This window comes from Pseudacidovorax sp. DMC4 (genome assembly GCF_056314265.1).
Genome location: NZ_JBQUYR010000011.1, coordinates 1 through 110,787, shown reverse-complemented (window position 1 = coordinate 110,787; position 110,787 = coordinate 1). Strand labels below are relative to the sequence as shown.

Below are 110,787 nucleotides of genomic sequence, written 5' to 3'. Positions count from 1 at the left end.
ACCGGCACGCCTTCCATGCCGGGCAGCTGCCGCAGCTGCTGCAGGGTCTGGGGGCCGGACAGCTGCGGCATCATGACGTCCAGCAGCACCAGGTCGGGCCGGAAGCGGGGGGCGGCCTGCAGCGCCTCGGCACCGCTGCCCACCGCGCAGACCTCGTAGCCGCCGATCTGGCGCAGGCTGAAGTCGAGGATGTAGCGGATGTCGTCGTCGTCCTCCACGCACATCACGCGCCGCAGCGCGTCGTCGCCGTCGAGGGGTGCGTCGATCCGAACACCGTCGGCTTCGCCTGCGGTGCAGGCACTCTTCGGAACAGCCGGGTGAACGCTCATGGCACCGCCCTCGCGCGGGCCGGCTGCGGGGCCGGTTCGGCCGGGAACCAGACGTCGAAGGTGGAGCCGACCTCGCCGGCGCCGGGCGCGTAGCCGATGCGTCCACCCATGCGCTGTACCAGCAGCCGCGCCAGGTGCAGGCCCAGGCCGGTGCCGCCGGGCCCGCGCTGGTCGCCGCCCTCGGCCTGGGCGAACTTCTCGAACAGGCGGGAGCGGAACGCCGCCGGCACGCCGCGGCCCTGGTCGGTGACGGCGATGCGCTGGCCGTCGCCGGTGTCGCTGAGCTCGATGAGCACCGTCTGGCCGGGCGCCGAATGCTTGATGGCGTTGGAGATCAGGTTGGCCAGCACCTGCAGCAGGCGGTCGGCATCCACGCTGGCGCCGCGGCCCGTGACCGGCGTGGTGGCCGGGCAGCGCAGCCGCAGCTGCACGCCGGCACGCGCCGCATAGGCCTGCGCGGCGCTCACGGCCTCGCCGGCCAGCGGGGCCAGCGCCTGCGACTGGCAATGCAGGGTCATGCGGTCGCCTTCGAGCTTGGCCAGGTCCAGCACGTCGTCGATCAGCTTGCCCAGGCGCTCGCCGTTGCGCTGCGCGGCGGCCACCAGGGGCTGTGCGGTCGGCGGCAGCCGGCCGGCCACACCCGAGGCCAGCAGGCCGACGGCGCCGAGGATGGAGGTCAGCGGCGTGCGCAGCTCGTGGCTGACGCTGGCCAGGAATTCGTCGCGCATGCGCTCGTTGCGCAGCGCCTCGGTCAGGTCGCGCAGCACCCAGGTCGTGCGCACGGCGCCGCCCTCGCACCAGCGGCTGGCGCTGGCCTGGGCCCAGAAGCCGTTGCCGTCGGCCGTGCGCAGCCACAGGCGCTCGCCGGTGGCGAGCTGGCCGGGCGCCGCGCCGATGACGGCCTCCAGTGGCTGGCCGGCCAGGCTGCGCGCGCCGGCCTCGCCGAAGTGGCGCAGCGCGGCGCGGTTGGCGTCCACCACCATCGCCTGCGCGTCCACGGTGACGACGGCGTCGGCGATGTTGTCCTGGATGCCGCGCTGGCGCTGCAGCTGGCGCCGCCAGTCGGCCAGCAGGGCCGAGCGCTGGGCCTGGCGTGCCAGCCGGGCCTCCAGCAGGGCGTCGCTCAGCCCGAGATGCAGGCAGTCGTCCATGCCGGCCGCGAAGGCCTCGATGGCGCGCGCCTCGTCCGGCGCCTCCAGCAGCGACACGATGGGCAGCCACGGGTCCCCGGCACGCAGGCGGGCACAGGCCCGTTCGGGCTCCCACTCGCCCGGGCCCGGCAGCCACAGCAGCACGTCCGTGGGAATGCCCGAGCCCAGCCAGGCGACGGCCTCGCCCACCCCGGCCACGGGGCGCACGCGGTGGCCTGTGCGCCCGAGCCGGGCGCACAGGGCGGCGCGCGCGGCCCCGTCGGCGCCGACGACGAGGACGTGAAAGGTCGGATAAGGGTTGGAAGGCATGGAGAAAGGTGTCCGGCTTGTCTCGTGGTTGTGCCGCTGTGCGTGACCGGCAGGTGACACAGGGTCAGGCAAAAGGTAACAAGCCGTTCTGTCCTGAATCTGAACATCCGACCGCGGCGCAGGGGCTCCGCGGGCGCATGCCGGTCGCTGCCATGGGCGCTCTCCCCATGCTGCGAGCTCATTTGGGACATGGAATTGACGCAAATCAAGAAACGGCGGCCTGCCTTTCCCGGGCGACAAAAGACACAGAGAAGAAACGATTTGTCACGTATTGTTAGCTCCAATCTGTTTCCACGACCTGTCCGGATCTGCCCGGGCAGCGCCGGACAGCCAAGGAACAGCGATGCGGATCAACCTGCCGATCACCACCCAGGAGCGCCAGTTGCCGGCCAACGGCTTCATGGTCTCGCGCACCGACCTCAAGGGCCGCATCACCTACGTGAACGGCACCTTCGTGGACATCAGCGGCTTCGCCGAATCGGAGCTGCTGGGCCGGGCGCACAACATCATTCGCCACCCCGACATGCCGCCGGAGGTCTTCGCCGACATGTGGGCCACGCTGGCGCAGGGCCTGCCGTGGACCGGCATCGTCAAGAACCGCTGCAAGAACGGCGACTTCTACTGGGTGCGGGCCAACGCCAGCCCCATCTGCGCCGATGGCCGCATCGAGGGCTACATGTCGGTGCGCAACAGGCCCTCGCCCGAGGATGTGCGCGCCGCCGAGCAGCTCTACGAGCGCCTGCGCAAGGGCGGCAGCCGGCTGCGCGTGCGCCAGGGCGAGCCGGTCGGCCCGGTCTGGGCCGATCCCATGGCCGCACTGCGCCGCCTGCCGCTGCGCCGGCGCATGGCCTGGGCCACGGGCACGCTGGCGGCGGCCAGCGCCGCAGTGGGTGCGTGGCTGGCCTGGAGCGGCGCGGCCGGATCGGCAACCGGCCTGCTCGCCGGCCTGTCCGTCGCCTCGGCCCTGGCCTGGACGGTGCTGGGCCTGATGCTGGAGCGCACCGTGCTCGGCCCGCTGGATGCCGCAGTGCGCACCGCCCGCGCCATCGCCAGCGCCGACCCGCGCCGCTTCGTGTTGCGCCGCGGCGACGAGACGCGGGCGCTGGTCAGCGCCCTCAACCAGATGAGCGCCAACTTCGTCGCCGTCATCGCCGACGTGGGCAGCGGCGTGGCAGGCGTGAGCACCGCCTCGACCGAGATCGCGCAGGGCAACCTGAACCTGTCCTCGCGCACCGAGGAGCAGGCCAGCGCGCTGGAGGAGGCGGCCGCGTCGATGGAGGAGCTCACCAGCACCGTGGGCCAGAACGCCGAGAACGCGCGCCAGGCCAACGAGCTGGCGGTCTCTGCCTCGCAGGTGGCGGCCCGGGGCGGCGGCGTGGTGGCGCAGGTGGTGCAGACCATGGCCTCGATCCACGGCTCGTCCAAGCGGGTGGTGGAGATCATTGACGTGATCGACGGCATCGCCTTCCAGACCAACATCCTGGCGCTCAACGCCGCGGTGGAGGCCGCCCGCGCCGGCGAACAGGGCCGCGGCTTCGCGGTGGTGGCGGCCGAGGTGCGCCAGCTGGCGCAGCGCTCGGCCCAGGCCGCGCGCGAGATCAAGGCGCTGATCGACGACGCCGTGGCCAAGGTGGACGCCGGCACGCGCCTGGTGGGCGAGGCCGGCAGCACCATGGGCGAGGTGGTCGACAGCGTCAAGCGCGTCACCGACTTCATCGGCGAGATCGCCGCGGCCAGCGCCGAGCAGACCGCCGGCATCCAGCAGATCAACCAGACGGTGATCCAGCTCGACCAGGTGACGCAGCAGAACGCCGCGCTGGTGGAGGAGGTGGCCGCCGCCTCCGCCGCGTTGGAGGAGAAGGCCCAGCACCTGGGCCAGGCGGTGAGCGTGTTCCGCGGCGCCGGTGCGGGCGGCCTGACGGCCCCCGCCGCCCACGCCGGCGCCTTCGACGACGCCGGCGAGGAGGGCGCCGGCGCCTTCGCCGACGACCTGCCCCCGGCCTCCCGCCTGGCCCATGCCTGAGGCCTCATCCAAGGAGTCGCCATGAAGATCCTGATCGCCGACGACAGCCGCGCCATGCGGCAGGTCATCGCCCACATGCTGCGCGAGGCCGGCTTCCGCGGCCACCACATCGTCGAGGCCGCCGACGGCCAGCAGGCGCTGGCGGCCGCCCATGCCGAGTCGCCCGAACTGATCATCTCGGACTGGAACATGCCCGCGATGACCGGCATCGAGCTGCTCCATGCCCTGCGCGCCGAGGCGTCGACGACGCCCTTCGGCTTCGTCACCACCGAGGTCAGCGCCGAGATGCAGCAGCAGGCCTTCGATGCCGGGGCGGCCTTCCTCATCGGCAAGCCCTTCAGCGCCGAGGACTTCCGCGTGGCGCTGGTGGACCTGCTCGAATGACGGCGGCCGCCATGATGCTGTCCCTGCCCACGGCGGCCCAGGTGGAGCGCTCGCTCGGCCTGCTGCTGCGGCGCGCCGTGGAGGCGTCGATGCAGCCGGCCGCCACCCGCTGCCGTTTCGCGGCCGCCGGCAGCTACCACGGCGGCGACCGCGCGCCGCTGGCCTGGCTCGCGGCCGACCTGCCGCTGGCCGCGCACCTGGCGGCCGCGCTGTCGCTGGTGCCGGCCGACGCCGCCGACGACCGGGTGCGCGCCGGCGTCCTGGACGACACGCTGCGCGAGAACTTCGCCGAGGTGCTCAACGTGGGGGCACGGCTGATCGTGCGCGACGACGCCGGCCGCCTGACCCTGCTGCAGACCGCCTTCGGCGAGCCCGCCGTCGCCGCCCTGCTGCCGCCCGCCACCGCGCGCCTGCGCCGGGCCGTGTTCAAGGTCGAGGTGGACGGCTACGCCGAGGGGCTGCTGGGCCTGTGGGGCGCCGCATGAACGCGCCACTGCCCGTCGACAGCCGCAGCCTGGCGGCGCAACTCGAGGCGGGCGCCCAGGAGCTGGCGCTGGCCGGCGCCATGCTGGCGCAGGCCATGGGCGACCTGCGCGCCGGCTTCGTGCAGGTGGCCGGCGCGCAGACCGATTCGGACGTCGCGGTCCGCACGGCCCTGCGGCAGGTGATGGTGGCCCTGCAGGCCGAAGACACGCTGGGCCAGCTGCTGCAGGCCGCCCAGCGGCGGCAGTCGCAGCTGGCCGGTGCCCTGCGCCATGCCGCCGCCGACACCGCCTCGACCGGCGCGGCCCGGCGATTGCCGGCCTGGCCGCCCGCGGCCGCCTGGGGCGATGCGCACGGCACCGCCTGCCCCACGCCTGGCGCCCCCGGCGCGGGCACCCATGAATTCTTCTGACCCGAAAGCGTCCTCATGCGCCTGAACAACTTCAAGACCGGCAGCCGGCTCGCGGCGGCCTTCCTTCTCGTGCTGATCGTCACCGGCCTGGTGGCGGCCCTGGGCGTCTCGCGGCTGCGGACGCTGCGCGAGGCGCTGGACTACCAGGCCAACGTCGTCCACGAGCGCGAGGTGCTGGCCCAGCAGTGGGCGGCCGACATCCGGCTGAACATGGTGCGGTCCCTGGGCCTGCTGCACAGCCGCGACGGCGCCTATGTGCAGGCCCTCTCGCGCGAGACCCAGGCCACGTCGCAGCGCATCGGCGAGATGGCCCGCCGCGTGGCCGACTCGGCCACCGACGACGACGGCCGCCGGCACATCGCGCGCGTGGTGGCCGACCGCGCGGCCTACACCCGGCTGCGCGAGGAGCTCTTCGCCGCCCATTCGGCCGGCCGTGCCATGACGGCCGAGGAGGAGCAGGCGCTCGTCGCGCACGGCGATGCCTACCTGGCGGCCCTGGAGCGCGTGAGCGAGGACATCCGGGCCGACGGCAACCGCCATCGCCAGCACACGATCGACACGCTGCGCAGCGGCGAATGGATGATCCTGGTCGGCGGCCTGGCGGCGGTGCTGCTGGGCGGGCTGTGCTCGGTGCTGGTCACGCGCTCGATCACCCGGCCCATCGCCGGCGCCTCGGGCGTGGCCGAATCGGTGGCGGCGGGGGACCTGACCGCGCGCGTCCATGCCGAGGGCCGCGACGAGACGGCCCGCCTGCTGCACAGCCTGGAGGCCATGCGCGGCAAGCTGGCCTCGGTGGTCAGCGAAGTGCGCCGCAATGCCGACGGCCTGGCCTCGGCCAGCCGCGAGATCGCGGCGGGCAGCAGCGACCTGTCGGCCCGCACCGAGCAGCAGGCCTCGGCGCTGGAGGAGACGGCCGCCTCGATGGAGCAGCTCAACACCACCGTGCGCCACAACTCCGAGCATGCGCAGAAGGCCAGCGAGCTGGCCACGCGCGCCTCGCAGGTGGCGGCCGAGGGCGGCACCGTGGTGGCGCAGGTGGTGCAGACCATGCGCGGCATCGCCGACAGCGCGGGCCGCATCTCCGAGATCATCGGCGTGATCGACGGCATCGCCTTCCAGACCAACATCCTGGCGCTCAACGCGGCCGTGGAGGCCGCACGCGCCGGCGAGCAGGGCCGCGGCTTCGCGGTGGTGGCCAGCGAGGTGCGGGCGCTGGCCCAGCGCAGCGCCGAGGCGGCCAAGGAGATCAAGTCGCTCATCACCGCCAGCGTGGAGACCGTGGCCCACGGCTCGGACCTGGCCGACCAGGCCGGCAGCACCATGGAGCAGGTGGTGGGCGCGATCCGCGGCGTGGCCCAGGTGGCCGGCGAGATCAGCGCCGCCAGCCGCGAGCAGAGCCTGGGCGTGGCCCAGGTGGGCCAGGCGGTGGTGCAGATGGACCAGGCCACGCAGCAGAACGCCGCGGTGGTGGAGGAACTGTCGGCCGCCGCCGCCGTGCTCAAGGAGCAGGCCGAGCACCTGGTGCGCAGCGTGGCGGTCTTCCGCCTGGGTGCCGATGCCACGGTGGCCGCGGCGCCGCCCGCGCGCAAGCCCCGCGGCGCGACGGCCGCCGTGGCCGCCACCGGCCCGGCCGGGCGCGCCAGGCCGGCACCGCGGCGTCTGTCGGCCCCCGCGCCCGTGCTGGCCGGTGCCGGGGCCGAAGCGGGCTGGGAATCCTTCTGACGCGCGGGGAGAAGCAAGCCATGAACAAGACCGTCATGACCGTGGACGATTCCCCCTCGATCCGCCAGATGGTGGCGATGACGCTGCGCATGGGCGGCTACGCCGTGGTCGAGGCCGCCGACGGTGCCGAGGCGCTGGACAAGCTGGCCGGCGGCGTGCACGTGGACGCCATCGTCACCGACCAGAACATGCCGCATGTGGACGGCCTGACCTTCACCCGCCGTCTGCGTGGGCAGGCGCAGCATGCGCGCACGCCGATCCTGATGCTGACCACCGAGTCCAGCGTCGAGATGAAGGCCGCCGGCCGCGCGGCGGGCCTGACGGGCTGGATGGTCAAGCCCTTCGATCCGCAGACCTTGATCGCGGTCATCGGCAAGGTGCTGGCGTGAGCGGCACTGCAGGAGCGCGGCCATGAAACTGGACCTGGGCGAATTCGTCGGCATCTTCGTGGAGGAGGCCCGCGAGCACCTGGACGCGATGGAGTCGCTGCTGCTCGCCCTCAGCCCCAACCGGGTGGACGGCGAGATGCTGAACGCGCTGTTCCGGGCGGCGCATTCCATCAAGGGCGGGGCCGCCACCTTCGGCCTCGACGAGGTCGCCGGGCTCGCGCATGTGGCGGAGTCGCTGCTGGACCGGCTGCGCGACCAGCGGCTGGCGCTCAGCGCCGACATCGTCGATGCGCTGCTGGTGGGCACCGACGTGATGCGGGCGCAGATCGCCGCCTTCGAAGGCCAGGCCGCGGTGCCGGCGCCCCAGGTGGAGGCGGCGCGGGCCCAACTGTCGGCGCTGGCCGGTCCGGTGGCGGTGCCCGCGCCGGCGGCCTGGCCGGCCCTCCCGGCCGAGGCGCCGCTGGCGATGCCGCCTTCCGCCGCGCTGCCCGCGCCCGTGGTTGCCGCTGCCGAAGCGAACGAAGCGACTGAAGCCGCCGGGTCCCTGGCCGGCGAGGGCGTGGCCTTCGGCTTCTTCGACGACGTGCCCGAGCCCTCGGCCGAGGCCCGGCCGGTGCCGGGTGCTGGTGCTGGTGCTGGTGCTGGTGCTGGTGCTGGTGCGGTCGCCGACGTCTGTGCCGTGCCGCCAGCGTCGTCCGCCATGGCCGAGCCGCCCGCCGTGGCCGCGTCCGCCGGCCTGCCGGCGCCCTCGGCCGGGGCGGGCGCGGCGCATGCGGGTCACGAATCCAGCTCCATCCGCGTGAGCGTCGACAAGGTCGACCAGATCATCAACCTGGTGGGCGAGCTGGTGATCATCCAGTCCATGCTGGCCCAGCATGCGCTGGGCGACACGCCGCAGCAGGTCGAGCGGCTGCGCAGCGGCCTGGACCTGCTGGACCGCAACACCCGCGGCCTGCAGGAGGCCGCCATGGCCATCCGCATGATGCCGATCTCGGCCGTGTTCAGCCGCTTCCCCCGCCTGGCGCGCGACCTGGCGCAGCGCCTGGGCAAGGAGGTGGAGATCCGCCTGGACGGCGAGGGCACCGAGCTGGACAAGGGCCTGATCGAGCGCATCGTCGACCCGCTCACGCACCTGGTGCGCAACAGCCTGGACCACGGCCTGGAGCTGCCCGCCGAGCGCGTGGCGGCCGGCAAGCCGGCTGCGGGCGCGATCACGCTGAGCGCCCGCCACGAAGGCGGCAGCATCGTGATCGAGGTGGCCGACGACGGCCGCGGGCTGGACCGCGAGCGCATCCTGGCCAAGGCGCGCGAGCGCGGCATGGCCATGCCCGAGCAGCCCACCGACGCGCAGGTGTGGGCGCTGATCTTCGAGGCCGGCTTCTCCACCGCGGCGGCGGTCACCGACGTCTCGGGCCGCGGCGTGGGCATGGACGTGGTCCGCCGCAACATCCAGGCCCTGGGCGGGCGGGTGGACATCCACAGCGAGAAGGGCCGCGGCACGCGCATCGCGGTACGGCTGCCGCTCACGCTGGCCATCCTCGACGGCCTGTCGGTGGCCTGCGGCGGCGAGGTCTTCATCGTGCCGCTGGCCTTCATCGTCGAATCGCTGCGGGCCGAGGGCGACGCCGTGCGCAGCGTGGCCGGCGCGGGCCGCGTGCTGCGCATCCGTGGGCGCTACCTGCCCGTGGTGGCGCTGCACGAGGTGCTGGGCCTGCCCGGCGGCACGCCGCCCGGCGCGGACGGCATCTTCATCGTGCTGGAGACCGAGGGTCAGCGCGTCGCACTCTTCGTGGACGCGCTGCTGGGCCAGCACCAGGTCGTCATCAAGAGCCTGGAGGCCAACTACCGCAAGGTGGCGGGCATCTCGGGCGCCACCATCATGGGCGACGGCCGCGTCGCGCTGATCCTCGATGCGGCGGGACTGGGCCGTCAGGCGGCCTCGTCCGGCCGCCTGCCGTCGCCGCTGGAGAGCGCGGGCGCCTTTCGTTCCACCGAACCCCTTCCTGCCTGAGGCTCTTCATGCGCGCTGCCGAATCCGCCATTCCCGCCGCCGAACTCGCCGCCCAGATGGCGCAGACCGGCATCCTCACCTTCCGGCTCGACACCGAGCACTACGGCATCGACATCCTCAAGGTGCAGGAGATCCGCAGCTACGAGCCGGTCACCCGCATCCCGCAGGCCGATCCGGCCGTGCGCGGCGTGATCAACCTGCGCGGCGCCATCGTGCCCATCGTGGACCTGCGGCTGCGCTTCGGCCTGCCGCAGGCCGACTGCGACCGCTTCACCGCCGTCATCATCGTCAACGTCGGGGCCAAGGTCATCGGCATGGTGGTGGACGGCGTCTCGGAGGTGGTCACGCTCGCGGCCGAGCAGGTGCAGCCCCGGCCCGACATGGCCGCGGTCGACCTGTCATGCATCACCGGCCTGGCCACGCTGCAGGACCGCATGGTCATGCTGCTGGACCTGGAGGCGCTGCTGGCCCACGTGGCGCAGTGAGCAATTCCGCCGCCGCCATGCCTGCGCCGACCGTCTCCGCGCGCGAGTTCGACTACGGCCCGGCCGACTTCGAGCGCGTGCGCCGCCTGATCCACGCACGTGCCGGCATCGCCCTGGCCGAGAGCAAGGAGGCGATGGTCTACAGCCGGCTGTCGCGGCGGCTGCGCAGCTGCGGCATCGGGCGCTTTCGCGACTACCTGGACGCGCTGGAAGGCGATGCCGCCCAGCCAGAGTGGGAGCAGTTCGTCAACGCGCTCACCACCAACCTCACGGCCTTCTTCCGCGAGCCGCACCACTTTCCGGTGCTGATGCGCCACCTGCGCGGCCTGCGGCGGCAGCGGGCGCTGCGCGTGTGGAGCTGCGCCGCCTCCACCGGCGAGGAGCCGTATTCCATCGCCATGGCCGCCGCGCAGGAGTGGGCCAGCCCCAGCCCGCCGCTGGAGATCCTGGCGACCGACCTGGACACCCGCGTGCTGGCGACGGCCGAGGCCGGCGTCTACGACCAGGAGCGGGTCGAGCGCCTGCCGCCCGAACAGCTGCAGCGTCACTTCCTGCGTGGCACCGGCACCAACGCGGGCCGGGTGCGCGTGCGGCCCGAGCTGCGGGCCCTGCTGGCCTTCCGGCCGCTGAACCTGCTGGCGCCCGACTGGCCCGCGCTGGCGCCCTTCGACGCCATCTTCTGCCGCAACGTCATGATCTATTTCGACAAGCCCACGCAATACCAGGTGCTGCGCAAGCTCGCCCGCCTGCTGGAGCCCGACGGGCTGCTCTTCGTCGGCCATTCGGAAAGCCTGCTGTTCGCCTCGGACCTGTTCCGGCTGCGGGCGCAGACCGTGTACGAGCGCGTGAAGGCGGGGCCATGAGACGCGCAGCCGCCCGCAACGGAGCCCGCCGATGAGCATGGACCTGCATCCGGCCGGCAGCGGCACGCTGCACTACGAGACCGTCTTCGGTCGCCGCGGCGTGCGCGTGCTGCCCGGCGAGTTCCACGCCACCGCCGACGACCTGGTGCTCGTGACCGTGCTGGGCTCATGCGTGGCGGCCTGCATCCGCGATGCCGAACGGGGCGTGGGCGGCATGAACCACTTCATGCTGCCCGACGCCGGCCCCGCCACCGGGCCGGCCGATTCGGCCCCGGCGCGCTACGGCAGCTATGCCATGGAGGTGCTGATCAACCAGCTGGTCAAGCTGGGCGCCCGCCGGAACCGGCTGGAGGCCAAGGTGTTCGGCGGTGCCAATGTGATCCCCGGCATGAACCAGGTCAACATCGGCCACCGCAACGCCCGCTTCGTGCTCGACTTCCTGGCGACCGAACGCATCCCGGTGCGGGCGCAGGACCTGGCCGACACCTGCCCGCGCAAGGTGGCGTACTTTCCCCGCACCGGTGAAGCCCGCGTCAAGCGGCTGAACGAGGCGCTGCCGGCCAGCGTGGCGTGCCGCGAGCAGTCCTACCAGGCCAGCCTGGCCCGCACGCCGGTGGCCGGCGCCATCGAGCTCTTCGACTGATGCCGGACGAGCGCCTGCGCATCCTGGTGGTGGACGATTCGGCGCTGGTGCGCCAGGTGCTGTGCGCCATCATCGATGCGCAGCCCGACATGCAGGTCGTGGCCACTGCCGGCGACGCCGCCGCGGCCCGGTCGCGCATCGCGGCGCTGGCGCCCGACGCGCTGACGCTCGACATCCAGCTGCCGGGCATGAACGGGCTGGACTTCCTGCGCGAGCTGGCCGGCGGGCCGCCGATGCCGGTACTGATCGTGGCCACGCCCACCGAGGCCGAGGTGCAGGTCGCGCGGCAGGCCCGCGCGCTGGGCGCCTGCGGCGTGCTGCCCAAGCCGCGCCTGGGCGTGGCGCAGGGCCTGCGCGACGACGGCGACGCGATTTGCCAGGCCTTGCGCCAGGCGGTGCAGGAGGCGCGGGCCGCGCGCGCGGCCGAGACGGCCCGTGCGCGGCCGGCAGCGGCCACCGCCCGCACCGACGACGGCCCGGCGGCGGGCGCCGATCGTGGGCCCGGCCCGGCGGCACCGCCCGGGCGCCGGGCGTGGCGGGGCGAGCGCGTCATCGTCGCCGGCGCCTCGACCGGCGGCACCGAGGCCTTGCTGCAGTTCCTGGCCCAGCTGCCGCCGCACTGTCCGCCCGTCCTGGTGGTGCAGCACATGCCGGCCGGCTTCACCCGCAGCTTCGCCGACCGGCTGGACCGCCACCTGCCGCTGCGCGTCGCCGAGGCCCGGGACGGCGAGCCGCTGCGTGCCGGGCAGGCGCTCATCGCGCCGGGCAGCCACCATCTGGCCGTCCGGCGCGATGAGCAGGGCCGGCTGGAGGCGGCGCTGCTGGCGACGCCCCCGGTCAACCGGCACCGGCCGTCGGTCGACGTGCTCTTCGACAGCGCCGCCCGGCTGCTGGGCCGGCGCGCCTGCGGCGTGCTGATGACCGGCATGGGCCGCGACGGCGCCGCCGGCCTGCTGGCGCTGCGCCGCGCCGGCGCCCTGACCTATGCGCAGGACGAGGCCAGCTGCGTCGTCTTCGGCATGCCCCGCGAGGCCATCGCGCTGGGTGCGGCGGGCCGGGTGCTGCCCCTGGCGCAACTGGGCGAGGCGCTGATGCAGGACCTCGGCGATGCCGGTGCGGCGGCGTAGGGATGCGCCGGGGCCGCCGCGGCGTCCGGCGGGGCCCTGGGGCGGTGCTACATTAGCGCCCGCGCCGCGCGACCCCCGCGAGGCGATGCGGGAGGTTACCGACCAGCCGGGCGAAGCCGGTTCCGGCGGTGCCTTCGAGGCCCCTCGACGGGGCTTTTTTCTTTCTGGGCCAACAGCAGCGCATGGATGCTCCGGTGACGTCGTTCGGCGGATGGCGCCATTCCTCGCTCGTGGGAATGACGCCTTCACCCGTTTCCGGCGATGAGGCGGACCGCTGGGTCCGCGGCGAACTGGTGCGCTCGCTCATGCGGGCCGCCCGGGGCAACTACATCCTGGCGGCGGTGCTCACGCCCGTCATCGTGGCCCTGAGCTGGCGCGACCTGCCCTGGTGGGTCGCCTCGCTCTGGGTGTTCCTGGTGGTCTGCGTCTCGCTCGCGCGGGTGCGCTTCGAGCACCTCTACCGGCTGCGCTACGAAGGCCGCGACGCCGATGCGCAGGAGCATTTCGTCCACCGCTACCGGCATCTCTGGGGCGCCAGCGGCGTCGTCTGGGGCATGTCGGCGTACCTGTTCTTCGAGCGCACGCCGCTGGTCAACCAGTTCATCTGCTGGTTCATCGTGGCGGGGGCCGCCACCTTCCCCGTGGTCAGCATCGCGCTGCATCCGCCGGTGCTGCGGCGCTACATGGCCTCGCTGTTCATCACCATGCTGCTGTGCATGGGCATCCGCGTGGCGGAGGTGGGCATCGAGGGCCTGCAGTTCGGGCTGCCCTTCGTGCTGCTGCCGGCGCTGCACTGGTGGCTGCTGCTGCACGCGGGCCGGCGCATCTACGAGACGGCACGCAACAGCTTCGAGCTGCTCTTCCACAACAAGATCCTGATCGCCTCGCTCACCCAGCAGCGGCAGGCGGCCGTCTCGGCGGTGGCGATGAAGAACCGCTTCCTGGCCAGCGCGGCGCACGACATGCGCCAGCCGGTGCTGGCGCTGTCGCTGTACGCCGACTGGCTGCGCAACGAGCCGGAGCTGGTGCACGAGATCGCGCCCAAGATCTCGGGCGCCACGCAGGCGGTGAACGTGCTGTTCGACTCGCTGTTCGACCTGGCGCGCATCGATTCGGGCCAGGTGCGGCTGCACATCGAGCGGGTGGACGTGGTGCAGCTGCTGCGCGACCTGGAGCTGCAGTACCGCCCGGTGGCCGAGGCCAAGGGCCTGCGCTTCCGGGTGCACATGGTGCCCGGCACGGTGCTGACCGACCCGGTGCGGGTACGGCGCATGCTGGGCAACCTGCTGTCGAACGCCATCAAGTACACGCACGAGGGCGGCGTGCTGCTGGCGGCGCGGCAGACCCGCGAAGGGCTGCGGGTGGAAGTCTGGGACACCGGCATCGGCATCCCGCGCGAGCACCTGCGCGACGTCTTCCTGGAGTTCTACAAGGTGGCCGACCACGACGCCGGCACCTCCGACGGCTTCGGCCTCGGCCTGGCCATCGTGGCGCGCCTGTCGCACGCCCTGGGCCATGCGGTGAGCGTGCGCTCCCGCGTCGGCCGCGGCAGCGTCTTCCGCGTGATGCTCACCGACGCCGACGAGACCCAGGCCCAGGCCCGCATGTCGGACGCCGTGGGCTGAGCCTGTGGCCCTCGTTCACCAGCGGTAGGTGGCGGTGGCGACCACACGGCGTTGGTCGCCGTAGTAGCACGTCTGCGCAGTGCTGTCGCAATTGCTCAGGTACGTCCGGTTGGTCAGGTTGCGCACGTTGAGCGCCAGGCTCCAGCGGTCGATGTCGTAGGCCAGCAGCAGGTCGACCAGGGTATAGGCCGGCACCTTGACGGGTGTGCGCCCACCGTTGCCGTAGGTCGAGCCGGTGTGGCGCGCCCCGATGCCCACCTTCAGGCCGTTGGTGAAACGGTAGTCGATCCAGCCCGATAGCTGGTTCCGCGGTACGGCCAGGGCCTGTCTGCCGATCTGTTCGGGGTTGGCGCTGGCGGTGACGATGGCGCGCGGCGTGTAGCTGTAGGCCGCGGTGAGGTTCATGCGCGGCATCGGCTGCGTGGTGGCCTCCAGTTCCAGGCCACGCGTGGAGATCTCCCCGGTCTGGTAGGGCACGAAGTCCGGATCGAAGGTGATGTAGTTGCGCCGCCGCAGGTCGAAGATGGCCGCGCTGTAGAGGCTGCGCGAGCCCGGCGGCTGGTAGCGCAGCCCCGCTTCGTATTGCCGGCCGGTCTCGGGCTCGAAGGGCTGGCGAGTCAGCGGGTTGAGCGCCGGGTTCGGGTTGAACGACTCGGTGTAACTCGCGTAGGGTGCGAGCCCGTTGGGCGCCAGATACACCAGCCCCGCGCGCTTGGTGAACCGGTGGTCGGCCACGCGCGAGGATGCACCACCCAGCCGGTCGAAGTTTTCCGTGCGCGCCTGGTCGTATCGGCCGCCCAGCGTGAGCTGCCAGCGCTCGCCCCACTTGATCTGGTCCTGCAGGTACAGGCCTGTCTGCTGCAGGCGCGTGCTGTCGATGGCATAGGGGTCGGGAATCTCGAACGGTCCGTTGGGGTAGACGGGCGCCGCGATGTCCAGCAGCGGTGCACTGCCGCCGCTGAAGGTGCGCGCCTCGAAGCGACTGCGCTGGTGGTCCAGGCCCAGCAGCAGCGTGTGCTGCCAGTCGCCGCGTCGCAGGTCGGCCTGCAGTTGGTTGTCGAGGCTCAGGCTGCGAGCCGACTCGCGGCTGCCGAAGAGCGTCCGGCTCAGCAGCCGGTAGTTGGCGGGGTCCAGCGGCTGCTCCGGGTCCGTCGCGACGAAGCGGGGCGCCTGCAGCCCGGCGTAGTCGAGCTTCATGTGCCCCGCCCGCAGGTTCTGGTGGAAGGTGAAGGTGTCGTTCAGCCTGTGCTCGAACTGGTAGCCGACCAGTGTCTGGTCCTGGTCGAAGCGGTCGAAGTGGCGATTGCCGATGTCGAGCGTGCTCGGAATGCGGCTGTCCACCGGCGTGGGTACCAGCGAGCCCTCGATGGGCCGGATGCGGGTGTACACGCCGGCGCGGTTGCGCATGAGTTGCGCATACAGGGTGAGCGAGGTGTCGCCCGACAGCCGCCATGTGAGCGACGGCGCGAGGTACGTGCGGTCGTCGTCCTTGTCGCCGGTCGGCATCCGCGCGTCACGCAGCAGGCCGACGACGCGGTAGCGCACCTGGCCCTCGGCGTCGAGCTTGCCCGAGAAGTCCCCGGCGATCTGCTTGTGGCCGTGGCTGCCCACCTGCATCTGCAGCTCGCGCACCGGCAAGGCTGTGGGCAGCTTGCTCACCACGTCGACCACGCCGCCCGGGCTGGCCTGGCCATAGAGCACCGACGCCGGTCCACGCAGCACGTCGATCCGTTCCGTGCCGTAGGGCTCGACCTTCCAGACGGCGAAGGTGTTGGCGTTGCGCAGTGGCAGGCCGTCCTGGTAGAAGCCCGGGCTGTAGGCATCGAAACCGCGGATGCTGATCCAGTCGTAGCGCGAGTCGGCCCCGTAGGGCGAGATGTTGATGCCGGGCGTGTAGCCGAGCGCGTCGCGCACGGTGGTGGCGCCGATGGCCTCGATGCGCTCGGCGGTGACGACCGACAGCGACTGCGGTGTCTCGATGATGGGCGTGTCGGTCTTGCTGCCGGCTGCGCTCCGGCGCGCGAGATAGCCGCGCACCGGCCCGGTCGCGGCGTCGCCGTCCGCCGTGACGGTCACGGCCGGCAGGGCGGCCGTGGAAGGCGGCGCCACGGTCTGGCCTGCTTGCGCCGGGGCGGCGGGCGGCAATTGCGGGCGCAGCACGTAGGCGCCGTTGTCCAGCCGTGCCGCGCGCAGCCCGGTGCCGGCGAGCAGGGCCTGCAGCGCGGCGTCCACCGTGTAGGTGCCGCGAACGCCTGGTGTCTGCCGACCTTGTGTCTGCTCCGGGGTGAAGCTCAGCAGGACGTCGGCAGACGAGGCCAGCCGGTGCAGGGCTGACGCCAGCGGACCGGCCGGGATGTCGAAGGCACGTGTGTGCGCAGCGGCGGTCTGCGCCACCAGGGCCTGGGCGCGGGCCTGCCCGGGCAGGGAGGCCAGGACCAGGCCGTCCAGCGCAAGCCAGGCCGCCGCGAAGGTGGGGCGCAGGACCGACCGGTGCCGCGACGGACGCCCGGGATGCAGGGGATGAAGGGGCTTGGCGCGCATGGGATTTCCTCGGAAGTGACAAGAAGTGCTCTCCCTGGTGAGGTGCCGCGAAACGGCGGATCGGGCAGTCGTCGAAGCAAAAAAACTTTGCGCGGCGCGCGCAGCAGGCCGTGCCAGGCGGCGACGGAGGGCAAGACCGGGCACCGCGGCGCACGCGCGGGCCACGCGGCGGCGTCAGGGCTGCGCTTCGACCGTCACCCAGAAGCGGGTGCGCTGCGCTACCTGCACGGGCAGCACATTGGGCAGCGTGGCAAGGATGCGGTCGGTGTCCTGCAGCGGGAACACGCCCGACAGCCGCAGATCCCCCACCTCGGGCGCGCACCGGACGACGCCCTGGCGGTAGCGGCCGAGTTCTTCGAGGAAGGCGTCCAGCCGCATGTCGTCCGCCACCAGTTGCCCGCGTGTCCAGGCCGGGGCGGCGTCGTCGGCCGGCCCTGCGGGGCCGATCGCGCTGCGGGTGAAGCTCAGGCGCTGGCCGGCTTCCAGCACACGAGGGCGCTGTGCCAGGTCATCCGGCGCGATCTCGACCGCACTTTGGAGGACGGCGACGTCGGTGCCCTGCATCCGCTGGCGCACGGTGAAGCGGGTGCCCAGTGCACGGATGCGGCCCTGCGCGGTCGCGACGACGAGGGGCGGCCAGGCACGGCCTGTCGCCGTCTGCGCATGACCTGTGACGACCAGCACCTCGCCTGCCAGGAGGCGAAGCAGGCGCTGTGCAGCGTCGAAACGCACATCCACCGCGCTGTCGGTGTTGAGCGTCAGCGCGGTGCCATCGGCCAGCATGACGGTGCGCCGCTCGCCGATGCCGGTGCGGTAGTCGGCCGCCAGTCGCTGGGCGAGCGGCGTGCGCGCGGCGAGCAGGCCGGCCGTGCCGGCGATGCCGCCCCACAGCAGGACGCGCAGCGCGGCGCGGCGGTTCGGCGCCGTCGCCGTGCCGGCGTAGGGCGAGAGCACCTGGTAGGCGGCGCGGGGGGCCATGTCCTTGAAGCGGCCGGTGACCTCCTCGATGTGCCGCCAGGCGCGCTCATGGTCGGGATGCGCGCTGCGCCACCGGGACCAGCGTTGCCGGTCGTCGTCCCCGGCCTCGCCCGACATGAACAGGGTCAGCCAGTCGGCCGCCTGGTCGGCGATGGCCGGGTCGATGGCACGGCCACCGGCCCGTGGTGCCGGCCGGCCCGCGGCCAGTGTGCTCGTCGGCTCGGTCACGACAGGGAGGGCCGATCAGGTGCCGAGCACGAACAGGCAGTGCCGGTTCGCACGAGACAGGTATTGCTTGACCGAACTGGTCGAGACGCGAAGGCGCGCCGCGATGTCGGCGTAGCTCAGATCTTCCAGGTGGGCCAGCAGGAAGGCTTCGCGTACCGGTAGGGGCAGGCCGTCGAGCGCCTGGTCCACCTGGCGCAGGGCTTCGAGCGCCAGGTAGCGCGTTTCGGGCGAGGGGGCGAGTTCGCCGGGGAGTGTTGCCAGCACGGCGAGGTAGGCGTCTTCGAGCCGCTGCCTGCGATGGCGATGGGCGATCAGTCGCCGTGCCACCGTGGCGAGAAAGGGGCGCGGCGCCTCGATCCGGGCGGGCATCCCCGCCGTGATCATGCTCAGGAAGGTGTCCTGCGCCAGATCCGCTGCCACGCAGGAATCGCCAAGACGCCGCCGGAGCCAGCCTTTCAGCCAGCCGTGATGGGCGACATACAACCCCTCGATGCTTTGCGGAGGAAGCGAAAACTCGGTACTGGCCACGACATGCCCTCGGATGCGCCACGGACGATTTGATCGTCCAATATGAGAATTGTTCTCATTCTATGGCGTGCCATCCGAGGCGCCGCGGCAACACGCGGCCGGGATCGAGGAATCAGCGCAGATTCGAAAGCAGCCCGTGGCTGCGCGCGTGGTGCAGCGCCTGCGTGCGGCTCTTGACGCCCAGTCTGCGGAACAGCCGCCACAGGTGCACCTTGACGGTGTGCTCGCTGATCTCCAGCTGGGTGGCGATGTCGCGGTTGGACAGGCCCTGGTCCAGCATGGCGATCAGCTGCGTCTGCCGACGCGAGAGCTTGCCCGTGGGCGCCGGCGGCTCCAGGTCGCCGTCGTCGGCCAGCAGCAGGCCGCGCAGGGCCGCCGTCAGCTCGGCCGAGCCGCTGGACTTCTCGATGTAGATGTCGGCACCGGCCTCGATGCAGGCCTCTTCCATGTCGGCGGCGGGCGAGGCGGAGTACACGGCCACCGGGATGTCGGGGTACGACTCCTTGACCGTCAGCACGCCCGAGACGCCGGTGACGTCGGGCAGCTTGAGGTCGAGGCAGAACAGCTTGGGCCGGCCGTGGTGCTCCACGGCGTTGGCCAGCTTGTCCAGGCGGTCGAGTTCGACCACGTTCTCGGAGGGCCGCAGGCGGCGAAGGACCATCACGATGGCCTCGCGCATCAGGGGATGGTCGTCGATGACGTAGATGCTCATGGTGTGCGTGTCCGGAGAGGGGGCCGGGAGTTGGCGTCCGTCGGGGGCGACGTGCCGGGTCAGGACGCTCGGGCGGATTCGGCCGCCGCTTCCGCCAGCACGGCCAGCGCTGCCACGACGGCAGCGCGCGCCGCATTGTCCAGCGGCGCGAGCCGGGAAGCCAGCGCCGCGAGGGCCGGTTCGCCCTCCGCCTGCAACTGCGCGATGGCGCGGCCGGCTTCCTGGGGCGAGGCGAAGCCCAGGCTCTGCAGCAGCACCGTGCCGCGCGCGTCCTGCAGCTTGAAGTAGAACTGGCCGTCGCGCTCCCGGTACTGCTTGAAGCTGGGCCGCGCGGCCTTGGCGGCCTTCGCCGTGCCGCTGGCGGCAGCGCCGAGCTGGCCCAGGTTGCGCAGGCCCACGGCCTCGCGCAGCCGCGAGGTCAGCGCGCGCGAGAGCACGCGGGCCTTCTCGCCGCCCGCGCGCAGCGTGTCCTCGATGCGCTGGGGCTCGGCCATCAGCGCCTCGTAGCGCTCGCGCAGGGGGGCGACCTCCTGGTCGATGCGGTCGACCAGCACCTGCTTGGCGTCGCCCCAGGCGATGCCCTCGGCATAGGCCTTGCGCAGCGCCTCGGTCTCGTCGGCGGTGGCGAAGGCCTGGTAGATCTGGAACAGTGCCGAGCCCTCGGTCTCCTTGGGCTCGCCGGGCGCGCGCGAGTCGGTCACGATGCCGGCGATCAGCTTCTGCAACTGGGCCCGCGAGGAGAAGAGGGGAATGGTGTTGCCGTAGCTCTTGCTCATCTTGCGGCCGTCCAGGCCGGGCAGCAGGGCGACGGCGTCGTCGATCTCGGCCTCGGGCAGCGTGAAGTGCTCGCCGTAGAGGTGGTTGAAGCGCTGCGCCATGTCGCGCGCCATCTCGATGTGCTGCACCTGGTCGCGGCCCACCGGCACCTTGTGGGCGTTGAACATCAGGATGTCGGCCGCCATCAGGGCCGGGTACATGAACAGGCCGATGCTCACGTCCGAGTCCGGGTCGGTGCCGGCGGCGGTGTTGCGGTCCACCGCGGCCTTGTAGGCATGGGCGCGGTTGAGCACGCCCTTGCCGGTCACGCAGCTGAGGAACCAGGTCAGCTCCGGAATCTCGGGAATGTCGGACTGGCGGTAGAAGGTCACGCGCTCCGGATCGAGCCCGCAGGCCAGCCACGAGGCCGCGATCTCCAGCGTGGAACGCTGGATGCGCGCCGGCTCGTCGCACTTGATGAGCGCGTGGTAGTCGGCCAGGAAGTAGTAGCTCTGCACGTCCGGGCGCTGGCTGAAGCGCACCGAATGGCGGATCGAGCCGACGTAGTTGCCCAGGTGCGGCGTGCCGGTGGTGGTGATGCCGGTCAGGAAGCGGGTCGGAGCGGAGGCGGAGGACATGGCGGGGCGGACGGCGGCGAAAAGGGGGTCAGCGCAGCAGCGCGGCAATGGGAGAGATCAGCAGGTTCAGGAAGGCATAGCCCAGGCCCATCAGCGGCCGCAGCCACAGCGAGCCGACCACGCCCAGCACCACCAGGCCCATGACGATGAAGAAACCGAAGGGCTCGATGCGTGCTAGCCAGTACTGTGCCCGGCCGCGTGGCAGCAGGCCGGCCAGGATGCGGCCGCCGTCGAGCGGCGGCAGCGGGAACAGGTTGAAGGCCCACATGACCAGGTTGGTCAGGATGCCCGCGTTGGCCATGCCGACGAAGAAGCGCTCCTGCACGCCCGCCACGGTGAGCCCGACCAGGAACAGCGTCCAGAGGATGGCCTGGATGAAGTTGGAGGCCGGTCCGGCCAGCGCCACCCAGATCATGTCGCGCTTGGGGTTGCGCAGGTGGCCGAAGTTGACTGGCACCGGCTTGGCATAGCCGAAGAGGAAGGCACCCGAGGTGGCGAAATACAGCAGGATCGGCATGGCGATGGTGCCGATCGGGTCGATGTGCTTGAGCGGGTTGAGCGTGAGCCGCCCCATCATCTGCGCCGTGTTGTCGCCGAAGTGCCGGGCGACGTAGCCATGGGCCGCCTCGTGCACCGTGATCGCGAAGATCACCGGCAGGGCGTAGATGAGGACGGTCTGGATGAGGTTGGAGGCTTCCACCGCGGGATTGTCTCAGACGGATTCACAGGCCCAGCGGCCCCAGCGGGCCGCGGCCCTGCCGGATCAGCGCCGGCTCGCCGCCCGCGTCCATGGGCGTGAGGTCGACCACCGTGGTGGGCTCGGAGGTGCAGGCGCCGGCGTCGATCACGGCGCCGACCAGCTTCTCGAAGCGGTCGCGGATCTCCTGGGGGTCGTTCATCGGCTCGGTCTCGCCGGGCGGGATGAGCGTGCTGGCCAGCAGGGGCGCGCCGTGCAGCGCCAGCAACTCGGCCAGCACCGGATGCTCGGGCACCCGCAGGCCGATGGTCTTGCGCTGCGGATGGCTCACGCGGCGGGGGACTTCCTTGGTCGCCTCCAGCACGAAGGTGTAGGGGCCGGGCGTGCAGGTCTTGAGCAGGCGGTACTGGCGGTTGTCCACGCGGGCGTAATTGGCCAGCTCGCTCAGGTCGCGGCACAGCAGGGTCAGCAGCCGCTTCTCGTCGATCTGGCGGATGCGGCGCAGCTTGTCGACGGCATTCCGGTCGTCCAGCTGGCACGCCAGCGCATAGCTGGAGTCGGTGGGCACCGCGATCACCTCGCCCTTGGCGAGCAGGGCCGCCGCCTGCTTGAGCAGGCGCGGTTGCGGGTTGTCGGGGTGGACCTCGAAATACTGGGCCATGGTCTTGTCCTCCTGTCGAAGTTCAGCCCTCGACCGGCTCGATGGGCTGGCGCCGCTCGCGCACCGTCAGCCAGGCGCCGCCGGCGCCGCACACGGCGATCAGGCCGATGCCCGCGAACGACATGCGGTCGGGCAACTGGTCGAACACCAGCCAGCCCCCCAGCATGGCGAAGCCGATCTGGGCGTAGAGAAAGGGGGTGAGGGTGGACGCGTGGGCGCGCTGGTAGGCCAGGATCAGCAGGAAGTGGCCCACCGTGCCCATCAGGCCCATGAGGGCCAGCAACCCCCAGTCCTGCCAGGCGGGCAGCGTCTGCCAGGCGAAGGGCAGGAACAGCGCCGCGATCAGCGTGCCCACCCAGCCGGTGTAGAAGTGCAGCGTCAGGGGCTTCTCGGTTCGGGCCAGGCGGCTGGTCAGCACCTGGAACCAGGCGTTGCACACCACCAGCCCCACGGGCATGACCACCGCCCAGCCGAAGCCCTCGCCCCCCGGGCGCAGGATCAACAGCGTGCCCACGAAGCCGCCCGCCACCAGCGCCCAGCGCAGGGCCGATACCCGCTCGCCCAGGAGCGTGGCGGCCATCAGCGTGACGGCCAGCGGAACGACCAGCACGATGGCGGTGAATTCGGCCATGGGCATGTGGCCCAGGCTCAGATAGGCCAGCAGGCTGCTGCCCAGCAGCAGGGCCCCGCGCAGCACCTGGAAGCGCGGGTGCTGCGTGCGCAGCAGCGCCGTGCCGTGCAGCGGCAGCAGGATGGCGGTGGTGGCGACAGCCTGGAAGGCATAGCGGAACCACACGGCCATGAACACGGGCACGGTGGCCGAGGCGACCTTGGTGGTGGTATCCAGGACCGCGAAGCAGCCCACGGCCAGCAGCAGCAGCCCCATGCCGGCCAGTGTCCGCAGCGTATCGCTCGCGGAGGCGGCACCCCGCGTGGCGCAGGCCGCGCCGGTCACTGCACGCGGTCCGCCAGCAGGGACCAGACGGGCTGCAGGCTGGGCGAAAGAAGGGGCAGGCGCCCCAGGTCGCAATGGCTTTCGTCGGGGCTGTGGAAGTCGCTGCCGCGGGAGGCGGCCAGGCCGAACTCCTTCGCCTTGTCGGCGTATTCGACGTACTCGGCCGGCGTGTGGCTGCCGGTCACCACTTCCACCGCCTGGCCGCCGTGGCCCTTGAATTCGGTGAAGAGGGCGTATTCCTCGTTGGCGGTGAACTTGTAGCGGCCCGGGTGCGCGATGACCGCGACGCCGCCGGCATCGCGGATCCATCGGATCGCGTCGCCCAGGTTCGCCCAGCGGTGCGGCACGTAGCCGGGCTTGCCTTCGGTCAGGTACTTGCGGAACACCTCGGAGGTGTCGCGGCAGTGGCCCTGCTCGACCAGGAAGCGTGCGAAGTGCGTGCGGGAGATGAGCTCGGGATTGCCGACGAAGCGCAGCGCGCCTTCATAGGCGCCCTTGATGCCGACCCGGGCAAGCTGGTCGGCGATCTCGCGGGCGCGTGGGCCACGGCCATTGCGGGTGTCGTACAGGCCCTGGCGCACCGCGGCATCCTCGGCATCGAAGCCCAGGCCCACGATGTGCACCGTCTCGTTGCAGAAGGTGACGGAGATCTCGACACCGGTGAGGAAGCGCATGCCGTTGGCGCGGGCAGCTTCGGCGGCACGCTGCAGGCCGCCCACCTCGTCGTGGTCCGTCAGGGCCCAGAGCTGGACGCCGTTGGCCGCAGCGCGCGCGGCCAGCTCTTCGGGCGTCAGCGTGCCGTCCGAAACCACGGAGTGGCAGTGAAGGTCGGCGTTGAGGTCGTTGTCGAACACCCGTGCGATTCTAAGGACTCGGTTTCGCCATGCCCGCGCAGGGGGCGCTGCACCCGGGAACGCGCCAACCCGCTTCAACAACCCCGGAACTGACTCGGAGTTGTCATATTTCCCAGGGGAGGCAAGGGGAGAATCCGCGCCTGTCTGTCATCTTTTGCCTACGCATGAACGCCATCAAGGAAGCCCGCCGCTACATCGAACGCCGCCCGCCGGAAGATCCAGCGGCCCGTACGCTGGCGGCCCTGGTCCTGGCGCTGGAGACCGACCGCGGCTTCGACCTGTCCTCGCTCTATGCGCTGGACTACAAAAGCTTCGACCTGGCCATCGAGGTGCTGCGCGACTGGCGACTGGACCGCTATTACGCGGGCAAGGCGAAGCTGTTCGACCTCTCCATGCAGGTGCACGAGTCGCCGGAAACGCCGGTCGCCCCCGCGGCGGCGTCGTCCGCCGACGCTACTTCTTCTTCCTGAACGCCAGCCAGGCCGCCACGGCCGTGAAGGTGGCCACGATGGCCACCAGGTGCCAGAACCCGTGCGGGTTCTCTGCCAGCGGGATGCCCCCGACGTTCATGCCGAACAGGCCGGCCAGGATGTTGATGGGCAGGGCCAGCACCGTCACCACCGTCAGCACGAACAGGCTGCGGTTGTTGTCCTCCTGCACGCTGGCGGCGATCTCCTCCTGCAGCAGCTTCACCCGCTCCTGCAGGCCGTGCATGTCGCGCAGCACGACCGAGAACTCCTCCGACGCATCGCGCAGCCCCTGCGCATCGGCCTCGGCCATCCAGGCCGGCGGGCGCTGCAGCAGCCGGAACAGCGCTGCCGGCTCGGGCGCCAGCAGGCGCTGAAGCCGCACCAGCACCCGCCGCATCTCGCCCAGGCGCGCGCGCTGGGCGTCGGGACGACGCGCGAGCAGCGCGTCCTCGATGGCATCGATGCGGCCGGTGACAGTGCGCACCACGCCCACCAGCACATCCGCCTGCGTGCGCATCAGCCGCTCCAGCAACTCGGTGGTGGAGCGCGGCGCCTCGCCGGTGCGCACGGCCAGGCGCAGGTCGTCCACCGAGCGCAACGGCCGCGTGCGTGCCGTGACCACCAGCCGCGGGCCGACGCCGATCCACAGCGTGGCGATGTCCGAAGGCTCGAAGCCGAAGTCGAAATGCAGGTCGTTGATGACGGCCACCAGGGCGTCGTCGTCGCGCTCGATGCGGGTCGAATGGGTGCCCTCGCGCAGCGCCTCGTAGAAGCTGTCGGGCAGGCCGGCATGGCGCTCCAGCCAGCGCTGGGCCTGCGCATGGCTGAGGTTGAAGTGCAGCCAGGCATAGGGCGAGGCGTCGTCCGGCTCGGCCCGGGCCGCGGCGCCGGCATGGGGGCCGGGTTCGCTGCGCGTGTCGGCGACCTCCTGCAGCCACAGCGCGGCCTCGTCCAGGTCCAGCGGGCGAGGCGGCGACGACGCCTCGCCGTCGAAGAGGTAGCCGCAGATCAAGCCGGCGGCGTCTGCGCCATGGGCGGCTGCGGCGAGCGGAGCAGGGAGCGGCAGGGGCGAGGGCACGGCGCTGGGGGCGAAAGTAGGTCTGGGATGATGTGACGTCGGCATGTCAATCCGATGACGGCGCGGGCCCCGGGTGTCATGGTTGCGTCATGGGGTCGCACGAGCATGTGCGGCGTTCTTGTGTCCCATTTTCCGGTGTATCGCCATGCCTACTTCCGACTTCACGCCCACCGACCATGACCTGCTGATGCGCCGCATCGCCGAGGATCTGATCGACGGCTACGACGAGGAGATCGAGCTGGAGCTGGAGGACCGCGTGGTCGGCCCCGACGGCAAGCTGCAGCACGAGGAAGGCGGCCTGCCGCGCCGCACCTACTTCGAGGCGCTCTTCCGCCTGCAGGGCGAGCTGGTCAAACTGCAGGACTGGGTGCAGCACACCGGCCAGAAAGTCGTGATCCTGTTCGAGGGCCGCGACGCGGCGGGCAAGGGGGGCGTGATCAAGCGCATCACCCAGCGCCTGAATCCGCGGGTGGCCCGCGTGGCGGCCCTGCCGGCGCCCAATGACCGCGAGCGCACGCAGTGGTACTTCCAGCGCTATGTGTCGCACCTGCCGGCGGCCGGCGAGATGGTGCTGTTCGACCGCAGCTGGTACAACCGCGCCGGCGTCGAGAAGGTGATGGGCTTCTGCACCGACGACGAGCTGGAGGAGTTCTTCCGCACCGTCCCGGAGTTCGAGAAGATGCTGGTGCGCTCGGGCATCCGGCTGATCAAGTACTGGTTCTCCATCACCGACGAGGAGCAGCATCTGCGCTTCCTCGGCCGCATCCACGATCCGCTCAAGCAGTGGAAGCTCAGCCCCATGGACCTGGAAAGCCGCCGCCGCTGGGAGGACTACACCAAGGCCAAGGAGGCGATGCTGGAGCGCACGCACATTCCCGAGGCGCCGTGGTGGGTGGTGCAGGCGGTGGACAAGAAGAAGGCGCGCCTGAACTGCATCACGCACCTGCTGGGCCAGATGCCCTACCGCGAGGTGGAGCACCCGCCCATCGCGCTGCCGGACCGGGAGCGGCATCCGGACTACTTCCGCCAGCCCGTGCCGCAGAGCATGATCGTTCCGGAAATCTACTAACCCCCAGGCTGCGCGCTTCGCGCTCCGCCCACCCCCTTGCAGGGGGCACATCCTGCGGCCCGGCGAAGCCGGTTCCGCGGATGTCTCCGCTCGGCCTGCTCCGCGGCCTTTCGAGCATTTGTTCGTCGGAACGCGCTGGCGGTAGGCAACGCCGCGGTGCGCCGGCCATGTCCGCAGCCGACATCGCATTGGGCCTTCGGCTGCTTGACGTCGCGCGGCGCGGTCCCAAACATGGAGCGCTTTGCTTCTTTCCAAGGCAGCGCCCATGCCCCGTCGTCCCCCTTCTCTCGGCCGCACATTCGCGCGGGCCTACCAGCGGCAGCTGAAGGTCGTGACGGGCGCCATGTCGCGTGCGGGGCAGAAGGTGGCGAAGCGGGTGGGCGAGGCAGCGGCGGAGAGCAGCCGCCCGCCGCCGGGCGCGGGGGACTGGATCGCGGGGCTGGCCTTCGCGGCGGGCGGGGCCTGCCGCTATCACCTCTTCGTGCCGCCGCCGGCGCCGGGGCGGCCCGCGCGTGGGCTGCCACTGGTGGTGATGCTGCACGGTTGCCGGCAGACGGCACGCGACTTCGCCATCGGCTCGCGCATGAACGCGCTGGCGCGGCGCGAGGGTTTTCTGGTGCTCTATCCGCAGCAGTCGGCACTCGCAAATCCAGAAGGCTGCTGGAACTGGTTCTCTGAACAGCGCGCCGATGCCGAGGTGGGTCTGGTGCTGGCGGCCATCGACCAGGCCTGTCTGCTCTACGGCGCCGATGCTTCGCGCATCGCGGTCGCGGGACTGTCGGCCGGCGCGGGACTGGCGGCGCGGCTGGCAATGCGCGCGCCCGAGCGGGTGCAGGCGGTGATGATGCATTCGGGCGTGGCGCCTGGCGCCGCGACGTCGGCGCGCCAGGCGCTGGGGGCCATGTCGGGCCGGCGCGCGCCCGTGCTGGAACTGGCGGCCGATGGCGCCGCCATGCTGCCGCCGCTGCTGGTGGTGCAGGGCGGGCGCGACACGGTGGTGCGTCCGGCGGCCGGCCGCCTGGCCGCCGAGGTCTGGGCCCGGGCCGTCGGCGCCGAGGCCACCGAGCCGGCAATCCAGCAACGCGGCAAGCGCCATCCCATGCAGGTCACCGACTTCCGCCGGGGACGCGTGGTGGAGGTGCGCCTGGTGGAGATCGAGGCGCTGGGCCATGCCTGGAGCGGGGGCAGCACCCGCGGCAGCTACACCGACCCCGCGGGGCCGGACGCGGGTCGGCTGTTCTGGGATTTCGCGCGCCGCGCCTTCGCGGCATGTACGCCACCCGGCGTATAGCCCGTCCGGGGCCTGGCAAGGAGACTCCAACCCGTTCCTTCCATCCCTTGCCAACCGAAACCCCAGGAGAAGAGCAGCCATGCAACGTCGCTTCACCCTCAAGGCGCTGACCGCCAGCGTCGCCCTCGCCAGCCTCGGCGCCGCGCCCGCCTTTGCCCAGCAGGACACCATCAAGGTCGGCGTGCTGCACTCGCTGTCCGGCACCATGGCCATCTCCGAGACCGTGCTCAAGGACACGGTGCTGATGGCCATCGACGAAATCAACGCCAAGGGCGGCGTGCTGGGCAAGAAGCTTGAGCCCGTGGTGGTCGACCCCGCCTCCAACTGGCCCCTGTTCGCCGAGAAGACCAAGCAGCTGCTCGGCCAGGACAAGGTCGCCGTGATCTTCGGCTGCTGGACCTCGGTGTCGCGCAAGTCGGTGCTGCCGGTCGTCGAAGAAATGAACGGCCTGCTGTTCTACCCCGTGCAGTACGAGGGTGAAGAGCTGTCGAAGAACGTGTTCTACACCGGCGCCGCGCCCAACCAGCAGGCCATCCCTGCCGTCGACTACCTGATGAGCAAGGAAGGCGGCGGCGCCAAGCGCTGGGTGCTGCTGGGCACCGACTACGTGTACCCCCGCACCACCAACAAGATCCTGCGCGCCTACCTCAAGAGCAAGGGCGTGGCCGACAAGGACATCGACGAGAAGTACACCCCCTTCGGCCACAGCGACTACCAGACCATCGTCGCCGACATCAAGAAGTTCAGCCAGGGCGGCAAGACGGCCGTGGTGTCCACCATCAACGGCGACTCCAACGTGCCCTTCTACAAGGAACTGGGCAACGCCGGCCTGAAGGCCAAGGACGTGCCGGTGGTCGCCTTCTCGGTGGGTGAAGAGGAACTGCGCGGCGTCGACACCAAGCCGCTGGTGGGCCACCTGGCTGCCTGGAACTACTTCATGAGCATCAAGAGCCCGGCCAACACCGAGTTCATCAAGAAGTGGTCCGCCTACGCCAAGGCCAAGAACATCCCCGGCCACAAGGACAAGCCGCTGACCAACGACCCGATGGAAGCCACCTACATCGGCATCAACATGTGGAAGCAGGCCGTCGAGAAGGCCAAGTCCACCGACGTCGACAAGGTCATCGCCGCCATGGCCGGTCAGACCTTCAACGCGCCCTCGGGCATCGTCAGCAAGATGGACGAGAAGAACCACCACCTGCACAAGTCGGTGTTCATCGGCGAGATCCAGGCCGACGGCCAGTTCAAGGTGGTGTGGAAGACCAAGGAGCCGGTCAAGGCCAAGCCCTGGAGCCCGTACATCGAAGGCAACGACAAGAAGAAGGACGAGCCGGACGGCAAGTCGAAAATTTGACGACCACCCCGTTTCTTGCTCACTTCGTGTAGCCGAATCCCCCTCAAGGGGCTGAGCCAGTCGGGCAAGGTCCGGTGGACCTTGCCAGACTGGCGAAGAGCTGCGCCACTGGCGCAGCGCGGTCTGCAAGACCACCCCGGCGGCCCGGCAAAGCCGGTTCCGCGGGTGCGTGCGAACGGGCTTCGCTTCGCTTGCCCTGAGCTCATGGGCGCACAGGCTCGATCTTGCTTGTCGGGATCGGGCCTTTTCTTTGGATGTCGAGGACGACGTGAAAACACCTCTTCGCTTGTTCATGCAGCTGGCGTTCCTCGCCCTGCTGATGCTGGCCGGGCCGGCCAGGGCGCTGACGGCCGACGAGGCTCTGGCCATGGCCTCGGGCGATGCCGAAAGCCGCATCGCGGCCATCAACAAGGCCGTGGCCGTGGCCGACGAGAAGACCAAGGCCTTCCTGCAGGCCTTGGTGGACGAGGCGGTGAAGTTCACCGACAAGCAGGCCTTCCTCATGAAGGACGACAAGGGCTACGACCCGGTCACCGGCGCCGAGGTGAAGGTGCCGGCCGAGGCCGAGGATGTCGTCAACAACAACCTGATGCGCGGCGCGCTCGATGCCGCGCAGGCGGCGCTCCAGCTCACCAGCCCCGACGAGGCCGTGCGGCTGGAAGCGGCCGAGGCGCTGTTCAAGGAGCCCGACGAATCGCGCGTGCCACTGATCGAGAAGGCCCTGGCCGCCGAGCAGAGCGCCAAGGTCAAGGCCAAGCTGATGCTGGTGCGCGACGCTTCCATGCTCTCCAGCGCCGACGCCGCCAAGCGCCTGGCCGCCGCCAAGGCCCTGGGCGACAACAAGAACCCGGACACCAAGCTGCTGCTCAACCAGCGCCTCGCCGACGAGACCGATCCGCAGGTCAAGGGCGCCATCCAGGCCAGCATTGCCACCATCGACGGCGCGCTGGTGTGGGGCGACCGGCTGGGCGTGATCTTCAGCGGCATCAGCCTCGGCTCGGTGCTGCTATTGGCGGCGCTGGGCCTGGCCATCACCTACGGCCTGATGGGCGTGATCAACATGGCCCACGGCGAGCTGATGATGATCGGCGCCTATGCCACCTACGTGATGCAGGGCGTGTTCCAGCGATTCCTGCCCGAATCGATGTTCGGCTGGTACCTGGTCGCCGCCATCCCCGTGTCCTTCATGGCCTCGGCCCTGGTGGGCGCGGTGCTGGAGCGGGGCGTGATCCGCTTCCTTTACGGCCGGCCGCTGGAGACGCTGCTGGCCACCTGGGGCATCAGCCTGATGCTGCAGCAGCTGGTGCGCACGATCTTCGGCGCGCAGAACGTGGGCGTGGAGAACCCCGGCTGGATGAGCGGCGGGCTGGAAGTGCTCTCCAACCTCGTGCTGCCCTGGAACCGCATCGGCATCATCATCTTCGCGGGCCTCGTGCTGGCGGCCATGGCCTGGCTTATCAGCCGCACGCGCCTGGGCCTCTTCGTGCGCGGCGTGACACAGAACCGGCCCATCGCCTCCTGCATGGGCGTGAACACCGCGCGGGTGGACACCTATGCCTTCGCGCTCGGCTCCGGCATTGCGGGCCTGGCCGGCTGCGCGCTCAGCCAGATCGGCAATGTGGGCCCCGACCTGGGCCAGAGCTACATCGTGGACAGCTTCATGGTGGTGGTGATGGGCGGCGTGGGCCAACTGGCAGGCACCGTCTATGCGGCGCTGGGGCTTGGCGTGCTCAACAAGTTCATCGAAGGCTGGGCCGGCGCGGTGCTGGCCAAGATCGCCATCCTGGTCTTCATCATCGTGTTCATCCAGAAGCGGCCGCAAGGCATTTTCGCCATCAAGGGCCGGAGTGCAGAAGCATGAGGACAGTCACTCTTCCCTCCAAGGCCCCGCTGCTCAGCGGCAAGGGCTGGACCGCCTTCTTCATCGCGCTGATCGTGGTGTGCGGCCTGGCGCCGGTGCTCAACCTGTGGGTGCCCGAAGGCAGCGCCTTCCACCTCAGCGACTATGCGGTGGCGCTGCTCGGCAAAATCATGTGCTACGCCATCTGCGCACTGGCCATGGACCTGATCTGGGGCTATACCGGCATCCTGTCGCTGGGCCACGGCCTGTTCTTCGCGCTGGGCGGCTACATGATGGGCATGTACCTCATGCGCCAGATCGGCCGCGACGGCAACTACAGCAGCGACCTGCCGGACTTCATGGTCTTCCTCGACTGGAAGACCCTGCCCTGGCACTGGACCTTCAGCGACAGCTTCGTCTTCCAGATGCTGATGGTGGTGGTGGTGCCGGGCCTGCTGGCGCTGGTCTTCGGCTACTTCGCCTTCCGCTCGCGCATCAAGGGCGTGTACTTCTCGATCATCACGCAGGCCATGACCTTCGCGGCCATGCTGCTGTTCTTCCGCAACGAGACGGGCTTCGGCGGCAACAACGGCTTCACCGACTTCAAGCGCATCCTTGGCATCCCGATCGCGACGCAGGAGATGCGCATGACGATCTTCGCCCTGACCGGCGCGGTGCTGCTGGGCTTCTTCCTGTTCGCCAAGTGGCTCATCGGCAGCAAGTACGGCCGCGTGCTGCAGGCCATCCGCGATGCCGAGTCGCGCACCATGTTCTGCGGCTACAACCCGCTGCCCTACAAGCTCAGCATCTGGGTCATCTCGGCCATGATGTGCGGCGTGGCCGGCGCGCTGTACGTGCCGCAGGTGGGCATCATCAATCCGGGCGAGATGAGCGCCGCCAACTCCATCGAGATCGCCATCTGGACGGCCGTGGGTGGCCGGGCCACGCTGGTCGGGCCCATCGTGGGTGCCTTCCTGGTCAACGGCGCCAAGAGCTGGCTCACGGTGGTGGCGCCGGAATACTGGCTGTACTTCTTGGGCGCGCTCTTCATCGCTGTCACGCTGTTCCTGCCCGATGGCATCGTCGGCCTGGTGCGCCGTCTGATGAACCGCGGCAAGGCCGGGGTCGCTGCCGAACCCGTGGCGCCCACTGGCCGCGAGGAAGCCCAGCGCGCGCAGGCCAGGGAGGAGGGCGTCGAGCCCGACGCCCTGCCCACCGTCCATGTCGAACCCAAGGGAGCCCAGGCATGACGCCCGACCTGATGGAAGCCGGCGCCGAGCGCCACGCCCGCGCCCAGGGCCTGCCCGTCGGCGCCTCGACCGAGTCCGGTGGCCGCACCGCCGGCTACGGCCGGCCCGCCGTGGCGGGCGAGGTGGACGTGACCCACGGCCGCATCCTGTACCTGGAAGACGTGAGCGTGAGCTTCGACGGCTTCAAGGCCATCAACAAGCTGAGCCTGGACATCGCCCCCGGCGAGCTGCGCTGCATCATCGGCCCCAACGGTGCGGGCAAGACCACGATGATGGACATCATCACCGGCAAGACGCGGCCCGACGAAGGCACCGTCTACTTCGGCAGCACCATCGACCTGCTGCGCCACCGCGAGGCCGAGATCGCGCAGCTGGGCATCGGCCGCAAGTTCCAGAAGCCCACGGTGTTCGAGCACCTGACCGTGTTCGAGAACCTGGAGCTGGCGCTCAAGACCGACAAGCGCGTCAAGCCCTCGATGTTCTTCAAGCTCGACTCGGCCCAGGCCGACCGGCTGGCCGACATCCTGCAGACCATCCACCTGGCCGACAGCGTCAACCGCATGGCGGGCACGCTGAGCCATGGCCAGAAGCAGTGGCTGGAGATCGGCATGCTGCTCATGCAGGACCCGAAGCTGCTGTTGCTGGACGAACCCGTGGCCGGCATGACCGACGAAGAGACGGCGCGCACGGCCGAGCTCTTCCTCACGCTCAAGGGCAAACACTCGCTGATGGTGGTGGAGCACGACATGAGCTTCATCCGCACCATCTCCGAGATCGTCACCGTGCTGTGCGACGGCTCGGTGCTGGCGCAGGGCACGCTCGATGAAGTGCAGTCCGACGAGCGCGTCATCGAGGTCTACCTGGGACGTTGAACCATGCTGAAGGTCAAGAACATCCACCAGTACTACGGCGGCTCGCACATCCTGCGCGACGTCAGCTTCGAGGCGCCGCTGGGCCAGGTCACCGTGCTGCTGGGCCGCAACGGCGTGGGCAAGAGCACACTGCTGAAGTCGCTCATGGGCCTGGTGCCGATCAAGAGCGGCAGCATCGAATTCGACGGCCAGTCGGTGCACAAGAAGACGCCCTACGAGCGCGCCCGCGCCGGCATGGGCTTCGTGCCGCAGGGCCGCGAGATCTTCGCGCGGCTGACGGTGGAAGAGAACCTGCGCATGGGCCTGGCCTACCGCAGCGCTTCCATGCCCATCGCGCCCGAGCTCTACGAGCTGTTTCCGGTGCTCAAGCAGATGCTGCACCGGCGCGGCGGCGACCTGTCGGGCGGCCAGCAGCAGCAGCTGGCCATCGCACGGGCGCTGGCGCCCGGCCCCAAGATGCTGATCCTGGACGAGCCCACCGAAGGCATCCAGCCCAGCATCATCAAGGACATCGGCCGCGCCATCCGCCGCCTGGCCGACGAGGGCTGGAAGGGCCAGAAGATGGCCATCGTGCTGTGCGAGCAGTACTACGACTTTGCCGAGGAACTGGCCGACCACTATCTCGTGATGGAGCGTGGCGAGGTGATTGCGCGCGGCCTGGGCAAGGACATGGCGATCGACGGCGTGCGCCAGCTGGTCGCGATCTGACGCCGCCGGTCAGGCGGCGAACTCTTCCGTATCCACTTCCTGCGTCGCCTGGGCCGGGTAGCGCGGACCGCTCACGGTGCGCTGGTTGATGAGATCGCCGGCGCGGGCGATCACGTCGACCGGCAGTTGGAGGTCGGCGGCGGCCAGGTCCTCCTGCAGATGGTCCACGCTGGTGGTGCCCGGGATCGGAATGATGTCCGCGCCCTGGGCCAGCAGCCAGGCCAGCGCCAGTTGGGCGGGCGTGCAGCCGGCATCCTTGGCCAGCGCCTCGAAGGCGGGCAGCAGCGACAGGTTGCGCGGGTAGTGCTCGGTCGAGAAGCGCGGCATGGGCCGGCGGATGTCCTTGGCGTCCAGCGCGGCCACGTCGGTCAGGCGGCCGGTGAGGTAGGCGCGGGCCAGCGGACTGAAGGCCACGAAGGCGGTGCCCAGCTCGCGGCAGGCGGCCAGCACGGCGATCTCGGGGTTGCGCGTCCACAGCGAATACTCGGTCTGCACGGCGGCGATGGGGTGCACGGCCGCCGCCTTGCGCAGCGTGCCGGCCGAGACTTCCGACAGGCCCAGCGCGCGCACCTTGCCCTCTTCGACCAGGCGCGACATCTCGCCCACCGAGTCCTCGATGGGCACCTTCTTGTCCCAGCGGTGCAGGTAGTAGAGGTCGATGACGTCGGTGCCCAGGCGGCGCAGGCTGTCCTCGCAGTTGCGGCGCAGCGTGGCGGGGCGGCCGTCGATCACGCGGCGCATCACGCCGTCCTCGCCCTTCACGCCCGCCATGCCGCCCTTGCTGCACAGCGTGAACTGCTGGCGGTGCTTCCTGAGCACACGGCCCACCAGTTCCTCGTTGGCGCCGAAGCCATAGAGCGCCGCGGTGTCGAAGAGCGTCACGCCGGCATCCAGCGCGACCAGCAGCACCCGTTCGCCCTGTTCGGGCGAGGGCGGCACGCCATAGGCGTGGCTCAGGTTCATGCAGCCCAGGCCGATGGCCGAGACCTCAAAGTTCGCGATACGTCGTGTTTGCATGGGCAGAGCTTAGTCGGGGTTGGAAGGTTGAAAGGGGCGCGCGGACTCTTTGCCAGGCCAGGTGCTGCCAGGCCGGCGTGCCGTAGCCTGCCACCAGATCATGGCCGATGGCCCGCCAGGCGGGGTCGGTCGCGTCGAGGCCCAGGGCTTCGATGAAGGGTGCCTGCACGATGAAGCACTGGCGGCGGTAGGGGAGCAGGAAGCCGCCGGGCTGCGTTGCGCGTGCCGGCGCTGCCTCGTCATGGCGGGCGAACCAGAGGTGCAGCAGCAGGCCCGTCCGCGGTGCGTGCCAGAAGTCACCCATGTCATCGCCCGGCGCGGCGAGGCCGCCCAGCACGCGGCGGGCATGGTCCCAGTGCAGGAAGCCGAGTTCGCGCGCTGCGGTCTGCAAATGGTCGCCCAGGGTGCGGTCATCGCTGCGGCCATCGCGGCGCGCCCCATTCAGGCGCACGCGGGCACGCACCTTGAGTTCCTCCGCCGGGACCTTGACGCTCCCCTTCGAGACGTCGTCGGGGGCATGCTTATGCCCGAGGGGCTGCTGGCTCATGGCGCTGGCGCCGCGGACGGTGTCGGGATGACGGCGCCGCTTGCCACGGCATCGAGCTGCGACTGCAGAGCGTCCGGGCCGCACAGGTCCAGATCGACGCCGGCCCACGCTTTGGCGCACACCGCTCCCACGGTCTGCGCGGCTTCGGCATGCAGTTGCCGGCCGGCGGGCCGCAGCAGTACGGCACCGGCATCGCGTGCCACGAGGCCGGTCTTTTCCAGTGGCATCAGTTGCCGGACGAGCGCCGAGGGTGCGAGGTGCAGGGCCTGCGCGAGCCGCAGCGTGGGCAGACCTCCGTGCGACGCCCGTGCCAGTGCGCCGAGCAGCAGGAAGTCCGACGCGTCGAGGCCATGCCACATGCCCAGGCGCTCATCCAGGCGCTGCTGTTGGCGTGCATGGGCCCGGGCCAGCGCAAGGCCGAGACGCATGGCCTGGGCGTCGGTCAGCCGGCTCATGCGCTGCCTCCTTGACGTGCGCCGCCCTCGGCCGCGGGTGAAAGCAACTCGGCCTCCCACAGCGCCAGCAGCGTCGCCAGCTCGGCGTCGTAGTCGAAGTCGGGATCGTCGCGTTCCTTCACCCGGTCGACGACCTCGAAGCGGAAGGCCTCGGCGCCGTGCGTGTTCCAGGCCGATTGCAGGACCCGGTCGCGGTGGACGCCGCGCATCAGTTCGAAGCGCAGGCGGTTGAAGATCCCGTCCAGATGGCGGCTGCTGCCCACGCGCAGCAGCCCGGCGGCGTCGCAGCGCAGGGCATAGATGCCCATGGCGGGAAAGGCCTGCTTGTACTGGCGCGTCAGTTCGCGACGGGCCTGCAGGGAAAGGGAAGGGGTCATGGCAGTGCTCCAGGTCCTCGACGCCGAGCCGGTCCCGCATGGGGCTCGAACGAAGACCGCGGTCTGTCCACGGAAGAAGAGAAACGGATCGGGAGGGTGAGAGCCTCTTGTGCGGGCAGGCGCCCCTCAGCACCTGCCCACAATTTTACCCGGGTTGTTTTGACCGGATCAAGCGATCCGGTTTCCGGGCCGTGCCTCAACCGGCGAGCTGCTGCTCCAGCTGATGCAGCACCTGGTAGCAGGGCAGCACCTGCGCCACGCTGCTGTTGGGCTCGCGGCCTTCGCGGATGGCGGCGAAGAACTCGCGGTCCTGCAGCTCGATGCCGTTCATCGACACGTCGACCTTGCTCACGTCCACCGGCTCTTCGGCGCCCTTGCTGTGCGACTGCACCAGGTCGTCGTAGCGCGCGATGTAGGTGGCGGTGTCGCCGATGTAGCGGAAGAAGGTGCCCAGCGGGCCGTCGTTGTTGAACGAGAGCGACAGCGTGCAGATGGCGCCGTTGGCGGCCTGCAGCTGGATGCTCATGTCCATGGCGATGCCCAGGTCCTTGTGGATCGGGCCCTGCACGGCGTTGGCCTTCACGATCGGGCTGCCGGCCTGGTAGGCGAACAGGTCCACGGTGTGGGCGGCGTGGTGCCACAGCAGGTGGTCGGTCCAGCTGCGCGGCTGGCCCAGCGCATTCATGTTGGTGCGGCGGAAGAAGTAGGTCTGCACATCCATCTGCTGGATGTTGAATTCGCCGGCCTGGATCTTCTTGTGCACGTACTGGTGGCTGGGGTTGAAGCGGCGGGTGTGGCCCACCATCGCCACCTTGCCGACCTGCTTCTGCAGGGCCAGCACTTCCTCGCCTTCCTTGAGCACGTCGCACAGGGGGATCTCCACCTGCACATGCTTGCCGGCCTGCAGGCAGGCCTTGGTCTGGGCGGCGTGCATCTGCGTGGGCGTGCACAGGATGACCGCGTCCAGCTCCTGGATGGCCAGGCTGTCGGCCAGGTCGGTGGTGACGTGCTTGATTCCGTACTTGTCGGCCACTTCCTGGGTCTTGGCCAGATCGCGGCTGATGAGCGAGATCACCTCGACGTCGGGGATGTTCTTGATGCCGTCCAGGTGCTTGATGCCGAAGGCGCCGGCGCCGGCGAGTGCGACTTTGATGGTCATGTCGGTGTTGGCTTTCTGTGGATGGTTGGTCAGGCCTGGTCTTCCAGGATGAGGTGGCCCACGGCGGTGTTGGACGCCGGCACGTGGAAGAAGCGGTGCACCAGCTTCGGCGCCGGGCCGCCGGCCACGTCGCCCATGGCGCCGCGGGCGATCAGCCACATCACCAGCTCGATGCCCTCGCTGCCAGCTTCGCGCACGTACTCGATGTGCGGCACCTTGGCCAGTTCGGCGGGTTCGGCGATCAGGCGATCCAGGAACTTGTTGTCCCATTCCGAGTTGATCAGGCCGGCGCGTGCGCCCTGCAGCTGGTGGCTCATGCCGCCGGTGCCCCAGATGTGCACGTTGAGGTCCTCGTCGAAGCTCTCGACCGCCTTGCGGATGGCGCGGCCCAGGTTGAAGCAGCGCTGGCCGCTCGGCACTGGGTACTGCACCACATTGACCGCGAAGGGAATCACCGGGCAGGGCCAGGCGCCGTTCTTCGGGTCCTGCTCGCCGCACATCAGTGACAGCGGCACCGTCAGGCCATGGTCCACGTCCATCTTGTTGACGATGGTGAGGTCGAAGTCCTGCTGGATCACGCTCTGCGCGATGTGGCTGGCCAGCTCCGGGTGGCCCACCACCTTGGGCACCGGGCGCGGGCCCCAGCCCTCGTCGGCCGGCTGGTATTCGGCGGCCGTGCCGATGGCGAAGGTGGGGATCATGTCCAGGCTGAAGGCCGTGGCATGGTCATTGAAGACCAGGATGACCACGTCGGGCTTGTTGTCCTTCATCCATTGCTTGGAGAAGTCGTAGCCGGCGAACAGCGGCTTCCAGTAGTCTTCCTTCGTCTTGCCCAGGTCCAGCGCGGCGCCGATGGCGGGCACGTGCGAGGTGTAGACGGATGCGGTGATGCGGGCCATTCAAGCCTCCTGAGGGATGCGGGGGCACATGGTCATGCCGCCTTGGTGGGGTGATGGGCGCCTTGCGGCTGGCGGTGCGCCTGGGCGTCGCCGTCCTCGCCCACGTAGCGGTTGCCGTCCACGCGGCGGCCGCCGTTGATCATCATGTTGCGGTATTCCTCTTCGGTCATGCCGGTCATCGAGCCCGCCATCTGCTGGAAGCTCTTGCCGTCGGTGGCGCCGATCTTGGCGAGGAAGTAGATGTTGCCGCCGGTGCGCATGCACCAGTTGAGGTCGCGCGCCAACACGGCCTGCTTCTGTTCCTCGGTCATCGGCCATTCGTCGAGGTAGGCCCGCTCGTCGGCCTTGAAGCGCTCGCGGTTCTCGGCCTTCATCAGGCTCATGCAGAACTGGTTGAGCCAGTAGCCTTTGCGGCTCTGCTCGGCGTCGAAGATGATCGTGCCGGGCACGTCCAGGTAGGGTTTGTCGAGGGCCATGGAAGGGTCTCCTTACTTGGCTTCTTCGGGCCAATACAAACGCATCGGGTTGTCGACCAGCAGCTTCTGCTGAAGCACGGGTGTCGTCGCGATGTGCGGGATGAAGTCCACCAGCAGCCCATCGTCGGGCATGTGGTCCTTCAGATTGGGGTGCGGCCAGTCGGTGCCCCACAGCACACGATCGGGGAACTGCTCGACGATGCGACGCGCGAAAGGCACCACATCCTTGTAGGCGCTGCGCTCGCCATCCAGCGCCTTGGGGCCGGCCACCGACAGGCGCTCGGGGCAGCTCACCTTGCTCCACACGTTGCTGTGCTCGCGCATGAACTTCTCGAACAGCGCGAACTCCGGGCCGTCGACCGGCTTGGTGACGTCGGGGCGGCCCATGTGGTCCACCACCACCGTGGTCGGCAGCGCGGTGAAGAAGTCCCACAGCTCAGGCAGGTCCACCGCCTCGAAGTAGATGACCACATGCCAGCCCAGCTTGGCGATGCGGCCGGCGATCTCCATCAGCTCGTCCTTGGGCGTGAAGTCGACCAGGCGCTTGACGAAGTTGAAGCGCACGCCGCGCACGCCGGCGGCATGCAGGGCCTGCAGTTCTTCGTCGCTGACGCTGCGCTTGACGGTGGCCACGCCGCGGGCCTTGCCGTTCGAGGACTGCAGCGCATCGACCAGCGCGCGGTTGTCCGCGCCGTGGCAGGTGGCCTGCACGATCACGTTGCGGGCGAAGCCCAGGTGGTCGCGCAGGGCGAAGAGCTGCGCCTTGCTGGCATCGCAGGGCGTGTACTTGCGCTCTGGCGCATAGGGAAACTCCGCGCCGGGGCCGAAGACGTGGCAGTGTGCATCGACGCTGCCGGCCGGCACCTGGAACTTGGGCTTGCTGGGGCCGGTGTACCAGTCCAGCCAGCCGGCAGTTTTCTCGAAGGGGCCTGTGGTGGGTTTGCTCATGAGCGTTGCTCCTGGGGAAATGGGTTCAATCGGGCTTGATGCCGGCTTCACGCACCAGCTTCTCGTAGCGCACGCGCTCCGAGTGGATGAGCTGGGCAAATTGCTCGCTGCTGCCGGGCAGCACTTCGCCGCCGACCTGGGCCATGCGCTCGCGCACGGCCGGTGTCTGCAGTGCCTTCTGCACCTCGGCATGCAGCTGGGTGACGATGGACTTGGGCGTGGCCGCGGGCGCCACGATGCCGTACCAGACCGAGGCCTCGAAGCCCGGAAAGCCGGACTCGGCAATGGTGGGCACGTCGGGAAAGACGGCGCTGCGGTTGGGGCTCAAGGCCGCGAGCACCTTGAGCTTGCCGCTCTTCACATGCGGCTGCGCCTCCAGCGCGTTGATGGCCACCAGCGGCAGCTGGCCGCCGATCACGTCGGTCAGTGCCTGGGCGCCGCCGCGGTAGGGCACGTGCTGCAGCTTGATGCCCGCGGCGCGCTCGAAAAACTCGACCGCCATGTGCGGCGTGGAGCCGTTGCCCGGCGAGGCGAAGGACAGGCTGCCGGGCTTGGCCTTGGCCTCGGCGATCAGCTGCTGGATGGTGCCGAAGGGCGCATTGGCATTGGCGGCGATCACCACCGGCACGCGGCCGATCAGCGACACCGGCACGAGGTCGCGCTCGGCATCGAAGGGCATGGGCTGGTACAGCGCCATGTTGGCCGCCAGCGCGTTGGCGGCCACCATCAGCGTGTAGCCGTCGGCAGGCGCGTCGATGGTGGCCTTGACGGCGATGTTGGTGCCGGCGCCCGGCCGGTTGTCGATCACGAAGGGCTGGCCCAGGCTGGTCGCGAGGGCCTGGCCCACGCTGCGCGCCACGGCATCGACCGCGCCGCCGGCCGAGTAGCCGACCAGCACGCGCACCGGCTTGGCCGGATAGCTCTGCGCACCCGCCAGCGTCGGCGCCAGCAGTGCCGCCCCTGCGGCCAGCGCCACACGGCGGGAGACGAACGGGCCTTGCGCGTCGGTCTGCTGCATGTCAGTCCAGGGAGACGTTGGCCTTGCGGATCACGTCGCCGAAGCGCTGCGATTCGCTCTTCACGAACTGCTCGAACTGCGGGCGCGTGACCGGGAAGGGCTCGTAGCCGAAGCTCTTGAAGCGGGCCTGCACGTCGGGGCCGGTCAGCGCCTGCTCGATGTCGCGCTTGATCTTCTCCGTCACCGCATCGGGCAGGCCGCGCGGGACGGCGATGGCGTTCCAGCCCGTCACTTCGAAGCCCTTGGGGCCACCGGATTCCGCCACGGTGGGCACGTCGGGGTAGGCGGCCATGCGCTGCGGACCGGTCACGGCCAGAAAGCGCAGCTTGCCGGACTGGTAGAGCGGACCCGCCGTGGCGGCGCTGCCCAGGGCGAAATCGATGTCGCCGGTGGAGACCGAGGTATAGAGCTGCGTGGTCTCCTTGAAGATCACGTGCTCCATCTGCGTGCCGGTGGCCGACTTGAACAGCTCCGTGCCCAGGTGCACGGGATTGCCGACCGACCACGAGCCGTAGTTCAGCTTGCCGGGCCGCGCCTTGGCGTCGGCCACGATGTCCCCCACCGTCTTGTACTTGCTGTTGGCGCCGACGGTGAAGAAGAAGTAGGTCTTGAACAGCGGCAGCAGGACGTCGAAGTCCTTGGCCGGGTCGTAGGGCAGCTTCTTGAACAGCGACGGGTAGGCGGCCAGGTGGACGTTGTCCAGCAGCAGCAGGTCGGTGCCGTCCTTGGCGCCGCGCTTCCAGGCGTCGATGGCGATGAAACCGTTGCCGCCCGGGCGGTTGTCCACGGTGACCGGCACGCCCCAGGTGCGCGACAGCTTGTCGGCCACCAGGCGCGAGACGCCATCCGGGCCACCGCCCACGGGGAAGGGGTTGACGATGCGCACCGGCTTGCCATACGGAAAGGTGGCCTGCTGCTGGGCCTGGGCGGCGAAGGGCAGGGCGGCGGCGAGGGCGCAGGCTGTCAGCACGGCGCGGCGGGAAAGGCTCATGGATGTCTCCGACGTGGAAAGGGGCCGCGCCCGCTCCGGGGCGCTGGCCGGGGAACACAAAAGGATCAGTCGATGTACTTGAGGCCTGCGGCCGCCAGCGGCTCGCGCATCTTGTACATGTCCAGGCCCAGCACGCCGCTGGCCAGCTTGGCGCGCTTCTCGCCTTCGAAGGACTCGCGCTTGCGGGCGGCTTCAAGCGTCTTGGCGGCCACGGCGCGCGGCACGCAGACGACGCCGTCGTCGTCGGCCACGATCACGTCGCCGGGCGTCACCAGCATGCCGGCGCACACCACGGGGATGTTGACCGAGCCGATGGTGGCCTTGATGCAGCCCTTGCTGCTGATGCACTTGCTCCACACGGGGAAGTTCATCTCCTGCAGCGTCTTGACGTCGCGCACGCCGGCGTCGATCACCAGGGCGCGGGCGCCGCGGGCCTGGAAGCTGGTGGCCAGCAGGTCGCCGAAGTAGCCGTCGGTGCATTCGGCGGTGATGGCCGCCACCACGATGTCGCCGGGCTGGATCTGCTCGGCCGCGACGTGCAGCATCCAGTTGTCGCCCGGATGCAGCAGCACGGTGACGGCCGTGCCGGACACCTGCTGGCCCGGATAGATCGGGCGCATGTAGGGCTTGAGCAGGCCCACGCGGCCCATGGCCTCGTGCACCGTGGCCGAGCCCAGGGCGGCCAGGCCGTCCGCGGTCTCGTGGTCGGTGCGCTGGATGTTGCGATAGACGACGCCTAATTCATACATGTCGGTTCTCCTTGAGATGTCTGGCTCCCTCTCCCTCTGGGAGAGGGTGGGGGGGTGAGGGCCGCGCGGCCTGCGCACGTTGCCGCGCATCGAGCGTCGCTGGGCCCCTCACCTTGCCTCTCCCCAGAGGGGAGAGGAGTCGATCCGGGCGCTGTCAGAGGCTCTTGGCCTTGAGGGCGGCATCCAGGCGCGGGAAGACCCGGCGTGCGTTGCCTTCGAAGACCTGGAAGCGCTCGTCCTCCGTCAGGTTGGCGGTGGCGCTCACGTAGCGCTTGGTGTCGTCGTAGTAGTGGCCGGTGGTCGGGTCGATGCCGCGCACGGCGCCGATCATCTCGGAGGCGAACAGGATGTTCTTGACCGGGATCACCTTGGTCAGCAGGTCGATGCCCGGCTGGTGGTACACGCAGGTGTCGAAGAAGATGTTGTTGAGGAGGTGCTCTTCCAGCAGCGGCTTCTTCATCTCCTGCGCCAGGCCGCGGAAGCGGCCCCAGTGGTAGGGCACCGCGCCACCGCCGTGCGGGATCACGAACTTCAGCGTCGGGAAGTCCTTGAACAGGTCGCCCTGGATGCACTGCATCACGGCCGTGGTGTCGGCATTGAGGTAGTGCGCGCCGGTGGTGTGGAAGCAGGCGTTGCAGCTGGTGCTGACGTGCACCATGGCCGGGATGTCGTACTCCACCATCTTCTCGTAGATGGGGTACCAGTGACGGTCGGTCAGCGGCGGGCTGGTCCAGTGGCCGCCCGACGGATCGGGGTTCAGGTTGATGCCGACGAAGCCGTATTCCTTGACGCACTTCTCCAGCTCGGGAATGCAGGTCTTGGGATCCACGCCCGGCGACTGCGGCAGCATGGCCGCGCCGATGAAGTTGTCGGGGAAGAGCTGGCTCACGCGGTAGCACAGCTCGTTGCAGATGGCGGCCCAGGTGCTGGACACCTCGAAGTCGCCGATGTGGTGGGCCATGAAGCTGGCGCGCGGGCTGAAGATGGTCAGGTCGCTGCCGCGCTCCTTCATCAGGCGCAGTTGGTTCTGCTCGATGGACTCGCGAAGCTCGTCGTCGCTGATCTTGAGGCTGGCCGGGTCGGGCTTGGCCGACGGATCCTTGATGCCGGCGATCTGGGCATTGCGCCAGTTCTCGAGGGCCTTGGGGGCGGTGGTGTAGTGGCCGTGGCAGTCGATGATCAGCGGCTGACCGTTGGATTTCGGCATGGCGTCTCCTGGGAAGGGCGGGGCGGGCCGGTGACAACCGGCCGCGGGTCTGGAAGGCAGCGCCCATTCTGTGCCGTGACCCCGTCCGCCTCCAGGGGGCAGATCGACTAGCAGCTAGAACAAACTGCTATAGCATGCGTGTCGATATGCGTCTGACGTCATGGATCTGAAACAGCTGGAGTACTTCGTCCGGGTGGTAGAGCTGGGCAGCTTCACCCGCGCCGCGCTGGCGCTCGACATCGCCCAGCCGGCCCTCAGCCGGCAGGTGCGCACGCTGGAAGTGGAGCTGCGCCAGAACCTGCTGGTGCGCAACGGCCGCGGCGTCACGCCCACCGAAGCCGGCACCCTGCTGCTGGAGCATGGCCGCGGCATCCTGCACCAGGTGCAGCGGGCGCAGGAGGAACTGGCCCGGGTGCGCGGCGGCCTGGCGGGCCGGGTGGCGCTGGGCCTGCCGCCCACGGTGGCGCGCGCGCTGGCCGTGCCGCTGACCCGGCGCTTTCGCCGCGAACTGCCCGAGGCGCGACTTTCCATCAGCGAGGGCCTGTCGATCTCGATGCACGAAGCGCTGGCCGCCGGTCGGCTGGACATCGCCGTGCTCTACGAGGCCAAGCCCATCGCCGGGCTGGACATCGCGCCGCTGATGACCGAGGAACTGATGCTGGTACAGGCCCGCCCGCCCGGCCTGGCCGAAGACCCGCCGCCGCCGCCCATCCCGCTGGCGGAGGTGGCGAAGCTGCCGCTGATCATCCCGAGCCGGCCCAATGCCGTGCGCATGCATGTGGAGTCGGAGATGGCGGCGCTGGGCTGCGAGCCGCAGATCGCGCTGGAGATCGACGGCGTGCCCGCCATCCTCGATCTGGTTGCCGATGGCGCTGGCTGCGCGATCCTGGCGCGCCGGGCCGTGCAGACCTCGATCCGTCCCTCCGCCTTCAGCGTGCGGCCCATCGGCCCGCCGCGTCTGCAGGTGCAGGCGCATGTGGCGGTGAGCGCGCAGCGGCCAGTCACGCGCACGCAGGCCGCGGCGCTGGAGTTGCTCAAGGCGGTGGCGGCGGAAACGGGGGGCTGATCCGGCGCGGCGCCGGCATCAACGAAAAGGGCGCCCCGCGGCGCCCTTCCTCGCAGCAAAGAAGCCGCGCTCAGTCGCCCAGCCGCGTCCGGTGCCGCGCGATCTGCGCCGTCACCTGCACCGGCGCGGTGCCGCCCAGCGTGTTGCGCGCCTCCAGCGAACCGCGCAGGCTCAGCACGCCGAACACGTCGTCCTGGATCGCCGGGTTGAACCGCTGCAGCGTGGCCAGCGGCAGCTGCGACAGGTCCACACCCTCGGCGATGGCCGTCTTGACGGCATGGGCCACCGTCTCGTGCGCGTCGCGGAAAGGCAGGCCCTTCTTCACCAGGTAGTCGGCCAGGTCGGTGGCGGTGGCGTAGCCACGCAGGGCGGCGGCCTCCATGGCCTCGCGGCGCACCGTGATGCCGCCCACCATCTCGGCAAAGATGCGCAGCGTGTCCTTGAGCGTGTCGACGGTGTCGAACAGCGGCTCCTTGTCTTCCTGGTTGTCCTTGTTGTAGGCCAGGGGCTGGCCCTTCATCAGGGTGATCAGGCCCATCAGGTGGCCGACCACGCGGCCGGTCTTGCCGCGCGCCAGCTCGGGCACGTCGGGGTTCTTCTTCTGCGGCATGATCGATGAGCCGGTGGTGAACCGGTCGGCGATCTGGATGAAGCCGAAGTTCTGGCTCATCCACAGGATCAGTTCCTCGCTGAAGCGGCTCACGTGCACCATCGCCAGGCTGGCGAAGGCGGTGAACTCGATGGCGAAGTCGCGGTCGCTCACGGCGTCCAGGCTGTTCTGGCACACGCCTTCCATGCCCAGGGTGCGGGCCACGCGCTCGCGGTCCAGCGGATAGCTGGTGCCGGCCAGGGCCGCGGCGCCCAGCGGCAGGCGGTTGACGCGGCGGCGCAGGTCGGCCAGGCGCTCGGCGTCGCGGGCGAACATCTCCACATAGGCCAGCATGTGGTGGCCGAAGCTCACCGGCTGCGCGACCTGCAGGTGGGTGAAGCCGGGCAGGATGGCGTCCACGTTCTCGGCGGCGATCTTCACCAGCGCCTTCTGCAGGTCGGTGAGCAGGCCGTCGATCAGATCGATCTCGCCGCGCAGCCACAGGCGCACATCGGTGGCGACCTGGTCGTTGCGGCTGCGGCCGGTGTGCAGACGCTTGCCGGCATCGCCCACCAGCTGCGTCAGGCGGGCCTCGATGTTCAGGTGCACGTCCTCCAGGGCCAGCTTCCACTCGAAGCTGCCAGATTCGATCTCACTGCGGATCTGACCCATCCCACGCTGGATGTCGGCCAGGTCCTGCGAACCGATGATGCCCTGGGCGGCGAGCATCTCTGCATGAGCCAGCGAGCCTTCGATGTCTGCCTGCGCAAGCCGCTTGTCGAAGAACACGCTGGAGGTGTAGCGCTGCACGAGTTCGCTCATGGGCTCGGAGAACAGCGCGGACCACGCTTCGGATTTCTTGTCGAATTGGTTCTGGGTCATGGGTCGGGGCCGCGAGGGGCCTTGGAAGAGCGGCAGGGCAGGAAGGCCGTGGAACAGAGGGGCGGCAGCGGGGTGGCGACGCGCCGTCGTGCGCGAGGCCAGGGCCATAATCGGCGGCCCCTCAGCGTCGCCAGCCATGCGAAACCCCCGGATTTTATCGGCGCGCCCTTCAGCGAGCCCTGCCCGCGCGGCCATGGCGCCGCAATCCGACTTCTGCCGGCCGGAGATGGTGATCCGGGTGGTGCTGGCCGCCGAGTTGCTGGCCGCCGTCGCGGTGGCCTTCGTGGCCGAGTCGGCCGCCGACGCACTGATGCGCTTTGCCACCGCCACGGGCGGCGTGATGCCGGCCACCCTGCTGTGGCTCATCGCGGCCTGCGCGCTGCGCCGCCGCCTGGGGCGTTGGCGCCCCGTTCCGCAGTACCTGGCGGCAGCGATCGCGGGCGTGCTGGCCGGCCTGTATGGCTGCGCGGTGCTGCAGGGCACGGGCGCGGTCGCGCAGGCGCCGTGGCTGGCGGGTGCCTGGGCGGGCGGACTCTTCGGCGCGGCGGCCATGGCGGTGATGAATCTGCGCACCGCGGCGCAGATGCCGGCCGCAGCCACGGCGCGGCTCACCGAACTGCAGCAGCGCATCCGTCCGCACTTCCTCTTCAACACGCTCAACAGCGCCATCGCCCTGGTCCGCGACGATCCGGCCCGGGCCGAGGCGATGCTGGAGGACCTGGCCGAACTCTTCCGGCAGGCGCTCGCGGAGCCCGGCGAGTCCGCCTCGCTGGCCGAGGAGATCGACCTGGCCCAGCGCTACCTGGCCATCGAGCAGGTGCGCTTCGGCCCGCGCCTTCGCATCGCCTGGCAGCTGGACGAGGCCGCAGCCGGCGCGCGCCTGCCGCCGCTGCTGCTGCAGCCGCTGGTGGAGAACGCGGTACGCCATGGCGTCGAGCCGAGCCCCGAGGGTGGCGAGCTGCGCATCCGCACCGAACGCCGCGGCTCCCGCGTGGTCATCGAGGTGGTCAACACGCTGCCGCCGCTGCGCTGGGCCGAGTCGCCCCTGCCGCGCGGCCACGGTATCGCGCTGGACAACGTCCGCAGCCGCCTGCGACTGCTGCACGACCTGCAGGCCAGCCTGAGCGCCGGCCTGGACCGCGACTGCTGGCGGGTGCGCATCGACATTCCCGCCGACCTGACGGACAAGCCGAAAAGAACGCAGTCATGAGCCTGTTGCCCGCCGACACCGCGCCGCTGCGCATCCTGCTGGTGGACGACGAGCCCCTGGCACGCGCCCGCCTGCGCACCTTGCTGGCGGACTGCCGGGCGCCGGCCGCGCAAGTCGTCGGCGAAGCCGGTGATGGCCGCGTCGTGCTGCCGCTGCTGCGCGAGACGCCGGTGGACCTGCTGCTACTGGACATCGCCATGCCCGGCCTCGACGGCATGGCGCTGGCCGACCAACTGCGCGGCCAGCCCGAGGCGCCCGCCATCGTGTTCGTCACCGCCCATGCCGAACATGCGCTGGGTGCCTTCGAGCTCGATGTCGCCGACTACCTGACCAAGCCGGTGCGCGTAGCCCGCCTGCAGGAGGCGCTGGCCCGTGCGCAGCGCCATCTGCGCCAGCGCCGCGCCGAGCCGCCCGACACCGGGCATCTGCTCATCCAGGACCGCGCGCGTCTCGAGCGCGTGCCGCTCTCCGAAGTTCTCTACCTGAAGGCCGAATTGAAATACATCACCGTGCGCACGGCGCAGCGCCAGCTGATCCTGGACGGCTCTCTCAACGACCTGGAGGCGCGGCATGGCGAGCGCTTCCTGCGGGTGCACCGCAGCACGCTGGTGGCGCGCGGCGCGATCCGGGCCCTGGAGCGCCACGATGGCGGGGAGGACGCCGAGGGCTGGGCCGTGCGCCTTGCCGGCCTGCAGGAGCTGCTGCCGGTGTCGCGCCGGCAACTGCAAGCGGTGCGCGACGCGCTGCGGGAGCGCTCGGAATGAGCGCCCCGGTGCCGCCATCCGGCGCTGGCACAGACGTGCCCGAGGTCGTCGCTCTCGAACCCTCGGAACCCCCGCCGTCCGCGGCCGAGTCGGCCACCGACCGGGCCATCCGCGAGGCCGAGGCCGAGCGCGCCCGGGGCGCGGTGCCCGAGCCGGGCAGCAGCGATCCACCGCGCCTTCTGTTGCACATGCCGGTCGATGTGCGCAGCGCCTCGCTCGTCATCCTCGGCGTGCTGGCCTGCATCTACACGCTGCGCTGGGCGTCGGCGGTGCTGATCCCGCTGGCACTGAGCCTGATGCTCGTCTATGCCCTCTCGCCCGTCGTCGATCGGCTGGAGCGCTGGCGTCTGCCACGCTGGGCCGGCGCCGCGGTGCTGCTGCTGGCCCTGACCGGCGGCACCGCCTGGACCGGCTATTCGCTCGCGGGCAGCGCCGGCCAGCTGGTCGACGCGCTGCCCGCGGCGGCCCAGAAGCTGCGCAATGCCATCCGCACCAAGTCGGTCAAGGCGAGCCCGCTGGACACCGTGCAGCAGGCTGCCGACCACCTGGAGCGCGCCGCCAATGAAGGCTCGCCCACCACCTTCCGCCGCGGCGTGCAGCGCGTGATCATCGAGCGCCCGCCCTTCAACGTGCGCGACTATCTCTGGAGCGGCACCGTGGGCCTGATGGAAGGCGCCGGTCAGGCCACGCTGGTGCTCTTCCTCACCTTCTTCGCGCTGTGCTCGGGCGACACCTTCCGGCGCAAGCTGGTCAAGATGGCCGGACCCAGCCTGCACAAGAAGAAGGTCACGGTGCACGTGCTGGACGACATCACGGGCCACATCCAGCGCTACCTGCTGGTTCAGATCCTCAGCAGCGCGCTGGTGGGCGTGACCACCGGCCTGGCCTTCTGGGCGCTGGGGCTGGAGAACGCGGCCGTGTGGGGCATCATCGCGGGCGTCACCAACCTCATCCCCTACATTGGCTCGGTGCTGGTGCTGGGGGCGGCGGGCCTGGTGGCCTTCCTGCAGTTCGGCACCATCGGCATGGCGCTGCTGGTGGCCGGCACCTCGCTGTTGATCCACACGCTGGTGGGCAACCTGCTGGTGCCCTGGCTCACCAGTCGCAGTTCGCGCATGAACCCGGTGGCGGTGTTCGTGGGCGTGATCTTCTGGGCCTGGATCTGGGGCGTGTGGGGGCTGCTCCTGGGCATGCCGATCATGATGGTCATCAAGTCGGTCTGCGACCGGGTGGACGACCTTCGGCCGGTGGGCGAGCTGCTGGGCGATTGAACGGCCGCGCGGCCCGCGGCACCCGTTGCGGGCACTGTGCGGCGAAGCCGAGCGCCGACCTCGCCGCTCAGCGCGCGCCCGAGCCCAGCGCGAAGGGCTGCATCAACCCCGTCATGGGCTTCGGCAGCGGATGCGCCAGCTCGCCGCGCTTGCTGGTCTTCAGGCCGAGCGAGACCAGCGACTCCAGCAGCGTCACACCGGCGGACACGCCGTCGATCACCGGCACGCCCAGTTCTTCCGACAGCGAGCGGCACAGGTCGGCCATGCCGGCGCAGCCCAGCACCAGCACGTCGCAGCCGTCCTCGTCCAGCGCGCGGCGGCATTCGTCGAGGATGCGTGCGCGGGCGTTGGAGCGCGGGTCTTCAAGTTCCAGCACCGGCAGCTCGCAGGCCCGGACGCGGGCGCAGAAGCGGGCCATGCCATAGGCCTCCGCCAGGTGGTGCGCCTGGCCCATGGTGCGCGCCAGCGTGGTGACCACGGTGAAGCGGCTGCCGATGAAGCTGGCCGCATGCATCGCCGCCTCGGCGATGCCCAGCACCGGGCCGCGGGCCAGCTCGCGGGCGGCCTTCAGGCCCGGGTCGCCGAAGCAGGCGATCAGGTAGCCGTCCACGCCCGCGGCCTCGCCGGCCGCGATCTCGGCCAGCAGGCCTGGCGTGGCCAGGGCCTCGTCGTAGTGGCTTTCGATGGAGACCGGGCCCATCGCCGGGCTCACGGCGATGACCTCGGTGCCCGGCCGCGCCGCGGCGCGGGCGCAGGCACCGATCTTGTCGGTCATGCTCTGGGTGGTGTTGGGGTTGATGACCTTGATGCGCATGGACAGGGCGTTTTCTTCGGAATCAGGAGCGGCGGGACAGCACAGCGTAGATGACGAAGCCCAGTCCCATGCCGATGAACCAGGCGTAGTTGGCGGCGCCGCGCCAGGCCGGCACCAACACGCACAGGATCGGGATCAGGGCCGAGGGCACCATCGTGGCGACGGCCTTCAGGTTGTAGCCATGGCTGTACCAGTACAGGCCGGTGGGCTTCATGGTGTAGAGATCGTCCACTACGACGTGCTGGCGGCGCACCAGGTAGAAGTCGGCGATCAGGATGCCGAACAGCGGGCCGATGAAGGAGCCCAGGATGTCCAGCGTGTAGTGGATCACCTCGGGGTTGTTGTAGAGGTTCCAGGGCGTGATGAAGATCGAGCCCACGGCGGCGATCATGCCGCCGGTGCGCCAGCTGATGTGCTGCGGCGCCACGTTGGAGAAGTCGAAGGCCGGCGAGACGAAGTTGGCCACGATGTTGATGCCGATGGTGGCGATCATGAAGGTCAGCGCGCCCAGCACCACGGCGGTGGTGGAGTCGATCTTGCCCACGGTGTGCACCGGATCGGTGATCAGTTCGCCGAACACGGGCAGCGTGGCGGCGGTGGTGATCACCGTCAGCAGCGAGAAGAACACGAAGTTGACCGGCAGGCCCCAGAAGTTGCCCTTCTTCACCGCGTCGAAGCTCTTGCCGTAGCGCGAGAAGTCGCCGAAGTTGAGCATCGGGCCGCTGAAGTAGCTCACCACCAGCGCGATGGCCGACAGCATCACCGGCAGCGCGTCCCAGCCTTCGAACTTGACGCCGCCCAGATTGAGGTCGATGTTCTTCCAGCCGGCCTTCCACACCAGCCAGCCGCACAGGATGGCCATGACCACGTACACGCCCGGGCCGGCCCAGTCGATGAACTTGCGGATGGCTTCCATGCCATGCCAGAACACGAAGGCCTGCAGCACCCACATCACCATGAAGGCGACCCAGCCCAGTGTCGACAGGCCGGCGAAGCCGTGCTGTGCCACGTCGGCGTAGGGTGCCAGGTTGGGAAAGAGGTGCAGCGCCATCACCATGAAAGCGGCCGAGGCCAGGTAAGTCTGGATGCCGTACCACGCCACCGCGATCAGCCCCCGGATGATGGCCGGGATGTTGGCGCCCTTGACGCCGAAGGAGGCGCGGCAGATCACGGGATACGGCGTGCCCGTGACCTGGCTGGGCTTGGCCACCAGGTTGCAGAAGAACTGCACGATCACGATGCCCACGAGCAGGGCCACCAGCACCTGCCAGCTGGACAGCCCCAGCGCGAACAGGCTACCCGCCGTGATGTAGCCGCCCACGCTGTGCACATCGGACATCCAGAAGGCAAAGATGTTGTATTGCCCCCAGGTCTGCTGCTTCAGCGGTGCCAGGTCCTCGTTGGTGAGCGCCGGGTCGTAGCCGGGCTTGATGAGGGCGTGCGATGCCGCGTTGCCGTGGCCGAGGGGCTCTGCCGCGGCAGCGGCGGCGAGCGGGGTGGTGGTGGCCGTGTTCATGGGGGCTCCTGATCGGGTCGTTGGAGGGGTGCGGCGCCGGTCAGGCCGCGTGGAACTGAACGAATTGGGTGCATTATTTGTATACAAAAATTGGATCGCAAGCGCTGTGCCAGTTGCGCGGCTCAGGAGATTCCCGAGGTCGGATCCGAAATGAGCACGGAGGATGCGCGGTGACAACCCGGTGCGATGCGCCCAAAAGCTAGCGCACGCTTACGCCAGATTGATGGTCAATGCTGGAATAGGGGCGCGAGCGGCTTCCCGACGGAGCTGACCGGGGCGTCCAGGCCGCCGTCCGATGGCAATGAGCGAGCCGACCACCGGGTTCTCATGCCTCGGTCGCGCCGGCACCAGCGGCGCAAGAGCCATTCAGGCGGCGCCGCGTCGCGGTGCGACGGGCACCAAGGCGGCGCGCAGCCGCTGCACGTCCGCATCCGGCGCCGCCTCGGGCTCCAGTGCCCGCTCGACGTTGCCGATGTGCGCCAGCATCAACGTGCGGGCGCGGGCGGTGTCGCCGTCTTCCAGCGCCGCGACGATGGCGGCGTGCTCGGCGCACGATTCGCTGGCCTCGTGCCGCGACTGGTAGAGCGTGGCCGCCAGCGTGGTGCGCGCCGTCAGGTCGCGCAGCACGTCGGTCAGCAGGCGGTGGCCCATCTGCTCGGCCAGGCAGACATGGAAGTCGGCCAGCAGGAAGGCGCGGGTGGCGGCGTCGGCCCCTTCGATGGCCCGTTGCTCGTCCCGCACGTGGGTGCGCAGGGTGCGGATCACCTGGGCCAGCGGCCGGCCCGCGTCGGACAGGATGCCGGATTCGACGATGCGCCGCGCCGCGAAGGCGTCGCGCGCCTCCTCGGCCGAGGGCTGCACCACGAACCAGCCGCGCTTGCTTTGCACCTCCACGAAGCCGCGCGCCTGCAGCTGCATCAGCGCCTCGCGCACCATGGTGCGGCTGACGCCGAAGAGGTCGGCCAGGGCCTGTTCGCCCAGGCGCTGGCCGGGCGCCAGCTTCTGCGCCAGGATCGCCTCCACGACGCGGCGGGCGATGGCGGTGGGGCTCACAACGCTGTCGGTATCGGCCATGGGCCGCATTCTCACCGGCCGTCGGCGTGGCCGAGGACGGCCGTGTCGAGCGTGGCGGGCAGCTCGCCGTCCAGCACCCGGCGGGCGCGCTCGCGGTCGATGTCGCCTTCCCAGGCGGCGATGGCCACCGTGGCCACGCAGTTGCCGACCAGGTTGCCCAGCGCGCGGGCGATGCCCATGAACCAGTCCACCGACAGCACCAGCACCAGCCCGATGGCCGGGATGGCCGGAATCGCATGCAGCGTGGCCGCCAGTACCACGATGGCCGAGCCCGGCACGCCGTGCGCGCCCTTGGACGTCACCAGCGCGATGGCCAGGATGGTCAGCAGATCGGCGGTGGAGACCGGCGTGTTGGTGGCCTGCGCGATGAACACCGCCGCCAGCGTGATGTAGATCGAGAAGGCGTCCAGGTTGAAGGAATAGCCGGTGGGAATGACCAGGCCCACCGTCGAGTCGCGCACGCCCAGGTGGCGCAGCTTGGCCATGATCTGCGGCAGCACGCTGTCCGACGAGGTGGTGGCGAACACCACGGCCAGCTCCTCGCGCAGGTAGCGCAGCAGCTTCCAGAGCGAGAAGCCCGAGATGCGCATCACCAGCCCCAGCACCACGAACACGAAGAACAGCACCGCGCCGTAGAACAGCGCCACCAGCATGCCCAGCTGCTTGAGCGAGCCCACGCCGTAGCGGCCCACCGTGAAGGCGATGGCGCCCAACACGCCCAGCGGCGCCAGCTTGATCAGGATGCCCATGATCTTGAACAGCACCAGCGACAGCGTGTCCACCAGCTGCGCCACGGGCCGGCCGGTGTCGCCCAGCAGCGTGAGCGCGCAGCCGAAGAGCACCGCGAACAGCAGTACCTGCAGCACGTCGCCGGTGGCGAAGGCGCTGACCACGGTGGTGGGGATCAGCTTCATCAGGAAGTCCACCGTGCCGCCGCTGGTGAGCTTGTCGGCATTGGAGGCATAGGCGCTCATGGCCGAGGCGTCCAGCGCCTTCGGGTCCACGTTCATGCCCACGCCGGGCTGGAACCACCAGGCCAGCAGCAGGCCCAGCGCCAGGGCGACGGTGGTCAGCACCTCGAAGTACACCAGCGCCTTCACACCCACCCGGCCGACGCGCTTGAGGTCGCCCGCACCGGCGATGCCGTGCACCACGACGCAGAACACCAGCACCGGGATGATCATCTTGATCAGCTTGATGAAGCCGTCGCCCAGCGGCTTGAGCTTGACGGCGAACTCGGGCGCGAGCAGGCCGGCGGCCACGCCGAGCACCAGCGCGATGACGACCTGGCCGAAGAGGGAGCGTGCGAAGCGGAACATGGGAGGTGCCTTCCGTGGGTATGCGGGCAAGCCCGGGCTTCGACGCCCGGCCACGCCCGTTAATCTTGCATGCAAGCAATGTAGGCAAGCGACGCATGCCAGCATCAGCGGGTAATCCCGGGTGCGTGACGACCGGGGCGCGGCGACGGTCGGCGCAGGCGATGCGGCATTGCCGAAGAAGGAGACCCCCCGATGGACCGACTGCAGGCCATGGAAATGTTCGTGCGCGTGGCCGAGAGCGGCAGCTTCTCGCAGGCGGCGCGCGAGTTCCACACCACCCAGCCCACCGTGACCAAGCAGGTGGCCGCCACCGAGCGGCGCCTGGGCGTGCGGCTGCTCAACCGCAACACCCGCGGCGTGAGCCTGACCGAGGCCGGCGCGCTCTATTACGAGAAGTGCAAGGCCATCGTGCGCGAGGTGCAGGCCGCCGACGACATCGCGCGCCAGGCCCGCAGCGAGGCGCAGGGCCTGCTGCGCATCGGGACCTCGGTGGCCTTTGGCCGACGGGTGGTGGTGCCGCTGGCGCTGGAGTTCATGCGCGCCCATCCGCAGGTGCAGGTGGACCTGAGCTTCGACGACCGCTACGTGGACCTGGTCGCCCAGGGCATCGACGTGGCCATCCGCATGGGCAAGTTGGCCGATTCCACGCTCGGCGCGCGCTACCTGGGCAGCAATCCGTGGGTGATGGTCGCCTCGCCCGCCTACCTGGAGGCGCATGGCACACCCGTTTCGGCGGCGGAGCTGTCCGCACACCAGGCGCTGATCTACAGCAGCGTGGTGGGTGACGACGTGTGGCGCCTGCACGGGCCAGGTGGCGAGGCGCTGACGGTGCCAGTGGCCGGGCGGCTGCGCTCCAACAACCTGTCGGCGGTGCTGGCGGCGGCGCGGGAGGGGCTGGGCATCGCCCTCATGCCGCGCTACGTGGCGGAGGAGTCACTGGCACAGGGGCGGCTGCTGCCGGTGCTGGCCGATTACCGGCTGCAGGAGCAGGAGATCCATGCCGTCTTTCCCTCGCCGCGGCTGGTGCCGGCCAAGGTGGCGGCCTTCACGGCCTTCCTGCAGGGCCGCTTCGGCGAAGGCTGGTGGCGCTCGGGTTGACCGCGCGGCGGCGCGGTACCGGCAATCCGGCTGGCGGGTCGTCGGCGCTGCGCTCAGGTATGCGGCGCGTTGCCGTCCTCGTCGTTCGAGGCCATGAACAGCCCCCACACCGCCATGAACAGCGCCGCCACCACCGGCCCGATCACGAAGCCGCTGATGCCGAACAGTGCCATGCCGCCGATGGTGGAGATCAGCACGATGTAGTCGGGCATCTGCGTGTCCTTGCCCACCAGGATGGGGCGCAGCAGGTTGTCGACCAGGCCGATCACGAACACGCCCACGAAGACCAGCGCCAGGCCCTTGACGAGGGCGCCGGTCGCCAGGAAGTAGATGGCCACCGGCGCCCAGATCAGCGCCGCGCCCACGGCCGGCAGCAGCGACAGGAAGGCCATCACCACGCCCCACAGCAGCGCGCCCTGCACGCCCAGCGCCCAGAAAGCCAGCCCGCCGATGGTGCCCTGCACCGCCGCCACCACCACGTTGCCCTTGACGGTGGCGCGGATGACGGTGGTGAACTTGTTGAGCAGGTAGTGGGTGTGAGGCCGCGCCAGCGGCACGGCTTCGCGGATGGTCTTGGACAGGTCCGCGCCGTCACGCAGCAGGAAGAACAGCAGGTAGAGCATCACGAAGAAGCTCACCAGGAAGTCGAAGGTGTTCTGGCCGATGCTCAGCGCCTGCGAAGCCAGCATCTGGCTGCCCTGGGCGGCGCCGGCGCTGAGCTTTTCGAGGACGGCCTCCAGGTTGCCCAGCCCGAAACGGTCCAGCAGATTGGTGACCCACGTCGGCAGCGCGCCCACGATCTGCTGGAAATAGTTGACGAAATTGAGCTCGCCCGAGCGGATGCGCTGGGTGACCAGCACCACATCCTGCACCAGCGTCACCGCGATCATCGACAGCGGGATGATCACGATCACCAGCACGAGGGCCAGGGTGGCGAGCGCCGCCGGGGTGCGCCGCCGGTTGCCGAACTTGTTCAGCAGCCGCTTGTAGAGCGGCGTGAACAGAATGGCCAGCGCCACGCCCCACAGCACGGCCCCGAAGAAGGGCATCAGGATCCAGACGAAGGCGACGGTGACCGCCGCCAGCAGGAACAGGAAGAAGCCGCGCTGCAGCTGAGGGGAGTTCATGGTGGCAGCGAATGTAGCCGCCCGCCATGACCGCAAGCTGTCGGAGGGGATGCCGCCGACACCGGGGCCGGCGTGCGCTTCTTCACGAAGCGCCCAGACTTCTTCACTCCATCGGGATGTTGGCCCGGTGGGCCAGGGCGCGGTAGCGCGAGATCTCGCCTTCCATCTGGCTGCGGAAGGCCGCGGCGTCGATCCACACGGGCTCCATGCCCTGGGCCTTGAGCGTGGCCTGCAGCGCAGGGTCGGCCAGCAGGGCGCGTGTTTCCCTGGCCAGGCGGTCGAGTGCGACGGCGGGGCTGCGGGCCGGCGCGGCCAGGCCGTACCAGGCGTCGAAGGTGGCGTCGGGCAGGCCCAGTTCGGCCAGGGTCTTCACGTCGGGCAGCAGGCTGGAGCGCGTGGCGCCGACGATGCCCAGGGCGCGCAGCTTGCCGGCGCGCACATGCGGTGCCACCGCGGCGACGGTGTCGATGCCCATCTCGATCTCGCCGCCCATCACGGCAATGGTGGCCTGGGCGCTGCCCTTGTACGGCACGTCCTGCAGCTTCGCGCCGCAAGCCAGGGCGAAGAGCTCGCCCGCCAGGTGCGGGCCGGAGCCGCTGCCGAAGGTGGCATAGCGGATCGACTGCGGCTTGGCGTTCGCGGCGCGCACCAGTTCGTCGACGGTGCGCCACGGCGCGCTGGCCGCCACCACCAGCACCAGCGGCGTGCGCGCCACGATGCCGATGGGCGCCAGATCGCGCACCGGGTCATAGGGCAGCTTGGCGCGCAGCGCGGCATTGACGCTGTAGCTGGTGGAGCCCGACAGCAGCAGCGTGTAGCCGTCCGGCGCGGCCTTGGCCACGGCATCGGTGCCGATGATGGTGGAGGCTCCCGGCTTGTTGTCGATCACCACCGGCTGGCCCAGCCGCTCGGCCAGCCTCTGGCCCAGGGCGCGCGCCACGATGTCGGTGCCGCCACCGGGCGGGAAAGGCACCACCAGGCGCACGCTGCGGCTGGGCCAGGGCTCCTGCGCGAAGCCGAGGGAAGGCAGGGCGGCGCCGAGGGCGAAGGCGGCGCCGGTGCCGAGGAAGTGGCGTTTGTTCATGGAAGGTCCTTGCTGGAAGTTCGAAATGGAATCGGTTCAGCCCATGGCGCGATCCGGCCAGGGCGCCGCGCCCGGCTCGCCCAGGTCCCAGTACAGGCCGGCCATCACGGCCAGGCCTTCGCGCACCAGGGGCACCAGCAGGTGTTCGTTGGGCGCATGCTGGGCGCAGCCGGCATGGCCGTGCGGCACCCACAGCGTCGGCAGGCCCAGCTGGGTGGCGAAGATGTCGTTGGGCAGGGAGCCGGCCAGGTTGGGCAGCAGATGCGGTGCGTGGCCAGCGCTGCGGGTGATCGAGCCGACCGCCCATTCCACCCAGGGGTTGCGCAGGTCGAGCCGGGTCGCGGCGCCCGCGAGCGTCACCTGGACCTCGACGTCCTCGAACCCATGGGCCGCCAGATGCGCCTGCACATGCTCGGCGGTTCGCTCCCAGTCGGTGCCCACTACGAAGCGCAACTGGCAGTGCGCCGCGGCCTGGTGCGGAATGGCGTTGATCGGCCGCTGCGGGTTGCCGGCTTCCAGGGCCAGCACCTCGAAGGTGTTCCAGGCCACCAGCCGCTCGGCGGGCAGGAGGCCCGGCTCACCCCAGTCGGCATCCAGCGGCGGATCGTCCGGCTCGGCGCCGATGGGAATGTCGGCCAGGGCGCGGCGCACGGCGTCGTCCACTGGCGGCGGACGCAGCGCCTCGACCAGCAGCCGTCCGCGTGCATCCGCCAGCGTGCCCACCGCATGGGCGATGCGCGTGGCCGGATTGGCCAGCACGCCACCCCAGTTGCCCGAGTGGTAGCCGCGCGTGCGGCCGCTGCGGATGCGCAGCGTGAAGTTGACGGCCCCGCGCGAACCGAGGAAGAGCGTGGGCTGGCGCGTGCCCACCCGCGGTCCGTCGCTGGCGATGAACAGGTCGGCCGCCAGCGCGGCGCGCTCGGCCGCGCACACGGCGGCCAGGCCGGGCGAGGCGGCTTCCTCGCCGGTCTCGAACAGCCAGGTCATGTTGAAGCCGAGCCGGCCGCCGCGGGCCTGCAGCACGGCCTCCAGCGCGGCCAGCGCGATGCTGTGCTGGCCCTTGTTGTCGGATGTGCCGCGGCCGTACCAGCGCTCGCCCTCGGCCACCAGCGTCCAGGGCGCGAGGCCCTCGCGCCATTGGGCATCCTGGCCGCTCACCACGTCGCCGTGGCCATAGCTCAGCAGCGTGGGCAGGGCCGGATCCTCGATGCGGCGGGCGATGAGGAAGGGGCCGCCCTTCGGGTCGGGGTTGGGGCAGAGCCGGCAGTCGAAGCCCAGGGCTTCGAGGCTGGGGCGCAGCTCGTCCGTCAGGTAGGCGGCGAGGGCGGGCGGCACGCTGCCGCCATCGCTTTCGGTGCGCAGGGCGACCCGGCGGCGCAGGTCGGCGAAGAGGCGGCCGCTGTCGAGGGCCGACTGGGCCAGGGTGAGGGCATCGTTTCGGTGCATGGGTGATCCTGTGCCGGCGATGCATGCAAGGGGAAGGCCGGAAACCCGTTGCCTGGCCTATCGTTTTGTCGCGGCCGTATTGCCTGGCAGGCAATGGTGGCGGGGGCAGAATCGGTCGCCATGGCCCGTGCTCCCCAACTGCTCAGCATCCCGATGCGCCACTTCCTGGAGGTGGCGCAGACCGGCTCGGTCAACCAGGCGGCCGCCCGGCTGCATGTGGCGCCCTCGGCCGTGAGCCGGCAGATCGCCCGGCTGGAGGACGAGATGGGCACGCCGCTCTTCGAGCGCCGCACCCGCGGCATGACGCCCACCGCCGCCGGCGAGCGCCTGGCTGCCTACCTGCGCCATGCGGTGGCCGACGGCCTGCAGGCGCTGGAGCAGGCGAGCGCCCTGGGCCGCGTGCAGGCGCAGCGCGTGTGCGTGGCCTGCACCGAAGGCTTCGCGCCGCAGTTCATGCCGGGCGCGATGCAGGCCTTCCGCGATGCGCATGGCGAGGCGCGGCTGGAGTTGCGTGTCGGCTCGCCCGACGAGGTCGCGCGCTGGCTGCTGCGCGGTGAGGCGGACCTGGGCCTCAAGTACAGCGTGGCGCCCGAATCGGAACTGCATGTGGAATACGAGGCGCCTGCGCCCGTCTATGCCGTGATGGCGCCCGAGCATCCGCTGGCGCGCCACACGGCGGTGGAGGTGGCGCAGGTGGTGGCCTTTCCGCTGTATCTCGGCAGCCGCGGCATGACCACGCGCCAGCTCTTCGACCAGGCCTGCAGCCTGCAGGGGCTGCGCTATGTGGCGGCCTTCGAGAGCAACTTCTCGTCGGTGCTGCTGCCCTTGCTGCGCATGCCGGGCATCGTGCTGTCGGGCCACCTGACGGTGGCGCACCTGATCGCCGACGGCACGGTGTTGGCGCGGCCTTTTGCCGAGGCGCCCCTGCAGCAGCGGCGGCTGCGGCTGCTGTCGCTGCCCGGCCGCACGCCCACCGAGCCGGTGCGGGCCTTTGCCACGCACCTGGCGCAGGCCATCCAGGCGGTCGGGCGGCGCAAGCTGGGGCGGGCGAGGCGGGCGGCGCCGGCGCGAGTCCCGATCTCACCCAGCCGTTCGGGCTGAGCGCGTGGAAGGCCCGGGGCCGGCGCTTCGACAGGCTCAGCGCGAACGGGTGTGGGGGCATCAGGCCCGCGCGGATCGCTCTGGCATCGGGCTCACCGCCGCCAACCTGCACGGCTATGCTCGCCGCTCCTCCTCCCGCCCTCTTGCCCATGGCCCTGCACGTCTGGTTCGTCTACGCCCTCGCGGCCCTCGGCCTGTCGCTTTCGCCCGGCCCCAACAGCCTGCTGGCGCTGACACACGGCGCGCTGCATGGCCGGCGCCGCACGCTCTACACGCTGTTCGGCGGCAGCCTGGGCTTCCTGCTGGTCATCGCGCTGTCGATGTTCGGCATCGGCGCGCTGCTGAAGGCCTCGCTGGTGTGGCTCACGGTGCTCAAGTGGGTGGGCGGTGCCTACCTGGTGTGGCTGGGCGTACAGGTGTGGCGCGCGCCGCCCATCCAGGTGGCGCGGCCGCCGAATGCGGCGCAGGCGCGGGGTGCCACGCTGTTCCGCCAGGGCTTCCTGGCGGCGGCGACCAATCCCAAGGGGATTCTGTTCTTCGCCGCCTTCCTGCCGCAGTTCGTGGACCCGGCCCGCAACGTGGCCGTGCAGTTCGCGGTGATGGCGTGCACCTTCCTGCTGATCGAGTTCCTGACCGAACTGGTGCTGGCCAGCCTGGCCCAGCGCATCACCGCCTGGCTGGCGCGTGTGGGCCGCGGCTTCAACCGGGCCTGCGGCGCGCTGTTTGCGGCCATCGGCATCCTGTTGCCGCTGCGCGGCTGATCGCGTTGTGCCGCGCCAGGGGCGGCGCTTCGACAGGCTCAGCGCGAACGGTCAGTGCAGGGGCCGCGGAGGATCAGGCCAGCAGGTCGGCCAGCGTGCGCGCGATCACCTTGGTGGCGCGGCGCAGGTCTTCCAGCTCCAGGCGCTCGTCGGCGCGCTTGGCGTGCGACTCCAGCACCGTGCGCGGGCCGGCGCCGTAGATCACGCCGGGAATGCCCGCCTCGCCGTACAGACGCACGTCGGTGTAGAGCGGCGTGCCCATGGCCGGAATCGGCTGGCCGAAGAGCTGTTCGCCATGCTTCTGGATGGCCTCGACCAGCGGCTGGTTGCCCGCCAGCGGCTTCATCGAATTGGCCAGCAGCAGGCGCTTGACCTCGACCTCGATGCCGCCCGCCGGCGTCTTGAACTCGGCCGCCGCCTTGGCGATCACGTCGCGGATGGCGGCCTCGACCTCGGCCGGGTTCTCCTCCGGGATCATTCGGCGGTCGAGCTTGAACACCACCTTGCCGGGCACGACGTTGGTGTTGGTGCCGCCTTCGATGCGGCCCACGTTGAGGTACGGATGGCTGATGCCTTCCACCTTCGACGTGACCTGCTGGTAGAGGGTGTTCTGCGCATAGAGCGCGTTGAGGATGTGCACCGCGCCCTGCAGCGCATCCACGCCGGTGGTGGGAATGGCAGCGTGGGCCATCTTGCCGTGCACCGTCACTTCCATCTGCAGGCAGCCGTTGTGGGCCGTGACCACCTCGTAGCTGAAGCCGGCGGCGATCATCAGGTCGGGCTTCGTGAGGCCCTTCTTCAGCAACCAGCCGGGGCCCAGGATGCCGCCGAATTCCTCGTCGTAGGTGAAGTGCAGCTCGACGCCGCCCTTGGCCGGCTTCGCGACCGCCTCCAGCGCGCGCACGGCGAAGGTGAAGCTGGCGAAGTCGCTCTTGCTCACGGCCGCAGCGCGGGCGTAGAGCTTGCCGTCCACGATCTCGCCACCGTAGGGGTCATGCGTCCAGCCTTCGCCAGGCGGCACCACATCGCCGTGCGCATTGAGCGCCACGGTGCGGCCGCCGTCGCCATAGCGGCGGCGCACGATCAGGTTGGTGATCGACTCCAGGCCGTAGTCCTTGACCTCCTGCGCGGGCACGGCGTGCCTCTCGGCCTCGAAGCCGAAGCCGGCGATCAGCTCGGCGGTGCGCTCGGCATGCGGTGCGTTGTTGCCCGGCGGGGTGTCGGTGGGCACGCGCACCATTTCTTGAAGGAACTTGACCTCCTCGTCGAAATGGGCGTCGATCCAGGCGTCGAGCTGGGCGTAGTCGGTCATCGTTGTTCTTTCGCGAGGTTGTCCAGCAGCTTCTGCGTGGCGAGCACGGCCAGTTGCATGTCGTCGCTGGTGGTGGATTCGAGCGGGTTGTGGCTGATGCCGCCGTTGAGGCCCCGCACGAAAAGCATGGCCTGCGGCATGACCTCGTGCAGCTTCATGGCGTCATGGCCGGCGCCGCTGGGCATGCGGAAGAGCGGCACGCCGAGCGATTCGACGGCGGTCTCCCAGCGGGCCTGCCAGTCCGGATGGCTGGGCGCGGCGGCGGCGCGCATGGCCTCTTCGAGCGTGTAGCGCAGGCCGCGGCGGGTGCAGATCTCCTCCAGCGCGGCCAGCACGTCGGCGATGACGGCATTGCGCTGGTCGTCGCGTGGCGCGCGGATGTCCAGGCTGAACTTGGCCAGGCCCGGCACCACGTTGATCGAGCCGCCGGGCACGTGCAGCATGCCCACGGTGGCCACCGAATCGGCGTCCTGGCGCGCGCGCTTCTCGGCCGCCAGGATCAGCTCGGCCACGGCACAGGCCGCATCGCGGCGGCGGTCCATCGGCGTGGTGCCGGCATGGCTGGCCATGCCGTGGATCTCGCCCACGTAGCGCACGCCACCGTTGATGGAGGTGACGATGCCCAGCGGCAGGTTCAGCTCGTTGAGCACCGGGCCCTGCTCGATGTGCACCTCGATGAAGCCCAGGTATTTGGCCGGGTCGCGCTGGATCTTCGGGATGTCCTCGATCTTCAGGCCGGCCTGCTGCATGGCCTCGCGCATGGTGATGCCGTCGGCATCGGCCTGGTCCAGCCAGGCCGGGTTGAAGTGGCCGGTGAGCGCACCCGAGCCGATGAAGGTGGCCTTGTAGCGCTGGCCTTCCTCTTCGGCGAAGCCCACCACCTCGAAGGCGAAGGGCAGCCGGCGCCCCTGGCGGGCCAGTTCCTTGACGCAGGCCATGGGCACGAAGATGCCCAGCCGGCCGTCGTACTTGCCGCCGTTGCGCACCGTGTCGTAGTGCGAGCCGGTCAGCAGCGTGGGTGCACCAGGCACGGCACCGCCGCTGGTGACGAAGCCCTCGGCCTCGTAGCGGCCGATGACGTTGCCCACCGCATCGATCTCGACCGAGTCGAAGCCCACCTCGTGCATCCAGGTGCTGATCTGCAGCGCGCAGGCGCGGTGCGCCTGGGTGAGGTAGGTGACGGTGAGCTGTCCCTGCTCGGCATAGCCGGGGTCGCTGTGCACGGCCAGCTGTTCCTGCCAGTCCCACACCTGGTTGCCCAGTTCGGGCGAGACGCCGAACTTGTCGTTGAGCCGGATCTCGGCGATGCGGTGGATGTTGCGCAGCGCCTCGGCCCGCTCGTAGTCCGGATGGTTGTTCAGCCGCCGCGCGAAGGTGGCCAGGATCTCGGCCTTGGGCAGGCCGGTGCCGCGCGGGCCGCGCACGGCCAGGATGAAGGGGAAGCCGAACTTCTGGCCGTAGGCCGCATTGAGTTCGCGGATGCGAGCCAGCTCTTCCGGCGTGCAGGCGGTCAGGCCCGCCTTGCTCTGCTCGTTGGTCGATTCGGCGGTGAGGGCGTTGCTCTCCATCGCCTTGCCGGCCAGCTCCGGGTGCATGCGGATGAGGGCGAGCTGCTGCTCGGCCGGCGCGCGCGTCACGACCTGGGCCATGGCGGCCTTGAGGTGCTGCAGCGAGCGGAAGGGCCGCTCCCCCAGCGCGCCTTCGGCCACCCAGGGCGAATGCTCGTAGGTGCCCTCCAGCAGTGCGACGGCGTCGGCGGCGGAGGCGGCGTTGAGTTGTTCGATGGTCAGGGCCATGGTCGTGTCTCCTCAGACCGCGCCGGTGAAGGGATGCGTCTGGCGCCAGTGGCGCGCGATGTCCACCCGGCGGCATACCCACACCTTGTCGTGGCGGCCGATGTGGTCCAGGAAGCGCTGCAGCGCCGTGATGCGGCCCGGGCGGCCCAGCAGGCGGCAGTGCATGCCGATGCTCAGCATCTTGGGCCGGTCCAGGCCGGCCGGGTCGCCTTCGGCATAGAGCGCGTCGAAGCTGTCCTTCATGTACTGGAAGAAGGGGTCGGCATGCGAATAGCCCTGGGGCAGCGCGAAGCGCATGTCGTTGCAGTCCAGGGTGTAGGGCACGATCAGCTGGGGCACGACGCTGCCGTCGGTCTTCTGCACCTTCATCCAGAAGGGCAGGTCGTCGCCGTAGTAGTCGCTGTCGTATTCCAGGCGGCCATCGTCGGCCACCAGGCGGTGGGTGCGGGGGCTGTCGCGCCCGGTGTACCAGCCGACCGGGCGCTCGCCGGTGAGCTTCTCGATCGCTTCCAGCCCCAAGCGCATGTGCTCGCGCTCCAGCGACTCGTCGGCGCTCTGGTAGTGGATCCAGCGCCAGCCGTGGCAGGCGATCTCGTGGCCCAGCTCCTTGAAGGCGACGGCCAGCTCGGGGTAGCGCTGCAGGGCCATGCCCACACCGAAGACGGTGAGCGGCAGGCCGCGCTGCTCGAACTCGCGCAGGATGCGCCATACGCCGGCACGCGAGCCGTATTCGTAGATGCCGTCCATGCTCATGTGCCGGTCGGGATAGCTCGCCGGGTTGAACATCTCGGACAGGAACTGCTCCGAGCCCGGGTCGCCGTGCAGCACGTTGTTCTCGCCGCCCTCCTCGTAGTTGAGGACGAACTGCACCGCGATGCGGGCACCGCCCGGCCAGCGGGCATGCGGCACATCGCGGCCGTAGCCGACGAGGTCGCGCGGATAGGGAAGGGTGGCGTCGTAGACGGTGGGCATGGGGGTCTCAGGAAAGCGCCAGCGTGATGTCGCTGGTGGGAACCTTGCGGTCCAGGGTGAGGTTGTCCTCGACGTGCTGCAGGTGCTCGGTCATCAGCCGCGCAGCCTTGTCGCCATCGCGCGCCGCCAGGGCGCGGACGATGTCGGCATGCTCGTCGTTGGAATGCGCGGCCTCGGCGGCGCTCTGGTACATGAGCGTGATCAGGGCGCAGCGCGAGATCAGATCGCTCAGGATCTGCGCCAACACCTGATTGCCCATCAGCTCCGCCATGCGCACATGGAAGTCGCCGAGCAGCTCGGTTCGACCTTCCACGTCCTCCCCGGCCACGGCGGCCTTTTCTTGTGCAACGTGTTCCTTCAGGGCCTTGATCTGCGCCGTCGTGGCCTGGCGGGCGAACTCGCGCGCCATCTCGGCCTCCAGCATGCGGCGCACGCCGAACACCTGGCGGGCCTCGTCCGCCGAGGGCGCGGCCACGAAGGCACCGCGTGCCGGCTCCAGGCGGATCAGCCCGTTCTGCGAGAGCTGGAACAAAGCTTGCCTCACCAGCGTGCGCGAGACGCCGAAGTGGTCGGCCAGCTTCTGTTCGGCCAGCTTGCTGCCCGGCTGCAGCCGGTGTTCGACGATGGCCCGGGTCAGGGCATCGACGATCGCGCGTGTCGTGGTCGGCTCCATGATGGCGGGCATGATAGCTTCACGACACAAATGTGTATACACTTTTGTGGACGGATCGCCCGGTCCTGCCCCGGTCCCACCCCGGTGCGTTTTGCCGTCCATTTCAACGACTCGCAAGGAGATGCCCCATGGGCCTGAGCACCCACGTACTGGACACGATGCACGGCTGCCCCGCCGCCGGCATGGAAGTGGCGCTCTACACGACGGACGGTGAGGCGGCCACGCTGGTGCGGCGCTTCGCCCTCAACCACGACGGCCGCAGCGACGGGCCGCTGTATGACAACAGCAGCCTCAAGGCCGGCACCTATCGCCTGGTGTTCGATGTGGCGGGGTATTTCAAGGCGCGCGGTGTCGAGCTGCCGCAGCCCAACTTCCTCAACCGCGTGGCGCTGGATTTCGGCGTGGCCCACACCGACCAGCACTACCACGTGCCGCTGCTGGTGAGCCCGTGGAGCTACTCCACGTACCGGGGGTCCTGAATGCGTCGCCCGCCTCTGCATCGGTTCGGCAGCGGCGGGCCTGCCTTACTGCTGCAGTTGGCCTTCGCTCAGCGTGTCCAGCTGGAAGCGGCCGCTCCGGTCCCAGAGCCAGGTGTCGGTCCACACGACGGGCCCGAGCCGCGTGGCGACCGGGTAGGGCGCCGCGGCCAGGACGGTGCGCTCGATGCCGGCGATGGCGTCGGGCGCGTGCTTCGGCGCCCGCAGCCAGTGCATGCCGGTCACCTGGCCGCGCGCGTCGAGCTTCACTTCCAGCACGCCGACGGCGTAGAGCATGGGCGGCAGCTTGCCGGCGTAGATGCGATCCGCGTTGCGCGCATAGACATGACGGGCGGCATCCTGCCGGTACTCGCGCGGTGTGCGGGCGCGGGAGCTGCCCGCGGGCTCGGCGGCGGCCACCGCTTCGCGCGGCGCCGTGGCGTCGGAGATCTGGCCCGGCACCGTGGAGCCGGTGCTGCCGCAGCCGGCCAGCCATGCAGCGGCCACGGTGCAGGCGGCCAGCAGGCCCAGGCGCGAGAAGGTGTTCTTGATCATGGCGCGGCTTTATACCTGCGCGGCGGCGCGGCCGTGTTTCCATTGATGACGGCGCCTGCGGGCCCCGCCCGGGGTGCTGCGCGGCACCGGTCCGCGCAGCTGCCTGGGGACGCGCGATGAGCACCGGCGCCCTCGACGACGGCCTTGCCCGTCTGGCCGCCGAAGACGGCGTGCTGGTGCGCGTCGAGGCCACCGAAGGCTCGGCCCCGCGCGAGGCCGGCACCTGGATGCTGGTCTGGGCGCGGGGCCTCACGGCCACCATCGGCGGCGGCCAGCTCGAATTCCAGGCCATCGACGAGGCCCGCGCCCTGCTCCAGTCGCCGGCCGCCGGGCCGCTGCGCAAGCGCTACCCGCTGGGCCCCAGCCTGGGCCAGTGCTGCGGCGGCGTGGTGCACCTGTCGATGCGCCGCGTGGGGGCGGCCGATGCGGCCGAACTGCGCCGGCAGCTCACCGAGCACCTCGCGCCCGTCGCCATCTTCGGCGGCGGCCATGTAGGCCTGGCGCTGGCGCGGCTGCTGGCCACGCTGCCTTATTCGGTGCGCTGGATCGACAGTCGCGATGGGGTCTTCCCCGATGCATTGCCGGCTCAGGTGCACACCGAGCATAGCGAGCCGGTCCAGGACGCCGTGGCCACGCTGCCGCCGGGCACGCATGTGCTCATCATGAGCTTCAGCCATGCGGAAGACCTGGACATCGTCATTGCCTGCCTCAGGCGCCTGCGCGAGCGGGGCGACCTGCCCTACGTGGGCCTGATCGGCAGCAAGACCAAGTGGGCCACCTTCCGGCATCGGCTGGAAGCGCGCGGCTTCGGCGAGGCCGAGATGGCGCGCGTCACCTGCCCCATCGGCGTGCCGGGTGTGACGGGCAAGGAGCCCGAGGTGATCGCCGTCGCGGTGGCGGCGCAGCTGCTGCAGCGGCGCACGGCGGCCGGCTGAACGCGGCGGGGAGTCGCGCGCTGGGCACATCGCCCAACGCGAGCGCCATGAGCCATTCCTCTCAGGCCGCCCGCTCCGCGCTCTCCCGCGCCACTGCATAGCGCGCCAGCGTCTGCTGCCGCGCCTCGCCATGGTCCACCACCGGCGCCGGATAGTCCTGCCCGATGCGCAGCCCGGCGGCTTCGAGTTCGACCGGCTTGGCGAGCCACGGCGCATGGATCATCTTGTTGGACAGCCTGGCGAGCTCGGGCACGTAGCGGCGGATGAACTTGCCCTCCGGGTCGAAGCGCTCGCTCTGCGTCACCGGGTTGAAGATGCGGAAGTAGGGCTGCGCATCGCAGCCGCTCGAACTGGCCCATTGCCAGCCGCCGTTGTTGGAGGCGAATTCGAAGTCGTTCAGGTGTTCGGCGAAAAAGGCCTCGCCGCGGCGCCAGTCCAACCCCAGGTCCTTGCACAGGAAGCTTGCGGTCACCATGCGCAGCCGGTTGTGCATGTAGCCCGACTGCACCAGCTGGCGCATGCCGGCGTCCACCAGCGGATAGCCGGTGCGGCCCTCGCACCAGGCGGCGAAGAGCTGGTCGGCATGCTTGCCGTGGTGCCAGCGGATGCGGTCGTACTCGGGCTTGTAGCTCTTGCCCTCGGCCAGGTCGGGCCGGTGCGCCATCACCTGGGCATAGAAGTCGCGCCAGATCAGCTCGCCCAGCCAGGTGGCGGCGCCGCGGCGGCCGTTGCCGGCCAGGGCATGGGCGGTGGCCGCCGCCTCGCGGATGGAGAGCGTGCCGAAGCGCAGGTGCACACCCAGGTAGCTGGGACCGCGCACGGCGGGAAAGTCGCGGGTGCTGTCGTAGCGGTCGATGCGTCCGACGAATTCGTCGAAGAGCTGCCGCGCGCCGGCCATGCCGCCGCCCAGGCCCAGCTCGTGCAGGTTGGTGGGCTCGAAGCCCAGGTCGGCCAAGGCCGGCACCTCGGTGCGGTGCTCGGCCGGCGTGGGGATGAGGGCGTCGGCGTAGCGCTCCACCGGGTAGGGGCTCAGGTAGAAGGCGTCTTCCGCCTTGGCCATCCACGCGCGCTTGTAGGGCGTGAACACCGAATAGACGCCGCCGGCCTGGGTCAGCACCTCGTCCCGCTCGAAGACCACATGGTCCTTGAAGGTCTGGAAGCTCACGCCCGCATTGGCCAGGGCGCCGAGCACCTGAGCGTCGCGGTCCAGGGCGGCGGGCTCGTCGTCACGGTTGGCGAAGACGGCCTGTACCTCCAGCTGGCGGGCGAGGGGGGCGATCTCTTCCTCGGCCACGGCATGGCGCACCACCAGGTCACCGCCCATGCTGCGCAGGGCGGCCTGCAACTGCAGCACCGACTCCTGGATGAACTCGACCCGCCGGTCGCGCCGGGGCAGAGCGTCGAGGATGGCCCGGTCGAACACGAAGGCGCAGACCACCTCACGGCAGCTGCGCAGTGCGTGGTAGAGCGCCGCGTTGTCCTGCACCCGCAGGTCACGCCGGAACCACATGAGCCCCCGGGCGAAGGGCTTGTCGACGGCCACTAAAATTGGAGGCATATGTCCGTCGATTCTGCCCTGACCAATCTCACGCATCACTTCCTCATCGCGATGCCGGGCATGCAGGACCAGGCCTTCAGCCGCAGCGTCGTCTACCTGTGCGAACACGGCGAACGCGGTGCGCTGGGGCTGATCATCAACAAGCCGAGCGACATCGACCTCAAGGGCCTGTTCCAGAAGATCGAGCTGCGCCTGGCCCGCCCCGACCTCGACAATGCCCCCGTCTTCCAGGGCGGACCGGTGCAGACCGAACGCGGCTTCGTGCTGCATGAACCCGTCGTGGGCGAGGACACCACCGGCGCCCCGCCGGCCGACGACGGCAAGCCGCACTCGGTCTACGCCTCCACCATGACCATCCCGGGCGGCCTGGAGATGACCACCTCCAAGGACGTGCTGGAGGCCATGGCCACCGGCGCCGGCCCACGCAAGGTGCTGGTCACCCTGGGCTATTCGTCGTGGGAGCAGGGCCAGCTCGAATCCGAGATCGCCGAGAACGCCTGGCTCACCGTGGGCGCCGACCCGGCCGTCATCTTCGACACGCCGGTGGAGCAGCGCTATGACAAGGCGCTGTCGCTGCTCGGCCTGGCCGCCTGGACCCTGTCGCCGGAAGCCGGCCATGCCTGAGAACGCCGACGTCCCCGCGCACTTCCAGAGCTTCCTCGCCTTCGATTTCGGCCTCAAGCGCACCGGCGTGGCCAGCGGCAACCGCCTGCTGCGCAGCGCCACGCCGCAGGCCACGATCAAGGCGGAGGGCGACGCCCGCTTCGCGCAGATCCAGGCCCGCATCCGCGAATGGCAGCCCGATGCGCTGGTGGTGGGCGTGCCCTATCACCCCGACGGCGCCGCGCACGACAACACCCGCGCCGCCCTGCGCTTCGCCCGCCAGCTGCACGGCCGATTCGGCCTCACGGTCTACCAGGTGGACGAGCGCTACAGCACCACCGAAGCCATCGCCTCCGGCGCGCGCGACGCCGACGCCGCCAGCGCCTGCATCATCCTTGAACAATTCCTGAGGAACCTTCCGTGAACGCATTGCCCGATGCCGAGGGGCTCTACCAGACGCTGCTGGCCGGCGTGAAGCCGCTGATGCGCGACCACACCCGCCTGGTGGGCGTGACCTCCGGCGGCGCCTGGCTGGTCGAGCGGCTGCAGAAAGACCTGGGCCTGGCCGGCGCGCCCGGCGTCATCTCCTCGGCCATGCACCGCGACGACTTCGCGCGCCGCGGCATGGCCGCCAGTGCGCAGACGCAGCTGCCCTTCGACGTCGACGGCAGCGACGTGCTGCTTCTGGACGACGTGCTCTACACCGGCCGCACCATCCGCGCGGTGCTCAACGAGCTGTTCGACTTCGGCCGTCCGGCCTGCGTGCGGCTCGCGGTGATGGTGGACCGGGGCGGGCGCGAGCTGCCGGTGGCGGCGGACTTCGCGGCGGCCCATCTCACGCTGCCCGACACGCAACTGCTGGCGCTCGCCCGGGGCAACGATGGCAGCCTGCGTTTCAACGTCGAGGAGCAGACCTGATGCTCTACAAACGCAATCCCCAGCTCAACAAGAACGGCGAGCTGATTCACCTGCTGTCCATCGAGGGCCTGCCCAAGGCCATCGTCACGCAGATCCTGGACACCGCCGCCAACTTCGTCAGCGTGAGCGACCGCGAGGTCAAGAAGGTGCCGCTGCTGCGCGGCAAGAGCGTGTTCAACCTCTTCTTCGAGAACAGCACGCGCACCCGCACCACCTTCGAGATCGCGGCCAAGCGACTGTCGGCCGACGTCATCAACCTCGACATCGCCCGCAGCTCCACGGCCAAGGGCGAGACGCTGCTGGACACCATCGCCAACCTGAGCGCGATGGCGGCCGACCTGTTCGTGGTGCGGCACAGCGAATCGGGCGCGCCCTACCTGATCGCGCAGCATGTGGCACCGCATGTGCACGTCATCAATGCGGGCGACGGCCGGCATGCGCACCCCACGCAGGGGCTGCTCGACATGTACACCATCCGCCACTACAAAAAGGACTTCTCCAACCTGACGGTTGCCATCGTGGGCGACGTGCTGCATTCGCGCGTGGCCCGCTCCGACATCCACGCGCTGACCACGCTGGGCGCCGCCGAGGTGCGCGTGGTGGGCCCGCGTACCCTGGTGCCGGCCGACCTCGCGCCCATGGGCGTGAAGGTCTTCCACAAGCTCGAAGAGGGCATCAAGGACTGCGACGTGGTCATCATGCTGCGCCTGCAGAACGAGCGCATGAGCGGCGCGCTGCTGCCGTCGAGCCAGGAGTACTTCAAGACCTACGGCCTCACGCCCGAGAAGCTGCAGCTGGCCAAGCCCGACGCCATCGTGATGCATCCGGGGCCCATCAACCGCGGCGTGGAGATCGCCTCGGAAGTGGTGGACGGCAAGCAGAGCGTGATCCTGCCGCAGGTGACCTTCGGCATCGCGGTCCGCATGGCCGTCATGAGCATCGTGGCAGGTAACGAAGCATGAAATGGCGCCCGCTCGGCTACTGCGCGCGCCGATCTTGCGCCTGTGCTGCTCGCCGTACATGAGTACGGCTGCGCTGCTCGGCACAAGCTCGACGCGCTCGCTACGCCGCTCGGACGCCATTTGCTGATGGGAAGAATGATGAATACGTTGATCCAACACGGCCGGGTGATCGACCCCGCCTCCGGCTTCGATGGGGTGGCTGCCGTGGCCATCGCGGACGGCCGTATCGCCGCCATCGGTGACTTGCCCGCCGACTTCGCGGCCGAGCGCACCATCGACGCCACCGGCTGCTTGGTGCTGCCCGGTCTGGTCGACTTGGCCGCGCGTCTGCGCGAACCCGGCTACGAGCACGAGGGCATGCTCGAAAGCGAAATGGCCGCGGCGGTCGCCGGTGGCGTCACCAGCCTGGTCTGCCCGCCCGACACCGACCCGGTGCTCGACGAGCCCGGCCTGGTCGAGATGCTCAAGTTCCGCGCTGAGAAGCTGCAGAAGGCCCGCCTCTTTCCGCAGGGCGCGCTCACGCGCGGCCTCAAGAGCGAGGTGCTGACCGAGATGGCCGAGCTGACCGAGGCCGGGTGCATCGGCTTCGGCCAGGCCGAGGTGCCGCTGTCCGGCAACGTGGTGCTGCAGCGCTCGCTGCAGTACGCCAGCACCTTTGGCTACACCGTGTGGCTGCGTCCGCAGGACCGCGACCTGGGCAAGGGCGTGGCCGCCAGCGGGGCGCTGGCCACGCGCATGGGCCTGTCGGGTGTGCCCGTGGCCGCCGAGACCATCGCCCTGTTCACCATCTTCGAGATGATGAAGACCACCGGCGCCCGCGTGCACCTGTGTCGCCTGTCGAGCGCGGCCGGCGTGCAGCTGGTGCGCGAGGCCAAGGCGGCCGGCCTGCCGGTGAGCTGCGACGTCAGCATCAACTCGCTGCATCTGGCCGACACCGACATCGGCTTCTTCGACAGCCGCGCGCGCCTGACGCCGCCGCTGCGTCAGCAGCGCGACCGCGATGCGCTCTCGGCCGCGCTGGCCGACGGCACCATCGACGCGCTGGTCTCCGACCACACCCCGGTGGAGGCCGACGCCAAGACCCTGCCCTTCGCCGAGAGCGAGCCCGGTGCCACCGGCCTGGAGCTGCTGCTGCCCCTGGCCCTGCTGTGGGCGGAGCGCAGCGGTGCCGGACTTTCGCGCGCCGTGCAGGCCATCACCCAGGCGCCGGCGCGCCTGCTGGGCGAGACCGGCGCGCAACTCGGCCGCCTGGCCGTGGGCGGCCCTGCTGACGTGGTGGTGGCCGACCCGCGCCGCGAATGGCAGGTGCTGCCAGAGGCGCTGCGCAGCCAGGGCAAGCACACGCCCTTTGCCGGCCATGCGCTGGTGGGCGCCGTGCGCGCGACCTTCGTGGGCGGACAGCTGGTGCACGAAGCCGCCTGAGCGGCGCGCCGGCCTCCTTCGCGTTCGTCGACCGACACCCATGCCCCGATCCCTTGTCGCGCTTGGCCGCCTTGTGCGGCTGCTGGCCCATGCCCTGCGGGGCTGGTGGATCATCCGCCGCCGATTCGATGCGCTGGACGCGCCGGCGCGGGCCGATCATGTGGAGCGCTGGGCGCAGCGCGCGCTGCAATTGCTGGGCATCCGCCTGGTGGTGCGCGGGCCCGTGCCCCAGACGGGGCCGGTGCTCGTGGTGGCCAACCATGTCTCGTGGCTGGACATCATGACCTTGCATGCGGCCCGCCATGTGCGCTTCGTCTCCAAGTCGGCCGTGCGGCACTGGCCGCTGATCGGCACGCTGGCCACCGGCGCCGGCACGCTCTACATCGAGCGCGAAAAGCGCCGCGATGCGCTGCGCGTGGCACACCACATGGCCGAGGCGCTGCGCGCGGGCGACCGCATCGCCGTCTTCCCCGAAGGCACCACCAGCGACGGCCGCGGCCTGCTGCCCTTCCATGCCAACCTGCTGCAGTCGGCCATCTCGGCCGATGCGCCGGTGCAGCCGGTGGCGCTTCGCTTCCTGGATGCCGCCACTGGCGACGTGAGCTTCGCGCCGATCTACATCGACGACGACACCCTGATCAGCTCGCTGTGGCGCACCCTGCGCGCGCCACCGCTGGTGGCCGTCGTGCAGTTCGGTGAACCCCAACCGGCCGAGGGCCACGACCGCCGCGGCTGGGCACAGAGCCTGCATGCCGACGTGCTGGCCCTGCGCGGCGAGGCCGGCCGCTTGGGTTAAAGTCGCGGGCCTGCCGCCGGCCTCCCACGGCGCGCGGCCAGTGCCCCGGTCCCTATAGTTCAATGGATAGAACGGCCCCCTCCTAAGGGGCAGATGCAGGTTCGATTCCTGCTGGGGGCACCACATTGGGATCTGGTGGATCCCAACGGTTGCCAAACAGCCTTCGGTTCCCTCTGGAAGTGCCTACTTGGATGCGCAAAGCTCGACAACCGCATCTCACACCAGCCAACGCTTTTGACGGTAGTTCTGGCGGTATCTTGGCGGCAGGTATGCGAAGATACCGTCATGCCCCTGACGGACCTCGCTTGCCGCAACGCCAAGCCATCTGACAAGCCACGCAAGATTGCTGACGGGGGTGGCATGTACCTTCTCGTCAACAAGACCGGCAAGTACTGGCGCTGGGACTATCGCTTCGCTGGCAAGCGCTTCACGATGGCGTTTGGCGTGTACCCGGAAGTCAGTCTGGTGCAGGCGCGAGAACGCTTGCAGCGAGAACGTGCGACCTTGGCGTCGGGTGTCAACCCGATGGTCCAGAAAAAGCTGATCAAGCACGCCGTGGACGGCGATGCCGTCAACACGTTCGAGGCGCTCGCCAGGGAGTGGCTGGCTCACCAAGCCGGGCGTTGGGAGGCAGTGACGCTTCAGCGCACCCGTGCATCTCTCGAAGCGGATGTCTACCCGGTGATCGGCTCACTTCCTGCCCCGTCGGTGACGCCTCGCGTGGTCATGGACTTGGTCAAGGGCATCGAGAAGCGTGGTGCCTCGGAGGTCGCCATGCGCGTGCTACAGCGCATCAAGTCCGTGTATCGCTACGGGGTCACTTACATGCGGGTGGAAAGCAATCCGATGGTCGACCTAGTGCCCTCCGACATCCTGCGGCCGCGACGCGTACAGCACCGGCCCGCCCTCTCGGCGGCGGAGCTCCCCAACTTTGTGCGCCAGCTGAACGATTACTCGGGCGACACCCACACGGTTAACGCGCTACGCCTTCTGCTGCTGACGGCGACACGTCCAGGGGAAGTCCGCGGTGCGCGGTGGAGCGAGTTCGATCTGGAGGCGCGTCATTGGCGTATCCCTGCTGAGCGCATGAAGATGCGCAGCGAGCACGTGGTGCCTTTGTCAACGCAGGCCGTGGAGGTTATCGAGGCAATGGTGCCGCTGAGCGGGACCCGAGAACTGGTCTTTCCCAGTCCGTTCTATCCGAGCAAGCCGCTGAGCGAGAACACATTCAACAGTGCTTTGGCGCGGATGGGCTACAAGAACTCGGCCACAGCCCACGGCTTCCGTGCGCTGTTCTCAACCATGGCCAACGAGCATGGATGGCCGCCAGACGTGATCGAGCGTCAACTTGCGCATGTTGAAAGGGATCAAGTTCGGGCGGCCTATAACCGATCAAGCTATTTGAAGCAACGTGCGGAAATGATGCAGTGGTGGGCAGACAACGTTTTCGACCAAATGGAAAGATAGAAATGGAAAAGTCGTTTCTGATCGATGATCCAGAATTTGCCGATTATCTGTTGGGTCTCGGCAGGATGTTGGCGGAGCAAATAAGCTTAACTTGGCCGAAACTAGCGGGTATTTACGCTTCTTTCGAGCAGGCCCAAGGGCTCGAGTATTTCAAAAACAACATAGCGTGTGGGCTCCTCGAAAAAGTGAAGAGTGATCGAAAGATATTTGAAGGCTATCGGCACGCGATCACGATTCATCACGAGTCCTATCTGATTGAGCTGCTGCTCGCCGAGCACCCGGATCTGCGGCTAAACATGAAATTTCAATGCACCCTTGCAAGTGCCGTGCACCTGGCCGCCGCTCAATTCTTCTCACATAGAGGAAATCACCTTCAGGCCTTTCGGGCGATGAAAGAGGCAATATATCATCTCGGCCCAGCGGAACTATTGACTGGGCACGCGAAAACCACCCGTAAAATTGTTGATGAAGAGCAACAAAAAACTGGGGCTTTAGGTGGGTCTACAAAAGCAAAAATTCACCATCTTCCACGTCAAACCGTTCTCTATAACTACATGATGGCAAATCCTAAGGCGATTGCAGCAACGATCGTCAAAAACCGTCAAGTCATTTTCCGAGCGGACTCCCCCGAAGAAAAAAGGCCGCCATGCGAAAACACTATTTACAAATGGTTCAATGAAATTAAGGATGGTTGGACCCCCGACAGCGGCAACTGAACCAGTCAACACCAAAGACTTATTTGGTTACAAAAAAAAGTTCCCCATCTAGGCCTTGCTGGGATGGAGGTGTGCTAAGCCGTTGTGCACCATGCGGGCTCCGACACTTTCAACGGAGCACAAAATGAACTTTCCCCCAGGACCGTATTTGGCAATCCCGCCCGAAGCCTTGCGCTGGAGTCTCTGGCAGCGCATGTACTGGATGCGCAAGCAGGAGGAGGCGGCTAAGCAGTCCACTGCCCTACCGAAGGCGGCCGACGACCAAGCCACGCTGCCGCACCAGTCGCCGGCCGCCCAAGGCGTCCACTGCGAAGTGGGCCAACCCGGACCGTCGTTGCACGGCGGCACTTGGCAGATCGAGGCTCAGCCGGCTGCGATCCACAGCGCTCTGCCTCCCTCTGCAGGCGCTACTCACATGTCCGCGGGAGCGTTCGCTGACTGCGCGCACTCCGAGCAACCGGTCCCCCCGAGCGCACCGCCCCCGGACGAGAAGCGCACCAACACGCCGCCGCGCAAGAAGCAGCGTTCGCCCAAGAAGCACCGCGCTGAGCCGCCAGGCTCGGCGAGCCCGGCCGCAGATGCCGGCACGTCGCCGCCGACGCCTGAGGTGAGCCGGCAGCCGGCTTCCCGTGATGACGAATCGCTCATGCGGAAGCAAGATCTGCTGACCATGCTGGCCTGGAGCAAATCCAAGCTCAGCTACGTGCTGAACAAGAAGGGCACGCGTTACGACCCCACGTTCCCGCAGCCACTGCACTTGGCCGGCAGCAAGACGCCGTACTGGCGGTGGGCCGAAGTCGCAGCGTGGATCGACGCGCAAGCGAAGAAGCGCGACGCGTGACCGGGTCACCGGCATAGCGATCCAGCCCAAGGGACAGGCCGCCCTCGAGCGGCCTAATTTTCGCTCTTGGCGGAACTAGTCTACGGCCGGACGAGACCGCGCCCCGCGCGAAATTCGCACGGCGCGGCGCGCGAGCGGAACAAGCGGATCAAGTCTGGCCGTGCCGCCAGGAACGTCGTAGGACACGCGATTTTCCGCCTGATGCGTCTGCCAGCGGGTTGCTCGATGCCAAGAGGCGTTGCTGAGATTGCGATCTCCCTAGAGATATTGCAAACCGCCCGTCTCCAGGAGCGCTGCCTCAAGCAGCGCGCAGTCCGAGATCTCAGCCCGCTTCCGAACACGGTGACGCTCGTCACCTTCCCCATCGAAGAGCAATGCCGACGGGCTACCCGGCCTTATCGGCAAAGCTTTGGATCCTGAGCCCTGAGGGTGCTCGCCCTTCACAAAAAAATCAACCGAGGACCATGAGGATGACCATGACCTTGCCCTCACGCCCCCGCGGCGCCATCAAGCGCCCGCCATCCAAAGAAGCCGCCGCTTGCCTGGCCGCCAAGGCCGCACTCACAGCCCGCCGCCGGGAGCGGCACGTGGACGGCAAGATGTACCTGGTCGAGACCTACGACCGCCCCCTCTACAACCTCTCGCAGCTCAGCACCAAGGCTGCGCGTACCAACATGCCGCTGCTGACCATCGAGACATCGGCCAGCGGCAAGGTCAGCATCAAATTCACCGAGCTGGGCGAGATGGCCAAGGCGGCCCTGAAGGCCGACTGGCCGATGCTCATCGGAACGTACTGCCACCACAAACTCAGCCCGGTGCTGAAGTTCTTCCTGCAGCTCCTGCGCCTCTTCCCGCTCGAGACTCTGGTGACCCACACCAAAGGCCCGATGAGCCTGATCGAGGCCAAGCGCTTCGAGAAGGCCGCCGCCCGCGTCCTCGCCATCGTGCGCAAGCGCCTGCGCAGCGCCGAGATGAAGCGCGCGGTCGACAACTTCAGCCGCAACGCCCGCAATAACTTCGGCCGCTTCATGAATGGCGTTGACTGGCTCGCCGAACGCCACCGCCACGTCGTGAGCGTGCGTCTGGACCTGTTCCTGGACAACCCCCGCAGCCGCCCTTGCCGCTCGGCGTGAAGCCCGACATCGAGGTGGCAGCTCGCCTCATTTCCCTGCGCGAGCGATTCATGCGCTGGCTGCGCGAGACCTACCAGGGCAGCTTGCTCACGACCGCCTGGGCGCTCGAGCATGGCCGCCACCGTGGCTACCACATCCACTTCTGGGCGGTCTTCACCCCGGACAGCACCGAAGCTGTCACGGTCTTGGCCGAGGTCCTCGGCCAGAAGTGGAAAGACATGACCGGCGGCAGCAAGGACTGCTACTTCAACTGCCACGAGAAGGTGAACGAGTACCGCTACCGGATGATCGGCCACATCGACTTCCAGAACCCGAACACCATCATGGGTGTGCGCGCCCTGTGCGCCTACTTCACGGCCGCGAATCTCTTCGTGAAACTCGACCTCGGTGGCCAGCGCACCTTCGGGATGAAGGGTTTCCCGAGCGGCCCGCTCAAGAAGCCCGGTCCGAAGCCGAAGATGAAGCCGCCCATCATGCGCGTGCCGCTGCACTTGGCTGCCGAGCGCTTCGTGACGTGGATTTGAGGAGGCCTTGATGCACAAAGCTTCGCGCATCGCCTCGGCGGCGGCCCTGGCAGCATATGAGGGGGCCTTGGCTCCGTCCCAGTTAGCCGTCCCGGCCGCTTCCAACCATCTGCCGCTGACTAAGCGGCATGCCGCCTTGTTGAAGATCAAACACCTCGCCGGCCGCGCGCCGGCAGTGGTCGAGGATTGGGTGAAGGTGCGCAAGACGCCGACGGGCGACTGGCTCTGGCTGGCCCAGGACGCCATCACCTTTCTGGCCGCTCTGGCGTACGTGGGTCAGACGGCTGGTCAAGCGCGACTGATGAGCGTGGACGACCCGCGGCTCTTGGCCGTCTTCAAGCACATGAGTCCGTTCATGGGCATGCGGATGCACCCTGACCAAGTGCAGCACGTACTGCAGGCCAATCCCTGGCGATGGGCGGAAATGCTGTACAAGCAATTCACACCGCTGATCAAGCTCATGCGCTGCCGCTCCCAGGTCGAGCGCGAAGTCAAGCATGAGCTGAAGTTGGAGGAGAAGCTGCGCAAGCTGAAGGCGCGCCTCCTGGGCCTAGCGAAGAAGTATCCCGACGCCGTCGTGCTGCGGCTGGAGTTGTACGCGCCTTGCCCGGCGCACGTCGAGCACGGTGAAGCCGCGACGGCGCAGGCAATGGCCTCGCTGGCGCGCACGTGGCTGCAGAAGGTCGGCAAGGAGCTGGACGCGCGGATCGTCAGCGCCGAGATGTGTCCGCAGCAAGACGGACAGCTCAATGTCGGAATCCACGCAATGGTCATCGTCGCCAAGCAGCCCAAGGACGCCAGCATCCGCCTGCACGAGAAGGCGGGCGAGTTGTGGGAGAAGGAGGCGGGCGCAGGCAGCAGCTACGTCATCTGCAAAGGAGCAAACCTGCAGGTTCGCTATCGGGGTCGGCTGCTCAATGCGGAAGGCGACAGTCTGCAGTCGGAACTCACCGACGCCGCGGCGTACTTCATCTATGGCGGTGGGCTGCTGCCGCTCGTACCGAGCAGACCTGACAAGACGTCGAGCCGGACGAAGTCCAGTTCCGAACTCCGCCAAGTGCCAACCCAGTGGGAGAGGAAGTGGTGACTCTGGAGTAGGCGACGCGTGCGGGGGCGGTGAAGCCAGTCGCCGTCCGCGCGCGCTCGTTTGCAGGTCGCTCCGACGGCTGGCGCGTCGCATGCCGACTTCACGAGGGGCATCGCCCGGAAACTGCTTTGGTACGGTAGACCTGAATACGATGCAGTGGCACTGGCATAGGTAAGTGCCGCTTGTCATACAGCGATGATGCCGCGCACAGCTTCGAACTACCGTAGCGGTGGCTAGCCTAGCCCGCCGCTTAGGCAGGATGCCTCTTTGCGTGCAAGTAGACGGTAGCGCTGAGCTAGCGGCCCTAAGATCAGCTGCTGCGCTGCTAGCCTCACATAGGCACTAAGCTGCTCTCAGTAACCCGCCCGCGACCGGTTGGCTACCGCCATGTAGCGAGCACCAGCGGCCGGCTCGATATCGGAGCGCTAGGCGGTGCGCCGTGTCTGCAATACATCGCAGGAAGCAACTCCCATCGAGCCGAAGGGCAACGATGGCGCTGGCGATTTTGTATGGCAGAGAGTCATCGAGCGCCCAGCTGGACAACGCGAGCCAGACTGTGGTTGACTATGATGAAGAGCCAACTGATCTTTTGCCATGTCATCACAGCACACGCTTTTGTCCGATTCCTGCACTGTCCCCGAGGCCAGACTTGACTTCGTATTTCGGAACGCGGTTATGGGCGAGGTCGATGGTGAGACCGTTAATGACCTTCGCGACCCTGAATGCCGGATCTCGGACGACGTCCAATCGCAAATTGATGGTCTAGCAAAAGAGTACAACAACACCAACGACGAGATCCGCTACGCGTTGGCGGATCACGCTAGAGCAAAGGCGGATGACCCCTACCACGACCTGCCGCCCGAGGTTGACGTGGAGCCAGGCGCTGGTGCGTGACGGCGCCGCCGTCACTCACCATCTGTGGCGCCCTGCTGCTACGCGCCGTCGAGGGGGGCAAAGGCCGGGCTGCCGGCCATTTGGCAGCGAGTGGCGCAAAGACACACTTGCCCGGCTAGGAGTTGCTAAGCAGTTTCGCCGGCCAAAGGCAGCAACATCCTGAACGTCAGACTTGGCATGCACGCCCGTCTAACCGGCAGCGAGCCCCACATCGACACCTGCCACGATGGGCCACACTGGCGCGGAAACTAGGCCCATGGCAAGAGCAGCCGACCCCAAGGTGCTGGAGCCCATGACAGTCACAAGCGAGGGCGCGATGAGTGCTCCGGCGGTGCCAAGTCCAGCAGCCCTAAGAATTGCGGCACCGCTCGCCGGGTCCTTGGTGAGCTCATCCAGAAATGGTGCGACTGGGCTGACACCGGCGCTCACCAGAATCCGCTCCGGAGCTACGCCTTCCTCTTGCTACGTCATCAGCGCGGTGAACAACTCGTCTTTGCCCAGCGCGTTGTTGGGCATGGGAATGGGTGAGCTTCCTGTGCCTGCGCCGATCAGGGTGCCTGCATGGCCGACTCCCGGTATGGTGAAGAGGCGGTGAAGCCCTTGGATAGCCAAATACCAGCTCGCGATCACGCTTGCCTGCTGGACGCGTCGGTGACCGCGGTTAGCAAGCAGCAGGCTTCGGGTACGGCAGATCGCGTTAGTCATAATGGGATGACATGAGTCCTCTCGTCCCCCCACCCCGCACGTTGATCGACGGAGCGCAGCCCGTGCCGTTGTACTACCAAGTCGCACGGGACCTGGAAAAGCGCATCACGTCGAGGCAACTCAAGCCCGGGGATCCTTTGCCTACCGAGTTGCAACTCTGCGAGAGCTATGGCGTCAGCCGCATCACCGTGCGAAAGGCCATGGAAGACCTTGTAGCCAAGCGGCTGGTGATGCGTCAGCGCGGACTGGGTACCTTCGTGGCAGAGGCCAGTTATGCGAACCGTCTCGTCAGCCACGTGGGCTCACTGCATGACGCTGTTGCGTACTCCGACGCGCTCACCTTCCGGCAGCTGTCTCGCGAGACCCTGCCGGCGTCCGGCTTCGTTGCGGAAGCTTTGCAACTGCCAGCCGACTCGCAGGTGCAGAAGATCGTTCGGGTGGGGTGTGTGGATGCCGATGCCGTTTCCCTGACCGACATCTACGTTCCGTCCGATCTGGCAGCCAGACTGACCAAGATCCCCGCCCGAGGGAACGTCTCGATCAGCAGGCAACTGGAGGAACAACTGGGCGAGCCGCTGGTGAGGGTGGAGCAGACCGTGGTGCCCGTGGCGGTCACCGAGCTCATCGCCGAGCACATGGGCCTGAAGCTCAGAAGCCCGATTCTCCAGATCCGCCGTCTCTACACCGCGGCGTCGGGGCGCCACGTCGAACTGGCAGTGGTGCACTACCACCCGCAGCGCTACACCTTCAAAATCGAACTGGCGCGCTCCGCGGGCAGGATCTGATCGCGCCGTCGCGCGAACTGCCGTGTGCAGTGCAGCGGACTCAGGGAGACCATAGTCCATCAGAAAAGTGCCAGCATGCGGCCCCATCGGTGGCCTTCCCGCCCCGGCCCGCCAGCCATGGCGTGAAGACGCCAGGCTATTCCGGCTTGATGCCACGCTCGGCGATGACCTTGCCCCAGGCGGCGGACTCTGCCGCCATGAAGCGGCCGAAATCTGCGGCTGGCTTGTATGCCGGTACGACGCCGGCCTGGCGCAACTTGTCCCGGACCTCAGGCGTCTCCAGGATCGCCCGGATCTCCGACGACACCCTGTCAACGATCGCAGGCGGGGTGCGGGCGGGCGCGACGAGGCCGCCCCAGGGCACGGCGACGACGCCGCTCACGCCCTGTTCCGCCATAGTCGGCACCTGGGGCAGATCGGCCTGCCGACCCTCGGAGCTCACGGCGATGGCGCGCAGCTTGCCCGAGCGGATGTGGGGCAAGGCCGTCTGCGAGTCGGCATACATCACCCCGATCTGTCCACCGAGCAGATCGGTCATGGCCGGTGCGGCGCCCTTGTACGACACATGCTGCCAGCGGATGCCCGTCGCACCCGCGATGCGCTCCATCGTCAGGTGGCCCAGACTGCCCACGCCGCTACTCGCGTAGTTGATGCCGGTGCTGTTCGCTTTAGCCTTGGCGATCAACTGGGGCAGGGTATGGACATCGGCAAACTCCGCCACCGCTGGATTGACGACCAGGACGTTGTACTGGTCGTAGATCTCGGCGACTGGTTCCACGTCCTTCTGGTAGTCGAACTTCTTGCCGTAGAAGTGAAAGAAGTTGACCGTGGGCACCACCAGCATCATCAGGGTGTGCCCGTCGGGAGCCGCTGCCTGAAGCGCGGATACCGCGATGGTGCCGACCGCACCTGCGCGGTTCTCGATCACCACGGGCTGGCCGAGGCGTCGCGCCAGCTCGTTGCCGATCACGCGCGCCACCACATCCGTGGTACCGCCCGCGGGAAAGCCCACGAGCAGGGTGATGGGCCGGGCCGGCCAGTTTTGAGCAGCTGCGGCCGCGGAGAGCAGGCCACAGAGGCCCGCCAGCAGCGCAGCTGCCACGGTGCGCCGCGAGGGATTGTTCGCCATCGAATGTCTCCTGGTTGATCAGTTGTCGCGCGTGACCTTGGTCTGGCGAACCACGTCGCCCCAGCGCTTCGTCTGCTCCACGATGAAGTCGCGAGTCTGGGAGGCGGTCATGATCTGGGGCGCCATGCCCATTTCGGCATAGCGATTCTGGACCGCAGTCTTCTTCAGCGCATCGTTCAACGCCGAGTTGAGTTTGTCGCGCACCGCGGGTGGCGTACCCGCCGGCGCGACCAGCAGGGTGAAGACGTTGGCGTCGTAGCCGGGGACGCCGCTCTCCGCCGCCGTCGGTAGGTCTGGCGTGAGCCTGGACCGCCGCGCGCCCGCGGCCGCGATCTCCTTGATGCGGCCGGCCTTGACCTGGGCGATGGCCACGGTGGGCGAGAGCAGCGCGACCTCCACCTGGCCGCCCATCAGGTCCTGCAGCTGCTGCGCGTCGCCCTTGTAGGGAATGTGGGCCATGTCCACCTTGGCCAGCAGCTTCAGGTACTCGAAGGAGACGTGGATGGGACCGCCCAGGCCGGTACTGCCATAGGTCAGCGGCTTGCCCTGCGCTGCGCGCTCCTTTGCAAGGCGCAGCAGTTCCTGCATGTTGTTCGCCGGTACGTCCCTGGCCACCACGAACATCAGCTCGGTCTGGCCGGTGGAGCCGATAAAGCTCAGGTCCGTGAGCGGCTTGTAGGGCAGCTTGGGGTCGAGCAAGGACAGCAGGATGGTCGGGCCCACGCCGCTGATGCCCAGCGTGTAGCCGTCAGGAGGCGCCTTGGCCACCATGTCGATGCCCAGTGCGCCGGCTGCGCCCGGCTTGTTGTCGACGATCACGGGCTGGCCCAGGCTGGCCTGCATCTCCTGAGCGAGCAGGCGGGTGGCCGCATCCGTAGGCCCACCTGGCGGGAACGGCACCACGATCTTGATCGGGCGGGTCGGATAGTCCGATTGCGCATGCGTCGGTGCGGTGACCGACAGCGCAAGCGTGCTGAATGCGGCCGCGATCATCAGCCGCCGCCTGCTTGCGGACCGAAACTCGTGCGTTGGCATGTCCTGTCTCCTTTGTTGTCGATGATTCGTCACAGGCGGCCGGCCCATGGCCGCAGGGAAAGGGCCGCTTTCAATCTGGCCAGCGGCCCAGTTCGGCAGCCTGGACGAGGGTCGGGGAAGGCGCCCAGAGCCGACCTTGTGTCGCCTCCTGCTGCCGCACCTGCGCCAGCACCCAGTCCAGGCCGCGCCGCTGAGCCCAGAACATCGGGCCGCCCTCATGGCGCGGGAAGCCGTAGCCGTAGATATAGGTCACGTCGATGTCGCTCGCGCGTAGCGCGACGCCTTCCTCCAGGATGCGCGCGCCTTCGTTGACCATGGCCGTCAGCACGCGGTCGACGACTTCCTGATCGGAGATCTCGCGCCGGGCGATGCCCAACTCGGCGGACACGCCCTGGATGAGGCGCTCGACCTCCGAATCCGGGCTCGCCTTGGCCGACGGCCCCTGGCCGTCGTAGACGTAGTAGCCGCGACCGGTCTTTTGGCCGAAGCGGCCGGCCTCGCACAGGCGGTCGGCGATGGGCGAATAGCGCAGGGACTTGTCGCGGAACTGCTCGCGGTACTGGCGGATGCGCCAGCCCACGTCTAGGCCGGACATGTCGCGCATCAGATACAGGCCCATAGGAAAGCCGAAGCCCTGTAGCGCGCGGTCGACCTGCCATGGCGTGGCACCTTCCTCGACCAGGAAGTCGCACTCTCGCCCGTAGACCGCGAGGATCCGGTTGCCGATGAAGCCGTCCTTGTTGGCGGCCAGCACCGGCACCTTGCCGATGCGCTTGGCCAGTGCCGTCACGGTGGCGACCACCTCCGGGGCCGTCTGTTCAGTGCGCACGTTCTCCTGCAGTTTCATCACGTTGGCGGGGCTGAAGAAATGCGTGCCCACCACCGAGGCCGGCCGCTTCGTGGCCTGTGCGATCTGTGCGATGTCGAGCGTCGAGGTGTTGGTGGCCAGGATGGCGCCCGGCTTCATCACCTCGTCCAGCCGGCCGAAAATCTGCTGCTTCAGGGCCATGTCCTCGAAGGCGGCTTCGATGACGATGTCGGCATCGGCGGCGCTGCCGAGATCCAGGCCAGTGGTGATGCAGGCACGCGCCCGCTGTGCCCTGTCTGCCGACAGGCTGCCTCTTCGCACGGAGTTCTCATAGTTGCGCTCGACGATGCCGATGCCGCGCGCCAAGCCTTCCTGCGTTGTGTCGATTAGGGTCACGGGAATGCCGGCGTTTGCCAGACTCATGGCGATCCCGCTGCCCATGGTGCCTGCACCGACCACGGCCGCGCGATGGATAGGCTTCGGCGCCACGCCCTCCAGCCCAGGGATGCGCGCAGCGGTGCGCTCGGCCTGGAAGACGTGGATCAGCGCCGCGCGCTGGGGGCTGTCCACGCAGCGCTTGAAGGCCTCCGCTTCGAAGGCGAGGCCCTGCTCGATGGGCACGCTTACGGCCTTTTCGACGCAGTCGACGATCAGTCCGGGCGAGAGCAGGCCGCGCCACTTGCGCGCGTTCTGCCGGCGCAGGTCGGCGAAGAGCGCGGGGTCGGTATCCTGCAGCCGGTCGCGGCGCGCGTCCACGCTGGGCAGTGGCAGGGCCGCATCGACCATGCGCCGGGCGAAGGCAAGGGCGTCCTGCAGCAGGTCGGCCTGAGCGACGGCATCCACCAGGCCCAGCGTCAGGGCCTCGCTCGCACCGATGGACTTGCCGTCGAGCATCAAGGCCAGCGCCCGCTCGGCGCCGATCACGCGCGGCAGGCGCTGGGTGCCGCCGCCCCCGGGCAGCAGGCCGATGTTGACCTCGGGCAGCCCAAGCTGGCAGTCGGGCGTGGCGATGCGGTAATGGGCGCCCAGCGCCAGTTCCAGACCCCCGCCGAGGGCGTGCCGCGCGAGCGCGGCGATCACCGGCTTGCCCGACGCCTGCATGCAGCGCACCGAGACGTTGATGCCCGGCGCGCTCAGGCCCTTGCCGAACTCTCGGATGTCGGCGCCCGGCACGAAGCGACCCTCGGCGCCGATGAGTACCGCGGCGCGGGCCGCGTCATCACCGGCGAAGCGCGTCAGCGCTTCCACCAGCTCTGTGCGCATGGCGGCATTGAGCGCGTTCATGGGTGGGTTGCTGAGTGTGATGACGGCGACGTCGCTGTCGAGCATGTACTGCACGGTGGTCAAAGCAGGAACTCCAGAGAGGTTTGGTGGGATTCAGGCGCGCGCAGGCGGAAGGACTTCGAACAGGGCCGCGGCACCCATGCCGCCGCCCACGCACATCGTGACCACCACGTGGCGGGCACCGCGGCGCTGGCCTTCGATCAGCGCATGGCCCACCAGGCGCGCGCCGCTCATGCCGAAGGGATGGCCTAGGGCGATAGCGCCGCCATCGACGTTCAGCCGATCGTCTGGGATGCCCAGGCGGTCGCGGCAGTGCAGCACCTGCACGGCGAATGCCTCATTGAGCTCCCACAGGTCGATGTCGGCCACGCGCAGGCCGCATTGACGCAGCAGCTTTGGCACGGCCAGCACGGGTCCGATGCCCATTTCGTCGGCGGCGCAGCCGGCGACGGCGTAGCCGCGGTAGATGCCCAGCGGATGGGCCCCGGCACTGGCGGCGGCCCGTTCGCTCATCAGCACTACTGCCGAGGCGCCATCGGACAGCTGGCTGGCATTGCCGGCAGTGACGGTGCCCTCGGCTCCCACCACGGGCGTCAGGCGCGCCAGGCCATCTGCCGTGGTGTCCGGCCGGTTGCCTTCGTCCCGCGCGAATTGCCTCGCGACCGTGCCGAGGTCGGTGCCGTCCTTTGCCAACTTGCGCTGCTGCACGTCGATGGGACAGATCTCTGCATCGAACCGGCCTGCCTCCTGGGCGCGCGCCGTGCGCCGCTGGCTCTCCAGCGCATAGGCGTCCTGGGCCTCGCGGCCGATGCCGTAGCGGCGCGCTACGGTCTCCGCCGTGGCGATCATGCTGTGATAGAGGCCTGGCACATGCTCCGCGAGCCATTCGTCCTGTACGCGATGACGGCCTCGGTGGTCCTGCACCAGCGACACGGACTCCACGCCGCCTGCGGCCAGGATGTCCGCTTCACCCGATCGAATGCGCGCGGCCTGCTGCGCTATCGCCTGGAGGCCCGACGCGCACTTGCGATCGATGGTGGCGCCGGCCACCGCTTCCGGCCATCCGGCGCGCAGCAAGGACTGCCGCGCGATGTTGCTGCCCGTTGCACCTTCCTGCCAGGCGCAGCCCAGCACGACGTCTTCGACCTGCGCGGCCTCGACGGTGCCGGCGCGCGCCAGCGCATGCTGGAGCACGTGCGCGCCGAGCACCGCGCCATGGGTGTCGTTCAATGCGCCGCGCCCGGCCTTGCCGATGGGCGTCCGAGCCGTCGAAACGATAAGAGCGTCGTGGATCGTCATGAAGCGTCGCGTCGTTGAAATGCTTGCGATTTAAATGTCATGACATTATGCTATCAGCACCGACATCGAAAGCAAGCCATGGCAAGCCCCTATCTCATCCAGACCGTCTCGGACGGCGTAGCCCACATAGAACTGAACCGGCCAGACAAGAAGAACGCCATGCTGCTGGAGATGCGCGACGGCCTCGCGCAGATGTTCGAAGCGCTGGCCGACAACGACGAGGTGAGGGCGGTCCTGCTTACCGGCGCGGGCGGCGACTTCTGTGCCGGGGCGGACATCGGAGAGATGGGAAAGGGCGGCCTGGGCGGCTCTCTCTACCGGGTGCGGCACATGCAGCGCCTGATGCGCGCCATGGTGCGCCTGCAGAAGCCGGTGGTGGCGGCGGTGCAGGGGGTCGCGGTCGGCATGGGCCTGTCGATGGCGCTGGCGTGCGACGTGGTGCTGGCCGGCCAATCGGCCCGCTTCGGCCAAGTGCAGCGGCGAATCGCCCTGCCGCCGGATGCCGGCGCCGTCTGGTTTCTCACCCGCTATCTGGGCGTCCTGCGTGCCAAGGAGCTGGTGCTGTCGGGCCGGATGTTCCCAGCCACCGAGGCGCTCGCGATGGGGCTGGTCAGCCGTGTCGAGCCCGATTCGCAACTGCTCGATGAGGCACGCTCCGTCGCACAAGAGTACGCCCGAGGTCCCACCATTGCCTTTGGCATCGGCAAGCGCATGTTCGACCTCGCGCCTTCGTCGAGCTTCGACGATTTCATGGAGCACGAGGCGAGCATGGTGCCGCTTTCGGTCACGTCAGAGGACTTCCGGGAAGGCACCCGCGCCTTTCTGGAAAAGCGCCAGGCCTGCTGGACCGGCCAGTGAACGGGGCTCTTTCATTCATCACACAGAACCAGGAAAGCTCATGAAAACAGACAAGATCCTCGTGCGCAAGCAGGGCCCCATCGGCTACATCGTCTTCAACAATCCGTCCAAGCTCAACGCGATCTCGCTGGAGATGTGGGAAGGCCTGGGCGACGCCGTGGCCGGCTTCGACGCGGACGACGAGGTGCGCGTCATGGTCGTGAGCGGTGCGGGCGGCAAGGCCTTCGTCGCCGGTGCCGACGTCTCGCGCTACGAGGAGGAGCGCATGGGCGATGGTGCCCAGGAGCACTACGCGCGGACCGGCGAGCGCGCGCTGCGTCTTCTGTACGACACGCCCAAGGCCACCATCGCGGCCATCGACGGCTACTGCATCGGGGGCGGTATCTCGGTCGCCGTGTCCTGCGACCTGCGCCTGGCGACGCCGCCATCCACCTTCGCGCAGCCGGCCATGCGCTACGGCATCGGCTACCGCTACAAGAGCCTGCGCCGGGTGAGCGACCTTATCGGCCCAGCCGCGACCAAGGAACTGCTGATCGGCGGCAAGACCTTCGACGCGGCCACGGCCTGCGCAAAGGGCCTGGTGGGTGAGGTACTACCACAGGAAGGCTTCGCCGCGGCCATCGACCAGATGGCGCAGAAGATTGCGGCGGGTGCGCCGCTGACGCTGAAACAGGTCAAGCATGCCATCGCGCAGATCGTGCGGGACCCGGCAGATCGCGAGCTCGACGAGGCCGAGGCGCTCTTCCTCGCGTGCTACGCCAGCCAGGACTACCGCGAAGGCATCCGGGCCTTCGCCGAGAAGCGCAAGCCGGTCTTCGTGGGACGCTGAGGCACCATGCAGCAAGCGCTGAACAAGCCGTTGGCCGGCATCCGCGTCCTGGACCTGAGCCGCATCCTGGCCGGTCCCATGACGGGCCAGTGGCTGGCCGACCTGGGCGCCGACGTCATCAAGGTCGAGCGGCCTGGCAAGGGTGACGAGTCCCGCACCTATGGCCCGCCCTTCCTGCGCGACCGCGACGGCAAGCCGACCGACACCGCCGCGTTCTACCTTGCCTGCAACCGCGGCAAGCGATCCATGACGATCGACCTGGGCTCGGCCGAGGGCCAGGACATCGTGCGAGGACTGGCGGCGCAGAGCGACGTGCTGATCGAGAACTTCCGCGCCGGCACGCTGGCGCGCTACGGCCTGGGCCACGAACAGCTGCGCGCACTGAACCCGCGCCTGGTGTACTGCTCCATCACGGGCTTCGGCCAGGACGGCCCCTATGCACGTCGCCCGGGCTACGACGGCATCTTCCAGGCGCTGGGTGGCCTTATGGCGACAAGCGGCCATCCGGAGGAGCCCATGAAGGTCGGCATGAGCATCGTCGACGTGATCACCAGCCTGTATGCGGTCATGGCCATCCAGGCCGCGCTGCGCCAGCGCGACCAGGCTACCGGCTTGGGCCAGCACGTCGACATGGCGCTGCTGGACTGCACCGTCGCGACGCTCTCCCACTATGCGATGAGCTACCTGACAACCGGCGAGGCGCCGCTGCGGCGCGGCAACGGCGGCTATGGTGGCGTGCCATCGCAAGCCTTCCGGTGCAAGGACAGGTCCATCTTCCTGGTGGCGGCAAATAACGCACAGTTTGGCCGCCTGTGCGAGGCCATCGGCCTGCCCCAGTTGCCCGGGGATCCGCGTTTCGACAGCACGTCCCGCCGCATCGCCAACCGTGCCGTGCTCGTCGATCTGCTGGCGGCCACATTGGCGCAGATGGAGTCGGCCGACGTGCTGGCCCGGCTGGAACTGGCCGACGTGCCTGCCAGCCCCGTCAATGAGTTGCCGGAGGTCTTCGCCGATCCGCAGGTGCGCCACCGGGGCATGTTGCAGCAGGTCGACCATCCGCTCGGCGGTTCGATGCATCTGGTGGCCAACCCGCTGCGGATGTCGTGCTCGGCCGTGGGCGCATCGCGGCCGCCGCCGCTCGTCGGAGAGCACACCCGCGAGATCCTGAAGGAGCTCGCGGGGATGGACGACGTGCACATCGATGCCTTGATGGCCCAGGGCGTGGTCTGAACGATGGACTTCGACTTTACGCCCGAGGAGCGCGCCTTCAGGACGCAGGTGCGCGACTTCATCGCCTCGAACCTGGATCCGCAGGTCCAGGCCAAGCTCGCCGAACACCGCTCGTTGACGCGCGACGAGATCGTTGCATGGCAGCGCACCCTCGACGGCCGCAACTGGGCCACGCCCAGCTGGCCGGCCGCGTGGGGCGGGCCGGGCTTCACGCCGGTGCAGCGCTACATCTTCTTCGACGAACTTCACCAGGCCCCGGCGCCCGAGCCGCTGTCCTTCAACGTCGCCATGATCGGCCCCGTGATCGCCACTTTCGGCACGGATGCGCAGAAGCGCCGCTTCCTGCCGCGGATCCGCCGGCTGGACGATTGGTGGTGCCAGGGCTTCTCGGAGCCCGGCGCCGGTTCGGACCTGGCCTCGCTCAAAGCCTCCGCCCGGCGCGATGGCGAGCACTACGTGGTCAACGGCAGCAAGATCTGGCAGGGCATGGCGCACTATGCCGACTGGATGTTCACGCTGGTGCGCACCGATCCCACGGCGACCAAGCAGGCAGGCATTTCGATGCTGCTCATCGACCTTCGCCTGCCCGGAGTGGAGGTGCGTCCCATCGTCACCATGGATGGTCGCCACGAGGTCAACGCCGTCTTCCTGGACGAGGTGCGCGTGCCGGTGGATTGCCGCGTCGGCGAGGAGAACGGCGGCTGGGCCATCACCAAGTTCCTGCTGGGCAACGAGCGCACCGGCATCGCGCGCGTCGGCATGTCACGCCATATCCTGAGGCGGGCGCGCACGCTGGCGCAGCAGCGCATTGCGTCCGGGGGCGAATGCCTGGCCGACGACCCGGTGTTTCGGCAGGCCGCGGCCGCGCTGGAGATAGAACTGCATGCGCTGGAGATCACGCAGATGCGGCTGATCGCCGAAGCGGATGCTCACTCGGGCACACCCGATCCGCGCTCCTCGATCCTCAAAATTCGGGGCACCCAACTGCGGCAGCAGGCGTCTGAACTGATGCTGTCGGCCGCCGGCCCTAGCGCACTGGCCGCTGCGGGCGAGTTTCAGGCCTTCGCGGACGGGCAGTGGCCTGCGCAGGCGCCCTGGTCGACTACGGTAGCGCCCGTCTACCTCTCGCTGCGCGCCGCATCCATCTACGGCGGCAGCACGGAGGTCCAGAAGAACATTCTGGCCAAGACGGTCCTGGGACTTTGAATAGCATGGACTTCTCATTCACGGAAGAGCAGCGCGCCCTGCAGGACGCGGTTTCTCGCTATTTGCGCCAGTCCTACGGCTTCCTGCAGCGCGAGGCGCGCCGACGCAGCGAGCGCGGATGGGACGACGGCACCTGGCGGGCGCTGGGCGAACTGGGTGTGCTGGCACTGCCCTTCGACCAGCAGCATGGCGGCCTGGGCGGCGGCACTGTCGAGACGATGCTGGTGGCGCAGGAGCTGGGTCGCGCGATGGTGATGGAGCCGTGGTTCGCCTCGGTGGTGCTGGCGGGCGGCACCCTGGCCGCCCTGGGCGGCCGCGACGCCGAGCGCTGGCTGCCATCGATCGCGTCGGGCGAGCAGATCTTCGCCCTCGCGCTGGAGGAGCCGGACACGGCATGGCGGCCTGCGCACAGCAGGCTGGCTGCGACCCGCGATGGCGAGGGCTACCGCGTGGACGGCAGCAAGATCCTCGTGGAGCACGGCGCGAGTGCAGACGTGCTGCTGGTGCTGGCCCGCACCTCGGGCGCCGTCGGCGAGGGCGCGGGTCTCAGCCTGTTCGCCATCGCCGCCGATCATCCCGGTATCCGGCGCAGCGGTTACCGACGCCACGACGGCGTCCCAGTGGCCGACCTGGAGTTCGATCAGGTGCGACTCCCGGCGAGCGCTTTGCTCGGCACGGAGGGCGCGGCCCTCGCCGCCGTGGAACAGGCCATCGACCGCGCCATGGCCGTACAGGCGGCCGAAGCGCTCGGACTCACTGAGTCGCTGCTTGCGCTCACGATCGAGCACCTGCAGACGCGCCAGCAGTTCGGTCGGCCGCTCGCGACCTTCCAGGTTCTGCAGCACGGTGCCGTCGACATGCTCGTGGCCATCGAGCAGGTGCGCAGCATGGCCTGGTTCGCTGCCAGCGCGGCAACCGGGCAAGACGCGGCGGCTCGCCGCCGGGCGATGTCCTCCGTGAAGTACCTGGTGGGGCGCAACGCTCGCATGGTGGCGCAGATGGCGGTGCAGCTGCACGGTGCGATCGGCCTCACCGACGAATGCGTGGTCAGCCACGCGTTTCGGCGCCTGATGTCGCTGGAGCTGCAGTTCGGCGACGCGCAGCATCACTTGGCGGCCTACGCAGTCGATGACAGGGTGGGAGCACAGCCGTGACATCCGCCGCGTTGGCCTGCATCGCAGGCGCCTTCGAGCATCCGCTGCGCAACACTCCTCATCTGAGCCTCGCACAGATCCACGAACAGGTCGCACGCGGCGCTTTGGCGGATGCGGGGCTGAGCTTCTCCGACGTCGACGGTTACTTCTGCGCCGGCGATGCGCCGGGCCTGGGACCGCATTCGATGGTGGATTATCTGGGCCTTCAGGTGCGCCATGTAGACACGACGGACACCGGCGGCTCGGCGCCCCTTCTGCATGCCGCCCACGCAGCCCAGGCCATTGCCCAGGGCCGCTGCCGGGTTGCCCTGGTGACGATGGGCGGGGTGCCCCGCTCGCAGCCCCGGCTGTACGGTGCCACGGTCCGGCCGGCGGACGCCACGCCGGAAGGTCCGTTCGAGTCACCTTACCGCGGCGCGGTCGCACCGATGTATGCGCTGGTGGCACGACGGCACATGCATGAGTACGGCACCACCCCTCGCCAGCTCGCCTGGATCAAGGCGGCCTTTTCACAGCACGCCCAGCACAACCCCCATGCCATGCTGCGCCAGGTGGTGACGCCCGACGACGTGCTGGCCTCGCCGCTGGTGGCCGATCCGCTGCATCGGCTGGACTGCTGCGTGGTGAGCGACGGCGGAGGCGCGCTGGTGGTCGTCCATCCCGACGTGATGAAGTCCCTTGCCAAGCCGCGGATCGAGATCCGGGGCAGTGGCGAGTCGGTCAAGGGCCAATTGGGCGGAGACGTGGACCTGAGCTGGTCGGCCACGCGGCACGCGGGCGCCGCCGCCTTCGCCCACGCAGGTCTGGGCACGCAGGACATTGATTACGCCTCGCTATACGACAGCTTCACCATCACGGTCCTGATGCAGCTCGAAGACCTAGGCTTCTGCGCCAAGGGCGAAGGCGGCCGCTTCGTGGAAGAGGGCGGTCTGCTTGCCCGCGGCGGCCGCCTGCCGGTCAACACCGATGGCGGCGGGCTGTGCAACAACCATCCCGCCAACCGCGGAGGCATGGTCAAAGTGATCGAGGCCGTCCGCCAGTTACGCGGGGAGGCCCACCCCGCCGTGCAGGTGCCGGGCTGCGAGCATGCCCTGGTCAGCGGTGTTGGAGGACTGCTGGGCTCCCGGCACGGCAGCGCCGTGCTCATCCTCACCCGCACGTAGGACCGACAGACATGAACAGCACCATCGACGATCCCGTCAGGACGGCCGCGTCCATACCCTGGCTCGACGCCTGTGCGCAGAGCGCGTTGACTTATGGCCATTGCGCCGCCTGCGGCAAGGCGCATTTCTATCCCCGGCCCCACTGCCCGCATTGCCATGCATCCGACACCGGCCGAGCGACGTCTGCCGGCATCGGCGCGATCTATTCGTGGACGACGGTGCATTCCAAGGCTGCCTCCTACACGCTGGCCTACGTTCGGCTAGAGGAGGGCTTCACGATGCTGACCCACCTAGTAGGCGATCCACCCGTAGACGGCTGGCAGGTCGGCTTGTCGGTGGTGCTGGGATGGGTGGTGACGGCCAACGGCCAGAACATGCCGGTGTTCCAGCAGAACCGGACCAACAAGGAGCAGGCCGCATGAGTTTCATCGAACAGGCGCGTGACGGCGATGTCGTAACGCTGACCATGAATCGGCCCCAGACGCGCAATGCCCTTGGGCACGCCGACGCCGAGGAGTTCGTGGGTGTTCTAGAGACCGTCGCCCTCGATCGATCCGTCAAGGCGTTGATCTTGACTGGTGCAGGCAGTGCATTTTCCGCGGGCGGGGACATCAAGGCCATGGCATTGACTATTGAGCTACGCCAGGCGGCGGCCGCTACGCGCCTGGACTATCGCGAGGGCATCCAGCGCATCCCTGCTGCGCTCCACGCGCTGGAGATCCCGACGATCGCTGCGGTCAACGGGCCAGCCATGGGCGTGGGCTGCGACCTCGCCTGCATGTGCGACCTGCGGCTCGCCGCACCGTCAGCGCGCTTCGCGCAGAGCTTCATCAAGGTGGGGCTCATTTCCGGCGACGGCGGCCTCTGGTTTCTCCAGCGGGTCGTTGGGCCACAGCGCGCCGCGGAGATGGCCTTCACGGGCGACCCTATCGATGCTGCCAAGGCGCTGGCGTGGGGCCTCGTCGCCGAGGTTGTTGAGGCCGAAAAGCTTCTCCCCGCCGCGCAGCGTCTGGCTCAGCGCATCGCCGCCAATCCCGCGGCGACGCTGCGCATGAGCAAGCGACTCATGAGGGAGGCACCGTTTACCTCTCTCGACACCTTTCTGCAGCTTTCGGCCGGCCTGCAGGCATTGGCACAGGACAGCCCTGAGCATGCCGCGGCCGTCCGAGCTTTTCTCGAAAGAGGCAAACTATGACGACCGACCTGTCGATTCCCCGCAGCGATTCGAGCGCGGCTGGCGAAGCGCTGCGCACGGAGGTGCGCCGCTTCCTTGAAAAGCATGTGGCAGACCTTTCTCCGCGCAAGAAGGCGGAGAGTTGGACCGCCTTCGAACCCAGTTTCAGCCTTGCTTTGGGCGAGCGCGGATGGATTGGGATGACTTGGCCTGCGCGCTACGGCGGCCACGATCGATCTGCACTGGAGCGCTACGTCGTGCTGGAAGAGTTGCTGGCCGCCGGGGCACCCTGTGGCGCGCATTGGATTGCCGATCGGCAAAGCGGCCCGCTTCTGCTTCGCTACGGCACTGAGGCGCAGAAAGAGCGGCTGCTGCCGCGCATGGCGCGCGGCGAACTCTATTTCTGCATCGGCATGAGCGAGCCCGACGCCGGTTCCGACGTGGCTGCCTTGCGCACCCGCGCCGAGCGCGTCGCCGACGGATGGCGGATCAACGGAACCAAGCTGTGGACGACCAACGCCCATCGTGCCCACTACATGATCGCGCTGGTTCGTACCGATGCGCAGGCCAAGCGGCATGACGGGCTGTCACAGCTGCTCATCGACCTGAAGACGCCGGGGATCACCATTCGCCCCATCCGCAATCTCGCGGGCGAAAAAGACTTCAACGAGGTCGTTTTTCAGGATGCCGTGGTGCCGCACGATGCACTGCTCGGCGAGGAAGGCCATGGCTGGGCGCAGGTGACCGCCGAGCTGGCGCTGGAGCGCAGCGGGCCTGAACGTTACCTCAGCAGCCTGCAGCTGATGGTGCAGATGGCCGAGGCCGCGGACGCTTCGGATGCCGGACAGGTCGAGGCCATCGGTCGGCTGATGGCCGAACTCGCCACCTTGCGCGCCATGTCCTTCGGCGTGGCAGGCATGCTGACCCGAGGGGAGCGGCCCAACGTCGTGGCAGCGATCGTCAAGGCCTTGGGCAACGACATCGAGCAGCGCCTGCCGCAGGTGGCGCACGACCTCTTCGGGGGCGGCGCACAAGCGGCGCATCCAGCGCTCGCCGAGGTGGCGCAGTACCTGACACAGGTCGCGCCCTCGTTCTCCTTGCGGGGGGGAACGCGGGAGATCCTCCGCGGGATCATCGCCCGTGAACTGGGCCTTCGCTAACAGGATGAAAGCCATGACCCAAGACGACTCCGTGGTCCTCCAGGTTCGAGATGCCGCGCACCGGCTCTTCGCTGACCTCGCCGAACGGCAGAAGAAGGCGCAACGCGCGGACGTGCAGGCGCAGCGCTTGTCCGTGCCGCTGTGGAACGACGTGGAGGCCGCCGGTTTTGACCGTCTGCTGGCCGGCGACATGGACGGGGAGGGCTGGCCCTGTGCTGCAGAGGTCCTGATGGCCCAGGGCTACCACGGCGTCGCCCTGCCGCTGGCCGAGACCTTGGTGGCGCGTGGACTTCTGCAGCAGGCCGGACTTTCTTCCGAGGTACCGGGACCCCTGTCCGTCGTCCAGGTCTGCGCGGGCGGCCCGGAGCAACGCGATGTATCTGCGGCCGGCGTACGACTGAATGCTACGGGTCTGGTGATGCCCTGGGGCATGGACGCGCGGCGCTTGCTGGTCACCTGGGCGAGCGACGATGGTCGCGGCAACGGTGTGGCGCTCTTCGAGCCTCCAACGGCAGCCGATGCGTGGGCTGTCAGTCGAAACACTGCAGGCGAGCCCCGCGCCACGCTGCTGCGCATGGCGGGGTGGTCAGTATGCGACGGCCGGCTGCCGATGCATGCCGATGTGCACGGCTTGTGTGCGCTGGCGACGTCGAGTCTCATCGTCGGCGCCGCCCGTCGTGTGCTCGATCTTTCCATTGCTTACGCCAACGACCGGGTCCAGTTCGGCCGGAACATCGGCAAGTTCCAGGCACTGCAGCATGCGCTCGCCGAGCTGAGCTGCGAAATCGCCGCCGCGACCATGGCGGTGAACGTTGCCGCCCACGGCATGGAAACGCGCATCGCCATCGATGAGGTCGCTGTCGCCAAGATCCGTGCGGGGAGATGCGCTGGCATTGCCGCTGCGGTCGGCCATCAGGTCCACGGCGCCATCGGTTTCACCGACGAGCATTCCCTGCATCACTTCACTCGCCGCCTGTGGTCCTGGCGCGGCGAGTGGGGGACGGAGCGGGAATGGGCACTCCAGCTCGGTGATCGCACCATTCGATCCGGCGGAGCGCAAGTTTGGCCGCACATCGTCGAGATGTCCCGTTAGCGGTTCGCGCCACGGAGCCGGGTCGAATCTCTCTCCGCCCATTGCCTTTTCAACGAGAACAGACTTATGAGCATTGCAGCCGCTCTTCCCCGTCCGACCTTTGCAGTCCCTGCTCACGGTGTGCCCGAGGCCCTTCACAGAGGGCAGGATGACCTTCCCTTCGTCGAATTCGACCACGGCGTCGAGATGCAGGTCTTGCAGGTCGATATTCCGACCGGCCTATGGATCGTCAGGATGCGGATGGCGCCTGGCACGACGTTGCCGACGCACAAGCACACGGGCGAGGTCTACGCCTTCACGATTGCCGGATCGTGGCGCTACCTCGAATACCCCGAGGTGAATGTCGCCGGCTCCTATCTCTACGAGCCGGCCGGCTCCGTCCATACCCTGCATGTGCCGGCAACCAACAAGGAGCCGACGGATGTGTGGTTCGCCATACGTGGGCCGAACCTGAACCTGGACGAGGACGGCAATGTGTCGCTCGTCTTCGATGCGGCCTTCGTTCTGAGCGTCTACCGTTCTCGGTGCCGGAAGATGGGGCTTGCGGTTCCCAAGGTGATCGGCGCGTGAGCAACCGATCAGGCGTCGCAAGCGCCAACCTGGGCTCTCGCTCCGCCAGACCTTCAGTTGGACTTGATCTGGAACGGCCGAATATTCTGCTGGTCCCGTGCCGATTCTCGCTTCATGCGTGGTTCAAATGACGCGGGCGGTCGTGGGGCATTGGAGAATCGTTTGCGCATTTCGGTGCCGCTCACCTTTTAGTAATCAGTGGCGTCTCAGTAATAGTCGCGTGCTGATCATCGAGTCGGCACGGGCAGATTCAAACCTGAATTGCAACACCTGCTCTCCGCTAATGTAAGGAGATGCCAATTGCCTCGAAGACATACCGCCAATTCCAGCCCGAAGACCGTGTGACGCTGGCGAGCTCGCGCCAGCAGGGCGTAGGCGGCGCGCACGCTCAACTATCGGAATCGGGATTTTGCCGATGACTGAACAAGGAAGAGGTAACACAGCAGTATGCGAGACCCCGATACGGTGTATTGCCCGCGGCTGCTTCAGCACTTCGCTCTCTTAGCCTTCACGCGCGGATCTGTCCCGATCACGTGGCCGCCGCTTCGGGTGAAGCAGACGCCGTCGGCACAGTGGTACTTCGGATCCTTCAGCACCTCAATGGGCGCATCGCCGATCTCGCAGCGCAGTTCAGGGAAGTTGAATTCGGCGTAGTTCTGCGCGCGGGTGCTGGTGTTGTACCAAACGCCTGATGAACCTGTGCGTACCTCAATGGGATAGATCGGATAGCGTAGGTCCGGGGTCCACCCCTGGATCTGCACCTTCATGGCACTGCGGTCGATCTGATGCGGCACCGCGTCTGGGTTCGTTGTTGGATTCCTGCTTGGGCCGGCCGCCCAGGTGGCGCTGCAAAGCGCCAGCGAGAGCGCGAGTGTTGAGATGGCTGCTTTCATGGCGCGTTTCCTCCTGCGGTTGTGTTGAAGCGCTTTGCGCTAGCGTTGAAAAAACTGTCGAGCCTGGGCCGACCGATGGTTTTGATCACTGCCTTCCACAATGCCCCGAACGATCTGGCGCAGGTTGCGCACGGCCTGCGGTTCCTGCAGCCGCCCATCGAGCGCATCGCGGTCTGAAGGAGGCTGCTCTTGCTCGAAACACTCGATGGCCAATTCGCACAGCGATCCGGTGTCGACCAGGAACTGAAAGGCCCGCTGCGCCTTGCCAGGATCCTGAATGGCCGCGCCAGCGGTCGAGAAGAACTCGGCCAGTTCTTCCCGGTTCAGGACTTCTTCCCCGAGTTCGTTCTCCAGCGGCTCCATCAGGTCCGATAGCTCCAGCACCCGTTGCCGGGCGATGCTGAAGATTTCCTGGCAGACCACCGGATTGGTCCAGGGCGTGTCCGACTGCTCAGCTCTTCGCATCATCTCGGCCGTCTTCTCCGGAGAGCTTTGCGCGGTGTGCCGAGCCAGCAGGAACTCACGCACCACAGCGAAGACCTGCAAGAGCTCACGCTTTTCGCAGAAGTTGCAGTCCACGATGGCGCTGCCATTGACCAGGACCTTGGTGCCGCGCACTTCGACCTCGCGGACGTCCTCCCAGAACCGTCGCTCCGCAGACGAGCCCAGCTCCTTGAAGTGGATGCCCTCCTCAGTGAGCGCGAGGCCTTCCTTGCCTCCACCAAAGACCGTGGCATCGATCAGCACCAGCACCTTGTCGTTGCCTTCACCCAGCACGAAGCTGCTGCCGGCGCCGGCCAGCTTCTTGGGCGGGATGTACGGCGTCACATAGATCCGGGTGAACGTCGCACCGCGAAGCCGCCGCTGCAGCAGATCGTTCAACGAGACCTGCGGTGGCGTCGGCGCGGGAGCGGGCGCCGCGGACCGCGCAGCAGCAGAGTGCCGCGGCTCACGCCCCGCGCCGCTGCGAGGCGGCTCCTGCTCGACCTGGCTGGCGTCGTACCGCTCCCGAGTCTTGGCGTTTGAAAGCACCGCATATGCCTCGTTGACCCGCTGCATCTGCTGCGTCGCCCAGCGCACCGTGGCCTCGTCGGCCTGCGGGTACTTGTCCGGGTGGTACTGCGTACGCCGAGCCCGGTAGGCGAGGTCGATCTCCTGATTGGATGCCGTGGGCCTGACGCCCAGCACGTCGTAGTGGTTCATGAGGCAAAAAAGGAAGAAGAGAGATGAAGCGCGCCCGCCCACCCCGGATGAACCGGGAGGGGCGGGCGGCCTTTATGACGGCGCGTAGAGCTTGGTGCAGGTACTGGAGTCGTAGACGTCCAGCAGCGCGCGAGCCTGACCGGACGGGCTCAGCTTGTGCAGCGCCAGGTCGTCGTCCAGGCGCTGCGCCATGCGGTTCATGTTGATGTTGCTGACATCCTTGGTCTCGACCAGCACGGCGAACCGAGCTATGGCCATGGCGGCCTCGGCGGGGCGCGCCATCATGGTCGCCACCTTGGCGCATTTGTAGGCCTCGTAGAAGCGGCGCTCGTCGCTGGAGCAGCCGGCCACGAGCAGCGCCGCCGCAGCGAGCGCTGTGACAGGAGAAAAAGCGCGTCGCATGCCGCCGCTCACCGGTAGATCAGGACGATGGCCCCAATGATCAGCAGCAGCACGACGACGCCCATGAAGGCGCCCAGGGCGGGGAACATGGTCAGAGGCCAGACGAGCGCCTTCCCGAAGGCGAAAGCAGCGCGGTGGCCGTCCACGAGAACGAAGTAGGCCCAGAAGAGCAGGCCGATGACGCCGTAGCCGGAGAAGATTTTTCCTTTGAGAGTCATGGTGGTGGAAGTGAAAAGAAGGGTTGTTAACGGAAGCGAGAGGAGGACAGAGACCGAGAGTGAGCGCGCAGAAAGACCAGCCTTTCGTTGACTTGAAATGGTACTTAAACACAGTGTATTCAAACGCAACAGCGCTGGACGATCAGCGCGATGCCAGCAGTCAAGCCACCCCCGACCACGTTGCGCGAGGTGTTCGCGCGCAACGTGCGGCTCGTGCGGGTCAGCAAGGAGATGTCGCAGGAGGCGATGGCGGCGGAGGCGCAGTTGGACCGCACCTTCATCGGCTCGCTGGAGCGCGGGGAGCGCAATATCTCGATCGACAACATCGAGCGTCTGGCCAAGGCCATCGACACGCTGCCGCACGAGTTGCTCGATCCCGCGCTGCCGAAGCTGCGCGGGCTGGACGAGACGGCGACGCGCGCGCCGCGCAAGGCGCGCGTCTACCCGGCTGCGCGTCGGCCGCGCGCTAAGCCGGCGGAGTAGGGCGGCGTTCGAGGCAAAGCGTGCCTTCCACATCGACAGCGAGCGCCAGGCCGTCGATGCCGCGATAGGCCAGCGGCAGCTTCAGCGGGTTGGCGCGTGGGCCCAGCGTCAGACCCGAGCCGGGCAGCAGCTCCACCCGGCAGTTGTAGCCCGTGCCCCAGGGCGTGGCGAGAACTGCATCCAGCAGCAGCAGCGTCCGAGGGCGTTCCTGCCGGCCGGTGAGCCATTCCTCGCCTGTGACCAATGCCCAGCGCAGACCGTTCTGGTGACGCAGGCAGACCAGCATCACCCGGAAGGCGCAGGCGCTGAAGCGTGGCAATCCCCTCTCCCAGCGGCAGTCGAGCTCCGGCAGCCAGCGCGCGGCCAGTGCCTGAACGCTGTCTGGGTTGGACGGATCGATGACGATGTCGCGCGGCGGGCGCCGCGGTGGCATTGCCAGGCAGGCGGTCGCGGCGCTCAGCAGACTCCGGGTCGCATCGGCTTCGTCCACGTGCTCCTGCAGGCGGAGGCGGTACCGCTGGGGATCGCCAGGATGCTCCAGTGCCAGCATCGTGTCGAAGCGCAGGCCAGGGATGTATCGGTGCAGAACCTGCGCTGGCGCTGGTTCAGGCCGTGGGCAGTCCATCCGGCGTCTCCGACTGCGTGAGCAGTCGATCCATCCGTGCAGCCAAAGAAGGTGCCTGCCCTGGGTCAGCACGGCTGGTGCTGGAGCCGCGGGTCGTGGATGCATCCGGGTAGAACTCGTCCACCACGGCTGCGCCGTCCTCCTGCGACTCCTCGAACGCCCCGGCGGCGAAGCCGGCCCGCGCGGCCTGGTCCAGCGCTTCCTGGTCGAAGCCGGCTTCCTCGCGCTGGCGCCAGAGTGCCTGGCCGGCCTCCAGCGTCTGCGCCAGGCTGCAGCCTGCGCGCACCGTGAGATACACGTAGTAGATCGGCGTGCGGTGCGAGCGAGTGGTGGACTTGCCGCGCAGGCGCAGCTCCAGCGCCAGCGTGGACAGGTGCCCGCCCGACAGCGCCTGGAAGTATTTCAGGCGCGCCGACAGCGTCCGGATGCTGTTGAAGCCCGTGGTGCGGAAGATGAACGAGCCCAGCTCGTCCTCATCGCCGATGCGCACGTTCAGCCGCCCATAGGGCTTGCAGCCCGACTTGGCGCCCAGCTCGCAACCCTCTGGCGTAGGGCAGGGCAGGGCCTGGATGCCGGACGGGGTGGCGCGCTTGCAGGTCTGTCCGTTGCCGACGCACAGTGGCCTGCCGGTAGCCCGGTCGAAGACGCTGTAGTTGGCGCGCAGGTTCAGGTCCTGATCGTCGAAGAGGAAGCGCACCGGAATGGCGCGCAGCTTGGCCTCCTTTTTGGCAGGCTCCTTGTCGCCGTCGGCCTTGGGGCCCTCGGCGAGCTTGGCGCGCAGATGCTGGTCCAGAGGGTGCAGCACCCAGCCGTCCTGGCGCTGGACCTGGGTGGTGATGGTGAATTCGTCGTCCTTCTCGGGCAGACGCTTGCCGTCCTTCATGACGACCTTGCCGATGGCGATGCGCCCGATGACGGGCGGCGTGAGTGCCAGTCCTTTGAGCATGTGGGATCCTTGGGAAGTTGAGGAAAGTGGTGGAAATGGGGGGAAGGAAGACCGGCAGCCGCAGAAGGGCTGCGGAAACTCTGGAAGACGCGGAAAAGCTGGTGCTGCCTTGCGCGTGCCCGCCCCTTCAATCCGCTGGGGCGGGTCGCCGTGTTCCCCCGCGGCAGAGGGCTCGTCACCGGGCAGACGGCGACGGGTGGGGTGTCAAAGCGGCTGAGTGCGGCGCAGCGCCAGGCCGTAGCCCAGCACCACGCCGATCCCCAGCACGAGGGCGTAGGCCGCCAGGAACTCCAGCGGGCTCGCACCGACCGTGGTATTCATGGCAGCTCCTTGACGGTGAAGCGGCGGGTGCCGGCCTTGGGGATGCCATAGGTCGCCAGCAGCTCCGGGTGATCGGCCAGGAGCCGTTCCACGTCCAGGGCCGTGCCGTCCTTGCTGCGCTTCCACCGGACTTCGCCACCGTCGAAGCGGGCCACCGTGGCGTCGCCCATGCGCTGCTGGATCCGCTGGCGCAGGATCTCCTGCTGCTGTTCGGCTTCGGCGATGGTCTGCCGCAGCGCCAGAAGGTCAGCGAACGCGCCGCCGAACTCCAGGTCGTCCGCCAGGTCCAGCACCGTGCCGCTGTCGCGAGACCACAGCGCCTTGAGCGCCAGAGCAGCCGATTCCGACCCGTCCGCCGGCGGCGCGGTGTCTGTTTCCACGTGCCTCCAGAACCGCGCCTCCAGCAGGATCAGCTTCGCGATGAGTTCGTCATCGCGCTCAATCCGGTGGATGCGCAGCTCCTGCCCGCAGATCAGCACCGCCACGTCCGCCGCCTGCTTGCCGGTGACGGCGAGCTGGTGCATCACCTGCAGCTGGATGTACTCGGGCACGCCGTCTTCCCAGAGACGTGCGCCGTGGTAGCCGGCGGTCTTGCACTCCAGGATCTGGACGTCCGGCGCACCCAGGACCTCGCGGTCCAGGTTCGCCAGCATCCACGGGTATTCCGGGTGCTGCAGCACAGCGTTGATCCGGCGTACCTTATGCCCGGTGCGCCGGGTGTAGTGCGCCGCCACGATGGGTTCCAGAAGCGTGCCCCAGTACATGGGGCTGCTCTCGTCGTTGGGGTCGACTTCCGGCAGCTCGGCATCGCGGCCGGTCTTGTCGAGCCAGAGCTCCAGCGGCGAGGTATACGGGCTCAGGCCGATGGCGGCCGCGGCATCGGAGCCGCCGATGCCCTGCTTGCGCACGTCGAGCCACTGGGCCCTGTCCAGCTTGCGGAAATCCTGCGGCTTCACCAGGCGCAGGGCAGGGCGGGCACGAGCCGACGGCTCGCCCGCCCGATGGGCTTCTGCCATGGGGTTCTCCTTGGGTTGAAAGAAAAGTTCAGAAAGATGGAAGGCCAGCCGCCGCATCCCCCCCGCCGCGCCATCGACCCCCAGAAGCACAAAGCCCCGGTCCCTTGTGGGGAGCCGGGGCTTTGTGCCGCCAGGGTGCCGTGGTGGCCGTGATCCGGTTCGTCGCCGGAAGGTCGGAGGGGATGAGGACTGCAGCATGCTCAGGCCACCAGTTGCAGGGCAGCGTCGAGAGCGCGTTGCTTGATGCCGGCGCCCTGGCCGAACCAGGCGCTGTCCAGCCGGTACTCTTGGCTGCGGGCCCGCCGTTCGTGGTCGACGTATTCCGTCACCGCGCACAGCAGGCCCCAGGCGGTGCCTTTGGCAGCCTGCAGCTCGGCGCCGCGCCCTTTGCCTTCGTAGAGCTCCTGTACCTTCTTGAGGGCACGCTCATTGGTGAGGGCCTGCGGCTCCGCATGACCGTCCGCCTGGCACATGACCTTCAGCAAGTAGTTCAGCGACTCGTGCGTCTTGACCTTGCGCTCGGAGAGCGTCTTCATGCGGTACATAAAGGCGTCCCAACCGGAGACGGCGATGCCGAGCTGCTTCTTGACGGCCTGGGCGTCAAAGCTGGTGCTGTGGGGCACCTTGACGGCGTTCACCGCGCCCTGTAGGGCGATGGACAGCGTGTTGTTGCAGACGACCCGGATGGTGGTGGGCGTGGCGGTGGTTGCCAGCGTACCGTCGCAGGACGTGGCCAGCAGGATGTAGCCCTTGACGGTGTCGTTGCCCTTGAGCGCCGACTCCTTGCCGGTGCGCGCCAGCGCCCAGAACTTGCGACCGGCCTTGAGCACGCCAGCGGTCTCAAGCTCGAAGCCGGACACCTCGGTCAGGTCCCGGTAGAACTCCAGGACTTCGCGCGGCTGCACGACCTGGTACCGGCCGCCGACGACGGACAGGGGGGCCTTGGTGTCACTGCGGTAGAGGACCTTCTGGTCGTCGAAGGTCATGATGGAGCCGAGGGCGCCGGCCTGCTCGGCCATGTAGCGCACAGGGGTCTCGCAGATGGTCCAGTCCATGCCGGCCTGTTGCGCCCAGACTTCGATGGGTTGCTTCGGTGGCAGCTGGTTGCCGAGTTCGTGCCAGGGGGTCTGGCCGACGTAGGCCATTTGTTGAAGAAGATGTGCCATGAGGGGTGAGGAAGAAGTGGTGGAGTGAAGAACGAAGGGTGATGAGGATGCGGGCGGCGGAAGTCCCCCATCGCCGAGATCACGCCCGGTGGTGCGAGAAGACGTGGCCGCAGTTGCGGCAGCGGCAGTTACTCAAGATGGAGCCATCGACGGCTTCGCCGAGGGCTGCGCCGACCGCGCAGCCAGCGATGCCGCCGCTCAGGCCGCCCAGGATGGCGCCGGCGACGGCGCCAAGCGGCGGCATGGACGGCACGGCTTGGGCACCGAGGCCCATGCCAAGGTGCGCGCCGGCAACGCCGCCCGAGAGCGCGGCGGACATGCCGCCGGCTGCACCGGCCAAGGTGCCGATGGTGGCGCCGGTCTTCTTGCCGAGTTCGCGTGAAGACAGGCGGGTCGAACCGCATGAAGGGCAGATGGGCGCCGAGGAACCGCTGCTGGCAGCGCGCTCGAACAGGGGTTCGTCGTCGTTATACAGGTTTGAAGTGGATGGCATGGGCAGGGTCGTTGAGGAGTAAGGCCTGACTGCTTCGAGCAGCCGACCAGACGGCAAAAAGCCCCAGCTCGCTTTGCAGCGAGGCTGGGGCTATGTGGAAGCTAGGCGATTACAGGCGCCTGCTCATTGACGACATATGTGGTCGAAAAAATATAGGATCGACGAGAGGTTAGTTGGACGACGGCTACGCAGCGGTTGCAGCCCGTCGCCGTCGCCGCATCGGGTTGAACTCACGCTGATCGGCATCAAGCAGTCGCTGGACCGGACTGCGAACGTGCCCACTGAGGTCAGCAATGCTCGGTGCAGCGGTCGCAAGCGCTGGTCGCGGGCCGCCAAGGCAGATGCAATGACCGCTCGTGCCGGAAATGAACAGGTGCTCAGGACCCGTAGCCGTCCTTCGGCCGTCAACCGCGGACGACAACAATGCAGCAGCGGTTGCTGTCAGCGGCCGCCCGCGGTCGAACCCGCGATCCCGGGCGCGTTGCAGCAATTCGCCCGGGCTGCTACCCATGTATTCAGGTCGCCGCAGAAGGCAGTTGTGCCGACGTCGGCCGTGACCAAGGTGGATTGCGGTGTGCCAGCGACCGCTTGCCAGCGGCTCGATCTCACCCACCGGACCCTGACCGGTCCCAGTCGGCCAACAGCGGCAGCGTCGGCGCGATGCGATGAAGTGTTGCAACGCGGAGCAAGCCGACCCATGCCACAAGGTAACATCTGCGTTACCTATGAACCGGCCATGACGCGTCGTCGCGTCGTATGCCCCAGGAGACCAACATGGCGCTCACGCGCGAGTTCAAGGAAACAATCCAGGCACGGGTGCGCGCAGACCGCCCGTTCCGCGACGCGCTCCTGCGCGAGGGAGTCGAGCGCATGCTGAGTGGAGATGTCGAGTCCGGCAAGGCGGTGCTACGCGACTACATCAAAGCCACCGTCGGCTTTGAGCAGTTGGGGGCCGCGACAGGCGCGTCCGCCAAGAGTCTCATCCGCATGTTCGGGCCGCGCGGCAACCCGCAGGCTCGCAACTTGTTTGCCGTCATCAGTCATCTGCAGCGCGAGGCCAGGCTCACGTTGCACGTGACGGCGCAATCACAGTAAGGCGGACCAAGCTATGGCCCAAGCCGATCTTCTCGTCAATCTCTTCCGCAGCGCCAGCAATGGCGACCAGCTCGGATTTCGCCGGACGGCCCAGGCGCTTATCGAAGAGGAGCGCTTGAAGGGTCACCGCGTCCTCGCCACGCGTCTTGTGAAGTCCCTCGAACCCACGGTAGTGCCCATGAATCCCACGGCCATCCCCAAACAAAACGGCCACGCCGCTCCACGCGACCTCTTCTTCGATGTGACGCCGGAGCGGAACTTGGAAAGCCTGGTTCTCGCTGACCGCGTCCGGGACCAACTGACAGAGTTCGTTGAGGAACAGCATCGGGCTGAGCTCCTGCATTCGCATAATCTGCGCGCGCGGAGCCGCGTCATGCTCGCGGGGCCGCCCGGCAACGGCAAGACGACGCTTGCGGAGGCGCTCGCCTCAGAGCTGATGTATCCACTTCTCGCCGTGCGCTACGACACGCTCGTCGGCAGCTTCCTCGGCGAAACATCTAGCCGCCTTAGGCAGTTAATCGAATTCGCCAAGACGCAGCGCTGCGTGCTGTTCTTCGATGAGTTCGAGACCCTCGGCAAGGAGCGTGGTGACACCCACGAGACCGGCGAAATCAAGCGCGTGGTGAGTTCGCTCCTCATGCAGATTGATGAGCTGCCCGACTACGTCGTCGTGATCGCGGCGAGCAACCATCCCGAGCTTCTCGATCGGGCCGTCTGGCGCCGCTTCCAGCTACGGCTGGAGCTGCCTCTGCCGACGCGCGAGCAGCTTGCTCGGCAGATCGACGCGATCGGCAAGCGCTGCGAGGTCAATTTCGGATACACGCCGGATACGCTCGCCAAGCACATGCTTGGCCAGAACTTCGCGGAGGTGGAAGAGTTCTGTCTCGGCATCGTTCGTCGCGCCATACTCGACCATAAGAGCCAGAACGCGCTCGCGATCACAAAGCGAAAGTTGGAAGAGTGGCGCACCCGCCTGAAGCCCAAGGTCGTGAAGAACGCGATAGCAGCCAACGGCAAGGGCGCCCGCGATGCCTGAACGGCCACTCCTCGTATTCCCGGTCGCGCGGCGGATCGAACCCGAAGCAGGCCGTCCGCGCCCGAGCGGCAAACCACATGTCCCGGAGCGGGTTCGTCAGGCTGAGCGGCTGGCTCCGCAGGTGGCCCGGTTTCGCGAGGAGTTCCAGCGCTACAGCGCCACTATCCGGCAGACCGTCGATGGGCTTGAGCCTGAGACCGTCCTCGTGATCGAGATTGCCGGAAGCGTGAAGGACTTCAAGCAGGCGGTCGACAGCACCGAGGGTCTTGAGTGGCTTGGTGAATGGGATGCCGAGGACGAGGCTGACGATGACTTCTACGAGGTCAATGGACGAGGCGAGCGCCGACAGGTCCCTGTCGCAGGCAGGCTTTTCATATCCATGGTCAACGAGGCCGGCATGCGTGAGCTGCTTGGCCTGTGGGACACGTGGCAGCGGGGCCAGGCCCTGCCGCACGGACGCACCAAGTGGCGTGACGTCTTCGCCCAGACCCGTGTCATTCGTCGTTGGGGTATCCAGGAGACGCTCAACGAGACCGGCATGCTCGCGCGCTGGCGCGAACTCGTCGAGCCGCTCGATGACGGAACGATCGTGCCCTGCCAGATTGAACTCTTTTACCGGCAGCGCCCCGAGCGGCGGCGCGCCAACGAAGATGCCATCCGAAGTTTGACGGCCGAGCTCGATGGCGCACCCCTCGGCGGCTTCATCGATATGCCACCGATCAACTTCCATGCCGTGAAGGTGGGGCTGCCCGCCGGCCGTGTGCGGGATCTCATTGGCGCGCTTGACGACGGCCGCGTCGATGTCGACGCCAAGCTCTTCAACTTTCAGGGCGTAATGTACGTCCGCCCCACCGGGCAGGCGATCCCGTCTGACGGGGAAGCGGCGCCCGAGGAAGAGGCGTTCGCGGAAGCGGAGGACGTGGCTCTTCCGGTCGTGGCCATTTTGGATGGCGTCCCCAACACCCAGCATGCGGCGCTTCGTGGCCGGGTGCAAATCGATGATGCGTTCGACCTCGCACGGCTTTATCAGCCGGGCGAGCGGCGACACGGGTCGTCGATGGCTTCGCTGGTCATTCATGGTGAGCAGCCTGGAGGCGGTAGCGCACTCGCGCGGCAGGTCTATCACGTGCCCGTGCTCCAGCCCGACGAGCATGCGAGGGGCTTTGGGCATCGCTGGGAGCATGTGCCGGACACAGCGTTCCTCGAAGACCGCATTGAGCGGGCGGTTCGCCGAATGCTGGAGGGCGACGGAGTTTTGGAGCCTCAGGCGCCCGGCGTGAGGGTCATCAATCTCTCGATCGGCGATCCCGACCGACCCTTCATCCACTCGCCAAGCCCATTGGCGCGGCTCCTTGACTATCTCGCCTGGAGATACAAGGTCCTCTTCTGCGTGAGCGCCGGCAACTACACGGGGCCCATTGACCTTGGGCTGACACACACCGCGTTCTCGGCTCTCGCGCCTGCCGAGCGTCACGCGAGGGTCGTCCGCGCGATCAGCACCCAATTGAGTGCGAGGCGGCTCCTGGCACCGGCCGAAGCACTTAACGTGGTCACCGTCGGAGCCCTTCATGCCGACGAGTCGGGAGCCTATGTGCCCGGCCTGCGCGCAGACCTCATCGATCAGGTCAATGTATTCAGCCCGGCCACCCGTTTTGGCCACGGCTTCAGGCGATCGATGAAGCCAGAGATCTTCCTTCCTGGTGGCCGGCAGCTCTATGACACGCCGGTCGCGGCAGGACAGAGCTATACGCCATCACTTCAGCTTCGGGCTCCAGGTCAGCGGGTTGCCTTTGATAGCGACGCGCCCGGCGAACTGAGCTACACCGTGCACACGCGCGGGACCAGCAACGCGGCGGCGCTGGCGACACGCGCTGCGGCGTTCATCCATGAGGCGCTCGGGGAAGTGCGGACGGTCGACGGCCGGCCTTTGCCGGCCGACAAGGAGAGCGTCGCCGTCAAGGCGCTACTCGTCCATTGCGCACGGCATGACGAAGGAACAGCTGGCCTTCTCCGGGCGGCTCTGCGTACTCCCGAGAACGGACGCAAGTTCCGAGAGATCACCGGCCGTTATCTTGGCTATGGGGCGATCGATCTTCAGCGGGTGCTTGAATGCACCGAGCAGCGCGGAACCCTTGTAGCCTGCGACGACATCAGCGAGAACGAGATACACGAGTATCGGCTGCCATTGCCGGTGGAGCTATCGGCAAGTACTCATTGGCGACGCTTGGTCGTGACATTGGCCTGGTTCTCGCCTATGAACTTCGCCCATCGTAACCTTCGTGAGGCGCGGCTCGACGTTCAGCCGGTCGGCAAGTGGGAGGATGTACCGCTGAGACTTGGCCGCGTCAATGCCGATCACAACCAGGTCCTGCGCGGCACGGTTCAGCATGAAGTGCTTGAGGCAGACGACCTCATCGCGGCGATCGTCGACGGCGACACGCTGGCCCTCAGGGTCACGTGCAAGGCGGATGCGACCGCGCGCCTTGACGAGCAGATCCCCTACGCGCTTGCCATCACCCTTGAAGTGGGCGAAGGTGTGGCGGTACCGATCTACACCCGCCTGCGTGAAGGCATCCGACAGCAGGTGCGGGTCGCGGCTTGAACAAAATGAACGAACTACGTGACCACATGGCGTCTCGGGCTTCGATTCGCACCGCTAACCGCACGACCGCCTTTGAACGATGGATACGATCCTAAAGAACGCTATCGCATCGATCCAGCTTGGGGTCGAGGACTTCCAGTCCGGTGACGAACGGCGCAGTCTGTCTGCGGTCAGGAACCTGACGGCAGGCATCCTGCTGTTGTTAAAGGAGAAGCTCCGCCAGCTCTCGCCCGCAGGCTCCAACGAAGTCCTCATCAAGAAGAACATCCGCCCGACTCCCAGCGCCAGCGGCGGCGTGACGTTTCAGGGCGAAGGCAAGAAGACCGTGGACGTTCAAGAGATCAAGGAACGCTTCAAGTCCCGGGGTGTGGAAGCCGACTTTGGCCGTGTGGATGAGGTCATTCGGCTGCGCAATGACATGGAGCACTACCGGACTGGCGCCACGGCGGAGACCATCAAAGTGGTCTTAGCGAAGTCCTTCGTTGTCATCCGCGACTTCATCGCGGCGGAACTGAAGGAAGACCCAGCCGATTTGCTTGGTGAGCCCACCTGGGGCACGCTGCTCGAAGAGAACGATGTCTATGAGCGCGAGCTTGCAGCGTGTCGCGCTGCCCTCGATGAGGTCGACTGGGATTTGGCGGCGCTGCAGCAGATTGCGCATCACATTCGCTGCCAGCACTGCGGGTCGGTGGAGTGAACCCCTGCGGCTGGACCACAGAGGTGGCACAGAACTAAGCTGCTTGCCGGGCGAGTTGATCTTCGAAT

General features: G+C 68.5%; 111 protein-coding genes and 1 tRNA gene (1 of these 112 only partly in view). 60 read left to right on the top strand and 52 right to left on the bottom strand.

Translation table 11 applies throughout. The annotated features are described in order from the left end of the window. Both ACT54X_RS20310 and ACT54X_RS20305 read right to left on the bottom strand, forming a co-directional pair. Positions 1-329, bottom strand: the 5' portion of a protein-coding gene (locus ACT54X_RS20310) for a response regulator (RefSeq protein ID WP_476348191.1). Its footprint begins 151 nt before the window's first position; 329 of the gene's 480 nt are visible here — the first part of the coding sequence; its start codon is at positions 327-329; its stop codon lies beyond the left edge, outside the window. Then, positions 326-1,789 carry a sensor histidine kinase gene (locus tag ACT54X_RS20305; protein ID WP_354319468.1) on the bottom strand — a complete coding sequence of 488 codons (1,464 nt, stop codon included), beginning with the start codon at positions 1,787-1,789 and terminating at the stop codon, positions 326-328. The genes ACT54X_RS20310 and ACT54X_RS20305 overlap by 4 nt, the downstream gene beginning before the upstream one ends. A 343-nt stretch (positions 1,790-2,132) precedes the next feature. Here ACT54X_RS20305 and ACT54X_RS20300 point away from each other — a divergent pair, with 343 nt between their 5' ends. The 12 genes from ACT54X_RS20300 to ACT54X_RS20245 all read left to right on the top strand — a co-directional run bounded on the left by ACT54X_RS20300 (position 2,133) and on the right by ACT54X_RS20245 (position 13,956). After that, positions 2,133-3,812, top strand: coding sequence for a methyl-accepting chemotaxis protein (locus tag ACT54X_RS20300; RefSeq protein WP_476348189.1), 1,680 nt, complete (start codon positions 2,133-2,135; stop codon positions 3,810-3,812). Between the two features lie 21 nt (positions 3,813-3,833). After that, the gene (locus tag ACT54X_RS20295) at positions 3,834-4,196 is read left to right on the top strand and encodes a response regulator (RefSeq protein WP_294375594.1); all 363 of its coding nucleotides are present in this window, start codon (positions 3,834-3,836) and stop codon (positions 4,194-4,196) included. Continuing rightward, positions 4,193-4,681: a hypothetical protein gene (locus ACT54X_RS20290; RefSeq protein WP_354319467.1), complete on the top strand. Its 489-nt coding sequence runs from the start codon at positions 4,193-4,195 to the stop codon at positions 4,679-4,681. Before ACT54X_RS20295 ends, ACT54X_RS20290 begins: the two co-directional genes overlap by 4 nt. Further along, positions 4,678-5,091, top strand: coding sequence for a hypothetical protein (locus tag ACT54X_RS20285; protein WP_294375601.1), 414 nt, complete (start codon positions 4,678-4,680; stop codon positions 5,089-5,091). Before ACT54X_RS20290 ends, ACT54X_RS20285 begins: the two co-directional genes overlap by 4 nt. Before the next feature lie 15 nt (positions 5,092-5,106). Continuing rightward, a complete protein-coding gene (locus tag ACT54X_RS20280; RefSeq protein WP_476348187.1) occupies positions 5,107-6,813 on the top strand; it encodes a methyl-accepting chemotaxis protein in 1,707 nt (568 codons plus the stop codon). A gap of 20 nt (positions 6,814-6,833) precedes the next feature. Continuing rightward, entirely contained in the window at positions 6,834-7,202 is a 369-nt protein-coding gene (locus tag ACT54X_RS20275) for a response regulator (protein ID WP_476348185.1), read from the top strand. 22 nt (positions 7,203-7,224) lie between these two features. Continuing rightward, a complete protein-coding gene (locus ACT54X_RS20270) occupies positions 7,225-9,213 on the top strand; it encodes a chemotaxis protein CheA (RefSeq protein ID WP_476348183.1) in 1,989 nt (662 codons plus the stop codon). A gap of 8 nt (positions 9,214-9,221) precedes the next feature. Then, entirely contained in the window at positions 9,222-9,698 is a 477-nt protein-coding gene (locus ACT54X_RS20265) for a chemotaxis protein CheW (protein ID WP_354319463.1), read from the top strand. 17 nt (positions 9,699-9,715) lie between these two features. Continuing rightward, positions 9,716-10,561, top strand: coding sequence for a CheR family methyltransferase (locus ACT54X_RS20260; RefSeq protein WP_354319462.1), 846 nt, complete (start codon positions 9,716-9,718; stop codon positions 10,559-10,561). 31 nt (positions 10,562-10,592) lie between these two features. Further along, positions 10,593-11,204 (top strand): chemoreceptor glutamine deamidase CheD, encoded by a 612-nt coding sequence (cheD, locus tag ACT54X_RS20255; protein ID WP_354319461.1) that lies wholly within the window; start codon positions 10,593-10,595, stop codon positions 11,202-11,204. Continuing rightward, positions 11,204-12,331 carry a chemotaxis-specific protein-glutamate methyltransferase CheB gene (gene cheB / locus ACT54X_RS20250; protein WP_476348180.1) on the top strand — a complete coding sequence of 376 codons (1,128 nt, stop codon included), beginning with the start codon at positions 11,204-11,206 and terminating at the stop codon, positions 12,329-12,331. Before cheD ends, cheB begins: the two co-directional genes overlap by 1 nt. 236 nt (positions 12,332-12,567) lie before the next feature. Then, positions 12,568-13,956 (top strand): sensor histidine kinase, encoded by a 1,389-nt coding sequence (locus ACT54X_RS20245; protein WP_294375618.1) that lies wholly within the window; start codon positions 12,568-12,570, stop codon positions 13,954-13,956. 15 nt (positions 13,957-13,971) lie between these two features. Here ACT54X_RS20245 and ACT54X_RS20240 read toward each other — a convergent pair whose 3' ends face one another. The 9 genes from ACT54X_RS20240 to ACT54X_RS20200 all read right to left on the bottom strand — a co-directional run bounded on the left by ACT54X_RS20240 (position 13,972) and on the right by ACT54X_RS20200 (position 23,504). Further along, a complete protein-coding gene (locus tag ACT54X_RS20240) occupies positions 13,972-16,497 on the bottom strand; it encodes a TonB-dependent siderophore receptor (protein ID WP_476348177.1) in 2,526 nt (841 codons plus the stop codon). A gap of 174 nt (positions 16,498-16,671) precedes the next feature. Next, the gene (locus tag ACT54X_RS20235; protein WP_476348175.1) at positions 16,672-17,703 is read right to left on the bottom strand and encodes a FecR domain-containing protein; all 1,032 of its coding nucleotides are present in this window, start codon (positions 17,701-17,703) and stop codon (positions 16,672-16,674) included. A 15-nt stretch (positions 17,704-17,718) separates the two neighbouring features. Continuing rightward, positions 17,719-18,231, bottom strand: coding sequence for a sigma-70 family RNA polymerase sigma factor (locus ACT54X_RS20230; protein WP_294375627.1), 513 nt, complete (start codon positions 18,229-18,231; stop codon positions 17,719-17,721). A gap of 112 nt (positions 18,232-18,343) precedes the next feature. Continuing rightward, a complete protein-coding gene (locus tag ACT54X_RS20225) occupies positions 18,344-18,943 on the bottom strand; it encodes a response regulator transcription factor (protein WP_017761790.1) in 600 nt (199 codons plus the stop codon). A 59-nt stretch (positions 18,944-19,002) separates the two neighbouring features. Beyond that, positions 19,003-20,337 carry a tryptophan--tRNA ligase gene (locus tag ACT54X_RS20220; protein WP_476348173.1) on the bottom strand — a complete coding sequence of 445 codons (1,335 nt, stop codon included), beginning with the start codon at positions 20,335-20,337 and terminating at the stop codon, positions 19,003-19,005. Between the two features lie 28 nt (positions 20,338-20,365). Continuing rightward, positions 20,366-21,037, bottom strand: coding sequence for a site-2 protease family protein (locus ACT54X_RS20215; protein WP_017761434.1), 672 nt, complete (start codon positions 21,035-21,037; stop codon positions 20,366-20,368). Positions 21,038-21,059: 22 nt separating this feature from the next. Then, a complete protein-coding gene (locus ACT54X_RS20210) occupies positions 21,060-21,695 on the bottom strand; it encodes an L-threonylcarbamoyladenylate synthase (RefSeq protein WP_114802701.1) in 636 nt (211 codons plus the stop codon). A gap of 22 nt (positions 21,696-21,717) precedes the next feature. Beyond that, a complete protein-coding gene (locus ACT54X_RS20205; RefSeq protein WP_476348315.1) occupies positions 21,718-22,581 on the bottom strand; it encodes a DMT family transporter in 864 nt (287 codons plus the stop codon). A 65-nt stretch (positions 22,582-22,646) separates the two neighbouring features. Then, the gene (locus ACT54X_RS20200) at positions 22,647-23,504 is read right to left on the bottom strand and encodes a 3',5'-nucleoside bisphosphate phosphatase (RefSeq protein WP_476348170.1); all 858 of its coding nucleotides are present in this window, start codon (positions 23,502-23,504) and stop codon (positions 22,647-22,649) included. A gap of 164 nt (positions 23,505-23,668) precedes the next feature. Between ACT54X_RS20200 and ACT54X_RS20195 the strand changes: the two genes are divergently transcribed. Next, the gene (locus ACT54X_RS20195; protein ID WP_294375649.1) at positions 23,669-23,974 is read left to right on the top strand and encodes a hypothetical protein; all 306 of its coding nucleotides are present in this window, start codon (positions 23,669-23,671) and stop codon (positions 23,972-23,974) included. Here ACT54X_RS20195 and ACT54X_RS20190 read toward each other — a convergent pair. Beyond that, complete coding sequence (locus ACT54X_RS20190; RefSeq protein WP_476348168.1) at positions 23,958-25,052, bottom strand: transporter; 1,095 nt, start codon at positions 25,050-25,052, stop codon at positions 23,958-23,960. The two genes, ACT54X_RS20195 and ACT54X_RS20190, sit on opposite strands and share 17 nt — an antisense overlap. A 145-nt stretch (positions 25,053-25,197) precedes the next feature. Between ACT54X_RS20190 and ppk2 the strand changes: the two genes are divergently transcribed. The 7 genes from ppk2 (at position 25,198) to urtE (ending at position 33,436) form a co-directional block, all read left to right on the top strand. Then, positions 25,198-26,121 (top strand): polyphosphate kinase 2, encoded by a 924-nt coding sequence (gene ppk2, locus ACT54X_RS20185; RefSeq protein WP_476348166.1) that lies wholly within the window; start codon positions 25,198-25,200, stop codon positions 26,119-26,121. 265 nt (positions 26,122-26,386) lie between these two features. Then, positions 26,387-27,412, top strand: a complete 1,026-nt coding sequence (locus ACT54X_RS20180; protein ID WP_476348164.1) for an extracellular catalytic domain type 1 short-chain-length polyhydroxyalkanoate depolymerase — start codon at positions 26,387-26,389, stop codon at positions 27,410-27,412. A 79-nt stretch (positions 27,413-27,491) separates the two neighbouring features. Further along, positions 27,492-28,766 carry an urea ABC transporter substrate-binding protein gene (gene urtA / locus ACT54X_RS20175; RefSeq protein WP_294375657.1) on the top strand — a complete coding sequence of 425 codons (1,275 nt, stop codon included), beginning with the start codon at positions 27,492-27,494 and terminating at the stop codon, positions 28,764-28,766. Between the two features lie 292 nt (positions 28,767-29,058). Beyond that, positions 29,059-30,627: an urea ABC transporter permease subunit UrtB gene (urtB, locus tag ACT54X_RS20170; protein WP_476348161.1), complete on the top strand. Its 1,569-nt coding sequence runs from the start codon at positions 29,059-29,061 to the stop codon at positions 30,625-30,627. Next, a complete protein-coding gene (gene urtC, locus ACT54X_RS20165; RefSeq protein WP_476348159.1) occupies positions 30,624-31,856 on the top strand; it encodes an urea ABC transporter permease subunit UrtC in 1,233 nt (410 codons plus the stop codon). Before urtB ends, urtC begins: the two co-directional genes overlap by 4 nt. Further along, positions 31,853-32,728 carry an urea ABC transporter ATP-binding protein UrtD gene (gene urtD, locus ACT54X_RS20160; protein ID WP_294375664.1) on the top strand — a complete coding sequence of 292 codons (876 nt, stop codon included), beginning with the start codon at positions 31,853-31,855 and terminating at the stop codon, positions 32,726-32,728. Before urtC ends, urtD begins: the two co-directional genes overlap by 4 nt. 3 nt (positions 32,729-32,731) lie before the next feature. Further along, entirely contained in the window at positions 32,732-33,436 is a 705-nt protein-coding gene (urtE, locus tag ACT54X_RS20155; RefSeq protein WP_476348157.1) for an urea ABC transporter ATP-binding subunit UrtE, read from the top strand. A 9-nt stretch (positions 33,437-33,445) separates the two neighbouring features. Here urtE and ACT54X_RS20150 read toward each other — a convergent pair whose 3' ends face one another. From ACT54X_RS20150 to ACT54X_RS20095, 12 genes are all read right to left on the bottom strand, one after another. Beyond that, entirely contained in the window at positions 33,446-34,453 is a 1,008-nt protein-coding gene (locus ACT54X_RS20150) for an aldo/keto reductase (RefSeq protein ID WP_476348155.1), read from the bottom strand. Beyond that, positions 34,425-35,000: a hypothetical protein gene (locus ACT54X_RS20145; RefSeq protein WP_476348153.1), complete on the bottom strand. Its 576-nt coding sequence runs from the start codon at positions 34,998-35,000 to the stop codon at positions 34,425-34,427. The genes ACT54X_RS20150 and ACT54X_RS20145 overlap by 29 nt, the downstream gene beginning before the upstream one ends. Then, positions 34,997-35,455, bottom strand: a complete 459-nt coding sequence (locus ACT54X_RS20140; protein WP_476348152.1) for a MarR family winged helix-turn-helix transcriptional regulator — start codon at positions 35,453-35,455, stop codon at positions 34,997-34,999. The genes ACT54X_RS20145 and ACT54X_RS20140 overlap by 4 nt, the downstream gene beginning before the upstream one ends. After that, positions 35,452-35,832, bottom strand: coding sequence for a GIY-YIG nuclease family protein (locus tag ACT54X_RS20135; RefSeq protein WP_476348150.1), 381 nt, complete (start codon positions 35,830-35,832; stop codon positions 35,452-35,454). The genes ACT54X_RS20140 and ACT54X_RS20135 overlap by 4 nt, the downstream gene beginning before the upstream one ends. A 196-nt stretch (positions 35,833-36,028) precedes the next feature. After that, positions 36,029-36,991 carry a Gfo/Idh/MocA family oxidoreductase gene (locus tag ACT54X_RS20130; RefSeq protein WP_476348148.1) on the bottom strand — a complete coding sequence of 321 codons (963 nt, stop codon included), beginning with the start codon at positions 36,989-36,991 and terminating at the stop codon, positions 36,029-36,031. A 29-nt stretch (positions 36,992-37,020) separates the two neighbouring features. Beyond that, positions 37,021-37,890, bottom strand: a complete 870-nt coding sequence (locus ACT54X_RS20125) for a class III extradiol dioxygenase subunit beta (RefSeq protein WP_294375682.1) — start codon at positions 37,888-37,890, stop codon at positions 37,021-37,023. A gap of 32 nt (positions 37,891-37,922) precedes the next feature. Further along, positions 37,923-38,366 carry a protocatechuate 4,5-dioxygenase subunit alpha gene (gene ligA / locus ACT54X_RS20120; protein WP_294375685.1) on the bottom strand — a complete coding sequence of 148 codons (444 nt, stop codon included), beginning with the start codon at positions 38,364-38,366 and terminating at the stop codon, positions 37,923-37,925. A 12-nt stretch (positions 38,367-38,378) separates the two neighbouring features. Next, a complete protein-coding gene (locus tag ACT54X_RS20115) occupies positions 38,379-39,314 on the bottom strand; it encodes an amidohydrolase family protein (protein ID WP_294375686.1) in 936 nt (311 codons plus the stop codon). A 25-nt stretch (positions 39,315-39,339) separates the two neighbouring features. Beyond that, entirely contained in the window at positions 39,340-40,332 is a 993-nt protein-coding gene (locus ACT54X_RS20110; protein ID WP_476348145.1) for a tripartite tricarboxylate transporter substrate binding protein, read from the bottom strand. A gap of 1 nt (position 40,333) precedes the next feature. Continuing rightward, entirely contained in the window at positions 40,334-41,323 is a 990-nt protein-coding gene (locus ACT54X_RS20105) for a Bug family tripartite tricarboxylate transporter substrate binding protein (protein WP_476348143.1), read from the bottom strand. A 65-nt stretch (positions 41,324-41,388) separates the two neighbouring features. After that, positions 41,389-42,072 carry a 4-carboxy-4-hydroxy-2-oxoadipate aldolase/oxaloacetate decarboxylase gene (gene ligK / locus ACT54X_RS20100; RefSeq protein ID WP_476348141.1) on the bottom strand — a complete coding sequence of 228 codons (684 nt, stop codon included), beginning with the start codon at positions 42,070-42,072 and terminating at the stop codon, positions 41,389-41,391. A gap of 154 nt (positions 42,073-42,226) precedes the next feature. Continuing rightward, positions 42,227-43,255 (bottom strand): amidohydrolase family protein, encoded by a 1,029-nt coding sequence (locus ACT54X_RS20095; protein ID WP_476348313.1) that lies wholly within the window; start codon positions 43,253-43,255, stop codon positions 42,227-42,229. Between the two features lie 184 nt (positions 43,256-43,439). On the opposite strand from ACT54X_RS20095, the gene ACT54X_RS20090 reads away from it, so the two are divergent. Further along, entirely contained in the window at positions 43,440-44,345 is a 906-nt protein-coding gene (locus tag ACT54X_RS20090; protein ID WP_476348139.1) for a LysR substrate-binding domain-containing protein, read from the top strand. A 70-nt stretch (positions 44,346-44,415) separates the two neighbouring features. On the opposite strand, the gene argH is transcribed toward ACT54X_RS20090, so the two are convergent. Continuing rightward, positions 44,416-45,816, bottom strand: a complete 1,401-nt coding sequence (gene argH / locus ACT54X_RS20085; protein WP_476348137.1) for an argininosuccinate lyase — start codon at positions 45,814-45,816, stop codon at positions 44,416-44,418. 136 nt (positions 45,817-45,952) lie between these two features. Between argH and ACT54X_RS20080 the strand changes: the two genes are divergently transcribed. The 3 genes from ACT54X_RS20080 to ACT54X_RS20070 are packed head-to-tail and all read left to right on the top strand — an operon-like array spanning position 45,953 to position 49,061. Further along, entirely contained in the window at positions 45,953-47,026 is a 1,074-nt protein-coding gene (locus ACT54X_RS20080) for a sensor histidine kinase (RefSeq protein ID WP_476348135.1), read from the top strand. Then, entirely contained in the window at positions 47,023-47,790 is a 768-nt protein-coding gene (locus tag ACT54X_RS20075; RefSeq protein WP_294375704.1) for a LytR/AlgR family response regulator transcription factor, read from the top strand. The genes ACT54X_RS20080 and ACT54X_RS20075 overlap by 4 nt, the downstream gene beginning before the upstream one ends. Next, positions 47,787-49,061, top strand: coding sequence for an AI-2E family transporter (locus ACT54X_RS20070; RefSeq protein WP_476348133.1), 1,275 nt, complete (start codon positions 47,787-47,789; stop codon positions 49,059-49,061). The genes ACT54X_RS20075 and ACT54X_RS20070 overlap by 4 nt, the downstream gene beginning before the upstream one ends. Before the next feature lie 67 nt (positions 49,062-49,128). On the opposite strand, the gene ACT54X_RS20065 is transcribed toward ACT54X_RS20070, so the two are convergent. The 4 genes from ACT54X_RS20065 to ACT54X_RS20050 all read right to left on the bottom strand — a co-directional run bounded on the left by ACT54X_RS20065 (position 49,129) and on the right by ACT54X_RS20050 (position 53,784). Beyond that, positions 49,129-49,875, bottom strand: a complete 747-nt coding sequence (locus tag ACT54X_RS20065) for an aspartate/glutamate racemase family protein (RefSeq protein ID WP_476348131.1) — start codon at positions 49,873-49,875, stop codon at positions 49,129-49,131. Positions 49,876-49,897: 22 nt separating this feature from the next. Further along, positions 49,898-51,391: an NCS1 family nucleobase:cation symporter-1 gene (locus ACT54X_RS20060; RefSeq protein WP_354319442.1), complete on the bottom strand. Its 1,494-nt coding sequence runs from the start codon at positions 51,389-51,391 to the stop codon at positions 49,898-49,900. Positions 51,392-51,757: 366 nt separating this feature from the next. Continuing rightward, entirely contained in the window at positions 51,758-52,465 is a 708-nt protein-coding gene (locus ACT54X_RS20055; protein WP_294375716.1) for a GntR family transcriptional regulator, read from the bottom strand. Positions 52,466-52,476: 11 nt separating this feature from the next. Next, positions 52,477-53,784, bottom strand: a complete 1,308-nt coding sequence (locus ACT54X_RS20050; RefSeq protein WP_476348128.1) for a C4-dicarboxylate transporter DctA — start codon at positions 53,782-53,784, stop codon at positions 52,477-52,479. A gap of 192 nt (positions 53,785-53,976) precedes the next feature. Between ACT54X_RS20050 and ACT54X_RS20045 the strand changes: the two genes are divergently transcribed. After that, positions 53,977-54,882: a LysR family transcriptional regulator gene (locus ACT54X_RS20045; RefSeq protein ID WP_476348126.1), complete on the top strand. Its 906-nt coding sequence runs from the start codon at positions 53,977-53,979 to the stop codon at positions 54,880-54,882. Positions 54,883-54,935: 53 nt separating this feature from the next. On the opposite strand, the gene ACT54X_RS20040 is transcribed toward ACT54X_RS20045, so the two are convergent. The 3 genes from ACT54X_RS20040 to ACT54X_RS20030 all read right to left on the bottom strand — a co-directional run bounded on the left by ACT54X_RS20040 (position 54,936) and on the right by ACT54X_RS20030 (position 58,539). Continuing rightward, positions 54,936-56,009: an AI-2E family transporter gene (locus ACT54X_RS20040; protein WP_476348125.1), complete on the bottom strand. Its 1,074-nt coding sequence runs from the start codon at positions 56,007-56,009 to the stop codon at positions 54,936-54,938. Positions 56,010-56,112: 103 nt separating this feature from the next. Further along, a complete protein-coding gene (locus tag ACT54X_RS20035) occupies positions 56,113-57,093 on the bottom strand; it encodes a Bug family tripartite tricarboxylate transporter substrate binding protein (protein ID WP_476348123.1) in 981 nt (326 codons plus the stop codon). 36 nt (positions 57,094-57,129) lie between these two features. Next, on the bottom strand, positions 57,130-58,539 hold the full coding sequence (locus ACT54X_RS20030; protein ID WP_476348121.1) for a M20 family metallopeptidase: 1,410 nt from the start codon (positions 58,537-58,539) through the stop codon (positions 57,130-57,132). A 120-nt stretch (positions 58,540-58,659) separates the two neighbouring features. On the opposite strand from ACT54X_RS20030, the gene ACT54X_RS20025 reads away from it, so the two are divergent. Both ACT54X_RS20025 and ACT54X_RS20020 read left to right on the top strand, forming a co-directional pair. Continuing rightward, positions 58,660-59,640 (top strand): LysR family transcriptional regulator, encoded by a 981-nt coding sequence (locus tag ACT54X_RS20025; protein ID WP_476348119.1) that lies wholly within the window; start codon positions 58,660-58,662, stop codon positions 59,638-59,640. Between the two features lie 149 nt (positions 59,641-59,789). Beyond that, positions 59,790-60,401, top strand: coding sequence for a LysE family translocator (locus ACT54X_RS20020; protein WP_476348117.1), 612 nt, complete (start codon positions 59,790-59,792; stop codon positions 60,399-60,401). A 73-nt stretch (positions 60,402-60,474) separates the two neighbouring features. Here the strand turns inward: ACT54X_RS20020 and ACT54X_RS20015 are convergent, their stop codons facing one another. Genes ACT54X_RS20015 through ACT54X_RS20000 form a run of 4 tightly spaced genes read right to left on the bottom strand, consistent with a single transcriptional unit; the run spans position 60,475 to position 65,154 of the window. Next, a complete protein-coding gene (locus ACT54X_RS20015; protein ID WP_476348115.1) occupies positions 60,475-61,713 on the bottom strand; it encodes a M20 family metallopeptidase in 1,239 nt (412 codons plus the stop codon). Further along, positions 61,710-63,509 carry a 2-oxo-4-hydroxy-4-carboxy-5-ureidoimidazoline decarboxylase gene (gene uraD, locus ACT54X_RS20010; RefSeq protein ID WP_476348113.1) on the bottom strand — a complete coding sequence of 600 codons (1,800 nt, stop codon included), beginning with the start codon at positions 63,507-63,509 and terminating at the stop codon, positions 61,710-61,712. Before uraD ends, ACT54X_RS20015 begins: the two co-directional genes overlap by 4 nt. Before the next feature lie 12 nt (positions 63,510-63,521). Continuing rightward, the gene (gene puuE, locus ACT54X_RS20005; protein WP_476348111.1) at positions 63,522-64,481 is read right to left on the bottom strand and encodes an allantoinase PuuE; all 960 of its coding nucleotides are present in this window, start codon (positions 64,479-64,481) and stop codon (positions 63,522-63,524) included. A gap of 7 nt (positions 64,482-64,488) precedes the next feature. Then, complete coding sequence (locus tag ACT54X_RS20000) at positions 64,489-65,154, bottom strand: GntR family transcriptional regulator (RefSeq protein ID WP_234196637.1); 666 nt, start codon at positions 65,152-65,154, stop codon at positions 64,489-64,491. Between the two features lie 128 nt (positions 65,155-65,282). On the opposite strand from ACT54X_RS20000, the gene uraH reads away from it, so the two are divergent. Continuing rightward, complete coding sequence (uraH, locus tag ACT54X_RS19995; RefSeq protein ID WP_294378014.1) at positions 65,283-65,633, top strand: hydroxyisourate hydrolase; 351 nt, start codon at positions 65,283-65,285, stop codon at positions 65,631-65,633. Between the two features lie 45 nt (positions 65,634-65,678). Here the strand turns inward: uraH and ACT54X_RS19990 are convergent, their stop codons facing one another. Next, positions 65,679-66,185: a hypothetical protein gene (locus ACT54X_RS19990; RefSeq protein WP_476348109.1), complete on the bottom strand. Its 507-nt coding sequence runs from the start codon at positions 66,183-66,185 to the stop codon at positions 65,679-65,681. A gap of 116 nt (positions 66,186-66,301) precedes the next feature. On the opposite strand from ACT54X_RS19990, the gene xdhC reads away from it, so the two are divergent. After that, positions 66,302-67,120 carry a xanthine dehydrogenase accessory protein XdhC gene (gene xdhC, locus ACT54X_RS19985; protein WP_476348107.1) on the top strand — a complete coding sequence of 273 codons (819 nt, stop codon included), beginning with the start codon at positions 66,302-66,304 and terminating at the stop codon, positions 67,118-67,120. Between the two features lie 61 nt (positions 67,121-67,181). Here xdhC and ACT54X_RS19980 read toward each other — a convergent pair whose 3' ends face one another. Next, positions 67,182-68,678 (bottom strand): cryptochrome/photolyase family protein, encoded by a 1,497-nt coding sequence (locus ACT54X_RS19980; RefSeq protein WP_476348105.1) that lies wholly within the window; start codon positions 68,676-68,678, stop codon positions 67,182-67,184. On the opposite strand from ACT54X_RS19980, the gene ACT54X_RS19975 reads away from it, so the two are divergent. From ACT54X_RS19975 to ACT54X_RS19910, 14 genes are all read left to right on the top strand, one after another. Next, positions 68,679-69,302, top strand: coding sequence for a YqgE/AlgH family protein (locus tag ACT54X_RS19975; RefSeq protein ID WP_476348103.1), 624 nt, complete (start codon positions 68,679-68,681; stop codon positions 69,300-69,302). Next, positions 69,295-69,705, top strand: coding sequence for a Holliday junction resolvase RuvX (gene ruvX, locus ACT54X_RS19970; RefSeq protein WP_476348101.1), 411 nt, complete (start codon positions 69,295-69,297; stop codon positions 69,703-69,705). The genes ACT54X_RS19975 and ruvX overlap by 8 nt, the downstream gene beginning before the upstream one ends. Next, positions 69,702-70,199, top strand: a complete 498-nt coding sequence (pyrR, locus tag ACT54X_RS19965; RefSeq protein WP_476348099.1) for a bifunctional pyr operon transcriptional regulator/uracil phosphoribosyltransferase PyrR — start codon at positions 69,702-69,704, stop codon at positions 70,197-70,199. The genes ruvX and pyrR overlap by 4 nt, the downstream gene beginning before the upstream one ends. Beyond that, positions 70,199-71,161, top strand: coding sequence for an aspartate carbamoyltransferase catalytic subunit (locus ACT54X_RS19960; protein ID WP_304306150.1), 963 nt, complete (start codon positions 70,199-70,201; stop codon positions 71,159-71,161). The genes pyrR and ACT54X_RS19960 overlap by 1 nt, the downstream gene beginning before the upstream one ends. A 138-nt stretch (positions 71,162-71,299) precedes the next feature. Further along, positions 71,300-72,583 (top strand): dihydroorotase, encoded by a 1,284-nt coding sequence (locus tag ACT54X_RS19955; protein WP_476348096.1) that lies wholly within the window; start codon positions 71,300-71,302, stop codon positions 72,581-72,583. 40 nt (positions 72,584-72,623) lie between these two features. After that, entirely contained in the window at positions 72,624-73,379 is a 756-nt protein-coding gene (locus ACT54X_RS19950) for a lysophospholipid acyltransferase family protein (RefSeq protein WP_294378040.1), read from the top strand. 48 nt (positions 73,380-73,427) lie between these two features. Then, positions 73,428-73,502: transfer RNA gene (locus ACT54X_RS19945), tRNA-Arg, on the top strand. Positions 73,503-73,664: 162 nt separating this feature from the next. After that, positions 73,665-74,846, top strand: coding sequence for a tyrosine-type recombinase/integrase (locus ACT54X_RS19940; RefSeq protein WP_476348094.1), 1,182 nt, complete (start codon positions 73,665-73,667; stop codon positions 74,844-74,846). A gap of 2 nt (positions 74,847-74,848) precedes the next feature. Continuing rightward, positions 74,849-75,562 carry a hypothetical protein gene (locus tag ACT54X_RS19935; RefSeq protein WP_476348092.1) on the top strand — a complete coding sequence of 238 codons (714 nt, stop codon included), beginning with the start codon at positions 74,849-74,851 and terminating at the stop codon, positions 75,560-75,562. Between the two features lie 124 nt (positions 75,563-75,686). Then, positions 75,687-76,403 (top strand): helix-turn-helix transcriptional regulator, encoded by a 717-nt coding sequence (locus tag ACT54X_RS19930; RefSeq protein ID WP_476348090.1) that lies wholly within the window; start codon positions 75,687-75,689, stop codon positions 76,401-76,403. 476 nt (positions 76,404-76,879) lie between these two features. Further along, positions 76,880-77,536, top strand: a complete 657-nt coding sequence (locus ACT54X_RS19925) for a hypothetical protein (protein WP_476348088.1) — start codon at positions 76,880-76,882, stop codon at positions 77,534-77,536. Next, complete coding sequence (locus ACT54X_RS19920) at positions 77,521-78,060, top strand: hypothetical protein (RefSeq protein ID WP_476348086.1); 540 nt, start codon at positions 77,521-77,523, stop codon at positions 78,058-78,060. The genes ACT54X_RS19925 and ACT54X_RS19920 overlap by 16 nt, the downstream gene beginning before the upstream one ends. Positions 78,061-78,070: 10 nt before the next feature. Continuing rightward, positions 78,071-79,147, top strand: coding sequence for a hypothetical protein (locus ACT54X_RS19915; protein WP_476348085.1), 1,077 nt, complete (start codon positions 78,071-78,073; stop codon positions 79,145-79,147). Positions 79,148-79,822: 675 nt separating this feature from the next. After that, a complete protein-coding gene (locus ACT54X_RS19910) occupies positions 79,823-80,041 on the top strand; it encodes a hypothetical protein (RefSeq protein ID WP_476348083.1) in 219 nt (72 codons plus the stop codon). Positions 80,042-80,503: 462 nt separating this feature from the next. Here the strand turns inward: ACT54X_RS19910 and ACT54X_RS19905 are convergent, their stop codons facing one another. Continuing rightward, positions 80,504-80,746 (bottom strand): hypothetical protein, encoded by a 243-nt coding sequence (locus ACT54X_RS19905; RefSeq protein WP_476348081.1) that lies wholly within the window; start codon positions 80,744-80,746, stop codon positions 80,504-80,506. A gap of 62 nt (positions 80,747-80,808) precedes the next feature. Here ACT54X_RS19905 and ACT54X_RS19900 point away from each other — a divergent pair, with 62 nt between their 5' ends. Next, a complete protein-coding gene (locus tag ACT54X_RS19900; RefSeq protein ID WP_476348079.1) occupies positions 80,809-81,531 on the top strand; it encodes a GntR family transcriptional regulator in 723 nt (240 codons plus the stop codon). 136 nt (positions 81,532-81,667) lie between these two features. Here the strand turns inward: ACT54X_RS19900 and ACT54X_RS19895 are convergent, their stop codons facing one another. The 4 genes from ACT54X_RS19895 to ACT54X_RS19880 form a co-directional block, all read right to left on the bottom strand. Next, positions 81,668-82,660: a Bug family tripartite tricarboxylate transporter substrate binding protein gene (locus ACT54X_RS19895; RefSeq protein WP_295529223.1), complete on the bottom strand. Its 993-nt coding sequence runs from the start codon at positions 82,658-82,660 to the stop codon at positions 81,668-81,670. An 18-nt stretch (positions 82,661-82,678) separates the two neighbouring features. Next, positions 82,679-83,653, bottom strand: a complete 975-nt coding sequence (locus tag ACT54X_RS19890) for a Bug family tripartite tricarboxylate transporter substrate binding protein (RefSeq protein WP_058642793.1) — start codon at positions 83,651-83,653, stop codon at positions 82,679-82,681. A gap of 112 nt (positions 83,654-83,765) precedes the next feature. Next, positions 83,766-85,841 (bottom strand): 3-hydroxyacyl-CoA dehydrogenase NAD-binding domain-containing protein, encoded by a 2,076-nt coding sequence (locus tag ACT54X_RS19885; protein WP_476348311.1) that lies wholly within the window; start codon positions 85,839-85,841, stop codon positions 83,766-83,768. A 39-nt stretch (positions 85,842-85,880) separates the two neighbouring features. After that, the gene (locus ACT54X_RS19880; protein WP_476348309.1) at positions 85,881-87,080 is read right to left on the bottom strand and encodes an acetyl-CoA C-acyltransferase; all 1,200 of its coding nucleotides are present in this window, start codon (positions 87,078-87,080) and stop codon (positions 85,881-85,883) included. Between the two features lie 84 nt (positions 87,081-87,164). Between ACT54X_RS19880 and ACT54X_RS19875 the strand changes: the two genes are divergently transcribed. From ACT54X_RS19875 to ACT54X_RS19825, 11 genes are all read left to right on the top strand, one after another. Then, positions 87,165-87,944 carry an enoyl-CoA hydratase/isomerase family protein gene (locus tag ACT54X_RS19875; RefSeq protein ID WP_476348077.1) on the top strand — a complete coding sequence of 260 codons (780 nt, stop codon included), beginning with the start codon at positions 87,165-87,167 and terminating at the stop codon, positions 87,942-87,944. A 40-nt stretch (positions 87,945-87,984) separates the two neighbouring features. Then, positions 87,985-88,773: an enoyl-CoA hydratase gene (locus tag ACT54X_RS19870; RefSeq protein ID WP_476348075.1), complete on the top strand. Its 789-nt coding sequence runs from the start codon at positions 87,985-87,987 to the stop codon at positions 88,771-88,773. Positions 88,774-88,779: 6 nt separating this feature from the next. Further along, entirely contained in the window at positions 88,780-90,003 is a 1,224-nt protein-coding gene (locus tag ACT54X_RS19865) for a CaiB/BaiF CoA transferase family protein (protein ID WP_295541679.1), read from the top strand. 3 nt (positions 90,004-90,006) lie between these two features. After that, positions 90,007-91,209, top strand: a complete 1,203-nt coding sequence (locus ACT54X_RS19860; protein ID WP_058642798.1) for an acyl-CoA dehydrogenase family protein — start codon at positions 90,007-90,009, stop codon at positions 91,207-91,209. A gap of 5 nt (positions 91,210-91,214) precedes the next feature. Beyond that, complete coding sequence (locus ACT54X_RS19855) at positions 91,215-92,363, top strand: acyl-CoA dehydrogenase family protein (protein ID WP_058642799.1); 1,149 nt, start codon at positions 91,215-91,217, stop codon at positions 92,361-92,363. Further along, the gene (locus ACT54X_RS19850) at positions 92,360-93,526 is read left to right on the top strand and encodes a thiolase domain-containing protein (protein ID WP_058642800.1); all 1,167 of its coding nucleotides are present in this window, start codon (positions 92,360-92,362) and stop codon (positions 93,524-93,526) included. The genes ACT54X_RS19855 and ACT54X_RS19850 overlap by 4 nt, the downstream gene beginning before the upstream one ends. Before the next feature lie 11 nt (positions 93,527-93,537). Then, positions 93,538-93,948: a Zn-ribbon domain-containing OB-fold protein gene (locus ACT54X_RS19845; protein WP_295529238.1), complete on the top strand. Its 411-nt coding sequence runs from the start codon at positions 93,538-93,540 to the stop codon at positions 93,946-93,948. Continuing rightward, positions 93,945-94,721, top strand: coding sequence for a crotonase/enoyl-CoA hydratase family protein (locus ACT54X_RS19840; RefSeq protein WP_476348072.1), 777 nt, complete (start codon positions 93,945-93,947; stop codon positions 94,719-94,721). Before ACT54X_RS19845 ends, ACT54X_RS19840 begins: the two co-directional genes overlap by 4 nt. Continuing rightward, positions 94,718-95,860, top strand: a complete 1,143-nt coding sequence (locus ACT54X_RS19835; RefSeq protein ID WP_476348070.1) for an acyl-CoA dehydrogenase family protein — start codon at positions 94,718-94,720, stop codon at positions 95,858-95,860. The genes ACT54X_RS19840 and ACT54X_RS19835 overlap by 4 nt, the downstream gene beginning before the upstream one ends. A gap of 13 nt (positions 95,861-95,873) precedes the next feature. Then, positions 95,874-96,953: an acyl-CoA dehydrogenase family protein gene (locus ACT54X_RS19830; protein ID WP_476348068.1), complete on the top strand. Its 1,080-nt coding sequence runs from the start codon at positions 95,874-95,876 to the stop codon at positions 96,951-96,953. Between the two features lie 66 nt (positions 96,954-97,019). Next, a complete protein-coding gene (locus ACT54X_RS19825; RefSeq protein ID WP_058642804.1) occupies positions 97,020-97,523 on the top strand; it encodes a 2,4'-dihydroxyacetophenone dioxygenase family protein in 504 nt (167 codons plus the stop codon). Between the two features lie 485 nt (positions 97,524-98,008). Here the strand turns inward: ACT54X_RS19825 and ACT54X_RS19820 are convergent, their stop codons facing one another. The 4 genes from ACT54X_RS19820 to ACT54X_RS19805 form a co-directional block, all read right to left on the bottom strand. After that, positions 98,009-98,416, bottom strand: a complete 408-nt coding sequence (locus tag ACT54X_RS19820; protein WP_476348066.1) for a hypothetical protein — start codon at positions 98,414-98,416, stop codon at positions 98,009-98,011. Between the two features lie 39 nt (positions 98,417-98,455). After that, positions 98,456-99,619, bottom strand: coding sequence for a J domain-containing protein (locus tag ACT54X_RS19815; protein ID WP_476348064.1), 1,164 nt, complete (start codon positions 99,617-99,619; stop codon positions 98,456-98,458). A gap of 72 nt (positions 99,620-99,691) precedes the next feature. Next, positions 99,692-100,021, bottom strand: a complete 330-nt coding sequence (locus ACT54X_RS19810) for a hypothetical protein (protein ID WP_476348062.1) — start codon at positions 100,019-100,021, stop codon at positions 99,692-99,694. Positions 100,022-100,029: 8 nt separating this feature from the next. Then, complete coding sequence (locus ACT54X_RS19805) at positions 100,030-100,239, bottom strand: hypothetical protein (protein ID WP_017756890.1); 210 nt, start codon at positions 100,237-100,239, stop codon at positions 100,030-100,032. A gap of 189 nt (positions 100,240-100,428) precedes the next feature. Between ACT54X_RS19805 and ACT54X_RS19800 the strand changes: the two genes are divergently transcribed. Further along, positions 100,429-100,722: a helix-turn-helix domain-containing protein gene (locus tag ACT54X_RS19800; protein WP_476348307.1), complete on the top strand. Its 294-nt coding sequence runs from the start codon at positions 100,429-100,431 to the stop codon at positions 100,720-100,722. On the opposite strand, the gene ACT54X_RS19795 is transcribed toward ACT54X_RS19800, so the two are convergent. The 5 genes from ACT54X_RS19795 to ACT54X_RS19775 all read right to left on the bottom strand — a co-directional run bounded on the left by ACT54X_RS19795 (position 100,706) and on the right by ACT54X_RS19775 (position 105,289). After that, on the bottom strand, positions 100,706-101,272 hold the full coding sequence (locus tag ACT54X_RS19795) for a hypothetical protein (RefSeq protein ID WP_476348060.1): 567 nt from the start codon (positions 101,270-101,272) through the stop codon (positions 100,706-100,708). The genes ACT54X_RS19800 and ACT54X_RS19795 overlap by 17 nt on opposite strands. Before the next feature lie 55 nt (positions 101,273-101,327). Further along, entirely contained in the window at positions 101,328-102,293 is a 966-nt protein-coding gene (locus ACT54X_RS19790; RefSeq protein WP_476348058.1) for a recombination directionality factor, read from the bottom strand. A gap of 317 nt (positions 102,294-102,610) precedes the next feature. After that, complete coding sequence (locus ACT54X_RS19785; protein WP_476348056.1) at positions 102,611-103,630, bottom strand: YqaJ viral recombinase family nuclease; 1,020 nt, start codon at positions 103,628-103,630, stop codon at positions 102,611-102,613. A gap of 200 nt (positions 103,631-103,830) precedes the next feature. Further along, the gene (locus ACT54X_RS19780; protein WP_476348054.1) at positions 103,831-104,796 is read right to left on the bottom strand and encodes a DUF932 domain-containing protein; all 966 of its coding nucleotides are present in this window, start codon (positions 104,794-104,796) and stop codon (positions 103,831-103,833) included. A gap of 79 nt (positions 104,797-104,875) precedes the next feature. After that, a complete protein-coding gene (locus tag ACT54X_RS19775; RefSeq protein ID WP_476348052.1) occupies positions 104,876-105,289 on the bottom strand; it encodes a hypothetical protein in 414 nt (137 codons plus the stop codon). A 774-nt stretch (positions 105,290-106,063) separates the two neighbouring features. Between ACT54X_RS19775 and ACT54X_RS19770 the strand changes: the two genes are divergently transcribed. The 4 genes from ACT54X_RS19770 (at position 106,064) to ACT54X_RS19755 (ending at position 110,719) form a co-directional block, all read left to right on the top strand. Then, a complete protein-coding gene (locus tag ACT54X_RS19770; protein ID WP_476348050.1) occupies positions 106,064-106,384 on the top strand; it encodes a transcriptional regulator in 321 nt (106 codons plus the stop codon). Positions 106,385-106,397: 13 nt separating this feature from the next. After that, positions 106,398-107,420 (top strand): AAA family ATPase, encoded by a 1,023-nt coding sequence (locus ACT54X_RS19765; protein ID WP_476348048.1) that lies wholly within the window; start codon positions 106,398-106,400, stop codon positions 107,418-107,420. Next, on the top strand, positions 107,413-110,022 hold the full coding sequence (locus ACT54X_RS19760; RefSeq protein WP_476348046.1) for a S8 family peptidase: 2,610 nt from the start codon (positions 107,413-107,415) through the stop codon (positions 110,020-110,022). Before ACT54X_RS19765 ends, ACT54X_RS19760 begins: the two co-directional genes overlap by 8 nt. Positions 110,023-110,101: 79 nt before the next feature. Beyond that, entirely contained in the window at positions 110,102-110,719 is a 618-nt protein-coding gene (locus ACT54X_RS19755) for a hypothetical protein (RefSeq protein WP_476348044.1), read from the top strand. Positions 110,720-110,787 lie beyond the last annotated feature (68 nt).

Coding starts and splice junctions, on each gene's coding strand:
- ACT54X_RS20305 (WP_354319468.1), bottom strand. CDS start 1,789: ATGCCTTCCAACCCTTATCCGACCTTTCACGTCCTCGTCGTCGGCGCC.
- ACT54X_RS20300 (WP_476348189.1), top strand. CDS start 2,133: ATGCGGATCAACCTGCCGATCACCACCCAGGAGCGCCAGTTGCCGGCC.
- ACT54X_RS20295 (WP_294375594.1), top strand. CDS start 3,834: ATGAAGATCCTGATCGCCGACGACAGCCGCGCCATGCGGCAGGTCATC.
- ACT54X_RS20290 (WP_354319467.1), top strand. CDS start 4,193: ATGACGGCGGCCGCCATGATGCTGTCCCTGCCCACGGCGGCCCAGGTG.
- ACT54X_RS20285 (WP_294375601.1), top strand. CDS start 4,678: ATGAACGCGCCACTGCCCGTCGACAGCCGCAGCCTGGCGGCGCAACTC.
- ACT54X_RS20280 (WP_476348187.1), top strand. CDS start 5,107: ATGCGCCTGAACAACTTCAAGACCGGCAGCCGGCTCGCGGCGGCCTTC.
- ACT54X_RS20275 (WP_476348185.1), top strand. CDS start 6,834: ATGAACAAGACCGTCATGACCGTGGACGATTCCCCCTCGATCCGCCAG.
- ACT54X_RS20270 (WP_476348183.1), top strand. CDS start 7,225: ATGAAACTGGACCTGGGCGAATTCGTCGGCATCTTCGTGGAGGAGGCC.
- ACT54X_RS20265 (WP_354319463.1), top strand. CDS start 9,222: ATGCGCGCTGCCGAATCCGCCATTCCCGCCGCCGAACTCGCCGCCCAG.
- ACT54X_RS20260 (WP_354319462.1), top strand. CDS start 9,716: ATGCCTGCGCCGACCGTCTCCGCGCGCGAGTTCGACTACGGCCCGGCC.
- cheD (WP_354319461.1), top strand. CDS start 10,593: ATGAGCATGGACCTGCATCCGGCCGGCAGCGGCACGCTGCACTACGAG.
- cheB (WP_476348180.1), top strand. CDS start 11,204: ATGCCGGACGAGCGCCTGCGCATCCTGGTGGTGGACGATTCGGCGCTG.
- ACT54X_RS20245 (WP_294375618.1), top strand. CDS start 12,568: ATGACGCCTTCACCCGTTTCCGGCGATGAGGCGGACCGCTGGGTCCGC.
- ACT54X_RS20240 (WP_476348177.1), bottom strand. CDS start 16,497: ATGCGCGCCAAGCCCCTTCATCCCCTGCATCCCGGGCGTCCGTCGCGG.
- ACT54X_RS20225 (WP_017761790.1), bottom strand. CDS start 18,943: ATGAGCATCTACGTCATCGACGACCATCCCCTGATGCGCGAGGCCATC.
- ACT54X_RS20220 (WP_476348173.1), bottom strand. CDS start 20,337: ATGTCCTCCGCCTCCGCTCCGACCCGCTTCCTGACCGGCATCACCACC.
- ACT54X_RS20210 (WP_114802701.1), bottom strand. CDS start 21,695: ATGGCCCAGTATTTCGAGGTCCACCCCGACAACCCGCAACCGCGCCTG.
- ACT54X_RS20205 (WP_476348315.1), bottom strand. CDS start 22,581: ATGGGGCTGCTGCTGCTGGCCGTGGGCTGCTTCGCGGTCCTGGATACC.
- ACT54X_RS20195 (WP_294375649.1), top strand. CDS start 23,669: ATGAACGCCATCAAGGAAGCCCGCCGCTACATCGAACGCCGCCCGCCG.
- ppk2 (WP_476348166.1), top strand. CDS start 25,198: ATGCCTACTTCCGACTTCACGCCCACCGACCATGACCTGCTGATGCGC.
- ACT54X_RS20180 (WP_476348164.1), top strand. CDS start 26,387: ATGCCCCGTCGTCCCCCTTCTCTCGGCCGCACATTCGCGCGGGCCTAC.
- urtA (WP_294375657.1), top strand. CDS start 27,492: ATGCAACGTCGCTTCACCCTCAAGGCGCTGACCGCCAGCGTCGCCCTC.
- urtB (WP_476348161.1), top strand. CDS start 29,059: ATGCAGCTGGCGTTCCTCGCCCTGCTGATGCTGGCCGGGCCGGCCAGG.
- urtC (WP_476348159.1), top strand. CDS start 30,624: ATGAGGACAGTCACTCTTCCCTCCAAGGCCCCGCTGCTCAGCGGCAAG.
- urtD (WP_294375664.1), top strand. CDS start 31,853: ATGACGCCCGACCTGATGGAAGCCGGCGCCGAGCGCCACGCCCGCGCC.
- urtE (WP_476348157.1), top strand. CDS start 32,732: ATGCTGAAGGTCAAGAACATCCACCAGTACTACGGCGGCTCGCACATC.
- ACT54X_RS20150 (WP_476348155.1), bottom strand. CDS start 34,453: ATGCAAACACGACGTATCGCGAACTTTGAGGTCTCGGCCATCGGCCTG.
- ACT54X_RS20145 (WP_476348153.1), bottom strand. CDS start 35,000: ATGAGCCAGCAGCCCCTCGGGCATAAGCATGCCCCCGACGACGTCTCG.
- ACT54X_RS20140 (WP_476348152.1), bottom strand. CDS start 35,455: ATGAGCCGGCTGACCGACGCCCAGGCCATGCGTCTCGGCCTTGCGCTG.
- ACT54X_RS20135 (WP_476348150.1), bottom strand. CDS start 35,832: ATGACCCCTTCCCTTTCCCTGCAGGCCCGTCGCGAACTGACGCGCCAG.
- ACT54X_RS20130 (WP_476348148.1), bottom strand. CDS start 36,991: ATGACCATCAAAGTCGCACTCGCCGGCGCCGGCGCCTTCGGCATCAAG.
- ACT54X_RS20125 (WP_294375682.1), bottom strand. CDS start 37,890: ATGGCCCGCATCACCGCATCCGTCTACACCTCGCACGTGCCCGCCATC.
- ligA (WP_294375685.1), bottom strand. CDS start 38,366: ATGGCCCTCGACAAACCCTACCTGGACGTGCCCGGCACGATCATCTTC.
- ACT54X_RS20115 (WP_294375686.1), bottom strand. CDS start 39,314: ATGAGCAAACCCACCACAGGCCCCTTCGAGAAAACTGCCGGCTGGCTG.
- ACT54X_RS20110 (WP_476348145.1), bottom strand. CDS start 40,332: ATGCAGCAGACCGACGCGCAAGGCCCGTTCGTCTCCCGCCGTGTGGCG.
- ACT54X_RS20105 (WP_476348143.1), bottom strand. CDS start 41,323: ATGAGCCTTTCCCGCCGCGCCGTGCTGACAGCCTGCGCCCTCGCCGCC.
- ligK (WP_476348141.1), bottom strand. CDS start 42,072: ATGTATGAATTAGGCGTCGTCTATCGCAACATCCAGCGCACCGACCAC.
- ACT54X_RS20090 (WP_476348139.1), top strand. CDS start 43,440: ATGGATCTGAAACAGCTGGAGTACTTCGTCCGGGTGGTAGAGCTGGGC.
- argH (WP_476348137.1), bottom strand. CDS start 45,816: ATGACCCAGAACCAATTCGACAAGAAATCCGAAGCGTGGTCCGCGCTG.
- ACT54X_RS20080 (WP_476348135.1), top strand. CDS start 45,953: ATGCGAAACCCCCGGATTTTATCGGCGCGCCCTTCAGCGAGCCCTGCC.
- ACT54X_RS20075 (WP_294375704.1), top strand. CDS start 47,023: ATGAGCCTGTTGCCCGCCGACACCGCGCCGCTGCGCATCCTGCTGGTG.
- ACT54X_RS20070 (WP_476348133.1), top strand. CDS start 47,787: ATGAGCGCCCCGGTGCCGCCATCCGGCGCTGGCACAGACGTGCCCGAG.
- ACT54X_RS20065 (WP_476348131.1), bottom strand. CDS start 49,875: ATGCGCATCAAGGTCATCAACCCCAACACCACCCAGAGCATGACCGAC.
- ACT54X_RS20060 (WP_354319442.1), bottom strand. CDS start 51,391: ATGAACACGGCCACCACCACCCCGCTCGCCGCCGCTGCCGCGGCAGAG.
- ACT54X_RS20055 (WP_294375716.1), bottom strand. CDS start 52,465: ATGGCCGATACCGACAGCGTTGTGAGCCCCACCGCCATCGCCCGCCGC.
- ACT54X_RS20050 (WP_476348128.1), bottom strand. CDS start 53,784: ATGTTCCGCTTCGCACGCTCCCTCTTCGGCCAGGTCGTCATCGCGCTG.
- ACT54X_RS20045 (WP_476348126.1), top strand. CDS start 53,977: ATGGACCGACTGCAGGCCATGGAAATGTTCGTGCGCGTGGCCGAGAGC.
- ACT54X_RS20040 (WP_476348125.1), bottom strand. CDS start 56,009: ATGAACTCCCCTCAGCTGCAGCGCGGCTTCTTCCTGTTCCTGCTGGCG.
- ACT54X_RS20035 (WP_476348123.1), bottom strand. CDS start 57,093: ATGAACAAACGCCACTTCCTCGGCACCGGCGCCGCCTTCGCCCTCGGC.
- ACT54X_RS20030 (WP_476348121.1), bottom strand. CDS start 58,539: ATGCACCGAAACGATGCCCTCACCCTGGCCCAGTCGGCCCTCGACAGC.
- ACT54X_RS20025 (WP_476348119.1), top strand. CDS start 58,660: ATGGCCCGTGCTCCCCAACTGCTCAGCATCCCGATGCGCCACTTCCTG.
- ACT54X_RS20020 (WP_476348117.1), top strand. CDS start 59,790: ATGGCCCTGCACGTCTGGTTCGTCTACGCCCTCGCGGCCCTCGGCCTG.
- ACT54X_RS20015 (WP_476348115.1), bottom strand. CDS start 61,713: ATGACCGACTACGCCCAGCTCGACGCCTGGATCGACGCCCATTTCGAC.
- uraD (WP_476348113.1), bottom strand. CDS start 63,509: ATGGCCCTGACCATCGAACAACTCAACGCCGCCTCCGCCGCCGACGCC.
- puuE (WP_476348111.1), bottom strand. CDS start 64,481: ATGCCCACCGTCTACGACGCCACCCTTCCCTATCCGCGCGACCTCGTC.
- ACT54X_RS20000 (WP_234196637.1), bottom strand. CDS start 65,154: ATGGAGCCGACCACGACACGCGCGATCGTCGATGCCCTGACCCGGGCC.
- uraH (WP_294378014.1), top strand. CDS start 65,283: ATGGGCCTGAGCACCCACGTACTGGACACGATGCACGGCTGCCCCGCC.
- ACT54X_RS19990 (WP_476348109.1), bottom strand. CDS start 66,185: ATGATCAAGAACACCTTCTCGCGCCTGGGCCTGCTGGCCGCCTGCACC.
- xdhC (WP_476348107.1), top strand. CDS start 66,302: ATGAGCACCGGCGCCCTCGACGACGGCCTTGCCCGTCTGGCCGCCGAA.
- ACT54X_RS19980 (WP_476348105.1), bottom strand. CDS start 68,678: ATGCCTCCAATTTTAGTGGCCGTCGACAAGCCCTTCGCCCGGGGGCTC.
- ACT54X_RS19975 (WP_476348103.1), top strand. CDS start 68,679: ATGTCCGTCGATTCTGCCCTGACCAATCTCACGCATCACTTCCTCATC.
- ruvX (WP_476348101.1), top strand. CDS start 69,295: ATGCCTGAGAACGCCGACGTCCCCGCGCACTTCCAGAGCTTCCTCGCC.
- ACT54X_RS19960 (WP_304306150.1), top strand. CDS start 70,199: ATGCTCTACAAACGCAATCCCCAGCTCAACAAGAACGGCGAGCTGATT.
- ACT54X_RS19955 (WP_476348096.1), top strand. CDS start 71,300: ATGAATACGTTGATCCAACACGGCCGGGTGATCGACCCCGCCTCCGGC.
- ACT54X_RS19950 (WP_294378040.1), top strand. CDS start 72,624: ATGCCCCGATCCCTTGTCGCGCTTGGCCGCCTTGTGCGGCTGCTGGCC.
- ACT54X_RS19940 (WP_476348094.1), top strand. CDS start 73,665: ATGCCCCTGACGGACCTCGCTTGCCGCAACGCCAAGCCATCTGACAAG.
- ACT54X_RS19935 (WP_476348092.1), top strand. CDS start 74,849: ATGGAAAAGTCGTTTCTGATCGATGATCCAGAATTTGCCGATTATCTG.
- ACT54X_RS19930 (WP_476348090.1), top strand. CDS start 75,687: ATGAACTTTCCCCCAGGACCGTATTTGGCAATCCCGCCCGAAGCCTTG.
- ACT54X_RS19925 (WP_476348088.1), top strand. CDS start 76,880: ATGACCTTGCCCTCACGCCCCCGCGGCGCCATCAAGCGCCCGCCATCC.
- ACT54X_RS19915 (WP_476348085.1), top strand. CDS start 78,071: ATGCACAAAGCTTCGCGCATCGCCTCGGCGGCGGCCCTGGCAGCATAT.
- ACT54X_RS19910 (WP_476348083.1), top strand. CDS start 79,823: ATGGGCGAGGTCGATGGTGAGACCGTTAATGACCTTCGCGACCCTGAA.
- ACT54X_RS19905 (WP_476348081.1), bottom strand. CDS start 80,746: ATGACTAACGCGATCTGCCGTACCCGAAGCCTGCTGCTTGCTAACCGC.
- ACT54X_RS19895 (WP_295529223.1), bottom strand. CDS start 82,660: ATGGCGAACAATCCCTCGCGGCGCACCGTGGCAGCTGCGCTGCTGGCG.
- ACT54X_RS19890 (WP_058642793.1), bottom strand. CDS start 83,653: ATGATCGCGGCCGCATTCAGCACGCTTGCGCTGTCGGTCACCGCACCG.
- ACT54X_RS19875 (WP_476348077.1), top strand. CDS start 87,165: ATGGCAAGCCCCTATCTCATCCAGACCGTCTCGGACGGCGTAGCCCAC.
- ACT54X_RS19870 (WP_476348075.1), top strand. CDS start 87,985: ATGAAAACAGACAAGATCCTCGTGCGCAAGCAGGGCCCCATCGGCTAC.
- ACT54X_RS19865 (WP_295541679.1), top strand. CDS start 88,780: ATGCAGCAAGCGCTGAACAAGCCGTTGGCCGGCATCCGCGTCCTGGAC.
- ACT54X_RS19860 (WP_058642798.1), top strand. CDS start 90,007: ATGGACTTCGACTTTACGCCCGAGGAGCGCGCCTTCAGGACGCAGGTG.
- ACT54X_RS19855 (WP_058642799.1), top strand. CDS start 91,215: ATGGACTTCTCATTCACGGAAGAGCAGCGCGCCCTGCAGGACGCGGTT.
- ACT54X_RS19845 (WP_295529238.1), top strand. CDS start 93,538: ATGAACAGCACCATCGACGATCCCGTCAGGACGGCCGCGTCCATACCC.
- ACT54X_RS19840 (WP_476348072.1), top strand. CDS start 93,945: ATGAGTTTCATCGAACAGGCGCGTGACGGCGATGTCGTAACGCTGACC.
- ACT54X_RS19835 (WP_476348070.1), top strand. CDS start 94,718: ATGACGACCGACCTGTCGATTCCCCGCAGCGATTCGAGCGCGGCTGGC.
- ACT54X_RS19830 (WP_476348068.1), top strand. CDS start 95,874: ATGACCCAAGACGACTCCGTGGTCCTCCAGGTTCGAGATGCCGCGCAC.
- ACT54X_RS19825 (WP_058642804.1), top strand. CDS start 97,020: ATGAGCATTGCAGCCGCTCTTCCCCGTCCGACCTTTGCAGTCCCTGCT.
- ACT54X_RS19820 (WP_476348066.1), bottom strand. CDS start 98,416: ATGAAAGCAGCCATCTCAACACTCGCGCTCTCGCTGGCGCTTTGCAGC.
- ACT54X_RS19815 (WP_476348064.1), bottom strand. CDS start 99,619: ATGAACCACTACGACGTGCTGGGCGTCAGGCCCACGGCATCCAATCAG.
- ACT54X_RS19810 (WP_476348062.1), bottom strand. CDS start 100,021: ATGCGACGCGCTTTTTCTCCTGTCACAGCGCTCGCTGCGGCGGCGCTG.
- ACT54X_RS19805 (WP_017756890.1), bottom strand. CDS start 100,239: ATGACTCTCAAAGGAAAAATCTTCTCCGGCTACGGCGTCATCGGCCTG.
- ACT54X_RS19795 (WP_476348060.1), bottom strand. CDS start 101,272: ATGCTGGCACTGGAGCATCCTGGCGATCCCCAGCGGTACCGCCTCCGC.
- ACT54X_RS19790 (WP_476348058.1), bottom strand. CDS start 102,293: ATGCTCAAAGGACTGGCACTCACGCCGCCCGTCATCGGGCGCATCGCC.
- ACT54X_RS19785 (WP_476348056.1), bottom strand. CDS start 103,630: ATGGCAGAAGCCCATCGGGCGGGCGAGCCGTCGGCTCGTGCCCGCCCT.
- ACT54X_RS19780 (WP_476348054.1), bottom strand. CDS start 104,796: ATGGCACATCTTCTTCAACAAATGGCCTACGTCGGCCAGACCCCCTGG.
- ACT54X_RS19775 (WP_476348052.1), bottom strand. CDS start 105,289: ATGCCATCCACTTCAAACCTGTATAACGACGACGAACCCCTGTTCGAG.
- ACT54X_RS19770 (WP_476348050.1), top strand. CDS start 106,064: ATGGCGCTCACGCGCGAGTTCAAGGAAACAATCCAGGCACGGGTGCGC.
- ACT54X_RS19765 (WP_476348048.1), top strand. CDS start 106,398: ATGGCCCAAGCCGATCTTCTCGTCAATCTCTTCCGCAGCGCCAGCAAT.
- ACT54X_RS19760 (WP_476348046.1), top strand. CDS start 107,413: ATGCCTGAACGGCCACTCCTCGTATTCCCGGTCGCGCGGCGGATCGAA.
- ACT54X_RS19755 (WP_476348044.1), top strand. CDS start 110,102: ATGGATACGATCCTAAAGAACGCTATCGCATCGATCCAGCTTGGGGTC.